We start from the raw sequence: 112,291 nt of genomic DNA, 5'->3' as shown, positions 1-112,291 counted from the left end.
CGTCGTGAGCCCTGGCCTTGGAAGCGTCGGAGAGTTCGACCAGGTCCGCCATGGCCGGATTGGTGCGGGCCAGGGTCAGCTCCGGGACGATGAACTCGACGTCGAGGGAGAGCATCTCGGTCAGCGTCTTGTCCAGATAGTTGAGGACGAACTCGAAGCTCTCACGCGGGGTGCCGGGGCCGTAGCCGCCGCCTCGGCTGGCGACGACGACCGTCGGGGTGCCCGCGGTGGTGGACGGCTGGGCCATCGCGGTGCGGCCCGCGATGATCACGTGATCCAGCCACGCCTTGAGCGAGGAGGGAATCGTGAAGTTGTACATGGGGGCGCCGATCACGACCGTGTCGGCCTGCTCCAGCTCGGAGGCCAGGGTGTCCCGCAGGGCGTAGGCGGCCTTGAGCTCCGGCGTGCGCTGCTCGGCGGGGGTGAAGGCCGCGGCGGCGGCGAGGCCGTCCAGGTGTGGCAGGGGGGTGGCGGCCAGGTCGCGGTAGATGACCGTGCCGTCCGGGTGCTGGGCTTCCCACTCCTTGCGGAAGGTGGCCGTGACGGCGCGCGAGGTGGATGCGTCGGCCGGGAAGAGGGAGCTGTCGATGTGCAGAAGCGTGGGCATGAGGGCCTTCCGACGAGGGCTCGGTATCGGTTCCGGGGCGTGGCGTGCCGGCCCCGGAGTCGAGCTAAGAATTCCTACGTAGCTATGAATAACACAGGAGCTTACTTTTCCGCAGTATGGGCCTGGGGTGGCAGTACGCTGTCCTCCATGGCGGGCGGTGGCGGGAGCGAGGAGCACGACCAGAAGGCGTGCAAGAAGGTCGACGTGGGGATGACCCGCGTCTTCGAGCTGTTCGGAAAGCGGTGGACCGGGCTCATCGTCGCCGTCCTGACCGAGCGGGCCGCGTACTTCGCCGAGCTGCGGCGGGCCATCCCGAAGATCAGCGAGCGGATGCTGACCGACCGGCTGACGGAGCTGGTGGCGGCGGGGCTGGTGTTGCGGGAGGTCGACCCGGGGCCACCGCTGAGGGTGACCTACCGCCTGACGGAGAGCGGCAGGGCGCTGGAGCCCGCCTTGAACGAGCTGGCTCAGTGGGCGAGGCAGTGGTACATGCCCGGGGACGAAGCGTGCCGGGAGGGTGCCGCCCGGGACTGAGCCGGGTCTCGGGCCGGGGCGGAGCTCGGTGAGGGGCGGCCGTGCACCCCCTCTGAACAGGGCATTCGCGCCGGCCGGCGGGGTTATCCACAGGCTGTGACGGGTTTTCGCGGCGCGCTGTACGGTCTTTGCAGTCGAAGCCTTCGGTCGGCTTCGGCGGCTGCGACATGGCCGGTGCTCGGGCCGGCGGGGAAACGGGGGGCGTGTGATGACGGACGTCGAGAGCGGTCGGCAGGCGGTGCGGCGGCTGCCGCAGGTTCCGGGGTTCGCGAGGTGGCCGGGGAGCGGCACGGCCCGGCAGGAGGGGAAGGGGCTGCGCGAGCGGGTGCCCCGCTCGGCCCACCGCGAGCTGCCGTCGGCCGCGGGGCGGCCGGACGCGGTGGAGGAGGTCGAGCGGTCCAACGCCGGTCGGCTGCCGGAGCTGACACCGATCAGGGTCGGGCGGATGGCCGCCTCTCCCTTTTCTTTTCTGCGCGGGGCGGCCGGGCTGATGGGTCATGACCTGGCGGCCACGCCGGTGACCGGCGTCGGCGCCCAGCTCTGCGGCGACGCCCACGCCGCCAACTTCGGTCTGTACGGGGACGCCCGTGGCGGCCTGGTCATCGATCTCAACGACTTCGACGAGACCATCCACGGCCCGTGGGAGTGGGATGTGAAGCGGCTCGCCACCTCGCTGGTGCTGGCCGGGCGGGAGGCGGGCGCGGACGAGGACACATGCCGGGCGGCGGCCCATGATGCGGTGGGCGCCTATCGGCGCACGCTGCGGCTGCTGTCGAAGCTGCCCGCAGCCGACGCGTGGAACGCGATCGCGGACGAGGAGCTGGTCTCGCACGCGGACGCCAAGGATCTGGCCGGCACGCTGGAGCGGGTCTCGGAGAAAGCGCGGCGGAACACCAGCGCGCGGTTCGCGGCCAGGTCGACGGAGGCCGTGCCGGACGAGCGGAATCCGTCCGGGCGGTCGGTGGCGCGGCGCTTCGTGGACGCGCCGCCGGTGCTGCGGCGGGTTCCGGACGCCGAGGCGGCGGCCGTGGCGTCGGCGCTGGGCGCATATCTGGGCACGCTGCCGGAGGACCGGCTGCCGCTGCTGGCCCGTTACTCGGTGCATGACGTGGCGTTCCGGGTGGTGGGCACCGGATCCGTGGGGACCAGGTCGTATGTGGTGCTGCTGCTTGACCACCGGGGCGAGCCGATGGTGCTTCAGGTCAAGGAGGCGCGGCCGTCCGCGCTGCTGCCGTATGTGAGGCAGGCCGGCTTCCAGGTGCCCGCCGTCGCGCACGAGGGGCAGCGGGTGGTGCTCGGCCAGAAGCGGATGCAGGTCGTCAGCGACATCCTGCTGGGTTGGGCCACGGTCCAGGAGCGCCCCTATCAGGTGCGGCAGTTCCGCAACCGCAAGGGGAGCGTGGACCCGGTGGCGCTGCCGGCCGACCAGGTGGACGACTACGGGCGGATGACGGGCGCGCTGCTGGCGCGGGCGCATGCGCACAGCGTGGATCCGCGGCTGCTGTCGGGGTACTGCGGAAAGGGGGAGGAGCTGGACGAAGCGGTGGCCGCGTTCGCGGTGGCGTATGCGGACCGCACGGAGGAGGACCACGCGCGGCTTCTCGCTGCCGTGCGGGGCGGGCGGATAGCGGCCGAGTTGGGGGTGTGACACCGCCCCGGCCGGGTCGCCGCCGGACGTAGGCTGAGCGGGTGACGAACCCGGAAGCGCAGCGACAGGCCCGGCAGCCGGTGCCGGAAGCAGAGCCCCAGGCCGAATCGCAGGAGCCGGCACGGAGGGGGCCCGAAGCCCGATCACAGACGTCGTCGGAGGCGGATGCCGCGTCGGGAGTGGACGCGGAGGCGCCGGCGGGCGCGGATGCGGACGCGACCGCGGAGGCGGAGGCCACCGCGCGGCTCGAGCGGGCCGTGCGGGCGGCGGAGCAGGCGCTGATCGAGTTCGAGATCGCGGTGGAGACGTTCCGCATCGAGGTGGACAATTTCTCCCGGCTGCACCACCAGCGGCTCGGGCCGATGTACTCACGGCTCGACGAGCTGGACGCGCTGATCGCCGAGGCGGTGGCGGCGCGCACCAAGGACCCCGAGGACATCCGCAAGGCGCGGGAGGCGCGGGGGCTGGTGCTGCCGATGCCGAAGGTGGAGGAGCTGTTCCACGGCTGGATCGACTCCGACGGGCTGTCGCCCGAGGGGGCCGCCATGCTCACCGAGCAGCCGGTGCAGCCGCCGCCGCGGGTGCGGCCGAGCGAGGAGGCGCGCCGCATCTACCGGGAGCTCGCCCGCAAGGCGCACCCGGACCTGGCGGAGGAGGAGACCGAGCGGAAGCGGCGCGGTGAGTTCATCGTGCGGGTCAACGCGGCGTATGCGGCCGGGGACGAGGGGAGGCTGCGGGCGCTGGCCGAGGAGTGGGCGGCTGGGCCGCCGCCGCCCGAGCGCCGGTGGAGCCGCAGCGAGGAGCTGTACGTCCGGCTGGAGTGGCTGGCCGCGCGCAAGGAGATGCTGGCCGAGGTCGCCGCCGAGCTGGAGTCCAGCGCGATCGGCGCGATGATCAAGATGGCGCCGGAGGACCCCGACGGGCTGCTCGACGACATCGCCGAGCAGCTGCTGGCCAAGGTGTCCGAGAAGGAGAATCAGCTGGCGGAGCTGGTGCGGTAGTAGGTTTCCCTCAGCTGTTGTGTCGTGTGAGAGGTGTGTGTGATGGGTTTTGCCCCGCTTCCCGAGGTGGAGGCCGCGGCGGTGCCGGCCGATGGGTTTCTGCTGGATGTCCGGGAGGACGACGAGTGGGGCGCGGGCCACGCCGAAGGCGCCCTGCACATCCCCATGGGACAGATCGTGGCCCGGTTCGGCGAGCTCACCGAGGCGCTGAGCGACGGCGGACGGGTACATGTGGTGTGCCGGGTCGGCGGGCGGTCCGCGCAGGTGACGCAGTATCTGATCGCCCAGGGCCTGGACGCGGTGAATGTGGACGGCGGCATGCTCGCCTGGCAGCGGGCGGGCCGCCCGCTGGTGAGCGGGCGGGACGCCACGGCCGACGGGGCCTTCGTGCTCTAGCCCGTCAGCCCAGGGGGTGGGTGGCGAGGAGGTCGCCGAGGGCCTCCTCGTGTGCGGCGGCGGGGCCCAGGGACAGCTCCAGCTGCTTGGCCCAGGCGTGGTAGCGGTGCAGCGGATAGTCGGTCGCCGCGCCGAAGCCGCCGTGCAGATGCTGTGCGGTCTGGACGACGCGGCGCACCCCTTCGGCGGCCCAGATCTTGGCGACGGCGACATCCCCCGCGATGGGCAGCGCCCCGGGCGCGGCGGGCGCGCCGTCGCGGTCCATGGTCTCCATGGCCAGCCGCCAGGCGGCCTGCCAGAGCGTGGCCTCCATCGCGCGCAGGTCGATATAGCGGTCGGCCGCCTGGACGGCGACCGCCTGGAAGGTGGCGAGCGGGAAGCCGAACTGCTCGCGCTTGCCGGTGTAGGAGCTGGTCAGGGCGAGCACCGCTTCGCCGAGGCCCAGTGCGAGCGCGCAGGTGCCGGTGGTGAGGAGATGGCGCAGCCACTCCCAGGCGCCGTCCGCCGTCAGCACCTCGGAGCCGTCCAGCCGCACGGCATCCAGGCGGATCTCGGCGAGCCGCTCGCCGCTGGTGGAGATCTGCGGCGCGAGGGTGACGCCGGTGAGGTCGCGGGGGACGAGCGCGAGGAGCGTCCGGCCCGCTCCGGTGTGGGCGGGCACGAGGACGCGGTCGGCGCTGTGGGCCCAGGGCACGGCGGTCTGAGCGCCGTCGAGGACCCAGGCGCCGCCGTCTTGGCGGGCCTGCACGGCGAGTTCGGCCGCGTCATGGCCGGTGCGGCCGTGGGGCGCGACGGTCAGCACGAGCTCTCCCCGGCCGGCGCCGGGCAGCACGGCGGAGCGCAGCTCCTCCCCGCCGTATCGCTGGACGGCGAGGGCGGCCGCGGTGGACTCCAGCAGCGGCACCCGGGCCAGGACCCGGCCGGCCTCGCGCAGCACCAGGCACAGGGCGATGGGGTCGAGACCAGCGCCGCCGTACCGCGGGTCGAGGAGGAGGCCCAGCAGATCGGCGTCGGCGGCCTTGCCCCACAGCCTGCGGTCGAGGTCGTCGGCGACGGCGCCGGGCGTGAGCGCGGGGCTGGGCACCCCGTCCGGCGGGGCGGAGGAGAAGACCGCCTTCGCCGCCTCGGCGGCCGCCTGCTGCTCCTCGGTGAAGGTGAAGTCCACTGTCCGTCCTCCCGCGCCATGGCTTGGTCTGACGGCCCGTCAAGATAGAACAGGTTCTACAAGAAGGGAACGCCCGCGCGGCGGGTCGGCGGTTCAGTGGTTCGGCGGTTCGGTGTGTCAGCGGTCGAAGTCCAGCTCCACGCGCTCGCCGACCGGATGCGACTGACAGGCCAGCACATAACCGGCCGCCACCTCGTCCGGCTCCAGGGCGAAGTTCCGGTCCATCCGCACCTCGCCCGAGACCAGGAACGCCCGGCAGGTGCCGCAGACCCCGCCCTTGCAGGCGTACGGCGCGTCCGGACGGTTGCGCTCCACGGCCTCCAGCAGCGATTCGCCCTCCCGCACCGGCCAGGTGCCCGAGCGGCCGTCCAGGGTCGCCGTCACCACGCCGCGGGATGGGGCGGTGGCCGTCCCCGGCCCCGCGGGGGCGGCCTCGCCGTCCCCGGCGTCCACATGGAAGATCTCCTGATGGATGCGGCCGCGGGCGACCCCGAGGGCGCGCAGCGCCCGCTCGGCGCCGCGCACCATGCCGTAGGGCCCGCACAGGAACCAGCCGTCCACCGAGCCCACCGGCAGCAGCGCCGGCAGCAGCCCGGTCAACCGCTCCTCGTCGAGGCGCCCGGAGACCGGACCGGCCTGGCGCTCCTCCCGGGAGAGGACGCTCACCAGCTGAAACCGGCCGGGCCAGCGGTCCTTCAGATCGGCGACCTCCTCCAGGAACATCGTGGAGGAGGTGGTGCGGTCACCGCGGACCAGGCTGAAGCGGGCCTCGGGCTCGCGGGCCAGCAGCGTCGCCGCGATGGACAGAACGGGGGTGATGCCGCTGCCGCCGACCACGGCGGCGAAGTGGCCGGGCCTGGGGTCCAGGACGAACCGGCCGGCCGGGGCCATCACCTCCATGACCTCGCCGACCGCGAGCTCCTTCAGGGCGTAGGTCGAGAACTCGCCGCCCTCGACCAGCCGCACCCCGACCCGCAGGGCGGCGGGGCCCTCGGACTCCAGGGCGGGTGTGCAGATCGAGTACGTCCGCCGTATCTGGCCGCCGTCGGCGAACCGCCGCACCGCGATGTGCTGCCCCGGGGAGAAGCGGAAGGTCTGGCGCAGCGCGGGCGGGATCCGCAGGGTGACGGCCACCGAGTCGTCGGTGAGCCGGTCGACCGCGATCACCCGCAGGGGATGGAAGGCGCCGTGGCGGGGCACGGGCGCCGCCACGCCTTCGGCGGTCATCACAACTCCTTGAAGTGGTCGAAGGGTTCGCGGCAGGTCTCGCAGCGGCGCAGCGCCTTGCAGGCGGTGGAGGAGAAGCGGCTGAGCAGCTTGGTGTCGGTCGATCCGCAGTGCGGGCAGCGCACCGCCAGGTCGACGGCGACCGGCCCGCCTACGGCGCGGGGGCCGGGCGGCGCGATGCCGGACTCGGCCAGCTTGCGGCGGCCCTCCGCGCTGATCGCGTCCGTCGTCCAGGGCGGGGAGAGGACGGTGTGGACCGCCACCTCGGGTATGCCCTGGTCGTGCAGCACCCGCTCGATGTCGGCGGCCATCGACTCCAGGGCGGGGCAGCCGGTGTAGGTGGGGGTCAGCTCGACCTCGACGCGGCCCGGCGCCATGACGCGCAGCGCGCGCAGCACTCCGAGCTCGGCCAGGGTCACCATGGGCAGCTCCGGGTCCGGCACGGCGCCCGCCAGCTCGCGCAGCCGGGTCTCGAGCGGGGTCGCGGGCGCGGGCGTCACCATGACGCCCCCGGGTGGCTGCGGTGCAGATGCTGCATCTCGGCCAGTATCCGGCCGAACGGCTCGGTGTGGATGCCCTGCCGGCCGGCGCCGGCCGCCCAGGCGCCGCGCCGGGGCCCCTCGGGCACGGCCAGGGTGGCCCGGTCCAGCACGGCCGTCACCCGCGCCAGCCACTCGTCGTGCAGTGTGGTCCAGTCCACCTCGCACCCCTCGACCGGCTCGAACAGCTCGCCGGTGAACTGCCACAGCGCTTCCAGGCCGCGCCGCATCCGCTCATGGCTCTCGGCGGTGCCGTCGCCCAGCCGCAGGGTCCAGTGCTCGGCGTGGTCGCGGTGGTAGGCGACCTCCTTGACCGCCTTGGCGGCCAGCGGGGCGAAGGGGCCGTCGCCGCGTGCCAGCCGCTCGTACAGCAGCTCCTGATAGGTGGAGAAGTACAGCTGGCGGGCGATGGTGTGCGCGAAGTCTCCGTTGGGCTGCTCGACGAGCTGCGCATTGCGGAAGGCGCGTTCCTCCCGCAGATAGGCCAGCTCGTCCTCGTCGCCCACCAGGGAGAGCAGCACCCGCGCCTGCCCGAGCAGGTCCAGGGCGATGTTGGCGAGGGCGACCTCCTCCTCCAGCACCGGGGCGTGTCCCGCCCACTCCCCCAGCCGGTGGGAGAGCACCAGGGCGTCGTCGCCGAGGGCGAGTGCCGCGGTCACAGGTGGCGCACCCCCTCCGGGATCTCGTAGAAGGTCGGATGGCGGTAGGGCTTGTCGGCGGCCGGTTCGAAGAAGGGGTCCTTCTCGTCCGGAGAGGAGGCGGTGATCCGGTCGGAGGGCACGACCCAGATGGAGACGCCCTCGGAGCGGCGCGTGTAGAGATCGCGGGCGTTGCGCAGGGCCATCTCGGCGTCCGGCGCGTGCAGGCTGCCGGCGTGGGTGTGGGAGAGGCCGCGCCTGCCGCGCACGAATACCTCCCACAGGGGCCACTCACCGCTGGTGTCGCCGCTCATGCGCCGGCCTTTCCCTGCTTGGCCGCGTAGGCCGCGGCCGCCTCGCGCACCCAGGCGCCTTCCTCATGGGCCCGGCGCCGCTGGGATATGCGCTGGGCGTTGCACGGCCCGTTTCCCCGGAGCACCTCGCGGAACTCCTCCCAGTCGATCGGCCCGAAGTCGTAGTGTCCCCGCTCCTCGTTCCACTTCAGATCTGGGTCGGGGAGGGTGAGGCCGAGTGCCTCGGCCTGGGGGACACAGATGTCGACGAAGCGCTGGCGCAGCTCGTCGTTCGAATGGCGCTTGATCTTCCAGGCCATGGACTGGGCGGAGTGGGCCGATGCCTCGTCAGGCGGGCCGAACATCATCAGCGAGGGCCACCACCAGCGGTCCACCGCGTCCTGCGCCATCGCGTGCTGCGCCTCGGTGCCCCGGCTCAGGGTCAGCAGCAGCTCGTATCCCTGGCGCTGGTGGAAGGACTCCTCCTTGCAGATGCGGACCATCGCCCGGGCGTACGGCCCATAGGAGCAGCGGCACAGCGGCACCTGGTTGGTGATCGCCGCGCCGTCCACCAGCCAGCCGATGGCGCCCACGTCGGCCCAGGTCAGCGTGGGGTAGTTGAAGATCGAGGAGTATTTCTGGCGGCCGGAGTGGAGTTTGTCGAGCAGCTCCTCGCGGCTGGTGCCCAGGGTCTCGGCGGCGCTGTAGAGATACAGGCCGTGTCCCGCCTCGTCCTGGACCTTGGCCATGAGGATGGCCTTGCGGCGCAGGGAGGGGGCCCGGGTGATCCAGTTGGCCTCCGGCTGCATGCCGATGATCTCGGAGTGGGCGTGCTGGGCCATCTGTCTGACCAGCGAGGAGCGGTAGGCGTCGGGCATCCAGTCGCGGGGCTCGATCCGCTCGTCCGCGGCCAGGGCGGCGTCGAACACCGTCTGGTACGCCTCCGTGTCAGCCGCCATCGTCGTCATGCGAAGCCCCTTCGCCGTCCCGCCGGGGCTGCCCCCCGGCCCGACCGACCGATCGTTCGGTTCAATGGTGAGCCGGGGGAACGTAGGGTGTCAAGCCTGTGGATAACCCCGGGACGCTGTGCCTCGCGCCCCCTCATCGGTACCGTTCCGGGGCGTAAGGGCCGCGGAAAGCGCGGATCCTGGACCACGGAATCGGGGCGGGGATGGCGGAGACGGGGCGGTACGAGGAGAAGGGGGCGGGGGAAACCGGGGCCGGCGGGCCGCTCTCGCTCCCCTCGCAACTCGTGGTCGCGGTGGGCCTCGCCGTCGTCGTGGCCGCCGTGGCCGTCCACCTGGGGATGGCCTTCCTGAATGTCTCGCCGCCCAACACGGTCAGCAAGCAGCACAGCGAGGCGATAGACGACTACATATATCCGGAATTCGAACGGAACTGGAAGCTCTTCGCCCCCAACCCGCTCCAGCAGAACATCGCCGTGCAGGCGCGCGCCGAGATCCGCACCCCCGAGGGCGGCACCGCGACCACCGGGTGGCGAGATCTGTCGGCCCAGGACGGCGCGGCCATCAGGCACAATCCGCTGCCCAGCCACACCCAGCAGAACCAGCTGCGCCGCGCCTGGGAGTTCTACGCCCTCTCGCACAACGCCGAGGAGCAGCCGAACGGGCTGCGCGGACAGCTCTCGGGGCAGTATCTGCGGCGGCTCGTGATGCTCCGCCTCGGCATGAAGCAGGACGGCGGCACGGTGCAGCGCGTCCAGCTGCGCTCGGTCACCCGGCAGCTGGCCGCCCCGCCATGGAGCGAGGAGAAGATCGACACCCGCCCCGGCTACCGGCTTCTGCCCTGGTGGACGGTCACCGCCGACGACCTGCCGGAGGCGAAGCGCCGGTGACCACCCCCGCTCTCCCGCCGACCCCGCCGCCGCCCCCGCATCCGCCCCGCCCGGCCCTGCCCCCGGCTCCGGCTCCGGCGCTGGCCCGCCCGAGGCCGACTGCCCGCGTCGAGGCCGCCGTCACCCGCGCCCACGCCCGCGTCACCGGATCCGCGCTCGGCCCGTACCAGACCGCCGTGGTGCGCATCGGTTTCTCCTTCACCTGGCTGCTGTTCCTGCTGCGCGAATGGCCCCACCGCCAGGAGCTGTACGGGCCCGAGGGCCCATGGAGCTGGGAGATGGCACGCCAGTTCATCGGCGGCAACGGGGCCTTCAGCGCGCTCATGTGGTCCGACGGCGCGCTGTGGTTCGAGACCGTCTACGCCCTCGCCCTCGTCTCCAGCGCGCTGCTCCTGCTCGGCTGGCGGACCCGCACGATGTCCGTGCTGTTCATGCTGGGCGTGATCTCCATGCAGAACCGCAGCATCTTCGTGGGGGACGGCGGCGACAACGTCATCCATCTGGTGGCGCTGTATCTGACGCTGACCCGGTGCGGGCAGGTGTGGTCCCTGGACGCCCGCCGCGCGGCGCGGCGCGATCCGGGGGCACCGGCGCCGCGCGACACGACCGGGATGGTGCTGTGGGCGCTGACCGGGTCGGTCCTGCTGTGGGCGCAGCTGTTCAGCGAGGCCCGCCTCGACTGGACGGCGTACGGCCCCCTCCCCGGCGTGGGCTGGGCCACGGCCCTGTGGGGCGTGTGGGCCGTTCACGGCGTCTGGTGGTTCGTCCAGCGCCGCGCCCCCGGCGAGCCGCGCACCCTTCTGGACATCCTGGCCAACCTCGTCAACAACGGGGCGCTGGTGGTGATCATGGGCGAGGTCTGCCTGCTGTATGCCTCGGCCGGCTGGTACAAGATCCAGGGCACGCGCTGGCAGGACGGCACCGCGCTCTACTACCCGCTGCACCTGGACTACTTCTCGCCCTGGCCCGCCCTGGCCGATGTGCTCGCCGGCAGCGGCCTGCTGGTCATGGTGCTCACCTATGGCACCGTCATCGTGCAGGTCGCGTTCCCCTTCACGCTGCTGAACCGGCGGGTGAAGAACGTGATGCTGGTGGTGATGGTGCTGGAGCACCTCGGGATCGCGGTCCTTCTGGGGCTGCCCTTCTTCTCCCTGGCCATGATCGCGGCGGATGCGATCTTCCTCCCGACGAACTTCCTGCGCTGGGCCGGTGCGCGGGCGGGCCGGATCCGCGACCGGATCGGCGACCGGCTGCCCGCACGGGCGGCCTGGCTGCCGCGCCAGCGGACTGAGGAGAGCACCGCGGGCCGACCGTAGGCTGTGGACATGAGCGTGTCCCGGTGCGCTGTGCCGGCTGGACCGAGGGAGGAGGGGCATGAGCGACGACGAGGCCGTGACGGCCGTACGGCGATGGCGCGAGGCCGCCGCCGGGACCGTGCTGCTGGACGGCTTCCATGCGCTGAAGCACGCGGTCCGGTTCGGCGCGGAGGTGCGGATCGCCGTCACGAGCGACAAGGCGGGCGCCCTCGCTCTCGCGCACGACCTGGCCGGCGACCTGACCGGGGTGATCGAGGAGCGCCTCGTCGAGGTGGAGGCGGAGACGCTGCGCGATCTTGTGCCGAAGGTCCATCCGACCCGGGTCGCCGCGCTCGCGGTCAGGCCCGATCGGCGGGGGAACCTGGACGAGCTGACGGGACCCGCCAGGTCCGCGCCGGTCGTGGTGCTGGACAACCCCCGCAACCTGGGGAACGTGGGCGCCGTGGTGCGGCTCGCCGCCGGGTTCGGGGTCACCGGGGTGGTCACCACCGGCGATATCGACCCCTGGCACCCGAACGCCGTCCGGTCGGGCGCCGGGCTTCACTTCGCCACCGCGGTGGAGCGGCTGCCGAGCGACGACCTTCCGCCCGGGCCGCTGTACGCCCTGGATCCGGAGGGGGAGGACATCCGGTCCGTGGCCATCCCCGATGACGCGCTGCTCGCGTTCGGCTCCGAGCGGCACGGGATCTCGCCGGAGGTGCGCAAGCGGGCCACCAGGCTGGTGGCCCTCCCCATGCGGCCTCAGGTGTCCAGCTACAACCTGGCCACCAGCGTGGCCATGGCGCTGTTCCACTGGGGAGGGCCTGCCCAGGCTCCGGCCAGCGGCTGAGTAGGCCGGGAAAGCCGCGGAGCCCGGCGGCGTTACAGCGGGCGTCGGACCTCGATCATGCGGAAGCGGGAGGCCACGAACGCCCCGTCGCACAACGCGGCGTTGGCCGAGGGGTTGCCGCCCGTGCCGTGGAAGTCCGAGAAGGCCGCGGTCTGGTTGACGTAGACCCCACCGGTCAGATTCAGCGACAGCTGGGCGCACTCCTCCAGACAGGCCTCCTCGACCAGCCGCTCGGCATCCGGGGAGGTGGTGTACGCGCCGACGGTCATGGCGCCCTTGTCGCGGACCGTGCGGCGCAGCAGGTCGGCCGCGTCCGCCGTCGAGTCCATGGCCACGGCGAAGGACACCGGGCCGAAGCACTCGGACAGATAGGGCGCCTCGGCGTCGGCCGGCTCCCAGAACTTCCGGGCGCCGTCGGCCTTGACGATCACGGGGGTGCGGACCGCGGCCTCGGGGAACTCGGGGTGGGCGACCTGACGGGAGGCCAGGGCGGTGCCGCCGAAGCCGGGGGCGGCCTCCAGCCGCTCCTTGACCCCGGGGTTCACGATCGCGCCGAGCAGGGCGCTCGCCCGCGCGTCGTCGCCCAGCAGCCGCTCGACGGCCGCCGCCAGATCGGCGACCACCTCGTCGTACGACTTGGGGCCGGCGTCCGTGGCGATGCCGTCACGCGGGATGAGCAGGTTCTGCGGGGTGGTGCACATCTGGCCGCAGTACAGGGACAGGGAGAACGCCAGATTGCCCAGCATGCCCTCGTAGTCGTCGGTGGAGTCGATCACGACCGTGTTGACCCCGGCCTTCTCGGTGAAGACCTGGGCCTGGCGGGCGTGGGTCTCCAGCCAGTCGCCGAAGGCGGTGGAGCCCGTGTAGTCGATGATGCGGATCTCGGGGCGCACGGCGAGGACCTTGGCCAGGCCCTCGTCGGGGCGCTCCGCGGCCAGGGCCACCAGATTCGGGTCGAAGCCCGCCTCGCTCAGCACCTCGCGCGCCACCCGGACGGTCAGAGCCAGCGGCAGCACGGCCCGGGGGTGGGGCTTGACCAGGACGGGATTGCCCGTGGCGAGGGAGGCGAACAGGCCCGGGTAGCCGTTCCACGTCGGGAAGGTGTTGCAGCCGATGACCAGGGCGATCCCGCGCGGGACGGCCGTGAAGTCCTTGCGCAGGCGCAGCGGGTCGCGCTTGCCCTGCGGCTTGGTCCACTCGGCCGCCGCGGGGGTGCGCGTCTGCTCCGCGAAGGCATAGGCCACCGCCTCCAGGCCGCGGTCCTGGGCGTGTGGCCCGCCGGCCTGGAACGCCATCAGATAGGCCTGCCCGCTGGTGTGCATGACGGCTTGGGCGAACTCGTGCGAGCGGGCGCCGATCCGGGCCAGGATCTCCAGGCAGACCATGGCGCGCGCCTCGGGGCCCGCGTCCCGCCAGGCCGCCATGCCGGCCCGCATCGCCGGGAGCAGCACCTCGATGTCCGGGTGCGGATACTCCACATCCAGCCCGATGCCGTACGGCGAGGTCTCGGTGGCCGTCCAGCCGTCCGTGCCGGGCTGGTCCAGCCCGAAGCGCTTGCCGCGCAGCGCGTCGAACGCCGTCTGGCCCTCGGCGGGGGACAGGCTTTCCCGGCCGCTCGCGTCGGCCCCTCCGTAGGCCTTCGGATGCTCGGGGTGCGGCGACCAGTATGCGCGGGTACGGATGGCCTCCAGAGCCTGGTCGAGGGTGGGGCGGTGCTGCTCGGTCAACTGCGCTGTGGTGAGTCCGGCGGTCACGACTGACCAACTCCTCGTCGAGCTGGGATTGAGCTGAGCTGGGAACGACGACAGACTTAGGGTAACCGAACGATCGGTCGGGACAAGAGGGCCTGGCGCACCTGTGGATAACTTCGTCCGAGAGGATCAGCGGCATGACTGCGATCGACCGTGGGACCGGCCCCGCCGGCATCGTCGCCGTGGTCGGCACCGGCACCATGGGCCAGGGAATCGCGCAGGTCGCGCTGGTCGCCGGGCATCCCGTGCGGCTCTACGACGCCGCCCCCGGGCGCGCCGCGCAGGCCGCCGACGCCATCGCCGCGCGCCTGGAGAGGCTGGTCGCCAAGGGCCGGCTCGCCCCCGCCGCCCGGGACGCCGCCCTGGGCCGGCTCACCCCGGTCGCCGGGCTCGCCGGGCTGGCGGACGCGGAGCTGGCGATCGAGGCGATCCTGGAGGACCTGGGGGCCAAGCAGCAGCTGTTCACCGCCCTCGAATCGGTCGTCTCCGACGGCTGTCTGCTCGCCACCAACACCTCCTCCCTGTCCGTCACCGCCGTCGCGGGCGCACTGCGGTGCCCCGGCCGCCTCCTGGGCCTGCACTTCTTCAACCCCGCGCCGCTGCTGCCGCTGGTCGAGGTGGTGCGCGGCTTCGCCACCGAGGAGGCGGCCGCCGACCGGGCGTACGAGACCGTCGCGGCCTGGGGCAAGACCCCGGTGCGCTGCGCGGACACCCCCGGCTTCATCGTCAACCGGATCGCCCGCCCCTTCTACGCCGAGGCGTTCCGCGTCCACGAGGAGGGTGCCGCCGACCCGGCCACCGTCGACGCCGTGCTGCGCGAGTGCGGCGGCTTCGCGATGGGCCCGTTTGAGCTGACGGACCTGATCGGCCAGGACGTGAACGAGGCCGTGACCCGCTCGGTGTGGGAGGCGATGTTCCACGACCCGAGGTTCACCCCGTCCCTCGCCCAGCGGCGGCTCGTGGACGCTGGCCTGTACGGGCGCAAGTCGGGCCGCGGCTGGTACGACCACGCCGAGGGCGCGCCGCGCCCCGAGCCGCACACCGCCGAGCCGTGCCGGGCCCCGGAAAAGGTCGCGGTCCACGAGGGAGCGGGGCCGGCCCGGGAGCTGCCGCGGCTCATCGAGGAGGCGGGCATCACGGTCACCCGGGAGGCCCCGGCCCCCGACACCCCGCCCGGAGGCTTCATCGCCCTCCCCGACGGCACCCGGCTGGCCCTCACCGACGGCTCGTCCGCCACCACGGGCTCCCCGGTCCCCTGTGTCCGCTTCGACCTGGCGCTGGACTACCGCGCCGCCACCCGGATCGCCCTCGCCCCGGCCGAGACCGTCGCCCCCAACGCCCTGGAGTCCGCGATCGGGCTCTTCCAGGCGCTCGGGAAGCAGGTCAGCGTCATCGAGGACGTGCCCGGCATGATCGTGGCACGTACGGTCGCGATGCTGGCCGACTTCGCCCTGGACGCCGCCGCCCGCCGGGTGGCGAGCCCGGAGGACATCGACACCGCGATGCGGCTGGGGGTGAACTACCCCCGTGGACCGCTGCGTTGGGGGAGTGAGCTCGGCGCGCGCTGGGTGCGCGACGTAATGTTGAACCTTCACCAGGCCTATCCCACCGGCCGCTATGCCCCGTCCCAACCGCTGATGCGGCGCGCGGCCGCCGAAGAAGAACTGTTCTCATCATGACCATGTCGAAGCGCGACACCTATACGCCCGAATCGCTGCTCGCGGTCGCCGTGGAGGTGTTCAACGAGCGTGGCTACGACGGCACCTCCATGGAGCACCTCTCACGTGCGGCCGGGATCTCCAAGTCATCGATCTACCACCACGTCAAGGGCAAGGAAGAGCTGCTGCGGCTGGCCATAAGCCGCGCCCTCGACGGACTGTTCGGCATCCTCGGCGAGCCGGGCGCGCGCGACGGACGGGCGGTCGAGCGGCTGGAGCACGTGGCCCGGCGCACCGCCGAGGTGCTGATGGCGGAGCTGCCGTACGTCACTCTGCTGCTGCGCGTGCGCGGGAACACGGACACCGAGCGGTGGGCCATGGCCCGGCGGCGGGAGTTCGACCACGAGGTCGCCGCGCTGCTCAAGCAGGCCGTGACCGACGGGGACCTGCGGCCCGACGTGGACGCCCGGCTGGCGACCCGGCTGCTCTTCGGCATGATCAACTCGATTGTGGAGTGGTACCGGCCGAGCCGGGGCGGGGCCGTGAGCTCGGACGAGGTGGCCGACGCGGTGGTCCGCACGGCGTTCGCGGGGCTGCGCGTCTCCCTTGTCTAGAGCTCGGTGTCGAGGTCGGTCTCCTCGAAGACCAGCAGCGTGCGGGTGCTCAGCACCTCGGGTATGGCCTGGATGCGGGTGAGGACCAGCTCGCGCAGCGAGCGGTTGTCCTCGGTGTGGACCAGCAGCAGCACATCGAAGTCCCCGCTGACCAGGGCGATATGAGCGGCGCCCGGAAGCTGCCTGAGCTGCTCGCGGACCGTGCGCCACGAGTTCTGCACGATCTTCAGGGTGATGTACGCCGAGGAGCCCTGCCCGGCCCGCTCCTGGTCCACCCGGGCGCTGAAGCCGCGGATCACCCCGTCGTCGATGAGGCGGTTGATACGCGCGTAGGCGTTGGCGCGCGAGACATGCACCCGCTCGGCGACGGAGCGTATCGAGGCCCGGCCGTCGGCCCGGAGCATACGGAGGATGTCGCGGTCTATCGGATCCAGGGGACGGGCCGGGGGCGTGTCGTCCGGATTGGCCATCTGTTCGCCCCGCATACCGCCCCGCCTCCCCTTCATGGACGTCCTGGCCACATCTCATGCGGTGCTGAACCGTTTGTCCACAGGCTGAGGCCGCCTGTAGCCAAAATGCGTCAACGACCGAACAATCGGTAGGGAGGGGTTCGCCCGCCCCATCAGCTCCCTGTCCGCAGGAGGTCGCGCCATGACGGTCCTTGAGCAGCCCGGTGCCTATCGACCCACTCCCCCGCCCGCCTGGCAGCCCCGCGTCGACGCCGCCCCGCTGCTGCCCGACGCGGAGCCGTACCGCCTGCTGGGCACCGACGCCGCGGCCGACATCGATCCCGCCCTGCTGACCCGGCTCCATCGAGAGCTGGTCCGCGGCCGCCGGTACAACGCGCAGGCCACCGCCCTGACCAGGCAGGGCAGGCTCGCCGTCTACCCCTCCTCCACCGGTCAGGAGGCCTGCCAGGTCGCCGCCGGGCTCGTGCTCCGCGAGCAGGACTGGCTCTTCCCCAGCTACCGCGACACCCTGGCCGCCGTCGTCCGCGGCATCGACCCGGTGCAGGTCCTCACCCTGCTGCGCGGCGACTGGCACTCCGGCTACGACCCGCGCGACCACCGGGTGGCCCCGCTGTGCACCCCGCTGGCCACCCAGCTGCCGCACGCGGTGGGCCTGGCACACGCGGCCCGCCTCAAGGGAGACGACGTGGTGGCGCTCGCCCTGGTCGGCGACGGCGGCACCAGCGAGGGCGACTTCCACGAGGCGCTCAACTTCGCCGCGGTATGGCGGGCCCCCGTCGTCTTCCTCATCCAGAACAACGGCTTCGCGATCTCCGTCCCGCTCGCCAAACAGACCGCCGCCCCCTCCCTCGCCCACAAGGCCGTCGGATACGGCATGCCGGGCCGGCTGGTCGACGGCAATGACGCGGCGGCCGTGCACCAGGTCCTGGGCGAGGCCGTCCGCCGGGCGCGCGCGGGCGGCGGCCCCACCCTCGTCGAGGCCGTCACCTACCGCGTCGACGCCCACACCAACGCCGACGACGCCACCCGCTACCGCTCCGACGCCGAGGTGGAGGCCTGGCGCGCACACGACCCGATCGACCTGCTGGAGGAGGCCATGCGCGCCCGCGGCCTGCTCGACGACCAGGCCGTGCGGGCCGCGCGCGAGGCCGCCGAGCGGCTGGCCGCCGATCTGCGGACGCGGATGCACCAGGACCCGCCCCTGGAACCGATGGACCTCTTCGCGGACGTCTACGCGGAGAAGACCGGCCAGCTGCGCGAGCAGGCGGAGCTTCTGCGCGCGGAGCTCGGCGCCGAGGAGGGCGAGCGATGACGGCGACCGCGGTCAAACCCGCCACCATGGCCCAGGCCCTGGGCCGCGCGCTGCGCGACGCGATGGCCGCCGACCCGGCCGTCCACGTCCTCGGCGAGGACGTGGGCACGCTGGGCGGCGTCTTCAGGGTCACCGACGGGCTCGCGAAGGAGTTCGGCGACGACCGCTGCACGGACACTCCGCTCGCGGAGGCCGGCATCCTGGGCACCGCGGTCGGCATGGCCATGTACGGGCTGCGGCCCGTCGTCGAGATGCAGTTCGACGCGTTCGCCTACCCCTCCTTCGAGCAGCTCGTCAGCCATGTCTCGAGGATGCGCAACCGCACCCGCGGCGCGCTGCCGATGCCCATCACCGTGCGGGTGCCCTACGGCGGCGGCATCGGCGGCGTGGAGCACCACAGCGACTCCTCCGAGGCGTACTACATGGCGACGCCCGGCCTCCATGTGGTCGCCCCGGCCACCGTCGCCGACGCATACGGGCTGCTCCGCGCCGCCATCGCCTCCGACGACCCGGTCGTCTTCCTCGAACCCAAGCGGCTCTACTGGTCCAAGGCCGAGTGGTCCCCCGACCACCCCGAGGAGGTCGCCCCCATCGGCCGCGCCGTGGTGCGGCGCCCGGCCGGCGGCGGCCGGGCCGCCACCCTCGTCTCGTACGGGCCCTCGGTGCCGGTCTGTCTGGAGGCCGCCGAGGCGGCCACGGCCGAGGGTTGGGACCTGGAGGTCGTCGACCTGCGCTCGCTGGTGCCCTTCGACGACGAGACGGTGTGCGCCTCCGTCCGCCGGACCGGGCGGGCCGTCGTCGTCCACGAGGCCACGGGCTTCGGCGGCCCCGGCGGGGAGATCGCCGCCCGGATCACCGAGCGCTGCTTCCACCACCTGGAGGCGCCGGTGCTGCGCGTCGCCGGATTCGACATCCCCTACCCGCCGCCGATGCTGGAGCGGCACCATCTGCCCGGCGTCGACCGGGTGCTGGACGCGGTGGCCCGGCTCCAGTGGGAGTCGGAGTGGACCGAGGGGAGGGCGGTGTGATGGCCGAGGTGCGCGAGTTCACCCTGCCCGACCTGGGAGAGGGGCTCACCGGGGCGGAGATCGTGCGCTGGCTGGTGGAGGTCGGCGATGTCGTCGCGGTCGACCAGCCGGTCGTGGAGGTCGAGACCGCCAAGGCGATGGTGGACGTGCCCTGTCCGTACGGCGGGGTGGTGACCGCGCGCTTCGGCGAGGAGGGCACCGAACTGCCGGTCGGGGCGCCGCTGCTGACGGTCGCCGTCCCGACGGCCGAGGGCCCGCCCCCGAGAGCCGAGAGCCCGCCCCCGGCGGCCGGGGAAGGGTCCGGCAATGTGCTGGTCGGCTATGGCACTTCGGCCCCGGCCGGCCGGCGCCGCCGCGTCCGTCCGGCCCCGCAGGACCCGGTCTCCCCGGCGGCTCCCGCCCCGGCCTCCCCGGCGGCGCCCGCCCCGGCCGGGAGCCCTGCGCCGTCGCCGGCTCCCGGCCCGGTGGCCGCGCGCCCGGAACCGTCCGCGCCGGGGCTGGGCCAGGTCGCCGACGGGGTGGCGCGGTCGTCGGCGCCCGGTCGGCACGGCGATGGCCCGGTCCCCGTCATCTCGCCGCTCGTCCGGCGGCTGGCCCGCGAGCACGGACTGGACCTGAGCGAGCTGCGCGGCTCAGGACCCGACGGCCTGATCCTGCGCGGAGACGTTGAGCAGGCCGCGCAGGCCGCGCAGGCCGCGCAGGCCGCACAGGTCGCCGAGGCCGCGCAGGCCGCACAGGTCGCACAGGTCGCCCAGGTCACGGAAGCCGCGAAGGCGGCACCGGCCCCGCAGGCGTCGGCCGCGCGTCCGGCCGACGGGAAGCGCGTCGTGGTGCGGGGCGTGCGCGGCGCCGAGAAGCTGGCCCGCAGCCGGCGGGAGATCCCCGACGCGACCTGCTGGGTGGACGCCGACGCGACCGAGCTGCTGGCCGCCCGCGCGGCCATGAACACGGCCGGGCCCAAGATCTCCCTGCTCGCCGTCCTGGCCCGCATCTGCACGGCGGCCCTCGCCCGCCACCCCGAGCTGAACGCGACGGTCAGCGAAGGCGAGATCACCCGCCGCGCCGAGATCCACCTCGGCTTCGCCGCGCAGACCGACCGCGGCCTGGTGGTCCCCGTGGTGCGTGACGCGCACGCCCGCGACACGGCCGGACTGTCCGCCGAGATGACCCGCCTCACCGAGGCCGCCCGCTCCGGCACCCTCTCCCCCGGCGAGCTGACCGGAGGCACCTTCACGCTCAACAACTACGGCGTCTTCGGGGTCGACGGCTCGACGCCGATCATCAACCACCCCGAGGCCGCGATGGTCGGCGTCGGCCGGATAGCCGCGAAGCCGTGGGTGCACCAGGATCAGCTGGCGATACGGCAGGTGGTGCAGCTGTCGCTCACCTTCGACCACCGGGTCTGCGACGGCGGCACCGCGGGCGGTTTCCTGCGCTATGTGGCCGACTGCGTGGAACACCCGGCGGTGCTGCTGCGGTCGCTGTAGCGGGGCCGGCCGGGAAGCCGCCCTCGGGGTCTGCACCGGCTGTCACAGGGACATACTCATGGGGTGACGTATGACGCTGTGATCCTGGCCGGAGGCGCCGCCCGGCGGCTGGGCGGCGCCGACAAGCCGGCGCTGCGGGTCGGCGCCCGGCCGCTGCTGGACCGGGTGCTCGGCGCCTGCCAGGGCGCCGGCCGGACCGTCGTCGTCGGGCCGCGCAGACCGACCGCGCGGTCCGTGGACTGGACCCGCGAGGAGCCGCCCGGCGGCGGGCCGGTCGCGGCCGTCGACGCCGGGGTGCGCCGGACCACGGCGCCCGTCGTCCTCGTGCTCTCCGCGGATCTGCCGTTCCTCACCGGCGACACCGTCGGGGCGCTCGTCCAGGGCCTCGGACAGGCCGAAGGGGTGCTGCTCACCGACTCCGGCGGCCGCGAACAGCCCCTGGTCGCGGCGTACCGGGCCGAGCCGCTGCGCCGGGAGATCGCCCTGCTCGCGGCCGAGCACGGCGGGCTGGCCGGGCTGCCCCTGCGGCTGCTCACCGCCGAGCTGACCCTCGCCCGGCTGCACCACCCCACCGCCTCCTTCGACTGCGACACCTGGGAGGACATCACCACCGCCCGCGCACGGATCAGGGAGCATGGACACGTGTTGGATGAATGGATCGCCGCAGTGAAGGCCGAGCTGGGCATCGACCTCGATGTCGATGTCTCCGCCCTTCTCGACCTCGCCCGGGACGCGGCGCACGGCGTCGCCAGGCCCGCCGCGCCGCTGACCACCTTCCTCGTCGGCTACGCGGCCGCCCAGCAGGGCGGCGGCCCCGAGGCGCTGGCCGCCGCCACCGGCAAGGCGGCCGCGCTCGCCGCCCGCTGGGCCGAAGAGGCCGAGTCGACGGGATGACGGACCGGGACCCCCGCGGCGGCGACGCGCTGGACCGCGAGCTCGACGAGGCGCTGGCGCTGGCGAAGGACCAGGGCCCGTATCCGCGGCGCGCCGAGACCTGGGCCGAGGGGCCCGTTCACCGCGACGACGCCGACGACGCCGAAGACGCCGAAGACGTCGATCACGCCGATGCCCTCGGCAACCCTGAGAACCGCGGCAACCCCGAGAACCGCGGCAACCCCGAGAAGCCCGAGTGGACCGACCCATGGACCACGGTGCCGCGCGACCGGGCGCCGCGGGCGCGACGGCCCTCCGGCGCCCCCGCCCGCCACCGGCCCGCCACCACCTGGCCCGATGCCCGCGCGATCGCGGCCCGCGCCCCCCGGAAGGCCGTGGCCAAGGCGGCCCCCCTCGCCCGGCCGCTCGCCGAGGCCCTCGGCCACGTCCTGGCCACGCCCCTCACCGCCCTCACCGACCTGCCGTCCTTCGACACCTCCGCCATGGACGGCTGGGCCCTCGCCGGCCCCGGCCCCTGGCGGCTCCCCGCCGGCGAGCAGTCCATCCTGGCCGGCCACGCCGAGAGCGACCCGCTCCCCGACGGCCACGCGATCCGCATCGCCACCGGCGCCCGCATCCCGCCCGGCGCCACCGCCGTGCTCCGCACCGAACACGGCACCGCGGGCGACGGCTGGCTGTACGCCGCCCCCGGCCACCCCGTCACCCCCGGTCAGGACATCCGCCCCCGAGGCCAGGAGTGCCGCAGCGGCGATCTCCTGCTCCCTGCGGGCGCCCTGGTCACCCCCGTGATACTGGGCCTGGCCGCCGCCGCCGGTTACGACGAGCTGCCGACCGTGCCCCGGCCCCGCGTCGAGATCCTGGTCCTCGGCGACGAACTGCTGCGCGAGGGCCTCCCCCACGACGGGCGCATCCGCGACGCGCTCGGCCCGATGCTCGCCCCCTGGCTGCGCGCGCTCGGCGCCGAGCCGACGGCGACCCGCCGGCTGGGCGACGACGCGGAGGCGCTGTACGCCGCCGTGGCCGGATCCCCCGCCGATGTCGTGCTGACCACCGGCGGTACGGCCGCCGGCCCCGTCGACCACGTCCACCCCACGCTGCGCCGGCTGGACGCCGAGCTGCTGGTCGACGGGGTGGCGGTGCGCCCCGGCCACCCGATGCTGCTGGCCCGCATGGCCCCGGAGAAGCACCTCGTGGGGCTGCCGGGCAATCCGCTGGCCGCCGTGTCCGGCCTGCTGACCCTGGCCGAGCCGCTGCTGCGCACGCTCACGGGCCGCCCGGCGGCCACTCCCTGCCCGGCCCCGCTGGCCGCCGCCGTCCAGGGCCATCCGCGCGACACCCGACTGGTCCCGGTGGTCTTCCGGGGCGACGAGGCGCTTCCGCTCCGCTTCAACGGCCCGGCCATGCTGCGCGGGGTCGCTGTCGCGGACGGCCTTGCCGTCATCCCGCCCGGTGGCGCGGGCCGGGGGAGCGAGGTCGAGGTCCTGGATCTGCCCTGGTCCGCGGCGTGGCCCTCGGCGGCGGGCGGCCCGGGAGACCCGGCGGTCGGGCCGTGGCACCTGCTGTGACCGCCCCGACGGTCTGGACCGTCCAGACCGTCCGGGGGTGTCCGCCGGCCACGTGGCGGAGCCGCACATCGACGCTGTTCCCCACCCCGCCCCTTCCCGTAACCCGGGGCTCCGCCCCTGGACCCCGAAGTCCGGTGGCGGAGCCCCGCCCGGTGGCGGAGCCCCCCCCGGTGGCGGCGCCCCCCGGCGGTAGAGCCCCCCGGCGGTAGAGCCGATCGACACTATGGGAAGGGGCGGGGTGGGGGAGGGCGGCCGCACCGCCCTGACATCGTGCCCTCGCGCCCCGTGCCGGGCGCGGACCCCAGGCAGTAGCCTCGCCGCCATGTATGCGATCACCATCCCCGAACCCGGCGGCCCCGACGCCCTCGTGTGGGCGGAGGTCCCCGATCCCGTACCCGGCGAGGGCGAAGTCCTGGTCGAGGTCGTGGCCGGCGGCGTGAACCGCGCCGATCTGCTCCAGCGCCAGGGCCACTACCCCCCGCCCCCCGGCGCCCCCGACTACCCCGGCCTGGAGTGCTCGGGCCGGATCGCGGCGCTGGGCCCCGGCGTCAGCGGCTGGTCGGTCGGCGACGAGGTGTGCGCGCTGCTCGCGGGCGGCGGATACGCCGAGAAGGTGGCGGTGCCCGCGGGGCAGCTGCTGCCCGCGCCGTCCGGCGTCGACCTGGTCACCGCGGCCGCCCTCCCCGAGGTGACCGCGACCGTGTGGTCGAACGTCTTCATGATCGCCCACCTCCGGCCGGGCGAGACCCTGCTGGCACACGGCGGCTCCAGCGGCATCGGCACCATGGCGATCCAGCTCGCGAAGGCGGTCGGCGCGCGGGTCGCGGTCACGGCGGGCAGCGCCGAGAAGCTGGCGGCCTGCCGTGAGCTGGGCGCCGACATCCTGATCGACTACCACGAGCAGGACTTCGTCGAGGAGGTGCGCAAGGCCACCCAGAACGCGGGGGCGGACGTGATCCTGGACATCGTCGGCGCGAAGTACCTCGCCCAGAACGTGGCCGCGCTCGCCACCAACGGACGGCTGGCGATCATCGGCCTCCAGGGCGGGGCGAAGGCCGAGCTGAACCTCGGCGCGCTGCTGGCCAAGCGCGGCGCCGTGATGGCCACCAGCCTGCGCAGCCGCCCTCTCGCGGAGAAGGCTGCGATCGTCGCGGCGGTGCGCGAGCACGTCTGGCCCCTCGTCGAGAGCGGCCGGGTGCGGCCCATCGTCGACCGTACGATCCCGATGCGCGAGGCGGCCGAGGCGCACCGTGTGCTCGAGCAGAGCGGGCACGTCGGCAAGGTACTGCTGACGGTCTAGCCAGCCAGGCGCCGGGCGGTCCCGGATGCCGTGCCCATGCCGTCGTGTGACGCTGGATACGTCATGCGACGGCCCGGCACGGGAGGGTGACGGCCGTGAGACCTGAGCTCCGTACGCTGCGCACGCTGCCGGTGGTGCTGGTGATGGCCGGTGTGGCGGTGGTGGCCGCGCCGGTGGCGCGCGCCGACGACGACGAGCTGGCCGGGACCCGCGCCGGGGAGGGCCGGGCGCACCCGGGGCGCACCGGGGAGCCCGACGTCGTCCCGCCCGCCGCGTCGGCCGCGCCCGTACCGTCCCGGCGGCCCGGTCGGCCGGACGGCCCCGCGACGCCCGCGCCCAGCGCGGCGACCACCCCCGCCGCGCGGCAGCCACAGGACGCGTACGACGCGGAACCGAACGACGCGGTGCCCACCGGGCGGGCGCTGCGCGTGCTGCCGATGGGCACCGGCCTGGCCCTGATGGGCCTGGGCCTCGGGCTGGCGTTCCTGGGCCTGCGGCTGCGCCGCCACTGAGCCCGGCGGCGGCGAGCCCGGTGGCGGCGAGGTCGGGCGCCCGGGAAGGGGTGCGGCGGCCGCCCGGGGAGCGGTGCCCGAATCCTGGTCACCCGCCCCCTCCGTACGTCTGTACGTGCGGAACAATGGGGGTATGAACCAGCCGATGAACGAACGATCGCAGGAGAGCCCGCACGTCCTGGTCGTCGGTCCGGACGGCATGGCCCTCGGCAGCGCTCCCGGCGACAGCGGCGGTGACGACGAGTCGCGCGAGGTTCCCGTGACGGACATGGTCGAACAGCCGGCCAAGGTCATGCGCATCGGCAGCATGATCAAGCAGCTCCTGGAGGAGGTCCGCGCGGCGCCTCTCGACGAGGCCAGCCGGGTCCGGCTCAAAGAGATCCACTCCAGCTCGGTGAAGGAGCTGGAGGACGGCCTCGCGCCCGAGCTGATCGGCGAGTTGGAACGCCTCTCGCTCCCCTTCACCGACGAGGCGGTCCCGACCGAGGCCGAGCTGCGCATCGCCCAGGCCCAGTTGGTCGGCTGGCTCGAAGGGTTGTTCCACGGCATTCAGACGACGCTGTTCGCCCAGCAGATGGCGGCGCGTGCGCAGCTGGAGCAGATGCGCCGGGCCCTGCCGCCGGGCTTCGGCGGCGAGGACGGGGAGGGCGGGCCGCAGCACGGCGGTGCGCGTTCGGGTCCGTATCTGTAAGCCGCTACCTATAGGCCACCTTTACTACGGCGGGCCGTTCCGGGGACTCCCGAGTCCCGGGAACGGCCCGCCGCCTCCATGGGCGATAGTGGCCCATCGCCGAGCCCCCGGATTGTCCCCTGACAGCGGTCCGGCCGCTTTCTCACCTGGGCCGACAGTCCCAAGAGGCAGAAAGAGGTAGTACCACCATGCGCGTCTTCGTCGCGGGAGCCACCGGCGCGGTCGGCCGCCGTCTCGTCCCGCTTCTCGTGGCGGCGGGGCACGAGGTCACCGGCGCTACGCGCACCGGGGAGGGGGCGGAGCGGCTGCGCGCGCAGGGGGCCTCGGCCGTGCGCGTGGACGTCTTCGACGCTGCCCGCGTGCACCGGGCGGTCGCGGACGCCGCCCCCGACGCGGTCGTCCACCAGCTGACCGCCCTGGCCAACGGCGACCGCGCGGAGAACGGGCGGATCCGCAGGGAGGGCACCCGCCACCTCGTCGACGCCGCCAAGCGCGCCGGGGTCAGGCGCATCGTCGCCCAGTCCATCTCCTGGGCCTACGCGCCCGGTGACGCCCCGGCCGGCGAAAGCACCCCGCTCGACCTGGAAGCGGAGCCGCCGCGGGCCGGGATGGTCGACAGCCTGCGGGCGCTGGAGGAGGCCGCCGCGGAGATCGAGACGCATGTGGTGCTGCGCTACGGGACGTTCTACGGCCCCGGCACCTGGTACGCGCGGGGCGGGCCGCTGGACGCGGCGCTGCGCGGCGAGCAGGCGGCGGGGGATCCGGCGGGGGATCCGGCGGCGGCGCTGGTCGGCCTGCCCGTGGCGGGCGACGCGGTCGGCTCGTTCGTCCATGTCGAGGACGCCGCCCGGGCCGCGGTGGCGGCGCTGGACTGGCCGACCGGCACCGTCAACATCGTGGACGACGAACCGGCCCCGGCCCACGCGTGGCTGCCGGCGTTCGCGGCCGCCGTGGGCGCGCCGCCGCCCGCCCCCGCCGCGGACGGCGGCAGGGAGGGCTGGGAGCGGGGGGCCGACAACACCCTCGCCCGCCGCCGGCTCGGCTGGCGGCCGCTGCACCCGACCTGGCGGACGGGGTTCACGGCGCTGTGACGGCGAAGGGGCCCGGCGGATGCCGGGCCCCTTCCCCAAAACGACGATCAGACGACGACGATCAGACGACGACCACGATCAGCCCGGCATCCCCGTGGAGACGGTCAGCTCGATGGTGTCGGTCTTCGGGTCGTACGGCTCGTAGTTGCGGTACGTGTAGTTGAGGACGGTGCCCTTGCCCCACAGGTTCTCGTCTTCCGTGACCACGTTGTACTTCCAGCCCGCGGCCCGGATGCACTTCTTCACCGAGTCGATGTAGAGGTTCTGGAAGTCGGGCACGTTGTAGGCGCCCTTCTGGTCGTAGGCCTCCGAGGCGTCGGTGCACTTCTCCGGGTCGATGACCTTGGTCTTGTCGCCCTCGCGGAATCCGGACGGGGGCGCGGACGACGAGGCGGACTTGGTGTCCTTGCCGTCGTCGCGCGCCTGCTGGTCGTCGGATCCGCCGCCGCCCCCGCTGAGCGCGATGACCAGGACCACCGCGACGACCGCGATCGCCGCGACGACCGCCGAGCCGATGATCACGCGCTTGTTGCCGTTGTCGCCGCCCTGGCCGCCGCCCGAGGACGGGGCCGAGGCGGGCGAGACGGTGTACGGCGGCGGGGTTTGGGCGCCGCCCTGCGCGTACGGCGCGGGGGGCGGGGTCTGCGCCGGGGCCGGGGCCGGGGTGCTGTAGCCCCCCTGCGCCATCGGCTGGCTGGGCGGCGGCGGGGTGGAGGGGCCGAAGCCGCCGAACCCGCCGGAGGACTGCGGCTGGTACGGGGTCTGGACGCTCCCCATGCCCGGGCCGGGGGTGTGCTGGTCGATCGGCGGGAAGACGGCCGAGCCCACGCCGGAGCCGCTGCGGGCCGGCGGGCCACCGCTGATGATGATCGGGTTTGCGCCGGTCTGTCCGGTGCGGGAGACCCGGGCGCACTCGTCGCGCATCGCCTCGGCGTTGGGGAACCGCTCGTTCGGGTTCTTCTTCAGCGCGCGGGCGACCAGCGCGTCCACCGCCGGGGGAATGGACTGGTTGATCGTGGAGGGCGCGACCGGCTCCTCCTGGACGTGCGCGTACGCGATGGCGAGCGGCGAGTCCGCGTCGAACGGCAGCCGGCCCGTCAGCAGCTCGAAGAGCATGATGCCGACCGAGTAGAGGTCGCTGCGGGCGTCCACGCCGCGGCCGAGGGCCTGCTCGGGCGAGAGGTACTGCGGGGTGCCGACGACCATGCCGGTCTGGGTCATGGAGGTCACGCCGGACTGCATGGCGCGGGCGATGCCGAAGTCCATGACTTTGACCACATTACGCTTGGTCATCATCACGTTACCGGGCTTGATGTCGCGGTGGACCAGCCCCATCTCGTGGCTGATCTCCAGCGCGGCCAGCACGTCAGCGGTGATTTTCAGCGCTTTTTCCGTGGGCATCGCGCCGTACTGCCGGGCATCGGCGTCGAGCACGGAGCGCAGCGGCTGGCCCTCCACGTACTCCATGACGATGTACGGCATCACGGAGCCGTCGATCGTGTCCTCGCCGGTGTCGAAGACCGAGACGATGTTGGTGTGGGTCAGCTTGGCGACGGCCTGGGCCTCGCGGCGGAAGCGCTCGCGGAAGGACTGCTCACGGCCCAGTTCGGTGTGCAGGGTCTTGATCGCGACCTGGCGGTCGAGAACGCTGTCGTAGGCCAGGTGGACGGAGGCCATACCGCCCTCGCCGAGCAGGTCCCGCAGCTGATAGCGGCCGCCCGCGAGCGATTTCCCCTCGTACCGGCCCGGTGCGCCCTGCTGGCTCATTTCTTACGTCCCCCTCGGCGCACTCACTAGCTTGACGCGCACGTTCCGACCCACTGATGATCTTCTTTGACTCGATACCCCGGCCCAGTCTGCCCCAGGCCACGGACACGTCAAGCGGCGTGCCCGTTCCGTGACCGGATGTGCAAGAACCCGTCACGCGATTTGCCTGGCCTCACCTACAGCAGGTTTGATGGCCGGTCCATCACGAACCGGTGCGCGGCACGAACCCTGTAGCGTGCTCTAGCAGCAAACCGTACCGCCCGCGAGCGGGGCGATCGCGATGAGACCCCCACCCAGATCAGACGGCGAGGACCGATGGCACAGACCCAGAGCGCCCAGGGGCCCTCCGAACCTGACGCCACCGGGGCCGGAATGCCGGACTCACCCGAGGCGTGGGGTAACGGCGGCCTGGTCGGCGACGGCCGCTACCGACTCACCAGCCGGCTCGGCCGCGGTGGCATGGCCGAGGTGTTCGCGGCGGAGGACGTGCGGCTCGGCCGTACGGTCGCGGTGAAGCTGCTCCGCGCCGACCTGGCGGAGGACCCGGTCTCCAAGGCCCGCTTCACCCGCGAGGCCCAGTCGGTCGCCGGGCTCAACCACCACGCCGTCGTCGCGGTCTACGACTCCGGCGAGGACATCGTCGGGCAGCCCGGGTCCATTCAGAGCACCGTGCCGTACATCGTCATGGAACTGGTCGAGGGCCGTACGATCCGCGATCTCCTGGTGAGCGCCGAGGCGCCGCCCGCGGACCAGGCGCTGATCATCGTCTCGGGGGTGCTGGAGGCACTGGCCTACAGCCACCAGCACGGCATCGTGCACCGCGACATCAAGCCGGCGAACGTGATCATCACCCACAGCGGCGCCGTCAAGGTGATGGACTTCGGCATCGCCCGCGCCCTGCACGGGGCCGCCTCCACCATGACCCAGACCGGCATGGTCATGGGCACCCCGCAGTACCTCTCGCCGGAGCAGGCGCTCGGCAAGGCCGTCGATCACCGCTCCGACCTCTACGCCACGGGCTGTCTGCTCTATGAGCTGCTCGCGCTGCGCCCGCCGTTCGTCGGCGAGACCCCGCTCTCGGTGGTCTACCAGCATGTTCAGGACATGCCGGTGCCGCCGTCGGAGATCTCCGGGGGCGCGGTGGCGCCGGAGCTCGACGGGCTCGTGATGCGCTCGCTGGCCAAGGACCCGGACGACCGCTTCCAGAGCGCCGAGGAGATGCGCGGTCTGATCCAGTACGCCCTCCAGATGCTGACCGAGGCGGGCGGCCACACCGGCACCTGGAGCACCGGCCCGGTCACCCAGCACCTCGGCGGCTCCACCGGCGCCATGGGCATGGCCGGCACGACCGCCATGCCGCACCCGGGGCACGGCGACACCAGCCAGCAGCCGATCCTTCCGGGCGGTCGCCGCGACGACGGCGGCTACGACGGTGGCTACGACGACGGTTCCGGACGCGGCGGCCGTGGCCGGATGTGGCTGTTGGCCGTGCTCGCGGTGATCGCCATCGCGGTCGGTGTCGCCTTCGCGATAAACCAGGGCGGCGACGACAACAAGAAGGGGCCGGGCAAGACCGAGACGTCGACCAGCCAGACGCCCACGAAGAAGCCGACCGAGGAGCCGTCGGACGAGGCGACGACGTCGAGCGGGCCCACCGAGACCTCCGGGGACACGGGCGGCTACACCGGTCCTACGGAGCCCGCGTCGCCCTCGTACAGCGAGAGCGCCACCACGCCCCCGCCGGACACGGAGACCGACGCGCCCTCCACCGACCCGACCGACACCGAGACCACCCCGGGCGACGGCCAGGAGACCACCCCGACGACCACCCCGCCGTCGAGCGACCCGACCGACCCCGGGACCACCGACCCGGCCACCGGCGGGGTCGGGGTGGGCTGACCGGAGACCGCCCGGCAGGGTCCGCCGCGCTCGCCGCGCCCGCCGCACCCCGGCGGGCGCCGCTCAGCCGCAGAAGGCGTCGCGGACCGCCTCGTACTCCCGCGTCCACCACACCGCCAGGGCCGCCGCCGCGGGGAACAGCGGATCGGCGCGCCGGTCCCCGTCCTGGTAGCGCCAGCGCAGCATCCAGAAGTCGTTGAGCCGCTCCCACCACACCCGGTGCACTGCCGCCGCCATCTCGGCGGCCCCGGCGCCCGTCTCGCAGCGGTACGCGCGCGCGTACGGCCGCACCTTGTCCAGCTCCAGCGGGCCGTCCGGCCGTACGAAGAAGATCGCGGCGGCGCGGACCGCCTCCTCGGCACGGGGCTGCACCCCGAGCCGGTCCCAGTCGACGATCGCGGCCGGTTCCGTGTCGCGGTAGAGCAGGTTCAGCGGGTGGAAGTCGCCGTGGACCCAGCCGGTGGCCGGGATGGCGTCGGCCTCCGGGCGGCGGTGCGCGTGCCGCTCCAGCAGGGCGCGCCGTTCGATCAGGCGGTGCTCGGCCAGCCCGTCGAAGCTGTCGTGCCGGCGGCTGCCGCGGGCGAGGACGAGCAGCCGGTCGATGAGGGTGAAGGTGTACTCGGGGTCGGCGGAGGACTCGGGGGGCTGCCGGTCGGCGGCGCGGGCCTCCACGACCTCCTCCAGACAGGTGTGGACGAGCCCGAGCAGCCCGCCCAGCCGCCAGGACTGGACGGGCGTCAGCTCGCCGCCGACGCGGTGCCGCCCGTCGACCCAGGGGTGCAGGGCGTAGCAGCGGCCGCCGATGACCACGACGGTGCGGCCGTCGGCGTCGGGGACGGGCGGGGCGACGGGCACCCCCAGGGTCTCCAGCAGCTGGGTCACCCGGTGCTGGCGGGCGATGGCGGCGTGGTCCCCGTCCAGGTGGTGCTTGAGGAAGAACCGGCCGCGGGTGGTGGCCAGCCGGTAGCCGCGGTTGAGCAGGCCCTCGGCGACGCGCTCGCAGGACACCGCCTCGCCGGTGCGGTCGTAGCGGCGTAACAGCGCGCTCAGGGTTTCCCCGTCGGGAGCGGTCTCGGCGGAGGTTACATGTGAGCGCGACACGCGCCAGATGTTAGATCAACGAACGCGTTGGCCACGGCGCGAGTTGACGCGGGCGTGCGGTCAGTGCTTCTGCGGCTGGGTCTTCCGGGCCTCGGCCGGGGCTTGTGAAGGGGCCTGTGAAGGGGCCTGCGAAGGGGCCTGCGGCGCGGTCTGTGACGGGGCCTGTGCCGGAGCCTGTGTCCGGGCCTGGAACCGGGCCACATAGGCGGCGGCCTGCGAGCGGCGCTCCATGCCGAGCTTGGCCAGCACCCCGGAGACATAGTTCTTGATCGTCTTCTCGGCGAGATGCAGCCGCTCGCCGATCGCGCGGTTGGTCAGCCCCTCCCCGATCAGCACCAGGATCCGGCGCTCCTGGTCGGTGAGGTCGGCGCTCAGGTCGTCACCGAGCCGGGCCGCGGCCATGCCCGTGCCCGTGCCCGTGCCCGTACTCAGCCCCGCACCCCCGCCCGCGCGCACCCGCTCCAGCATGCGGGCCGTGGCGGCCGGGTCGAGCAGGGAGCGGCCCGCCGCCACGTCCCGTACGGCGGCGAGCAGTTCGTCGCTTCCGATGTCCTTGAGGACGTACCCGTAGGCGCCCGCCATGATCGCGTCGATGAGGGCGGTGTCGTCGGCGAAGGAGGAGAGCATCAGGCACCGCACCTCCGGGTGGTGGGCGCGGACCTCCCGGCAGACCTCGACGCCGCTGCCGTCCGGCAGCCGGAGATCCAGCAGGGCGACATCGGGGTGCGCGTCGGGGATCCGGGCGAGGGCCTCGGCCACGGTGCCCGCCTCGCCGACCACCGCCATGTCCGGCTCACCCGAGAGGAGCTCATGAACACCGCGTCGTAGGATTTCATGGTCGTCGAGCAGGAAAATGGTGATTTTTCCTTCTTCGCGCACGAATCCAGTCTCACACACCGAGTCTTCTTGCGTCTTTCCATGTCTTTCCGCGCCGTTGTCCTGAGAGATAACGTGCGGTTGTTCCGACGGGCTGCGGGGCTGTGACCAGTGGTTGTTCCACTTCTGCGCGATTTACTTGGAAATCCAAGCAAAATTGCAGGTCAGGAGGGGTTTCGCAGAGATGCTACCCACTGGGTAACGTGCCCTTTGCAGGGCCAGCCGCCGGGATACCTGTCACGCCCGGTCGGTCTTCGGCGCACCCACCCCGTGCGCTGTCGCCGAGCGAGCGAGCCGCAACTGGCCGCCGGCGGACCCCGGGGGCCGGACAGACGGAGGAGTACACGTGACCGTGGAGAGCACTTCAGCGCGCAAACCGCGCCGAAGCGGAGCCAAGCGCACCAGCGCGAAGCGGCGAGCGGCCGACCAGCCCGAGCTCGTCCAGCTGCTGACCCCCGAGGGTGAGCGGGTCGAACACCCCGAGTACTCCCTGGACCCCACGCCCGAAGAGCTGCGTGCCCTGTACCGGGACATGGTGCTGAGCCGGCGCTTCGACGGCGAGGCCACCACCCTCCAGCGCCAGGGCGAGCTGGGTCTGTGGGCCTCGCTGCTGGGCCAGGAGGCCGCCCAGATCGGCTCCGGCCGGGCCCTTCAGGACGACGACTACGTCTTCCCCACCTACCGCGAGCACGGCGTGGCCTGGTGCCGCGGCGTGGACCCGGTGAATCTGCTGGGCATGTTCCGCGGCGTGAACCACGGCGGCTGGGACCCCAACAGCAACAACTTCCACCTCTACACCATCGTCATCGGCTCGCAGACGCTGCACGCGACGGGCTACGCGATGGGCGTGGCCAAGGACGGCGCGGACACCGCGGTCCTGGCCTACTTCGGGGACGGGGCCTCCAGCCAGGGCGACGTCGCCGAGGCGTTCACCTTCGCCGCGGTCTACAACGCCCCGGTGGTGTTCTTCTGCCAGAACAACCAGTGGGCCATCTCCGAGCCCACCGAGCGGCAGACCCGCGTCCCCCTCTACCAGCGCGCCCAGGGCTACGGCTTCCCGGGCGTCCGGGTCGACGGCAACGACGTGCTGGCCTGTCTCGCGGTCACCAAGGCCGCGCTGGAGCGCGCCCGCACCGGCCAGGGCCCCATGCTCATCGAGGCGTTCACCTACCGGATGGGCGCCCACACCACCTCCGACGACCCGACCCGCTACCGCCGGGCCGAGGAGCGCGAGCTGTGGGAGACCAAGGACCCGATCCTGCGGCTGCGCACCCACCTGACCGCGCAGGGCCTGGCGGACGACGCCTTCTTCGCCGAGCTCGAGGAGGAGAGCGACGCGCTCGCCAAGCGGGTGCGCGACGCGGTACGGGCCATGCCGGACCCCGACGACATGGCGCTCTTCGAGCACATCTACGCCGACGGGCACCCGCTGGTCGACGAGGAGCGCGCGCAGTTCGCCGAGTACCAGGCTTCGTTCGCTTCCGCCGAGGAGGGCAACTGAGATGGCCGCCCAGAAGATGTCGCTCTCCAAGGCGATCAACGCATCGCTGCGCACGGCGCTCGAGAACGACCCCAAGGTCCTGATCATGGGTGAGGACGTCGGCAAGCTCGGCGGGGTCTTCCGTGTCACCGACGGCCTCCAGAAGGACTTCGGCGAGGACCGGGTCATCGACACCCCGCTCGCCGAGTCCGGCATCGTCGGCACCGCGATCGGGCTTGCGCTGCGCGGCTACCGCCCGGTGGTGGAGATCCAGTTCGACGGGTTCGTCTTCCCGGCGTACGACCAGATCGTCACGCAGCTCGCCAAGATGCACGCGCGCTCGCTGGGCAAGGTCAAGATGCCGGTCGTCATCCGCATTCCGTACGGCGGCGGCATCGGCGCGGTCGAGCACCACAGCGAGTCGCCGGAGGCGCTGTTCGCGCATGTCGCCGGGTTGAAGGTGGTCTCGCCCTCCAACGCCTCCGACGCCTACTGGATGCTCCAGCAGGCCATCGGCAGCGACGACCCGGTGATCTACTTCGAGCCGAAGCGCCGCTACCACGACAAGTCCGAGGTCGACACCGCGGCGATCCCCGACCCGCTGCACATCGCCCGGGTGGCCCGGGCCGGCACCGATCTGACCCTCGCCGCGTACGGACCCATGGTCAAGGTCGCGCTCGACGCCGCCGGCGCGGCCGCCGAGGAGGGCAAGTCGCTCGAGGTCGTGGACCTGCGGTCGATGTCGCCGATCGACTTCGACACCCTTCAGCGTTCCGTCGAGAAGACCGGCCGGCTGGTCGTCGTCCACGAGGCACCGGTCTTTTTGGGAACTGGCGCGGAGATCGCCGCACGGATCACCGAGAGGTGCTTCTATCAGCTTGAGGCCCCGGTGCTGCGGGTCGGCGGTTTCCACGCCCCGTACCCGCCGTCGCGGCTGGAGGACGAATACCTCCCGGGCCTCGACCGGGTGCTCGACGCCGTTGACCGCGCGTTGGCGTACTGAAGGGCTTGAGGAGAGTCGTGACCATGGCTGCAACCGATCAGCGCTTCCGTGAGTTCAAGATGCCCGACGTGGGCGAGGGACTCACCGAGGCGGAGATCCTCAAGTGGTACGTGGCGCCGGGTGACACGGTCGCCGACGGCCAGGTGGTCTGTGAGGTCGAGACCGCGAAGGCGGCGGTCGAGCTGCCCATTCCGTTCGACGGGGTGGTGCACGAGCTGCGCTTCGGCGAGGGCACCACGGTGGACGTGGGCACCGTGATCATCGCGGTGGACACCCGGCCGGGCGACGGGGACGCGCCCGCGCCGCCCGCCGCGGCCCCCGCCGAACCCGCCCGGTCCGCCGAGACCGCCCAGGCCGCCGAGGCGGCTGCCGAGCCAGAGGGCCGCCAGGCCAATCTGGTCGGCTACGGCGCCGCGCCCTCGTCGACCAAGCGCCGCCCGCGCAAGCCGCGGCCCGGCCTGGAGGCGGCGCCCGCCCAGGGCGTCCCGGCCCAGCCGCTCCCCACCCCGACCCCCGCACCCGCACCGGCGGCCCCCGCACCGGCGGCCTCCGCACCGGCGCCCGCCCCCGCCGTCGCGCCGTCTCAGGCGGAGCTGAACGGCCACGGCAGGGCCGCGCGCCCGCTGGCCAAGCCCCCGGTCCGCAAGCTCGCCAAGGACCTGGGCATCGACCTGGCGGCGGTCACACCGACCGGCCCCGACGGCACCATCACCCGCGAGGACGTCCACGCGGCCGCGGCCCCCGCGCCCGCCGCGGTGGCCGAGCCCGTGGCGGAGCCCGCAGCGGCCGTGGCGGAGGCGGCCCCTGCCTCCGTCGTCGGCCGGGAGCGCCGGGTGCCGATCAAGGGCGTACGGAAGGCCACCGCCCAGGCGATGGTCAGCAGCGCCTTCACGGCCCCCCACGTGACCGAGTTCGTCACCGTGGACGTCACCCGCACGATGAAGCTGGTCGCCGACCTCAAGCAGGACCCGGACCTGGCCGGGCTGCGGGTGAACCCGCTGCTGCTGGTCGCCAAGGCCTTCCTGGTGGCGATCCGGCGCAACCCGGACGCCAACGCGGCCTGGGACGAGGGCGCCCAGGAGATCGTCTACAAGGACTACGTCAACCTCGGCATCGCGGCCGCCACGCCCCGGGGGCTGATCGTCCCCAACATCAAGGACGCGGGCTCGCTGACCCTGCCCGAACTGGCGTCCGCTCTTGGCGAGCTTGTCGCCACCGCCCGCGAGGGCCGGACCAGCCCGGCGGCGATGTCCGGCGGCACGGTCACCATCACCAACGTCGGCGTCTTCGGCATCGACACCGGCACCCCGATCCTCAACCCCGGAGAGTCCGCGATCCTCGCCTTCGGCGCGGTCAAGCTCCAGCCGTGGGTCCACAAGGGCAAGGTCAAGCCGCGCCAGGTGACCACCCTCGCGCTGTCCTTCGACCACCGGATGATCGACGGCGAGCTGGGCTCCAAGGTGCTCGCGGACGTCGCGGCCATCCTGGAGCACCCCAAGCGGCTCATCACCTGGGGCTGACCTCCGGCCCCTGCGGCCCCTACAGCCCCTACAGCCTCTACGGCCCGGCTGCCTCGCGCGGCCGGGCCGTCGGCGTGCACCCGTCGGCGTGAACGATGTCTCGTATCCCGGACGGCCTCCTGCCACGCATACGTGTTGTATCTATGATGTGCGCATGCCTCCCGCTCCCGTCCCTGCCGGCCCGACCACCAAACAGCCCCCCGCCGCCGAACGCGTCTACGCGCATGTCAAGCAAGCCGTCCTCGACCGCCGCTACGAGGGCGGCACGCTGCTGACCGAGGGCGATCTCGCCGAGGCCGTCGGCGTCTCGCGCACGCCCGTGCGCGAGGCCCTGCTCCGGCTCGAGGTCGAGGGGCTGCTCAAGCTCTACCCCAAGAAGGGCGCCCTGGTGCTGCCCGTGTCCGCGCAGGAGATCGCGGACGTCGTCGAGACCCGGCTGCTGGTCGAGCGGCACGCCGTCGCCAAGGTCGTCCCGGCCGGGCAGAGGCTGATCGCCCGGCTGGAGGAACTGCTGGAGGAGCAGAAGGAGCACGCGGCCGCCGGGGACCTGAACGCCTTCGCGGTCGCCGACCGGTGCTTCCACGCCGAGATCGTACGGGCCGCGGGGAACGGCATCCTGGCCCATCTGTACGACCAGCTGAGGGACCGCCAGCTGCGGATGGGCGTGGCCACCATGCACGCCGAGCCCGGCCGCATCGCCAAGAACATCACCGAGCACACCGAGATCCTGACCGCCCTGCGCTCCGGCGACGCCACCGCCGCCGCCAAGCTGGTCGAGCGCCACATCAGCTGGGTGAACAACCTCGCCCGGGGTGAGGTGCGGTGAGCGACCTCAGACTGCCCGGCGATCCGCCCGGCGGACGGCGGGCCGCCGCCGTCTGGGGCATCGGGGTCGCCGTCTACTTCATGGCCATCACCTACCGCACCAGCCTGGGCGTGGCCGGCCTGGACGCCGCCGAGCGGTTCCACATCAACGCCTCGGCGCTGTCGACGTTCTCGATCCTCCAGGTGCTCGTCTACGCGGGCATGCAGATACCCGTCGGCCTGATGGTCGACCGGCTCGGCACCAAGAAGGTGCTCGCGCTCGGCGTCGTGCTGTTCACCACCGGCCAGCTCGGCTTCGCGCTCTCCCACTCGTACGGCTTCGCGCTGGCCTCCCGCGCGCTGCTCGGCTGCGGCGACGCCATGACGTTCATCAGCGTGCTGCGGCTGGGCTCGCGCTGGTTCCCGGCCCGCCGCGGGCCGCTGATCGCGCAGGTCGCCGCGTTGTTCGGGATGGCGGGCAACCTGATCTCGACGCTGGTGATCGCGCAGGCGCTGCACGGCATCGGCTGGACCCCGACCTTCGCGGGCAGCGCGATCGGCGGCGTGGTCGTCCTGGTCCTGGTGGTGGCCTTCCTGAAGGACCACCCGGAAGGGCACGAGCCCGTCCCGTCCACCCACTCCGGCGCCGGCTTCGTCCGCCGGCAGATCGCGGCGGCCTGGCGCGAGCCCGGCACCCGGCTCGGCATGTGGGTGCACTTCACCACCCAGTTCCCCGCGATGGTCTTCCTGCTGCTGTGGGGGCTGCCCTTCCTGGTCGAGGCCGAGGGGCTCTCCCGCGCCTCCGCCGGCGAGCTGCTGACCCTGGTGGTGCTCTCCAACATGGCGGTCGGCCTGGTCTACGGACAGGTCATCGCCCGGCACCACGCCGCCCGCGCGCCGCTCGCCCTCGGCACCGTCGCGGCCACCGCGCTGCTGTGGGGCGCCGTGCTGGCCTGGCCCGGCGACCACGCGCCCATGTGGCTGCTGATCGCGCTGTGCGCCGTGCTCGGCGCCTGCGGGCCCGCCTCGATGATCGGCTTCGACTTCGCCCGGCCCGCCAACCCGCCCGAGCGGCTCGGCACCGCCTCCGGCATCGTCAACATGGGCGGCTTCACCGCGTCGATGACCACCCTGCTGGCCATCGGCGTGCTGCTGGACGCGACCGGGAACAACTACCGCATCGCCTTCGCCTCCGTGTTCGTCCTCCAGGCCCTCGGCATCACGCAGGTGCTGCGGCTGCGCGGGCGGGCACACCGCCGGGAGCGCGAGCGCGTCGTCGCGAGCCGCGTCGAGGCGGTGCACGTACCGGCGTGACCCGCTGAACCCCCTGGGGCCGTAACCGTCCTGAGGCCCGTGCGGTGGCCTCGGGACGCCTCAGGCCGTGACCGCGAAGTGGGTCAGGATCGCCTCGGCCAGCTGCTGGTCGCCCTCGATCTTCAGCTTGTCGGAGACCGCCTCCGGCCGCACCCGCCCGCAGGCCAGGCGCAGATACGTCTCCCAGTCCAGGGTCAGCGTCACGGTCGGCCCGAGCGAGACGCTGCCGTCGATGGTGGCCCGGCCCTCTGCGCTGACCCGCACCGTCCGCATGAACTCCAGCGGGCCGCTGACGTCGAAGACCACCGCCGAGCCGGGCGCCGCGCCCGCGTCGTCGGCGACCACCTTCGGAAGCGCGGCCAGCAGACGGTCCCGGACGATGATCGCGCCCGGCGAGTCCAGATTGCCCGGCCGGCCAAGCGCCCGTCGCAGATCCTGCTCATGCACCCATACGTCGAAGACCCGCCCGAGCAGGGCCTTCTCCAGGGCCACCTCGCCCCCGCCGGGCCAGCGCACCATGTGGTCCGGCTGGCGCTTCTCGTTCCGCAGCTGCCGACTGCGGCGGATGATGGTGTAGTCCAGCTCGGAGGTCATCTCCGGCGCGGTGTGGCAGCGCCGTACGTCGACCTGGACCTCCATATAGCGCGCGTGCTCGCTGGTGACGTGGTACAGGTCGCGCGGCAGCGAGTGGATCGGGCGCGGATCGCCGAGCATCTCGGTCTCGAGGCCGATGACATGCGAGACCACGTCGCGCACCGACCATCCTGGGCACTCGGTGGCCCGGTTCCACTCCCCCTCGACGAGCGGATTCACCAACTCGAATATCGCTTCGACGGAATGGGTCCAGGCGTCGATGGAAGTCTGCAGGCTGGGATGGACGGTCACGGGACCCCTCGGGCGGTTCGTACGCGGGCTGGGTGCTTGTGTGTGCGTTTAAGTTACGCTGCGCACGAGCACCCCGGGAGTGCTTTCGGGTCTGATCGTAGGCCCGGATCGGCCGCTCGACCGCTGAGAGCGGTGGTAAGGTGCGCGCCCCGCCGCCACAGATCCGGATGAAACCGGACGGGTCGGGTGAAAACCGTGGGGTGCCGCCTCAGTTGGCGATATGGCGGTAGCCGGTGACCTTTCCGGGCTCCGGCAGCGGGGCCACCTGGACGGTGCTACCGGGGCGCGGGGCGTGGATGACCTTGCCGCCGCCGATGTAGAGGGCGATGTGGCCGTCGCCGTTGGACAGCACCAGGTCGCCGGGGCGCAGTTCGGCCCGGGTGGTCTCCTTCCCGGCGTATCGCTGCTTCCAGGTGGTGCGGGGGAGCTGGACCCCGGCGGCCTGCCAGGCCCGCATGGTCAGCCCCGAGCAGTCGTAGCCGCGGGGGCCGGTGCCGCCCCAGACGTAGGCCTGGCCGAGCTGGGCGCGGGCGTAGGCGACGGCCTTCGCGGCCCGGCCGTCGGTGTGCTGCGCGGGTCGCTTCTTTGCGGGTTTCGCGGGCTGCTTCTTGGCCGGCTTCTTGGGCTGCTTCTCGGTGTGCTTCCTGCCGCTGTCGTCGGTGCCGCGCTCGCCGTCGGACGGCGCCGGCCGCTCGACGGCGTCCCCCGCGACCGTCCCGGGCAGGTTCAGGGTGTCGCCGGCGTAGATGAGGGTCGAGCTGCCGAGCCCGTTCAGGTGCTGGAGCTTCTTGACGGTGGTGTGGTTCTGCTCGGCCAGGCCGTACAGCGTGTCGCCGGAGACCAGCACCACCACCTTCGTCGGCGGGGCGGTGCCCGGCCGGTCGTCCTTCCGCTCCTTCGGCTGCTCTTTCGGCTGCTGCGCCGGGGCCTTCGCCTCGGTCGGCGGAGCCAGCGTCACCTGCCGGGACGGGGAAGGCGACTGCGCGGCGGCCCGGTCGCCCGGCCCGTGCACGGCCAGCAGCGCGCCCGCGAGGATCGCGAGGACGGCGAGCACCGCCAGGGCGCCGGTGCGCACCGCCGCCCGGCCCACGGCGGCGAGCGGCCCTCCCCGCGCGGCGCGCGGCTTGGCGTGGGCCGCTCCTGACGCCTCGGCACGGCGCCGGGCGGTCCGTATGTGCTCGCTCATCACAACCTCCTTGGCGGGACCCCTGACTCGGGGCGTGAACGGGAGGCTGCTGGGGCGCGAGGGTGTCCGGCAACGACTGGGCCGTCCGAGACAGTCCGGACCCGTCTGCGCAGTTCAGGCCGGGTCGGACAGCCTCCTCCGTGCCGATTGTCAGGGGGAGTTGGGAACATCCCTGCATGCGATTCGACGACGCTGACGACATGCGCCGAGAGTGCGCCGAACGGCTCGGCGAGAAGGCCGGCCGACAGTTCGCGGCCATGGCCCGCCGCGGCTTCCTGCTCGACCCTCCGACGGACGGCGCCCGGGCCACCGGCCGCTGCCGGCTCGGCGGCCCCGCCCTGCTCGAACCGGGCACCCCCTGGCCCGAGGTCGAGGGCATCCCGCTCTCCTTGCACGCCGTCCTCGACACCGACGCCCTCGCCCCCTGGCTCGGGGACCATCTGCCGACGCGGCCGGGCCTGCTCAACTTCTTCTCTCTCGATCCCGACCTGCCGTACGAGCAGTACTCGAGGCTGGACGACGGGCCCGAGGCATGCCGCGTCATTCCCGCCGATCCGGCACGGGCGGTCGAGACCACCGCACCCGCACCGGCGAGGAGCTATCCGGCCACCCCCGTCCACGCGGCCGAGGTCACCATGCTCCCGGACTCCTGGGACGTCGAGGACGACGACGTCGAGTTCGACCGGGACGAGCACTGGGGCGCGGCATCGCTCATCCTCGACGCGATGGGCGACCTCGACGGGAACACCTCCGGCAGCCACTGCGCCTTTGGCTGGCCCGACACCTCGTACGCGTTCTGGGTGACCCACCGCGACGACGACGGCCCGGCCGTCCATCTGCTCCAGCTCCCGGAGAACGGGGACCTCGGCTGGGGCTGGGGTGACGCCGGGACGATGTACTTCACGATCCCGGCGAAGGCGTTCGCGGCGGGGGACTTCAGCAAGGCCCGGGCGGAGATGCGCTGCTGCTGAGCCCGTCCCGCGCCGGCGGCCCCCCCCCCCCCCGGACCAGGGGCGGGGGGCGCCCACGGGCACACGAGTGGCACTCTTGACGTCATGAGCAAGCGAGCCCGTGTCCGCGCCCCTGAGCTGCAAGGACGTACCTGGATCAACACCGGCGCCGAGGAACTGTCCCTGGCGGACTTCCGAGGCAAGATACTGATCTTGGACTTTTGGACGTTCTGCTGTGTGAACTGCCTCCACGTCCTGGACGAGCTGCGCGAGCTGGAGGAGAAGCACCGCGACACCGTCGTGATCGTCGGTGTGCACTCGCCGAAGTTCGTCCACGAGGCCGAGCACCAGGCGGTCGTCGACGCCGTCGAGCGCTATGAGGTGCATCACCCCGTGCTCGACGACCCGGAGCTGGCCACCTGGAAGCAGTACGCGGTGCGGGCCTGGCCGACGCTGGTCGTCGTCGACCCCGAGGGGTATGTGGTCGCCCAGCACGCGGGCGAGGGGCATGCGCACGCCCTGGAGAAGCTGGTGGCCGAGCTGGAGGCCGAGCACGCCGCGAAGGGCACGCTGCGGCGCGGCGACGGCCCGTATGTGCCGCCGGAGCCGGTCGCCACCGAGCTGCGCTTCCCTGGCAAGGCGCTGCTGCTGCCCGGCGGCACCTTCCTGGTCTCGGACACCACACGGCACCAGCTGGTGGAGCTGGCGGCGGACGGCGAGAGCGTGGTGCGCCGGATCGGCGTCGCGGGCGAGCGCGGGCTGGTCGACGGGCCCGCCGACCACGCGCGGTTCAGCGAGCCGCAGGGGCTGGCGCTGCTGCCGGACGGCACGGTGATCGTCGCCGACACGGTCAACCACGCGCTGCGCTCCCTGGACCTGGCGACCGGCGAGGTGCGGACCGTCGCCGGGACCGGGCGCCAGTGGTGGCAGGGATCCCCGGCCGCCGGGCCCGCGCGCGAGGTCGACCTGTCCTCGCCGTGGGACGTGGCGTGGTTCGCCGACCGGCTGTGGATCGCCATGGCGGGCGTCCACCAGCTGTGGACGTACGACCCGGCGGACGCGACGGTCCGCGCGGCCGCCGGGACGACGAACGAGGGGCTGGTCGACGGGGAGGCCGCCGAGGCGTGGTTCGCCCAGCCGTCCGGGCTGGCCGCGACCGCCGACCGGCTGTGGATCGCGGACTCCGAGACCTCGGCGGTGCGGTACGTCGAGCGAGACGGCCAGGACGGCTTTGTGGTGCGTACGGCCGTGGGCACCGGGCTGTTCGACTTCGGCCACCGCGACGGCGCCGCCGATCAGGCGCTGTTTCAGCACCCGCTCGGCGTGACCGCGCTGCCCGACGGCTCGGTCGCCGTCTCGGACACCTACAACCACGCGCTGCGCCGCTTCGACCCGGCCTCCGGCGAGGTCAGCACGCTCGCCACGGACCTGCGGGAGCCGTCCGGCGCGGTGCTGGTGGACGGCGACATCGTGGTCATCGAGTCGGCGCGGCACCGGCTGACCCGGCTGCGGCTGCCCGAGGAGGCCGTGCGGGTCGAGGCCGTGGCGCACCGTACCCAGCGCGCCGCCACCGACATCGCCCCGGGGACGCTGCGGCTCGACGTGGTCTTCCAGGCCCCTGCCGGGCAGAAGCTCGACACCCGCTACGGCCCGTCCACACGCCTGCTGGTCAGCTCCACCCCGCCCGAGCTGCTGGCCGAGGGCGAGGGGGCCGGTACGGACCTGAACCGCGAGCTGGTGCTGGCGGACGGGGTCACCGAGGGCGTGCTGCACGTCTCCGCGATGGCCGCCTCCTGCGACGACGACCCACTGAACGAGTACCCGGCCTGCCATGTGCACCAGCAGGACTGGGGCGTCCCGGTCCGGGTCACCGACGGCGGCGCGACCAGGCTGCCGCTGGTGCTCGCGGGGATGGACGAGGACGAGACTCCCTGACGCTCGTCAGGGCGTGAGCACCAGACGCCCGCGCAGGAAGCCCACCGCCACGCGGCGGTGGGCTTCCTGGGCGTGATCGAGGGGGAGGGTGCCCAGGGCGTCCCGCGCGACGAACCACTCCGCGCCCAGCCCCGCACCAGCTCCTCGTCCGCCGTGCCCGTGACGGCCACCACTCGCAGCCCGCGCCGGCCGCGCGTTGGACGAGGTTCTGACCGCGCGCGCCGCCTGCGACGGCGACAACGGAGCGCCCGGCGGCGGATGACGACCGGCGCGGCTGGGCTCGGCGCCCAGGTGTGCCGGTGTTTGAGGACGCTGACGCAGGTCGGCATCCCAAGGAAGCCGACGGCCGTTCCGCTCGCCCGAACGTGGTGGCACTCACCCGTTCTGCCCCTGTTCTAGGCTGCACGCATGATCCGCGCAGTGGTCTTCGACGTCGGCGAGACCTTGATCCGAGACGACCGCGTTTGGGGGGCGTGGGCTGACTGGCTGGGCATCCCCCGTCATACCCTCTCCGCCCTCGTCGGCGCGGTGGTCGCTCAGGGACACGACAACGCCGAAGCCCTGCGACTCATCCGGCCCGGCATCGACATCGCGGCCGAGCGAACCGCGATGGAGGCCGCTGGAGTCGGCGAAGACCTCGACGAGTCCGACCTCTATCCAGATGTGCGTCCAGCCCTTGCCGCTCTTCGCGAGGCGGGCATACGCGTCGTCATCGCGGGCAACCAGACGGCGCGCGCCGGTGTCCTGCTGCGGAACCTCAAGCTGCCCGCTGAAGAGATCGCCACCTCGGGAGAGTGGGGGATCGCCAAACCCGACCCGCGCTTCTTCGCCCGCGTTCTGGACCTTGCGGGAACCGCGCCCAGCGAGACCGTGTACGTAGGCGATCACCCCGCGAACGACACGCAGCCGGCGAAGGCCGCGGGCCTGCGTGCCGCGCATCTGCGCCGTGGTCCCTGGGGCCATCTGTGGTCCGGCACGGCGGAGGCGGCCGCCGCGGACTGGCAGATCGACTCGCTGCTTGACCTCGTACAACTCACCGCCACATGAGGCAAGCGGCCGCGTACATATAGGGCCGCTCGCTACCGTTCGGAGTGGACGCACCGAACGGAGTACCAGCATGCCGACTGAGAACGCCCGCGCATTCGGCAAACGCGTGGCCTACCACCGCCGCATCGCCCGTATGACGCAGCAGGAGCTGGCCGACGCGGCCGGGGTCCATGTCGGCACCCTACGGAAGATCGAGCGGGGTGCTCGGGGCGCCGGCGACGGTGTCGTGGAGGCATTAGCGGCTGCGATCGGTGTCGACACCTCTCGCTTGCTGGGGAGCCGGGACCGGGCGGACGCGCGCGTTCACGCCGCAATGCCGTCTTTGTCAGCCGTCATCGCCGCGTATGACGCCCCAGACGACGGGCCAGTCCGGCCACTGGCCGAGCTGCGTACCGCAGTAGACGAGGCAGTGACTTGGCGCCTTGCTGCCCAATACGTACGGATCGCCCGTCATCTTCCTTCCCTCATCGGCGAGCTGACCCGCGCCTTTCATCTCGCCCTGGCCAAAGAACGCGCCGAGACCGCGAGCCTGCTGGTTTCCGCGCTGCGAACCGCTGACGCCGTGGCGTACAAGTGCGGCGCCCGCGATCTGTCCGCGCGCCTGGTGGACCTGATGCGGTGGGCGGTTCCACACGCTTCAGACCCTCTGTTGGACGCGACCGTCGCCTACGTCCGCACCGAGACCTTTTTCGCTGCCCGCGCGCACGTCCCCGGGCTGCGCGCGCTGCACACCGCGATCGACAACGCACCCACTGGTCAAGGCGCTACGGCGATCGCTGCCCTGGGCGCCTTGCACATGCGAGCCGCTGTTATCGCTGGACGAGCCAGACTTGTGGAGGCTGCGGATCACCACCTCGCGGAGGCTTTGCGCCTGGGGGACGCCGTACCTGAGGACGTCTACCAGGGCACAGCGTTCGGGCCGGACAGCGTCCGCATCCATGAAGTCTCCGTTGCCGTCAGCCTGGGTGGGGACCATGCGCGCCGAGCCCTCGCCGTCGCCAACGATTGGGCCCCGTCGCGTTCTCTGCCTGCCGAGCGCCGGAGCGGGTTCCATATCGATCTGGCTCGCGCCCAGCTGTGGTCGGGGTTGGCCGGCGATGCGTACGAGTCGTTGAAGGCCGCCCGGCACATCGCTCCACAGCACACCCGCGACCATCCGTGGGTGCGCGAGGACATCGCCACGCTCCGCCGGCTGCGGCGTGGCGATGCGGCGAGCCTCAGCAACTTCGCGGAATGGTGTCACGCCGGCGAGTGACCCTGACTGACCCTCGGTGGGTCACTTGCGGCCCTGTCCGCGGAGAACCATCTACCTGTCCACACCGACCAGGCAGATGGGACAACTCCGACCATGGCCGAGCCCTTGCGGGTGCTTGCCGCGACCAAGGCGCGCCCAATGGATGCTGACCCTCTCAACTTCGGATCGTGGGCACCACCAAGCGGCCGTAACACGGAGTTGCAGCCCGCTGGCCGATCGTGGGATGTCGTGCGCGTTCCCCTCTCGATCGGCATCGGCAAACGCACCCTCGACCTGCTGGGCGAGGCGACGGGCGGGGCCATCGAGAATCCCTTCGACAGGGTCCTCTACTGGCTGATCGCGCCCGGCTCAGCCGCCCAGTGGGACATGAGCCTGCTGCCCTCTGTCCAGGTGTGGGGCGCGACCGCCTACATCGAGGTGCCTCCCGCAGCTCGTACGACGGGGCCTGGCGTCCACTGGCGCGTACCGCCCCGATACGACTGCCACCTGACCGATCCGGCGGCCCTCCTCACCGCGCTTCAGACCGCGACCCGCGAAGCGCTCGGGCCCCGCGAGGAGGCCGCCCGGTGACGGAGTACTGCTACCGCTGCGACAAACCCACCCGCGAGCCGATCACCGTGCTGCGCGCGTCCGCCTCCGGGCCCGGCTGCCTGCGCCACCTGTGCCCGGACTGCAACCGTCGACGGCCACACCCCGACGCCGACCTGTACGAGGTGCTGGTCACCTTGCAGCGCGAGAGGCAGACGACGGCATGACCGTCCCAGCCGGTCCCCGACGCCTGTCCCCGTACTGCGCCATGTACACCGCCGAGCCCGACACCACGCCCGCCGAGATCCACGCATTCTGCAAGGGACCGGGCGAGGTAAGGGCGGCGCCCGTACCGCCCGCGACCCGGGGCGCGCTCATCTTCACCGTCCGCTGTGACTGCGGCTGCCACCAGACCCCGCCCATCGAGGCCCTGAAGGCAGACGCCACCTAGACCGGCGGGCCGCTGCCAGTGACTTTGCGGTGAGTTTGAGACAGCGACACGCCGTCGCTTCGGCGTGTCGCCGTCTCAAACTCACCACAAATCCAGCCCTCGATGGCGTAGCCCGCCCAAACGCCTCGCCCCGGCCCCCGCTTGCAGGCCAGTGGCCGGGACGAGCACCGCGCAACCGCGCGAGGACACCCCTGCACGCCTGAACTCACAGGAGCAGCCCATGCGATTACAGCACGCCACCCGCCACGACCCGGAAAGCGGCGACACCATGCCGGACACCGACGCCCCGACACCCGGCGGCCAGACACCCGGCGACTCCGACGACGGACGCCAGTACGCGCACTAGCCAGACCGCGGCCCCGCCCTCAGACCGCCCCCGCCGGGGCGGGGCCGCTCCCCACCACACCGGAGCCACCCTCATGACAGCGTCACACTGGCACTGCTACCGCTGGACCGGAGAACGCCGCACCTACGACGACGAATCCACACGCCGACCACCACACCTCGTCGTCCACGACATCACCCCCCACGAGTGGAAACAGATCGCCGCCGCCAGCCCCGCCTTCATGGCCAGCGACGTACCACCCCTGGAGGTACCGCACTGGCTGCTGCGCCCCGCCAGAATGATCAAAGCCACCTTCCAGGAGCCGGAGAAAGCCTCAGCCTGGTACCAAGACCAGGTCACCGACCTGACCCCCGCCTTCATGACCGACCACGACAAGGACCCCGCACGGCAAGCCGAACGGTTCACGGCCGCCGACGACCGGCTCAGCTGGGGCGGAGACGTCGTCGGCGGCTGGTACCTGCGGGGGACCGGGTTCGCCTCCGTCCACGTGGTCGCATGCAGCGCGAACCGGATCCGGCCGACCATCCCCTGCCCGATCCTGTGGTGACGCCCCTGCCCGGAAAGCCGACGGCCCCGCCGCAGGGCAGCGGCGGGGCCGTCGGGGCGGGAAGCCGGGGGGAGTCGGCTCCCCGGGTCTGTGGGCCGGGGCTCGAAGGGGCGTCAGTCGAGGGCGTTGGTCAGGTCGCTCTGCCAGTACGTCACCTTGGCGGTTTCGTCGATGTAGACGGAGCCGCCCGGCAGTTCGACGGACTTGGAGTCGTCGGAGCCTTCGAGGAAGACCTCCAGGGAGGTGGCCTTGTAGCCGTTCTGGCCCGAGCCGTCGGCGGAGGAAGTGCGGATCCCGGCGTACGCGGTCTCCCCGGGGGCGAGGGTGACGACGGCCTGCGGCTTGGAGTCCTCGTACACCGGGATGGGGGCCTGGGCGTCCTCGTCGAACTTCAGGATTGGGTAGCCGGGCATGTTGCAGTCCACGCCCGCGTGGTTGTTGACCTCGAGCACCATGTAGTTGACGGGACGCTGGACGCTCTTGACGCCGATCGTCAGCTTGTTGATGTCGCAGGGGCCGATCTCCTGCTCCGAGTTGTCGGAACCACCGGAGCCGCCGGAGCCCTTGGCGCCGTCCTCGGAGGACCCGGCCCGCTCGTTGCTGCCGCCCTTCTTCCCGTCGCTCGCGCCGCCCGTGGCGTCGGACCCGCCGGAGCCGGACGTCTGGTCGGCCGGGGCGGAGGCCGAGCTGTCCGCCGGGCCCTCGCTCTTGGCGCCGGTGCCCTCGCTGTTGTTGCAGGCGGTGAGGGTGAGGGCGGCGGCGGCGGTCAGGCCGGCGGCGGCGAGACGCAGGGTGCGGGCGCGGCGGGAGACGCGGGCGGTGATCGACATGGTGGGTTCCCCCCCAGTGGGACTTGGCCGTTTTCCGTTTCGGTTTCTCGGTACGGCTCAAGCCTGTCGTCCCCCGCTGGCGTTCGGCTGCCGCGCCACTGCCGCCCGGCTGCCGAACGCCTAACGTCCCGCTAACGCCCTTTTCTCACCCCTTGCCCTCGCCGTCCCGCCGGTCCTCGCTGTCCTGGGCGAAGAGCTTCACCAGGTCGCTCATCACGTAGCGGTTGGTGGCCTCCTCGTCCAGCAGATGCATCTCCGCCAGCCGCTCCAGGCCGTCCTGGATCAGCTCCGGGTCCGCCCCGGCCAGCGCCGCGGCCTCCGCGGTGTTGACCTCCCGGGCGAAGCCGGTGCCCAGGGTCCGCAGCAGCCGGGCGTCGTCCGCGGAGAGCCTCGCCGCCGAGTTGCGCAGCGCCGCGGCGACCCCGGCGTCCTCCGCCGACAGCAGCGCGAGCCGCCGCCGCTCGTCGCGGAGCGCCGTGGCCAGCCGGGCCAGCCGCCAGCGCGGGCGGGCCTGGAGCTGCGCCGAGGCGGCGCGCAGCGCGAGCGGCAGCCCGTCGCACAGGGTCACCAGTTCATGCGCGGCCTCCGGGTCCTCGGCGACCCGGTCGGGGCCGAGCAGGGCGCCGAGCAGGGCCACCCCGTCCTCGGGCCCGAGCGCGTGCAGCCGTACGGGGCGGGCCGCGTCGGTGGCGATCAGCCCGTCGAGCCGGCTGCGGCTGGTGACCAGGGTGGTGCACTGGGGCCCGCCGGGCAGTAGCGGCCGCACCTGCGCCGAGCTGCTGGCGTTGTCGAGCACGACCAGCAGGCGGCGGTTCGCCACGAGCGACCGGTACAGCGCGGCGGCCGCCTCCGGGGAGGGCGGGATACGGTCCGCGGGTTGCCCCAAGGCGAGCAGGAATTCGCGCAGCACCTCGGCGGGCGCCGCCGCCTCGCCGCCGCTGAACCCACGCAGATCCGCGAACAGCCGCCCGTCGGGGAAGGCGTACGCGTGGGCGTGGCCCCAGTGCACGACCAGGCCCGTCTTGCCGACCCCGGCGGGCCCGCTGACCAGCGTGATGCCGCCCTCCGGGGGGAACCCGCCGTGGGCCGAGCCGTGGGCTGGGCCGTGGGCCGGGTCGGCGGGCTCGGCGGCGGGCAGCGTGAGCCGGGTGAGATACGCCAGCTCGTGGTCGCGGCCGAGGAATCCGGCGGGGGGCCGGGGGAGCAATTGCGGCCCGGGCGCGGGCTCCTGGCGGGCCGCCGCGGCCTGCGCGGGGATCTGCCCCTGGCCCTGGCCCTGCCCCTGCCCCTGGCCCTCGTCCCGGCCCTGGCCGTGGTGCTGGGCCTGGGCCTGGGCCTGCGGGGCGTTGGGCGCGGGGGCGGCGCGCAGGATCTCCTGGTACGCGGCGCGCAGCCGCTCCCCCGGGTCGACCCCAAGGTCGTCGGCGAGGAGCTCCCGGGTGCGGTGGTACCAGGCGATCGCGTCCGACTGCCGCCCGATGCGGTACAGGGCCAGCATCAGGGCCGCGATGAGCCCTTCCCGCAGCGGGTTGGCCACGGCCACCGGGTGCAGTACGTCGGCCGCCTTCTCGTACCGGCCGAGCGCCCCGTGGGCGCGCGCCAGCGCCTCGACGGCGGCCAGCCGCCGCTCTTCCAGGGCGTGGGCCGCCGCGGCGAACGGCGGGCTGGCCACCGTGCCGGTGAGCGCCGGGCCGCGCCACAGGTCCAGCGCCTGGCGCAGCAGATCCACGGCCTCCTCGGGGGCGGCCTCGGGGCGGGCGAGGGAGAGCAGCTCGGAGAAGCGCTGGCTGTCGACGAGCTGTTCGGGCATCCGCAGCTGGTAGGCGGAGCCGCGGGTGACCAGCTCGACCCCGTAGGCGTCGGAGCCCGCCTCGGCGAGCGTGGCGCGCAGCCGCGAGACATGGCCCTGGATGACGGTGCGGGCGTGTTCGGGCGGCTCCTCCTCCCACAGACAGGTGATGAGCTGTTCGACGGGGACGATGGCGTTGGGCTGGAGCAGCAGCATGGCCAGCAGGCTGCGCCGCTTGACCGGGCCCAGCGCGACCTCTCCGGTCCCGGTGGTCACGGCCACGGGACCGAGCAGGGAGAAGTCCAAGTCAGCCCTCCAGGAAGGCGGTCATGGCCTTGGCGAGCAGCTGCGGATCCTGGGCGCCGCACAGTTCGCGGGCCGAGTGCATGGAGAGAATGGCAACACCTATGTCGACGGTGGTGATGCCGTGCCGGGCAGCGGTGATCGGGCCGATCGTGGTGCCGCACGGCATGGCGTTGTTGGAGACGAAAGTCTGCCAGGGCACTTCCGCGCGCTCGCAGGCGGCCGCGAAGACGGCCCGGCCGCCGCCGTCGGTGGAGTACCGCTGGTTCACGTTGACCTTGAGGATAGGGCCGCCGTTGGGCAGCGGGTGGTGGCCGGGCTCGTGCCGCTCCGCGTAGTTGGGGTGGACGGCGTGCCCGGTGTCGGAGGACAGGCAGACCGTCCCGGCCAGGGCGCGGGCCCGGTCCTCGTACGCACCGCCGCGGGCGAAGACCGATCGCTCCAGCACGTTGCCGAGCAGCGGGCCCTCGGCGCCGGTGTCGGACTGGCTGCCGTTCTCCTCGTGGTCGAAGGCGGCGAGGACGGGGATGTACGGCAGGTCGGGGCGGGCGGAGGCGGCGATGAGCGCGGCCGTGCCGGAGTGCACGGACAGGAGGTTGTCCATCCGGGGCCCGGCGACCAGCTCCTGGTCCCGGCCGAGGTAGGCGGGCGGCTCGACGCTGTGCGCCATCAGGTCCCAGCCGCCGACCTCGGCGGCCGGCACCCCGGCCGCGTCGGCGACATAGCGGATCAGAGCGCCCTCCTCGACGTGGCCGAGGCCCCAGATGGGCGTCATATGGCGCTGCTTGTCGAGCTTGAGCCCCTCGGTGTTGACGGACCGGTCGAGGTGGACGGCGAGCTGGGGAACGCGCAGCAGCGGCCGGTCGATGACCACCAGGTGGTGCGAGCCGTCCTTGAGGGTGAGCCGGCCGGAGATGCCGAGGTCGCGGTCGAGCCAGGTGTTCAGCAGCGCGCCGCCGTAGATCTCGACGGCGATCTGCCGCCAGCCGTGCGCGCCGGTGTCCGGGATCGGCTTCACGCGTAGATTGGGAGAGTCGGTGTGAGCCCCCACAATCCGGTACGGAGTGGAAGGTCTGGCGCCGTCGGGGACGTACCAGGCGATGATCGCGCCGCCCCGCAGGACGTACTTGCCGCCCGTCTCGCCGTCCCAGGGCGCGGTCTCCTCGACCTGCCGGAATCCAGCCTTCTCCAGCCGCCTGGCGGCGCTCGCCACCGCGTGGTACGGCGATGGGGCGGCGGCGAGGAAGGACATCAGGTCGTCGGTATGGCCGCGGTCGAAGCGGGGGTGCGAGCTCATATGGACAGCATAAGTTCGGGACCGGCCGGGCACCCGTGTTCGACCGGGCGGCTCTCGGGATCGGCCAAAAGGGGTGGGCCGGTCGGTGCGTGGCGCGGCTTCCGTGTGCCGCTTCCGTGGGATCGGACTGGGCCGATCAGATGAAGGACGGCCGCTCGCTGATACGAAGGACGCTTTTCGTCTCATATCTCCCTTGATCGTGCAACACCGCACTAAAGGGGATATCGGATGCGCGCTCTTCGTCATGTTCTCGCCGTCCTCGGGGCGCTCTTCCTGCTGTGCGGTGCGGTTCCCGCCGCGGCGCAGCCCGGCGTCTCGCCCGCTGCCACCACGCGCGCGAAGCCGCCGGGCGGCGAGCCCGTGCCCTGCCCCATCACGGACCGGGTGGGCGTCAACACCCGCCCGCCCGCGCCGTTCCAGCGGTACTACGAGGGCGACTGGCGGCTGGGCCCCGCGGAACTCCCGCGGAGCGGGCCGATCGCCGAGATGCTCAAGGGCTGGGACCGGCTGGACCATCTGTCGTCCAGTGAGTTCCTGGAGTGCTACTGGGACGACGCGGCCTCCGGCTGGTGGTACCCGGACCCGGACGGCTGGGTCCTCATCAACGGGACGCCGCTGCATGTCACCGTCACCCTGCGGCCCGGGCAGAAGGTGGACCTCTTCGGCAGCGGTTTCGGCCACTTCCTCGCCCCGGCCGGCACGCCCTTCGCGGAGCGCGCGCTGCCGCCCAGCAGCCTCAACACCCTCAACCCGGCGTTCCCCTTCGGCTATCACCTCTACGAGGTGGTGCAGCCCTTCACGGTGGAGGCGGGGCCCATCAGGCCCTGGTTCGCCCAGCCCGGGGAAGGCCTCCAGTACCTCACCGGTCCCTCGATCCCCCAACTCGTCGCCGCCGGCAACCTCCGCGAGCTCAACTGACGCGCGGTGGACCGGCGGGAGCTCGTCCGGACCCTGCGCGCCGACGGGATCCCCGACGCGCTGTACGACATCCCAGGGGTGCACGACATCCCGGTCCAGCCGGACGCGTACTACTTCCTGCGGCCCGCCGCGGGCGGCTGGACGGTGGGGCTGCGCGAGCGCTCCCGGGACCGCGATACGCGCTGGTTCTCCTCGGAGGACGCGGCCTGCCGCGAGCTGCGCGCGAAGCTCAGCGCGTCCCCAGCCCCTTCCCCGGCCGGGGGCGAGGCGGTCGAGGACGTGCTGGCGGAGAGCGAGGAGATCCGGCGGCGGGCCTGGCAGGACTTCGAGCGCGCGCTGCGCGAGCGCGAGCAGCGGGGCCGGCGGGGTCAGCGGGGGCCCGGGAACGAGTGAGCCCGGCGCCCCCGGGGCGAGGGGTGCCGGGCTCGATCGGCGGAGCGGTATCCGGACCTCAGAAGGCCGCCTCGTCCAGGTCCATCAGGGAGCCGTCCACGGACTCGGCCACGGCGCGCTGGACCCCGACGCCCGGCAGCACCTCCTGGGCGAAGAACTTCGCGGCCGCGATCTTGCCCTCGTAGAAGGACTTGTCCTTGGCGGAGGCGCCGGGCAGCTTGTCGGCGGCGATCGCCGCGCCCTTGATCAGCAGATAGCCGATGAACACGTCGCCGGAGGCGAGCAGCAGCCGGGTGGCGTTGAGGCCGACCTTGTAGATGGAGGTGACGTCCTGCTCCGTGGCGGTGAGGTCGGTGAGCATGACGCCCACCAGCCCCTCCAGGTCAGCGGCGGCCTTGGCCAGCGCGTCGCGGGTGGCGGCGAGCTCCTCGCCGCCGCCGGCCTCGGCCAGGAACTTCTTGATCTCCTCCGAGATGACGGTCAGCGCCTGGCCCTGGTCCCGGACGATCTTCCGGAAGAAGTAGTCCTGGCCCTGGATGGCGGTGGTGCCCTCGTAGAGGGTGTCGATCTTGGCGTCCCGGATGTACTGCTCCAGCGGGTACTCCTGGAGGTAGCCGGAGCCGCCGATGGTCTGGAGGGACTGCGCCAGCAGCTCGTACGCCTTCTCCGAGCCGTAGCCCTTGACGATGGGCAGCAGCAGGTCGTTGAGGGCGTGCGCGGCGGAGGTGTCCTCGCCGGCCGCCTCCAGGACCTGGATCTCGTCCTGGACGCAGGCGGTGTAGAGGACGAGCGAGCGCAGGCCCTCCGCGTACGCCTTCTGCGTCATGAGGGAGCGGCGCACATCGGGGTGGTGGGCGATGGTGACGCGCGGGGCGGCCTTGTCGGTGAAGGCGGCCAGGTCGGCGCCCTGGACGCGCTCCTTGGCGTACTCCAGCGCGTTCAGATAGCCGGTGGACAGGGTCGCCATGGCCTTGGTGCCGACCATCATCCGGGCGAACTCGATGATCTTGAACATCTGGCGTATGCCGTCGTGCTTCTCACCGAGCAGCCAGCCCTTGGCCGGGTGGTCCGCGCCGAAGGTCAGCTCGCAGGTGTTGGAGACCCGCAGACCCATCTTGTGCTCGACATTGGTCGCGTAGACGCCGTTGCGCTCGCCGAGTTCGCCGGTCTCCCAGTCGAAGTCGTACTTCGGGACGATGAAGAGGGACAGCCCCTTGGTGCCCGGGCCCGCGCCCTCGGGGCGCGCCAGCACGAAGTGGACGATGTTGTCCGAGAGGTCGTGCTCACCGGAGGTGATGAACCGCTTCACGCCCTCGATGTGCCAGGTGCCGTCCTCCTGCCGGACCGCCTTGGTGCGGCCCGCACCGACGTCCGAGCCCGCGTCGGGCTCGGTGAGCACCATGGTCGCGCCCCACTGCCTGTCCACGATCTGCCGGGCGATCGCCAGCTGCTCCTCGGTGCCCTCGTCGTAGAGCACTCCGGCGAAGGCGGGGCCGCAGGCGTACATCCAGATCGGGGTGTTGGAGCCCAGGATGTGCTCGGCGGAGGCCCACAGCAGCGAGCGCGGGCAGGCGGCTCCGCCGAGGCCCTCCGGGACGCCAAGACGCCACCACTCGGCGTCCATGTATGCCTGGTAGCTCTTCTTGAAGGACTCCGGCACCGGCGCGGTGTGCGTCTTCGGGTCGAAGACCGGCGGATTCCGGTCGGCGTCCGCGTAGCTCTCGGCCAGCTCGTTCTCGGACAGCCGGGAGATCTCCGAGAGCACGCTCTTGGCGGTCTCGACGTCCATCTCCTCGAACGGTCCGGTGCCGTACAGCTTGTCGCGCCCGAGCACCTCGAAGAGGTTGAACTCGATGTCGCGGAGATTCGACTTGTAGTGCCCCATGGCGAACGGCTCCGTAAGGCTCGGGAGGCGGACCTCTTCGTTGGCGTAGCGCGATCGATCGTCGATCGCCATGATGCTACCCGTGGGTAATAAAGAGCAACCCCCAATCGGGCAACTGTGACGCACCGCGCTTCGGCGACTCAGTACGCTTCTGTGCATGTACGGCTACGACCAGAACGCGAGCGCAGGGCAGGGTTACGCGGCGCCGCCGCCTCCGCCGCAACAGCAGCCGCCTCTGTCACATCACCCACAGCCGGGCGCCGGCTATGGCGAGCAGCCGCTGTACCCCGAGCCCTCTCCGCCCTCCCTGGCCGACGCGGTGCGCGCCTTCACCACGGGGTCGATGTCGGCCGAGGACTTCCAGCAGATCTTCGCGTCGTCCAAGGTGTACTGCCCGCGCGGTGACAACCCCGGGTTCCTCGCGCTGCACAACACCCAGCAGCCGGTGATCCCCATGTTCACCTCGCTCAAGGAGCTGCGGCGCTACGCGGGCAAGGAGTCCAAGTACTTCGTGATCACCGGCGCGGAGGTGATCGACCTGCTGCCCACCGGCTACGGCTTCGTCCTCGACATGGAGGGCGACCACCGGATGGTCTTCGACGCGAAGGCCGTGGAGCAGATGGTCGACTTCGCGATGCGCCGGATGTACGGCTAGCCGCTGACGCTGTCCGGCGGATCTTGACGCCTGCGGCGGGCCCTCCCCCACCCCGCCCCTTCCCGAAACTGGGGCTCCGCCCCAGACCCCGGGGTCCAGGGGTGAAGCAGCCGTGCCGATGTGCGGCTCCGGTCCCCGCGCGGGCTCCCGGCGCGCTCGGAAATAAAGCCCCCCTTGCGAGTCGTTCACCGTTCAACTAAGTTGAATCCTGAACGACCGAGGAGGCCGTCATGCCAGCTGTGACCGTAGACAACCCGTTGACCCTGCCGCGCGTCGCGGCACCCGCCGACGCCAAGCCGCGCCCCGTGCTCGCCGTCGCTACCGCTCCCAGCGGTTTCGAGGGTGAGGGCTTCCCGGTGCGGCGCGCCTTCGCCGGCATCGACTACAAGCACCTGGACCCGTTCATCATGATGGACCAGATGGGCGAGGTGGACTATCAGCCCGGGGAGCCGAAGGGCACCCCGTGGCACCCGCACCGCGGCTTCGAGACCGTCACGTACATCATCGACGGGATCTTCGACCACCATGACTCCAATGGTGGTGGCGGCACCATCACCAACGGTGACACCCAGTGGATGACGGCCGGGTCCGGTCTGCTCCACATCGAGGCGCCGCCGGAGCACCTGGTCGTATCCGGTGGTCTCTTCCACGGCCTCCAGCTGTGGGTGAACCTCCCGGCCAAGGACAAGATGATGGCGCCCCGGTATCAGGACATCCGCGGCGGCAATGTCCAGTTGCTCACCTCCCCCGACGGTGGCGCGCTGCTGCGGGTCATCGCCGGTGAGCTGGACGGCCACTCCGGTCCGGGCATCACGCACACGCCGATCTCGATGATCCACGCGACGCTGGCGCCGGGCGCCGAGATCAACCTGCCCTGGCGTGAGGACTTCAACGGCCTCGCGTACGTGCTGGCCGGCAAGGGTACGGTCGGCGCCGAGCGTCGTCCGATCCACCTCGGCCAGACCGCGGTCTTCGGCTCCGGCTCCTCGCTGACCGTGCGGGCGGACGAGAAGCAGGACTCCCACACGCCGGACCTGGAGGTCGTCCTCCTCGGTGGCCGGCCGATCCGTGAGCCCATGGCGCACTACGGGCCGTTCGTGATGAACAACCGCGCGGAACTCCAGCAGGCCTTCGAGGACTTCCAGAAGGGCCGGCTCGGCACGATCCCCGCGGTGCACGGGATGTCCGAGGGCGGAATGTAGGGCTCGCCGGGACGAAATGCGATCCGCCCGCCCGCGCTACTGGGATAGCGCGGGCGGGCGGATCACTTGTTTTTTCGGTTTTCGGTGGTGTCTCAGTGTTGCCTGGCGCGGCGCTTTCGGGTCATGAATGCGAATGCCGCGCCTGTGCCGGCGAGCAGGGCGCTGAGGGAGATGAGCGTCAGCAGGCCGGATGTACCTGTGTTGGCCAGTGAACCGCCTGGGTCTCCGCCGGTCTGGGGGCCCGGGTTGTTGGGCGGCACGGTCGCGGGCGGTTCATGGGTCGGCGGCTGGGTCGACGGCTCCGGGGTGGTCGGAGGCGTCGTGGTCGGCGGTTCCTCCTTGGGGATGTACACGCCGGCGTCGATGGTGTGATCGACTTCGCCGGCCTGGTCCGGTGCCGTGACAGGTGCTTTTCCGTTGCACAGTTGCCCGGTCTTCGGCGGGGTCACGTTGGAGTCGTGTGCCCGGTTGTCACCGGCTCGCGGGAGGGTGAACCGCAGTTCGGTGGCCGCCGGCTGGGTCGGCACCTTGCTGGTGTCCGCGGTGCACACATCGAACTGCACCGTGTATTTGGCACCCGGCTTGAGTTCGTAGTCGGCGCCGACTCCACCGAAGTAGTACTCGCCGGCGGCGTCGGTCTTGGTCGTGGCGACCTGCTTGCCGCTGGAGTCCAGCAGGTTGATCGTCGCGTCCGGCAGTGGCACCTCGTTGGGACCCTCGGGGTCCTGGATCCCGTTGTGGTCGCCGTCGAACCACACCCGGTTGCCGATCTGGATCGGTGCGTTCGCCGCCTCGTAGGCGATATCGCCGAGCCCACCGGCCTTACCGAACCCGTTGTCGGTCGAATTGACGAACTGGTACGCGTTGGCGGAATGGTCGTTACCGGGCCCCTGACCGGTCTCGATGTTGTAGTAACCGGTCCCGCCGGTACCGTAGTTGTCGGTCGGGTCCATCTGCGTGCTGACGACCCACTGCTGCTGCGGAATGTAGGCGACCGCCCCTTGGGAGGCTTCGTTGTGCACCCCCTGGATCTGCTCCGGTGCGGCCCTGTTCCGAACGTAGTCGCCCGGGAAGTATTCGACGACACCGGTGTTCTGGCCGCCGTCGGTTTCGGGCTTGGCGTGGTTGGGGCAATTCCCGGTGCCTTCCCACGCGTATCCACCGTCGGGATTCGCGCAGGCCATGTTGATGTCACCGCCGGACATACCGTTTTGCGCGGTGTCGTTGCCCGGCCGGGGGTCAAGGCCGCCCCCGCTGACCACGTCCATGAACCGGTCGCGGAAGCCGAGGATCATCGAACCGTCGCGGGCGAAGGCGAGGGTGGCGAGTTCCGGCTGCGGATTGACGAGGGTGTTTGTTCCGCTGATCTTGAATTTGTCCCAGGTCAGCAGGCTGGTGTTCCACGGGTTCCAGTGGTTGGCCTGGTCAACCCCTACGGCACCGCCATAGACGGTACCGCGCTCGCCGGTGAGCGGCTGGGTCAGCACCGTGTCGAACCGTGTCCCGTCGTAGGTGTAGACGACGGCTTTCAGGTCTTCGCGCTTCTGTGTGCTCTCCGCGCTGCACACGCCACCGACGTAGAGCTTGTTGTCGTGGGTGGACAGTGCGAACGGCCGCCAGTCGGTGGCCAGCGCGCAGCCCGGGTCCGGGATGCGTACCGTCGCCTTGGGTGCGGATGCCGTGGTTCCGGTGGCGTCGAAGCTGACCAGGCGCCGGGTCAGCAGGTTCACCGCGTAGAGCGTCGAGCCGTCCTCGGACAGGGCCAGGCCGCCGATGCTCTCCTTGCCCGGCGCGTTGGTGAACCCGGCGTCCTTGATCATGTTGGTGGCGTCGTGCGGGGTGACCGTGGCGCCCGGCACCTTCGCGAACAGGGTCGGCGCGCTTCCGCCGTCGGTCGGCGTGGTGTAGATCGCGTTACCGCCGTCCGGCCCGTACGGGGTGTACCGCCGGGCGAACGCGCCCTGGAAGATCCGCTTCTGGTACTTGTCGTAGGCCAGCGCGAACGTCGTGCCCACCTGGTCCTGCGTGTTGAGCGCGGTCGGGCACGCCGCCTGGTCAGGACACGTACCTCGTTTGTCCGTCCCGAACGCCACCAGTGCCCGGGTGTCTTTCCCGCTGGAAGAGTTCTGGATCGGAACGAAATAGCGTGAGTCCGGCAGTGCGTAGTCGGCCGGGTTCCAGACCCCGGTGATGACCGAGTCGTCCTTACCGCCCGACACATCCACGAACGTCGTGAAGCTGTCGAAGTGGTTTTCCGCCGTCGAGGCCGGCGCCGCCTGAAGATACTTGTCGTACGGCGCCGGGACGGTGACGTCGACGCGGTACTGACCGCCTGTCAGTTCGGTCGACTTCGAGATCACCACCTTTCCGGTGGCGTCCGTGGTACCGGTGACCCGATGGCCGTCGGGGTCGGTTACCTCGACCTTCATGCCGCGCTGCGGCACGTCCATGGTCGTGTTGATCACGCCGGTGCCGAAGAAATCCCGAAGCACCTCGACGGTCAGGGTGCCGTCGCCAGTGGAAGCGGTGGCCGTCCCGGCCGTCGCGCCCAAGGCGCCACCCGACAGCAAGAGAACGGACAAGCCCACTCGCGTCAGCGAACCCGTATGCTTCCCGGCTGTCCGGTGTAACGTTGTGCATATTCTTTTCACAGCCATCACGCTCCCCTCATCATGTGAACCGAACACCCGCTTCCAGTTGCACATCGGCTTCCCGGGCCCGGGTGACACGTCGGCCATGAAAAGGGCCCACCGCTGTTTCGGTGGACCCGGTTGTTCTTGGTCGTCTTGCCGGATGTGGCGAATTCAGGGACTCGGCAGTGCCTCCCCCAGGCCAGTTGCACTCGTCCTCGCTTCCCCGCACGGAAACAGCACAAGAGTCCGAATAGTCATTCTGAACCGCCCCACCAGCGACGACACTGTAGCGGGTGGCCGCCAAGATCGGGGCGAGCAGAGGGTGAATGAGCGGAACAAGTTACCAAATCGAACGTGATCCGCCCGCCCACGCTACTGCGGTAGCGCGGGCGGGCGGATCACTTGATTTTCAGTTTTCGGTGGTGTCTCAGTGTTGCCTGGCGCGGCGCTTTCGGGTCATGAATGCGAATGCCGCGCCTGTGCCGGCGAGCAGGGCGCTGAGGGAGATGAGCGTCAGCAGGCCGGATGTACCTGTGTTGGCCAGCGAACCGCTTGGGTCTCCGCCGGTCTGGGGGCCCGGGTTGTTGGGCGGCACGGTCGCGGGCGGTTCATGGGTCGGCGGCTCGGTCGACGGCTCCGGGGTGGTGGGCGTCGGCGTAGGAGTCGGCGGTTCCTCCTTGGTGATGTACACGCCGGCGTCGATGGTGTGATCGACTTCGCCGGCCTGGTCCGGTGCCGTGACGGGTGCCAGTCCGTTGCAGAGCTGTCCGGTCTTCGGCGGGGTCACATTGGAGTCGTGTGCCCGGTTGTCACCGGCCCGCGGGAGGGTGAACCGCAGTTCGGTGGCCGCCGGCTGGGTCGGCACGTTGCTGGTGTCCGCGGTGCACACATCGAACTGCACCGTGTACTTCGCGCCCGGCTTGAGTTCGTAGTCGGCGCCGACTCCGCCGAAGTAGTACTCGCCTGCGGCGTCGGTCTTGGTCGTGGCGACCTGCTTGCCGCTGGAGTCCAGCAGGTTGATCGTGGCGTCCGGCAGGGGCACCTCGTTGGTGCCCTCGGGGTCCTGGATCCCGTTGTGGTCGCCGTCGAACCACACCCGGTTGCCGATCTGGATCGGCGCGTTCGCCGCCTCGAAGGCGATATCGCCGAGCCCACCGGCCTTACCGAACCCGCTCTGTGCCTGACTGACGAACTGGTACCCGTTGGCTTTCGGGCTGTTGCCCGGGCCCTGGCCGGTGGTGATGTTGTGGTACCCGGTCCCTGAGGTCGCGACGTCGACGACCGGGTCGAACTCCGTGCTGACGACCCACTGCTGCTGCGGAATGTAGGCCACCGACCCCAGCGCGGTCTCTGCGTGCACTCCGTTGCCAAAGAAGTCGCCCGGGAAGTATTCGACGACACTGCTGTCCTGGCTGCCACCGGTGGCGGGGGTGGCGTGGTTGGGGCAATTCCCGGTGCCTTCCCACGCGTATCCACCGTCGGGATTGGCGCAGGCCATGTTGATGTCACCACCGGCCATGCCGTTTTCCGCGGTGTCGTTGCCCGGCCTCGGGTCCAGTCCACCCCAGCTCACGACGTCCATGAACCGGTCGCGGAAACCGAGGATCATCGAACCGTCACGGGCGAAGGCGAGGGAGGCGAACTCCGGCTGCGGATCGATGAAGACGTTGCCAACCTTCCGCTCGTCCCACGTGGCCAGGTTGGTGTTCCACGGGTTCCAGTGGGTGGCCTGGTCGACGTCGTTGGAACCGAAGACGGAGCCGCGCTTGGCGGTGAGCGGCTGGGTCAGCACGGTGTCGAACCGGTCGCCGTCGTAGGTGTAGACGACGGCTTTCAGGTCCTCGCGCTTCTGCGTGCTCTCCGCGCTGCACACGCCGCCGACATAGAGCTTGTTGTCGTGGGTGGACAGTGCGAACGGCCGCCAGTCGGTGGCCACCGCGCAGCCCGGGTCCGGGATGCGTACCGTCGCCTTGGGTGCGGACGCGGTGGTCCCGGTGGCGTCGAAGCTGACCAGGCGCCGGGTCAGCAGGTTCACCGCGTACAGCGTCGAGCCGTCCTCCGACAGGGCCAGGCCGCCGATGCTCTCCTTGCCCGGCGCGTTGACGAACCCGGCGTCCTTGATCAGGTTGGAGGTGTCGTGCGGGGTCACCGTGGCGGCCGGCACCTTCGCGAACAGGGTCGGCGCCCCACCGTCGGTCGGCGTGGTGTAGATCGCGTCACCGCCCTCCGGCCCGTACGCGGTGTACCGGCGGGCGAACGCGCCCTGGAAGATCCGCTTCTGGTACTTGTCGTAGGCCAGCGCGAACGTCGTGCCCACCTGGTCCTGCGTGTTGAGCACGGTCGGGCACGCCGTATCGCCAGGACACGTACCTCGTTTGTCCGTCCCGAACGCCACCAATGCCCGGGTGTCGTTTCCGCCGGCGCCATTCTGGATCGGTACGAAGTACCGCGTGTCCGGCAGTGCGTAGTCGGCCGGGTTCCAGACGCCGGTGATGACCGAGTCGTCCTTGCCGTCCGACACGTTCACGAACGTCGTGAAGCTGTCGAAGTGGTTCTCTGCCGTTGAGGCCGGCGCGGCCTGAAGATACTTGTTGTACGGCGCCGGGACGGTGACGTCGACGCGGTACTGGCCGCCGGTCAGCTCGGTCGACTTCGAGACCACCACCTTTCCGGTGGCGTCCGTGGTGCCGGTGACCCGATGGCCGGCAGAGTCCGACACCTCGACCTTCATGCCCCGCTGCGGCACGTCCATGGTCGTGTTGATCACGCCGGTGCCGAAGAAGTCCCGGAGTACCTGAACGGTCAGGGTTCCGTCGCCAGTCGAAGCGGTGGCCGTCCCAGCGGTCGCGCCCATGACGCCACCCGACACCAAGAGAACGGACAAGCCCACTCGCGCCAGCGGACCCGCACCCTTCCCGGCTGTCCGGTTTAATGTTCCACACGCTTTTCGCACAGCCATCACTCTCCCCTCATGATGTGAACCGAACACCCGATTTCGGCCGTACATCCGCATCCCGGCCCGGGTGACACTTCGGTCATGAAAAGGGCCCACCGCTGTTTCGGTGGACCCGGTCGTTCTTGGTCGTCTTTGCGGATGTGGCGAATTCAGGGATTTGGGAGTGCCTCCCCCAGGCCAGTCGCACTCTTCCTCGCTTCCCACACGGAAACAGCACAAGAGTCTGAATTGTCATCCTGAACCGCCCCACCAGCGACGATACTGTAGCGGGTGGCCGCCAAGATCGGGGGGAGCAGAGGGTGAATGAGCGGATCAAGTTACCAATGCGTCACCTGTGGAGTATGAGAATCAAGCAAGGTCCCTCGCGGCGCGCGGATGGACGGCGCCGATGGCTGCGGCCACGCTGGGTGGCGGCCGTCATCGGCGGTGTGGCCGTCGCGGTGACCGCGTTCCTGTTCGTCGACAGCGGCTCCGCCCCCGCCGGTCCCAGGGCGTTGAGCTCGGATGAGGCCAACCGGCTGGCGGTCACGCGGTTCCGCAACTACCAGGCGGGCGGGCGCGCCGTGACGATCAATGTGCCGAGCACCGCCGGCGGGCTGACCATCACCGGTTCCATCGACTACCGCGGCAAGGTCGGTTACGGCGTGGTGCGCGGCACCGGGCGCGATACGTCCAGCGACGGGCTGATCGAGTGGTCGGCCACCACCGTGTCCGTCCATCCGATGGCGAACCCTCCGGAGAAGGCACCGGCGCGGCCGCCGGAGTCGGGTTGGTACAGCCGTCCGCTGCAAAAGTACGGCAGTTCGCTGGACAGTTCGCTGGCCATCGCGCTGAAGCTCGGCAACGACCGGCCGGACAATGCCGAACTGCTGCCACAGAACGGTGCCGCCTGGGCTGGAGAGGACCGGTTGGACGGCCGTGAGGTGGACATCATGACCGGACCGAGCGCCCGTACCAAGTCCGGTACGGCGGGGGAGGGCGCCGTGCGCTACTGGATCGGCTCGGACGGCACCATGTACCGGGTTCGCGTCGCCGTGGCTTCCGCATCGGAGCCGGTGGTCATCGATTTCGACACCCAGAAGTACGTTCCGGTCCGGCCGGTCCCCGGGGTGACCCCGGCGCGGTAGCCGCCGTTCAGGACGTCAGCACCCGCGCGCCCGCGGCGAGCAGTGACACCGACGGCAGCCGGATGTCCGCCGTGTCCGGGAGCGCCGGAACGGCCGGAACGGCGGTGGCGCCCGTGGTCGTGGCGTTCGGGAACTGCGGCTGTCGCTTGGGCGCCGCCACATCGGTGAACGGGATACCGCCAGGTGCCGTCGGCTTCGCCCACGTGCCGGAGGGCGAGGAGGACCGGGCGGGACGCGGGCAGGACGCGGTGGTCGCGAGCCGGGCGGGCACCGTCTTCCGCAGCTCGTTGCCGCGCAGGCAGTTGCCCCGTCCCTTGGTGGCGGTGGGGAACGTCCAGCCGACGTCAACGTTGTTGGCGGCGAAGGTGTTGTCCAGGATCCGGTTGCCGTTCGGCTGTATGTCAGCGTTCGCGGTGATCACCAGCCCGGCGTTGCTGTTGTCGGCGATCCGGTTGCGGACGAACTGGTTGTCGGAGCCGCCGTCGACGCCGATGCCGATGCCCCAACCGCCGTCGGCCTGTTCGGGGGTGGCCGTCTGCTGGTTGGCCGCGATCAGGTTGCCCGCGATGACGGCATCCTGCTGCGGGAGCAACTTCTCCTGGTGGTCGGAGTTGGTGGTGAGCCCGACCCGGTTACCGACAAGGCGGTTACCGACCACGTACATGTCGCCACTGGCATTGGTGCCTTCGTAGCCGACCGCGTTGAGCTCGGCGATGTTGTCCCGCACCACGATGCGACAGGGCTTGCACTGTCCGACATAGATCCCCGAGTCGGCCGAGCCTGATGTGTACGAGTGCTCGATGACACCGTTCTGCGCGGAGAACGCGTAGATGCCGTACAGCCCGTTGCGGGTCGCGGTCACGTGGGAGACCGCGAATGACTTCAGGAAGGTGACGGGCTCGTCGCCGGTGTCGTAGCCGCCGGACTGCCCCGGCATTCCGGCAGCGGCCTTCGCCGAGCCGGTGACCAGGACCCCGTTCTGGGTGTTGTTCCGCACCGTCAGGTTCTGCACGGCCACTCCGGGAGCGGCGACGACGATGCCGTTCGGCTGCTGCAACCGCCCGTCGATGACGACCTTCTCCCGGGACTCGCCGCGCAGCGTGATGCGAGCCTTGGTTATCTTCACCGACTCGTGGTAGACGCCCGGCGCGACCAGCACGAGATCGCCGGCCCGGGCCAGAGACACCGCATCCGAGATCGTCGGGGCGTCAGCAGGCACCTTGATCGTCACGTGGTCACCGGACGGTCGTCGGCCGTCCTTCGATCCGTCATCGTCCGAGCCGCAGCCGACCAGTAGGGGTGCCAGTGTTCCGAGCACCGTGGCCATCAGGCGAAGACGGAGACGAGGCATGGCCTCATCCTGGCACGGACGCCGACCAAGTCGCATGCGCCGATGGGGATATGGCACAGTTCACACCGTGCGCCAAGCCGACTCCCGCCCGTCACGCCGCGCGTTTCTCGGTGCCACCGGCACGGTGACCGCAGCCGGCCTCTCCGCCGGGTGCCAATCGAGTTCCGCCCGGCCGGACCGGTCCGATACCCCCGCGCCGACCCCGCCGGTGTCACCAACGGGCCGGTACCAGGCGGGCATCACGCTTCCGCAACCAGCCCAGCGGAACCTGCTGGCCGTGGTGGCCGACCTCGACGATGCCGGGGCCGCCCGTCCGTTGCTGGCCGAACTCGGCGAGGCCATCGGCAAGCTCACCGCGGGGACCGACGCACGGCTGATGGGCCTGTCGCCGGGCAATCTGACCGTGACGATCGGGGTGGGCCCCCGGCTGGTGCGCAAGGTCGATCCCGCCCTGCCCGGCGCGAAGGACCTCCCACGGTTCTCCCGCGAGCAGATCGCCCCCCGGGCACGCGGCGGCGACCTGCTGATACAGATCTGCGCCGACGACGCCCTGGTGATACCGGTCGTGGCCGCCGCGCTTCTGGAGCAGGCCGGTGACCGGATACGCGAACGCTGGCGGCAGTCCGGAATCCGTGGTTCGAACGTGCCGGTGGATGCGGACAAGGGCCTTGCCGCGCCACGAAACCTGTTCGGTTTCGTCGACGGCATCGTGGGCCCCCACACGAAGGCCGAACAACAGCGCGACCTGTGGCTGGACGGGCCGGCTCCGGTCGCCGGCGGCACCCTCGCCGTACTCCGACGCATGGAGCTCGACCTGCCGCGGTTCGCCAAGCTGTCCGTCGCCGAACAGGAAGCGGTCTTCGGCCGGCGCCGAGCCAGTGGCGTGCCCCTCTCCGGTGGCACCATCGCCTCGGGCCCGGACCTCGGCGCCAAAACGCCCGACGGACGCTACCTCGTCCCGGCCGACGCCCACGCCCGCAGAGCGCACGCCACCGCGGTCGGCGTCGGCCTCATGCTCCGTCGCTCCTACAGCATCGACGGGCCCGCCCCCGGCCTGCTCTTCATGAGCTTCCAGAACGACATACGGACCTTCACCAGCACCCTCACCCGTATGGACAATTCCGACGCCCTGCTCGACTACACGACCACGACCGCCAGCGCGAGCTTCCTGATGCTTCCCGGTTTCGGCGAACAACGCCCGCTGGGTTCCCAGCTCTTCCGCTGAACAGCCCGGCCGCCCCGGCACGATCCCGCCGCTAGCCCGCTGGATCCGGGGCGGACTCGTACAGCTCGTACCAGATGCACTTGCCGTCGCCCCGCGGGTCCACTCCCCACGCGTCGGCGAGCACCTCCATCAGCAGCAGCCCGCGCCCGGAGGAGGCCAGCTCGCCGGGGCGGCGGCGGTGGGGGAGTTCGTCGCTGCCGTCGGCGACGTCGAGGCGCAGCCGCCGGGCGCCGAGCCGGCCGCTGACCTCCGCGACCAGCAGGGCGTCGCCGTCGGTGTGCACCAGGACGTTGGTGACCATCTCGGAGAGCATCAGCACCGCCGACTCCACCTGGTCGCGGTCGGTCCAGTCGTGGAGCATGTCGCGCAGCTGCTGCCGGGCCTCCGCTATGCGCTCGGGCTCGGCCTGGGCGACCGTGACGGCGGTGCGTCGCACCGGGGCCGTGCCGGGGCCGACCAGGCACACCTCGGCGTCGCGCCGGATCAGCAGCAGGGCTATGTCGTCCTCGCGACGGTCGGCGAGATGGCCGGTGGTGTGGTGGGAGGGCGGCCCGTGCACCGCCTGGACCAGGGACTCGGCGAGCGCGTCGAGGTCATCGGCGTCCACGGCGGCGTCCACGGCGGCGTCCGCGGTCCGTTCGAAGACGGCCCGGATCCGGTCCCAGCCCGTCTCCATGTCGTGGCCGCCGGTCTCGATCAGCCCGTCCGTGCACATCAGCAGCGTCTCGCCGGGCTCGAGCACCATCCGGGTGGTGGGGTAGTCGGTGTCCGGGTCGACGCCCAGCGGCAGCCCGCCCGCGGTGGGGCGGATCATCATGGTGCCGTCGGCGAGCCGGACCGCCGGGTCGGGGTGGCCCGCGCGGGCGATGTCCAGCGTGCCGGCGACCGGGTCCACCTCCATATAGAGGCAGGTCGCGAAGCGCGGGTCGTAGCCGCCCTCGCCGCCGGGGCCCGGCGGCTCGGCGAGCCCGGCCAGAAAGCGGGAGGCGCGGGAGAGGACCGCGTCGGGGTGGTGGCCCTCCGAGGCGTACGCGCGCACCGCGATCCGCAGCTGCCCCATGATCCCGGCGGCGCGTACGTCGTGGCCCTGGACATCGCCGATGACCAGCGCGGTACGCCCCGAGGGCAGCCCGATCACGTCGTACCAGTCGCCGCCCACCTGGAGCCCGCCGCCGGTCGGCACATACCGCGCGGCCACCGTGAGCCCCGGGATGTCCGGCTTGTCGGCGGGCAGCATCGAGCGCTGGAGGCCGTCCGTCAGCTCGCGCTCCGTCTCCTGGAGCGAGGCGCGGGACAGCGCCTGGGCGAGCATCCGCGCGACCGTGGTGAGCACCGAGCGCTCGTCGGGCGAGAAGGTCACCGGGTGCGCGAAGCTCGCCATCCACGCGCCGATCGTGCGGCCCGCGACGATCAGCGGCAGAAAGGCCCAGGCCCGGCGGTTGACCGGCCGGGTGAGCGCCCAGGAGACGGGGAACCGGTCCCGGTAGTCCTCCGGGCCGGGCAGATAGATCGCCCGGCCGGTGCGGATCACCTCGGCGGCCGGGCAGTCGGCGTCCAGCGGCTGGTCGGTGAAGGGGTGCTGGTCGCCCACCGGGTCCCCGTGCCGGCCGATCAGCGAGACCCGCTCGCCCTTGACCCCGAAGACCGCAAGACCGTCCGGCGAGAAGCCCGGCATCGACAGTCCCGCCGCGACCCGCAGCACCTCGGCGGTCGAGGGCGCCTCGGCGAGCGCCCGCCCCGCGTCCAGCAGAAACGCCTCGCGGCCCCGCCGCCAGTCGCCGGTGACGGGGGCCAGGGCCGCCGCGGAGGTGCCGGGCAGCGGCTCGGGGACCTCCTGGAGGGTGCCGACCAGGTCGTAGCTGTTCTCCGCGCCCCGTCTGCCGGGGGCGCCGCCGCTTATCACGGGCCGGCACCGGCTGCGTACGGTGCGCTGCACCCGGCCCTTCTCGTCCACGACCCGCACGCGGGCCTCGGCGAGGGTGCCCTCGGCCACGGCGAGGTTCACGATCGCCTTGATCTCCACCCAGTCCACCGGGTGGAAGCAGGCGCGGGCGGCGGATTCGGGGAGGGTGACGGGCTCCGCGGGCAGCCCCACCAGCCGGGCCGCCTCCGCGTCGTAGGTCACGGCACCCGAGACACAGTCCCAGCGCCATAGGCCGGTCGCGATCGCGGCCAGCAGGTCCTCGGTGCGCATTGGCCCACCATATGGGGATATGCAGCGCCCTTACCAGTGAGGGGCGCGGCGCCGGTACGCTTGCCCAGAAGCTTCTCGAGGGTACGTACGCCTCCCGACCAAACGACTTGGATGAACGATGCATCGGTACCGGTCCCACACCTGCGGCGAGCTCCGCGCCGCTGACGTCGACACCGACGTGCGGCTCTCCGGCTGGCTGCACAATCGGCGGAACCTGGGCGGCATCCTCTTCATCGATCTCCGTGACCACTACGGCCTGGTGCAGCTGGTCGTCCGCCCGGACACCGCTGCCAACGACGCGCTGAGCTCCCTGTCCAAGGAGAGCGTCGTCCGGGTGGACGGCAGGGTCATCGCCCGCGGCGCGGAGAACGTCAACCCCGAGCTGCCCACCGGTGAGATCGAGGTCGAGGTCACCGAGATCGAGGTGCTCGGCGGCGCCGACCCGCTGCCCTTCACCGTCTTCCCCGAGGACGGGGTGAACGAGGAGCGGCGCCTGGAGTACCGCTTCCTGGACCTGCGCCGCGAGCGCATGCACCGCAACATCATGCTGCGCTCCGCCGTGATCTCCGCGATCCGGCAGAAGATGACCGCGCAGGGCTTCAACGAGCTGGCGACCCCGATCCTGTCCGCCACCTCGCCCGAGGGCGCCCGGGACTTCCTGGTGCCCTCCCGGCTGCACGCGGGCAAGTTCTACGCGCTGCCGCAGGCCCCGCAGCAGTTCAAGCAGCTGCTGATGATCGCGGGCTTCGACCGCTACTTCCAGATCGCGCCCTGCTTCCGCGACGAGGACGCCCGCGCCGACCGCTCCCCGGGCGAGTTCTACCAGCTCGACGTCGAGATGAGCTTCGTCGAGCAGGAGGACGTCTTCCAGGTCATCGAGAAGGTGATGACCGAGCTGTTCGAGGAGTTCGGCGGCGGCCGCCATGTCACCTCGCCGTTCCCGCGGATCCCGTTCCGCGAGGCCATGCTGAAGTACGGCTCCGACAAGCCGGACCTGCGCGCACAGCTGGAGCTGGTGGACGTCAGCCATGTCTTCGCGGACTCCGGCTTCAAGGCGTTCGCGGGCAAGCATGTGCGCGCGCTGGCCGTGCCGGACACCGCCGACCAGCCGCGGAAGTTCTTCGACCAGATGGGCGAGTTCGCCGTCGAGCAGGGTGCGAAGGGGCTGGCCTGGGTCCGGATCGGCGAGGACGCCAAGCTGACCGGGCCGATCGCGAAGTTCCTCACCGACGAGGACGTCGAGAAGCTGATCGCCGAGGTCGGGGGCAAGCCGGGCACGGCGATCTTCTTCGGCGCGGGCGAGTTCGACGAGGTCTCCAAGATCATGGGCGCGGTGCGGGTCGAGGCCGCGCGCCGGGCCGGGCACTTCGAGGACAACGTCTTCCGCTTCTGCTGGATCGTCGACTTCCCGATGTTCGAGCGGAACGAGGACACCGGGCAGATCGAGTTCTCGCACAACCCGTTCTCCATGCCGCAGGGCGGCCTGGAGGCGCTGCGGACCAAGGACCCGCTCGACATTCTGGCCTGGCAGTACGACATCGTCTGCAACGGTGTGGAGCTGTCCTCGGGCGCCATCCGGAACCACGAGCCGGATGTGATGTACCAGGCGTTCGAGATCGCGGGCTACTCCAGGGAAGAGGTCGAGCGCGAGTTCGGCGGCATGCTGCGCGCGTTCCACTTCGGCGCTCCGCCGCACGGCGGTATCGCCCCGGGCGTGGACCGCATCGTGATGCTGCTGGCCGACGAGCCGAACATCCGCGAGACCATCGCCTTCCCGCTCAACGGCAACGCGCAGGACCTGCTGATGGGCGCGCCCAGCGAGGTGGACGAGGCGCGGCTGCGCGAGCTGCACCTGTCGATCCGCAAGCCGCAGGTCAAGCAGGCGGACAAGGGCGCGGCGGACAAGGGTGCGGAGAAGTCGGCCGCCGAGTCCGGCAAGTAGCGCCGGGCCCTTTCGCCGGGCCCTTCCGGGCCCATCTGAGCCCCGCTTCCGCTTCCGGCGGAACGCGGGGCAACCAGGCCCCCGTCCCAACGGGTTCCTTGAATGTGAATGAAAATATGACTGTCGCACCGGTACGCGCGGCCCGGGCCTCCCGGAGGGGCGTGGCCCTGGCGGCCGCGGCCCTCGCCGTCGCCGCGCTCACCGGATGCGCGGCCTCGGCGGGTACGCCGTCCGGCGGATCCGAGCCCAGGGCCGGAGCCGCCGACGCCGCCGCGGAAAAGGACGGTCCGGCCCGGCGGCCCGCCACCGCCGTGCTGCGGAAGGGCCTGCCGGGGCTCGGCCCCCTCACCCTCGCCAAGGTGCCCGCGAACGCCCGCCAGGTGGTGGTCGTGACCGGCGAGGGCCGCGACTCCTCCGACTCGACGGTGGTCGTCTACCAGCGGCGGAACCCCGACGGCGACCCGGACATGGCCGCGGGCGCCGACTGGCGGGCCGTCGTCACCTGGGACGCGCACAACGCCCGGAACGGCTGGACCGACCGCCACGTCACCGGCGATCTGCGCTCCCCGGTGGGCGTCTTCGGCCTCACCGACGCGGGCGGCCGCCTCCCGGACCCCGGCACCGAGCTGCCGTACGACCGGTCCACCGGCGGCTTCACCATCGGCGGCACCGGCTTCGAGGGCGAGCCGCTCGCCGGGTCCTTCGACTACGTCGTGGCCATCAACTACAACCGCAAGCCGGGCACCTCCCCGCGCGACTGGACCAGGCCACTGGGCCAGAAGCGGGGCGGCGGCATCTGGTTCCATGTGGACCACGGCGGCCCCACGCAGGGCTGCGTCAGCGTCTCCAAGAAGCACATGAAGAAGCTGCTGCGCACCCTGGACCCGCAGCTGCACCCCGTCGTGGTGATGGGCGACGCGGCGTCACTGGCCCGCTGATACCGCCCGCCGGCGCGCCATACCGTTTCCACAGCTTCCTGAAATGCCCCTGCCAGGTTGCCCTCCTAGCGTCCCTGCCATGACTGAGGACTTCAGCGAAGCCCGGAACGAAGCCCGGAACGACGACGCCCGGCACACGGGCCCCGCGCACAAGCGCGACATGAGCAGACGACGGATGATCGTCGCGGGTGGCGCGGCGGTCGCCGCGACCGGCATCGGGGCGGCGATCGCGGCCGGCGCGTCGGCCAGCGAGACCTCTTCGGGCTCGGCCGCCGCCTCCGCCTCCGCGAGTTCGACGGCCACGTCGGGGGAGGTCTGTTACCGGCTCACCTCGGAGACCACCGAGGGCCCGTACTACATCGACGCGGACAAGATCCGTAAGGACATCACCGAGGACAAGGAGGGCATCCCGATGACCCTCCGGCTCAAGGTGATCGACTCCGAGACCTGCAAACCGCTGCCGAAGGCGGCGGTCGACATCTGGCACTGCGACGCACTCGGGCTCTACTCCGGCTACGAGAGCTCCAGCACCGGGGGCGGCGGCACCCCGCCCACCGGCACCCCGCCCACCGACGCTCCGACGGGCACCCCGACCGACGCGCCCACCGACGCGCCCACCGGGACCCCGCCGGGCGGCGGCGGGGGCGGCCACCAGGAGCCCACCGACGACAAGCGCTATCTGCGCGGCACCCAGCTCACCGACCGGCACGGCTACGTCGAGTTCACCACCGTCTTCCCCGGCTGGTACCGGGGCCGCTGCGTGCATGTCCACACCAAGGTCCACGTCGGCGGCACCCTCACCGACTCCGGATACGAGGGCGGCCACACCTGCCACACCGGCCAGCTCTTCTTCGCCGAGGAGGCGGTGCTCGCCTCCGCCGAGGTGACCCCGTACAGCACCAGCACCACGGAGCGCACGACCCTCGACGAGGACACCATCTACCCCGGCAACGGGGCCCAGGGCGGGCTGCTGAACCTGAAGTACAAGAAGGGCCGGATCGGGAAGGGCGTCGTCGCCACCCTCACTCTGGGCGTCGACCCCGACGAGACCCATGACGGCACGGACCTCTGACCGACCCGCCGGACCCCGCTAGTACACGAAGTGCTCGGTCAGCCGGTGGTCCACGCCGCACGGGTCCGTACGCTCCGCGCGGGCGGCCCGGTGGACGGCGCGCAGCAGGCGCCTCGGCGTGGCCCGGTGCTGCCACAGCACGGCCCGTACGCCGTACTCCATGACCGCCATCAGCTCCGTCTCGCGCAGCTCGCCCGTGATCAGCACCACCCGCTGCTCGCCGCCCCGCACCAGGCGGCGCAGCTCGGCCCCCGCGCGTGCGTCCAGGCGCTCGACGGACATGACGGCCACGGTGCCGCGCGGCTCGTCGCTGAACGGTCTCGGGCGGTCGATCAGTTGGACGGTGGGCTGGTGACGCAGGTGACGGACGACCCCGGCCCGCGACTGCGGGTCAGGGCCGTGGACCGTCACCGTGACACGTGGTGCGTCGGGCACTGCGCTCCTCGACCTCCTATGGATGGACTCCACAGGCTGGTCGAACGCGCTAAACGAACGGTTGTCGAGCGATCAACGATGCGAGCGACAGGAAAACGACGTGAAGGGGTGGCGGGCCAGGCCCGCCACCCCCTTCGCGCCCGGGTCTGTCGTTACTCGACAGGCTTTCCGTCGGTCTCCAGCCCGCCGTTGGCCTGCTCAACGCCGCCGAAGCGCAGCCGGTAGGACTCCAGGTCCTCCTCGGTGATCTTCGCGAAGAGCACCGGCGGCACGGTGAAGGCCGTGCCGGCCGGGACGGAGGCCAGCGTCTTGGCCTCCTCCTGGCTCACCCACACCGCCGTGTCGTCCGCCAGCGAGAACGCCGACCGCATGGCCCGCGCGGAGGCCGGGATGAACGGCTCCGAGACGACCGCGTACAGGTGGATGAGGTTCATCGCCGTACGGAGGGTGAGGGCCGCGCCCTCCTGGTCGGTCTTGATCTCCAGCCAGGGCGCCTTCTCCTCCAGGTAGGAGTTGCCCGCGCTCCACAGCGCGCGCAGCGCGGCCGCGGCCTTGCGGAACTGGAGCGTGTCCATGTGCTCCTCGTACTCCGCGAGCAGCCGCGCGATCTCCTCGCCGAGGCGCGCCTCCGCCTCCCCGGCGGCCTTCCCGGCCGGGACCTCGTCGCCGAACCGCTTGCGGGAGAAGGACAGCACCCGGTTGACGAAGTTGCCCAGGGTGTCCGCCAGGTCCTTGTTGACCGTGGCCGCGAAGTGCTCCCAGGTGAAGGACGTGTCGTCCGACTCCGGGGCGTTCGCGATCAGGAAGTAGCGCCAGTAGTCGGCGGGCAGCAGCTCCAGCGCGGCGTCGGTGAACACCCCGCGCTTCTGCGAGGTCGAGAACTTGCCGCCGTAGTACGTCAGCCAGTTGAACGCCTTGACGTAGTCGACCTTCTTCCACGCGTCCCGGGTGCCCAGCAGCGTCGCCGGGAACATCACGGTGTGGAACGGGACGTTGTCCTTGGCCATGAACTCGGTGTAGCGGACCGTCTGGTCCACGTCGTACCACCACGACTTCCAGTCGCGGTTCGCCGGGTCCAGGTCCGACCACTCCTTCGTCGCGCCGATGTACTCGATCGGGGCGTCGAACCAGACGTAGAAGACCTTGCCCTCGGCCGCGAGCTCCGGCCAGGTGTCGGCCGGAACCGGCACGCCCCAGTCCAGGTCACGGGTGATCGCGCGGTCCTGAAGCCCCTCGTTCAGCCACTTGCGGGCGATCGAGGACGCGAGCGTCGGCCAGTCCTTGCCGTGCTCGTCCACCCACGCCGCGACCTCTCCCGCCAGCTTCGACTGGAGCAGGAACAGGTGCTTGGTCTCCCGCACCTCCAGGTCGCTGCTGCCGCTGATCGCCGAGCGCGGGTTGATCAGGTCCGTCGGGTCCAGCACGCGGGTGCAGTTCTCGCACTGGTCGCCGCGCGCCTTGTCGTAGCCGCAGTGCGGGCAGGTGCCCTCGATATAGCGGTCGGGGAGGAAGCGGCCATCGGCGTTGGAGTACACCTGGCGGATCGAGCGCTCCTCGATGAAGCCATTGGCCTTCAGCTCGCGCGCGATGGTCTGGGTGATCTCCACGTTCTGCGCGGAGGAGCTGCGGCCGAAGTAGTCGAAGGCCAGGCCGAAGCCGTCGTAGACCGCCTTCTGCGCGTCATGCTGCTGCGCGCAGAACTCGTCCACCGGCAGGCCAGCCTCCTTGGCGGCCAGCTCGGCGGGGGTGCCGTGCTCGTCCGTCGCGCAGATGTACAGCACGTCGTGGCCCCGCTGGCGCATATAGCGGGAGTACACGTCGGCCGGGAGCATGGACCCCACCATGTTGCCCAGGTGCTTGATCCCGTTGATGTAGGGAAGGGCGCTGGTGATGAGGTGTCGAGCCATCGCGGGCTGCTCCCGGGTCGATGCAGTGAGTGACATGTCGCTCTGTGAGCACTCTGTGAGCTATGTGCCGAGCTGCTCTATGAGCCGTCATTATCGTATCCGAGCGGCGGGGGCCACCCGCGCGGCGTTTTTCGCGCCGCACGGGTGGCCCCCGCGTCGTAGCTCGTCCCCGGACGGGTCCGTGATCAGCTCAGCACGCCCGCCTCGCGCGCCTCCCGCAGCCACTCCGGGAACTCCACCATCAGCTGCCCGTACAGCTCCCCGTCGGACAGCGCGCGGGGGTCCTGGCCCGCGTGGAAGAACCCGGCGTTGTCCACGACCCGCTTGTCCGGCACCGCCAGCTCATCCAGCTTGCGGAGGAAGTCGAACCCCTTCGCCTCCGGGTCCCCGAACCCGACGAACTGCCAGAACAGCGGCAGCCGCGCGGCCTCGCACAGCGCCTTCTCGGCGGCCGCCTTGCTGGTGGGCGCGCCGTCCGTCTGGAAGATCACGAACGCGGGGGCGGTGGAGCCGGACTTCTGGTAGTGGTCGATGACCGCGTTGATCGCGTGGTGGTAATTCGTACGCCCCATGTGGCCGAGCGAGGAGTGCAGCTCGTTGACGCGGCCGCTGTAGTTGGTCAGGTCGATGTCGGCCGTGCCGTCGATGTCGGTGGAGAAGAACACGACCGGGACGGTGCCGTCGTCGTCGAGGTTCGCGGAGAGGGCCAGCGCCTGCTCCGCGAGGTGCTGGACGGTGCCGTCCTTGTAGTAGTTCCGCATCGACCCCGACCGGTCCAGCACGAGATAGACGGCGGCCCGGCCGCCCGCCAGCCCCTTCTGCGCCAGGGTCTCGGCGGCGGTCTTGTACAGGCTGACCAGCCCGGGCGCGCGGTTCTCCACGTCGGCGAGCGCGATGGCGGCGTCGGCCTTGGCCTCTGCCTTGACCTCTGCCTTGGTCTCAGCCTTGGCCTCTGCCTTTTCCGCGACCGGCGCGGCGGCGGGCTTCTCGGCGGCCTCGGCGGGTGCTTCGGCCTCGGCCTTCGGCGCGGCGGCGGGGGCGGGGGCTTCGGCGGTGACCGGCTCGGCGGGCTTGGCCGCGTCTTCCGTTTCCGCGTCGGCGTCGGCGTCGGCGGTGGCCGGGGTGGCCTCGGCCTTGGCGGGGGCGTCCGCCGCGTCGGCTTCGCCGCTCGGCGTGGAGGTGGCCTCGGCCTTCGCCACCACCGGCTCGGCGGGCTTCTCTTCGGCGGCGGGCTTCGGGGCGGGCTCGGGCGCGGTCTCCTGCTTCGGCTCGACCGGGTCGGCCGCTGCGGGGGTGCTCTCGGCCTTGGCCTTGGCCTTGGCCTCGGGCTCGGGCTCGGCCGGGGTGTCCGCGTCAGCGCTCGGCGCGGGGGTGGCCTCGGGCTCAGCCGCGGCTTCCGCCTCGGCGGCGTCGACGGTCTCCGCCGCCACCGGCTCGGCGGGTGCTTCGGCCTCGGCCTCGGCCTTCGGCTCGGCGGCCGGGGCGGGGTCCTCGGCGGTGACCGGCTCGGCGGGCTTGGCCGCCTCTTCCGCCTCGGCGTCGGCGTCGGCGGTGGCCGGGGTGGCCTCGGCCTTGGCCGGGGCGTCCGCCGCGTCGGCTTCGCCGCTCGGCGCGGTGGTGGCCTCGGTCTCCGCCACCACCGGCTCGGCGGTGGGCTCCTCGGCGTCTGCCGCAGCCGCGATCGGCTCGGCGGGCTTCTCTTCGGCGGCCGCCTGCTCCGGCTCCGCCTCGGCGGCGGGCTTCGGGGCGGGCTCGGGCGCGGTCTCCTGCTTCGGCTCGACCGGGTCGGCCGGCTCGGCCGCTGCGGAGGTGCTCTCGGTCTTGGCCTCGGGCTCGGCCGGGGTGTCCGCGTCGGCGCTCGGCGCGGAGGTGGTCTCGGCCTCGGTCTCGGCCGGCTTGGCGGGCTCCGTTGCCGCTTCCGCCTTCTTGTCGTCGGCCGGCTCGGCAGCGGCTTCGGGCTTGGGCTCGGGGTCGGCCTTCGGCTGGTCCTTCGCCTGCGACTCCGGGGCGGAGGACTCCAGGATCTCGTCGAGAGTCTTCAGCGGTTCGGCCAGAGACGGGTGGTGGGCTGCCGCCTCCTCATCCTCCGTCTGAGCCGCAGGAGTAGTCGCGGGCTTGGGCTCGGGCTTCGCCTCGGGCTCAGGCTTCGCCTCGGCCTTGGCCTCGGGATCAGGCTTGGCGGGGGCGGTGGTGGCGGCGGCGGGCGGTTCTTGGGCGTCCGGGACAACTGCCGCCTCCGGCACAGCCGAAGCGTCGACCCGCGGCGTGCGGGAGCGTCCGAAAACTTTGCGCAGTAGGTCCCGTATGGCCATGGGAGATACCTCATCACGTGTCGAGTCCGGGGCATGGCGGTACATGTCCGTGGTGCGGAAAGGCTAGCGGGCCCTTCAGCAGTACTCAGCTGCCGATTCCGGTTACCCGCCGTTCACTCGTGATTCAGACGGCGGTCGCCGGTCCGCGGCTCTACGCCCATAGCTTCGCCCCGGATGGGGTCCCGACACCGTGGCGGCGTGGGTTGCGCGCCGGACGGTCCACGCGCAATCGATGCGTGCAATCCGTACGGAGGGTAAGACGTGCGCAAGCTTCTGCCGCTCATCAGCTCACACCCGGGCGGTCGTTCCGCGCTCACATGCCGGTACCGCTGTGGTGACGCCTGTTTCCACGAGGTGCCGAACACGAGCGACAACGGCTACATCGGTGACGTCATAGCCGGTGCGCTGTCCCGCCGTTCGGTGCTGCGCGCCGGCGCCGTGGTCTCGGTCGCGGCCGCGGCCGGGGTGACCGCGGTGGGGCGGGCGCCGGAGGCCGCGGCGGCCGACGGGGCGGCCGTGGCCCAGGCCGCCGACAAGGGCGCGGGCAAGGCCGCCCGCGGCCTCCGCTTCTCTCCCGTGGCGCCCAACACCACCGACGCCGTCGTGGTCGCCGAGGGGCACGACCAGAACGTGGTGATCCGCTGGGGCGACCCGATCCTGCGCGGCGCGCCGGCGTTCGACCCGGCCAACCAGTCCGCGAAGGCGCAGGCGGGCCAGTTCGGCTACAACAACGACTACATGGCCGTGCTGGACATCCCGCACGAGCGCGACCGCCAGCTGCTCGTGGTCAACCACGAGTACACCGACGAGGTGCTGATGTTCGCCGGGTACGACGCGGCGAACCCGACCCGCGAGCAGGCCGAGATCGCCTGGGCCGCGCACGGCCTGTCCGTGGTGGCGACGCAGGAGGACCGCAAGCTCGGCAAGCTGACCGCCGTGTCGCGCCACCGCCTGAACCGCCGGATCACCGCGACCACGCCGTTCGAGGTGACGGGCCCGGCCGCGGGCAGCAAGCTGCTGCGGACCTCGGCGGACCCGACGGGCAAGCGGATCCTGGGCACGCTGAACAACTGTGGCGGCGGCATCACCCCGTGGGGCACGGTCCTGTCGGGCGAGGAGAACTTCAACCAGTACTTCGCCAACGCCGGTTCGGTGACCGACCCGACCACCGCCGCGCGCCTCAAGCGCTACGGCCTGGCGGGCGCGGCCACCGAGCGCAAGTGGGAGCGCTTCGACAAGCGCTTCGACGTGGCGCAGGAGCCGAACGAGACCAACCGCTTCGGCTGGGTCATCGAGATCGACCCGTACGACCCGGAGTCGACGCCGCGCAAGCTGACCGCGCTGGGCCGGTTCAAGCACGAGGCCGCCGAGCCCCGGCTGACCGACGACGGCCGTCCGGTCCTCTACATGGGCGACGACGAAAAGTTCGACTACTTCTACAAGTTCGTCTCGTCCAAGCGGATGATGAAGGGCACCAGCCGGGCCGCGCGCGAGCACAACCGCACGTTGCTCGACGAGGGCACGCTGTACGTCGCCAAGTTCACCGGGGACAGCCCGGCCGCCGAGATCGACGGCACCGGGAAGCTGCCGAAGGACGGCGAGTTCGACGGCTCCGGCGAGTGGATCGCGCTGGCGAGCGGCACCACCTCGTATGTCGAGGGGATGACGGCCGAGGAGGTCTACGTCTTCACGCGGCTGGCCGCCGACAAGGTGGGCGCGACAAAGATGGACCGCCCGGAGGACGTGGAGCCCAGCCCGCGCACCGGCAAGGTGTATGTCGCCCTCACCAACAACAGCGACCGCGGCAAGGCGGGCAAGGCCCCGGCCGACGAGGCGAACCCGCGCAACAGCAACAAGCACGGCCAGATCCTGGAGCTGACCGAGCGCTGGGGCGACCCGGCGGCCCGCCGCTTCAGCTGGCGGCTGTTCCTGGTCTGCGGCGACCCGGCGGACCCGAGCACGTACTTCGGCGGCTTCCCGAAGGACCAGGTCTCGCCGATCTCCTGCCCGGACAACATCACCTTCGACGCGTACGGCAACCTGTGGATCTCCACCGACGGCAACGCGCTGGGCAGCCACGACGGGCTGTTCGGGGTGGCGACGTCCGGCCCCAGGAGCGGTGAGGTCAAGCAGTTCCTGACCGTTCCGACCGGGGCCGAGACCTGCGGTCCGATCGTCCAGGACCGGCGGGTCATGGTGGCGGTGCAGCACCCGGGCGAGGTCGACGGGGCGAGCGTGGAGAGGCCCGCGTCCACCTGGCCCGACGGCCCGGGCAAGCTGACCCGTCCGTCGGTGATCAGCGTGTGGCGGCGCGACGGCGGCGACATCGGCGCCTGATCCGGGCCGAGAATTATTCGGAATTCTCGGCATTCTCGACTGCGGCGGAATTGTCCCGGAGATCAATTCAACTGACATGCGGGTCAGTTGTGGTCCGGGGCAATTCCGCCGCTCGGCGTAGGGGGACACGCGGCGCGTGGCCGCCGTGCGAGCATGTCGTGCGCGCATGTCGTAGGCGCATGTCGTACGTGCATAGGGACGGTAAATCCGCGCTTATCCGAAATGAGCCTCGATCGGTCGCTGATGAGGGGCCATTGCGTCGTCAATGGGGCGCGGCCGACTTCCGAAAGCCACGTGATCAAGCATCCCGGGGCTAAACTCGAGAGTCCATAAATCGGGCAGAGTTGGGAAGCGAGACGGATTCATGGCCATTCCCGGGCCGCTCGGACCACCGACGGCCAACGGGCGAAGCAGGCTGCTGCAGAGCCCACTCGCGCTCATGGACACCACGATGGACCAGCTCCGCACGTTGATCGTGGTGCATGAGACAGGTACCGCGCTGGGCGCCGCCAGGGTGCTCGGCCGGGAACAGTCGAGCGTGCAAAAGCAGCTGGACACGATGAACCGCAACTTCCGGGATCTGTGCGGCGAACCGCTCGTCCTCAAGCAGGGCCGCGGCAAGGACGTGCTGTTCACCGGCACCGGCGAGGCCCTGGTCAATTTGGCGCGCGACACGCTCGGCGACTGGCTGGAGGGCATTCACGAATCCCGCCGCCGGCTCGGCAAAACCCTGATGGTGGGCACCACGCGCTTCACGCTCGGCTATCTCGCGGGCGCCGGCGAGCGGGTGGCCGAGGAGTTCGAGCAGCGCGGCATCGAGCTGAAGGTCGGGCATGTCCGCACCCGGGACGTGCTGGGCAAGCTGCGCGCCAAGGACGTGGACCTGGTCTGCGGCTCCGTGGTGACCACCCCGCAGGCGAACGACGTCGACAACGAGCTCAACGCGTTCGATGTGATGGAGTGGCGCCGCAGCGGGGTGTCGCTGCTGACGAATCTGCCGCATTCCCGGCTGCCCGGCCCGACCGCCCCCAGCAGCGAGCTGCGCACGCTGCCGCTCGTCATCTCGGCCAGCGGGCTGATGGCGGGCGTGCTGCACAGCTGGTTCGGCGCCGACTACCGCAACAAGCTGCACATCGCCGCCGAGATCGACACCGTCACCTACGGCTTCGAGCTGCTGCGCTCGGGCCTGCTGCGCGGCTGCATGCTGGTCACCAAGGGCGTCGCGGACGCGGCCGGGGACCCGCGGGTCGCGTACGGGCGCGGGATGCGGGCCGTCGAGCTGGTCAATGACACCGGGCCGCGGCTGGAGGTGCTGCTCGGCGCCTTCACCCGGCGCGGGGAGCGCGCCCACTACGATCCGAGCCATCCGCTCAATCTGCTGTGGGACGCGCTGGCGCTGGAGAACGAGCAGTGGCAGCGGGAGCAGCGCTGGCCGACGGAGGGCCTGGAGCCGGACCCCTTCGAGGTGGCCAACTCCTACAACCCGAGCGAGAGCTGAGCGGCGCGGGCGGAGCGCGGGCCGACGGCCGTCAGTGCAGGTCGAGGTCGACCAGCAGCGCCCGGTGGTCGGTGTTCGGCAGATCGAGGAAGCGGGCGGCGCGGGGTCGCAGCGCCTCGCTGACCAGGACGTGGTCGATCTGGGCGCCGAGCGCCGGGGCCGTCACGCTCGGCCAGCTGGGCGTCCGCGCCCTGCCCACCGCCCGTGCGCTGTCCCGCATCCCGGTGTCCAGGAGGGACCGGAAGGCGGCGTGGTCCTGGGTGGCGTTGAAGTCCCCCGCGATGAGGGTGGGTTCGTCGCCCCGGTCGGCGGCGTACGCGCGCAGCCGCCCCAGCTCGGTGCGCCAGACGTCCAGCCGGCCCGGCATCGGCGGCATCGGGTGGGCCACCTGCACATGGACCGGCCGCCCGGCGATCCGTACGACGGCCCCCGGCATCGCCAGCTTGCCGGACACCCCGGCCTCGGGGGTGAGCGGGTACTTGCTGAGGATCGCCGAGCCGTGCGCGGCGTCGCCGGGGACGGCGATGACCTTCCGGTACGGGTAGGTCTCGCGCATGGCGGCCGCGTCGAGCGCCGCCGCGCAGCGGGTGTCGCACTCCTGGACCGAGACGAGGTCGGGGTCCTCCCGCCGCACCGCGCCGACCAGCCCCTTCGTGGCCCCGCCGAACTCCAGATTGGCGGTCAGCACCCGCACCTGCGCCACCACCGGGCCGCGCGGGCGGGGCGCCGGGCCGGGGTTGTACGGCTGGATGAACCACCCGGTCACCGCGGCCGCGGCCAGCGCCCACGCGCACCCCAGCGGCCAGCGCGCCGCCGCCGCGAGCACCAGGCCGAGCAGCGCGGGGACCAGCAGCCAGGGCAGGAAGGCCAGGAGCTGGGGCACGGGCGTGATCCCGTCGCTGTCCGCGGCCCGGCAGCCCAGCACCACGCTCACCACGGCCAGCGGCAGCGCCGCGCACCAGGCCGCCACCTGCCGGGCCCGCCCGCGCGGGGGGCGTGCGAAGCGGCGTACGGGCCGTACCAAGCGGCGTACGGGATGTACGGGCTCGGCGGCTCGGTCCTCCGCGACTGTCGTCTCCACACTGACCCTCTCGATCGGGCGAGCTCTCATTCTCGCGCGGGCCCCTGAAGGCGCGGTGGTGGCGGCCGGAGGTTACTGATGGTGTGCTCGCCCTTACTTTGTGAGCATTGACACGTCGTCAGTTCCATTGGCATGTGCCAAAATTCCTCCCCATGACAGTGGTTGAGCAGACGGTCGCACCCGAGCGCCTCCTGGCGGTCGAGCAGGCGATCGACGCGTTCGCCGAGGGCGGCTTCGTCATCGTCTTCGACGACACGTCCAAGGATCACCGGGGCGCTCTGCTGCTGGCCGCCGAGCACGCCCACGAAGGCGCGCTGAGGCAGCTGCTGGACCACACCTCCGGCATGGTCTGCGTGGCGCTGCCCCATGGGCGCGCCGAGCATCTGCGGCTGCCGCGGATCGTGGCGGACGAGGAGCACACCGGGCTGCTCAGCACCGCCTTCACCGTCCCCGTCGACCTGCTGGGGCCGACCACCACGGGCCTGTCCGCCCGGGACCGCTCGCGCACCGTCCAGGCGCTGGCCGACCCCCAGACCGCCCCTGAGCAGCTGGGGCGCCCGGGGCATGTGTTCCCGGTGTGCGCGGTGCCCGGCGGGGTGCTGGAGCGGGACGGCCACGCCGAGGCGGCGGTCGACCTGTCGCGGCTGGCGGGGCTCTCCGGGGTGACCGCGATCTGCGCGGTCGTCACGCCGGACTGGGAGCCGGCGGACTACGAGGACCTCAGCCGGCTCGCGGCCAGCAGGCTGCTGCCGCTGATCTCGGTGGCCGACCTGGTCGCCTATCGGCTGGCGCGCAAGGCCCTGGGGCGGTAGCGGGTCCGCGACCGGCCCCGTACGGCCGTACGGCCCTCACCCGCCGCGCAGCGTCAGCACCGTCTCGACCGTGTCCGCCTCCGCCGCCGGCTTGTCCTCGCGGTAGCGCAGCACCCGCGCGAAGCGCAGCGTCACCCCCGCCGGATAGCGGGAGGACCGCTGGAGCGAGTCGAAGGCGACCTCCACGACCAGCTCGGGCCGCACCCGCACCACCCAGCCGTCGTCGCTGACCGCCAGCCGCAGCAGCGCCTCCGTCTGCCAGCCGAGCAGCTTGTCGGTCAGGCCCTTGAAGGTCTTGCCGAGCATGGCGAAGGTGCCGTCCGGCCGCCGGGCGCCGAGGTGGAGGTTGGACAGCTTGCCGGTGCGGCGGCCGTGGCCCCACTCGGCGGCGAGCACGACCAGGTCGAGCGTGTGCACCGGCTTGACCTTCAGCCAGGACGCGCCGCGCCGGCCCGCGCTGTACGGGGCGTCGAGGGACTTGGCCATGACGCCCTCGTGCCCGCGGGCCAGCACGTCGGCGGCGAACTCCCGCGCCGCCCGCCGGGTCGCCTCGTCCCGCGGCTCCTCGGCCACCAGCCTGCGGACCCGCCGGGGGCCGGGGGCCACCCGGGCCAGCTCGGCGTGGCGGTCGCGGGCGGGCAGGTCGAGCAGGTCCCGGTCGTCGACGGAGAGCAGGTCGAAGAAGACGGGGTACAGCGGCAGCGAGGCGCGCGCCCCGGCCACGTCCAGCCGCGAGCCGACCCGGCCGGAGATCTCCTGGAACGGCCGGGGCCGGCCGTCGGCGCCCAGGGCGATCACCTCGCCGTCGAGGACCGCCCGCTCCACCGCCAGCTCGCGGGCGGCCGCGACCACCTCCGGCAGCCGGTCGGTGATCTCGTCGAGGGTGCGGGTGTAGACGCGTACGGTCTCCCCGTCCCGGTGCACCTGCACCCGGATGCCGTCCAGCTTCTCCTCGACCGCGCAGGGGCCGAGCCGGTCCATGGCCTCGTCCAGGTCCCGGGCGCTGTGGGCGAGCATCGGCAGCACCGGGCGCCCCACCTCCAGCCGGAACCCGGTCAGCGCCGGCGGCCCGTGTTCGACCAGCGCCCGGGCGACAGCGCCCAGCGAGCCGCCCAGCATCACCGCGCGGCGCACCTCGGCGGAGGGCGCGCCGACCGCGGCCGAAAGCCCCTCGACGGCGAGCGCGTCCAGCGCGCCCTGGCGCGGCTCCCCGCCGATCAGCCCGAGCAGAAAGCGCTGCTCCTCCTCGGTGGCGTCGGACATCAGCCGGGACACCAGCCGCTTGCGCTCGCCGGCGGCGCCGGTGCCGGAGACGGCCGCGACCCGGTCCAGGGCCTGGTGTACGTCGAGCACGCCGAGCCGGGGCCCCGCGGCCGGTTCCGGGCGCATCCGCAGCCCGGCCCAGCCCACCCCGATGCGGCGCTGCGGCAGCCTGCCCGCGAGATAGGTGATCACCACGGGTGCCTCGGCGGGCTCCACGCGGCTGAGCAGCCGGGCCAGGGCGGCGACCTTCTCCGAGCGGGCGGAGGTGGCCGCGACCTCGCGGGAGGTACGCGCGACATCGGCCAGCAGCATGGCTTCAGCCTCGCTCTTCCCGCCCGTCACCGCACCCCGGCCGCGCACCCCGGCCGCGTGCGGTAAGCGCGGCCCCGCCATACATTGGGCATAAGCACGCGGCTCCTACCGCGGGCGCGGCGTGGCAGGGCACGAGCAGGGAGCAGGCCACGGGACAGCAGATCGACTACGAGGCTCTCTTCGAGGCCACTCCGAGTCCGAATCTGGTGGTGGGTCCCGATCTGGTCATCGTCGCGGTCAATCGGGCGTATCTGAAGGCCACCCGGACCCGGCGCGGGGACCTGCTGGGCCGCCATATCTTCGACGCCTTCCCCGACAACCCGGCGGACCCGCAGGCCACCGGGACCCGCAATCTGGGCGCCTCCCTCGAACGGGTCCTGGCGACCGGGGAGCGGGACAGCATGGCGCTCCAGAAGTACGACATCCCCGCACCCGGCGAAGAGGGCGGGGCCAGGCGGGGCGAGGGGCGGTTCGAGGAGCGGTACTGGAGCCCGATCAACATCCCCGTCCTCGGGCCGGACGGCTCGGTGCAGATGATCATCCACCGGGTGGAGGACGTGACGGACTTCGTCCAGGGGCGGGCGCAGGTGCCGTTCACGCACACCGAGGCGATGGACGCCGACCTCTACACCCGCGCGCAGGAGCTCCAGGAGCTGAACGAGCGGCTGCGGGAGGCCCATGCCCGGGAGCGGGCGACGGCGCTGGCCCTCCAGCAGGCCATGCTGCCCGCGCTGGTCCCCGGGCTGCATCTGCGGGTGGCGGTCCGCTACCGGCCCGCCGTCGGCTCGCTGAATGTGTGCGGCGACTGGTACGAGGTGTTCGAGCTGCCCGACGGCCGGATCGCGGCGGCGGTGGGTGATGTGGTGGGCCAGGGGCTGGAGGCCGCCTGTGTGATGGGGCAGCTGCGGAGCGCGCTGAGCGCGGCGATCCGGGTCGTGGAAGGACCCGCCAAGGCGCTGGAGGCGCTCGGTCTGTACGCGGGCTCCATCGAGGGGGCGCTGGCCGCGACCGCCGTGCAGGCCGTCATCGACCGGTCGAAGCGGACCATCGCCTACAGCTGCGCCGGCCATCCGCCGCCGCTGCTGCTGCGGGCCGAGGGGGATGTCGTACAGCTCGACCAGGCCACCGATCCGCCGCTGGGTGCCCGCCTCGAGCTCGAGCATGTGGAGCGGCCCGAGGCCGTTCTCCCGTACACCCCGGGCGGCATCCTGGTGCTCTACACCGACGGGCTGATCGAGCGCCGGGGCGAGGACATCGACGCCGGGATCGGCCGGCTCGCCGAGAGCCTGTCCCGGAACGGGAAGCTGGAGCCCGAGGCCCTGGCCGACGTGCTGCTGATCGACCTGGGGGTCATGGGCGGGACCGTGGCGGATGACACGGCGCTGGTCGTCATCGCCCTGTGACCCGCGGGCCCGGCCCTTACGGCTGTCCCTGAGGTCCCTGCGGCCCCTGCGCCTGCGGGCCCGGCCCCTGCGGCCCCTGCTGTCCTTGCTGCCCCCATGACGACTGCGACTGTGCCTGTCCCTGCGGTCCCTGCGGTCCCTGCGGTCCCTGCCGTCCTCCCCACATCTGTGCCTGTGCCGCCCGCTCGGCCGAGCTCGGCCCCGCGCACAGCGCCCAGATGACGAGGGCGTCCAGGATGAGCAGCGTCACGGCCCAGACCGGGTAGTAGGGCAGCCACAGGAAGTTCGCGATCAGACTGAGCCCCGCCAGCACCACGCCGGTCACCCGGGCCCACATGGCACCGGTGAACACGGCCGCACCGGCGATCACGGCGACGGCGCCGACGATCGCGTGGACCCAGCCCCACCCGGTGAGGTCGAACGCGAAGGCGTAGTGGTGCGTGACCACGAACACCTGGTCGTTGCGGATGGCCGAGATCCCCTGGCCGAGGGCCATCAGCCCCGCGAAGATCAACATGATGCCACCGAAGACGAGCCATCCGCTCGCCGCCGCCCGGTGGTGCGCACTGGGCGCGGCCTGCGGCTGAACTCCACCGACGTGACTGGCCATTGTTGGGCTCCTTCGTCCCTGCCGACGGTCGGCCGGATGGCCGATGATTTGCGGCATATGTAGCTATTTACCCCTTTTCAGGTTTGCATAGGCCGCCAGGGTCGGCACTTTCAGGGCGCGAGGTGGCTCGCCTTCCGGGAGGACGCGGTGTAGATGTAGGGGTATGGCCCGGTATATGGGCCGATCGTGGGCACTGGCTGCCCGCATGTCCCCCGGTCGGCGCCCACGGAGTCGGCGGCGTGAGCGCCCAGAGGCGGCAGGGCGGCGCCCTGGGTCCTGGCTGAGCGCGCGGAGCGTCGCCGGCCAGGTCTTTCTGCTGCAACTGGTGGTCGTCCTGCTGCTGGTCGCCGCCGCGTCCATCGCGCTGGTGCTCCAGGTCCGGCACGACGCCACCAACGAGGCCCGGCACCGCTCCCTCGCCGTCGCCGAGACATTCGCCGACTCACCCGGCATCGCCCCCGCGCTGCGCTCCTCCAACCCCACCGCGGTGCTCCAGCCGCGGGCCGAAGCGGCGCGCAAGGACGCCGACGTCGACTTCGTCGTGGTCCTGAACACGAAGGGGATCCGCTACACCCACCCCAACACCGCGAAGATCGGCCGGCACTTCCTCGGGAACTACCGCGCCGCCGTCCAGGGCCACACCATCACGGAGACGTACACCGGCACCCTCGGCCCCTCCGTACGGGCCGTGGTGCCCGTCACCGACAGCCACGGCAAGGTCATCGGCCTGGTGGCCTCGGGCATCACGGTCAGCAAGGTGAGCGGTCTGGCCAACCGGCAGATCCCGATCCTCGTCGGCGCGGCCGGCGCCTCGCTCGCCCTGGCCACGGGCGGCACGGCGCTGGTCAGCAGGCGGCTGCGGCGGCAGACGCGCGGCCTGGACCCGGGCGAGATGACGCGCATGTACGAGCACCACGACGCGGTGCTGCACTCCGTACGGGAGGGCGTGCTGATCGTCGACGGGGACGGCCGGCTGCTGCTGGCCAACGACGAGGCCCGCCGGCTGCTGGCCCTGCCCGAGCACCCGGAGGGCCGGCCCGTCACCGAGCTCGGGATGGAGCCGCAGATGGCCGAGGTGCTGGCGTCGGGACAGATCGTCTCCGACGAGGTGCTGGTGGCCGGGGACCGGCTGCTGGCGGTCAACAACCGCCCCACGGACCGGGACGGCGGCCCGCCCGGCAGCGTGACCACCCTGCGGGACTCCACGGAGCTGCGCGCGCTGTCGGGGCGGGCCGAGGAGGCCCAGATCCACCTCAAGCTGCTCTACGACGCCAGCGTGGAGATCGGCACCACGCTCGACGTGGGCCGGACCGCCGAGGAGCTGGCCCGGGTCGCGGTGGACCGCTTCGCCGACTTCGTCACCGTCGACCTGGCCGGGCCCGTGCTGCGCGGCGAGGAGCCGCTGGCGGTGGGCGGCATCGAGATGTCCCGCGCGGCGGTCCACGGCATCCGCGACGACCACCCCTTCTACCCGGTGGGCACCCGCTTCTCGTTCGTCGCCTCCACCCCGCAGGCCTGGGGGTTCGGCAGCGGGCAGGCGGTGGTCGAGCCGGACCTGCGGGAGGCCGACGGATGGCGGGCCCAGGACCCCGGGCGGACCGGTCTGGTCGTCGACTACGGCGTGAGGTCGCTGGTGACGGTGCCGCTGCGGGCCCGGGGCGTCATGCTGGGCATGGTCAGCTTCTGGCGCACGGAGAAGCGCGACCCCTTCGAGGAGGACGAGATCTCCCTCGCCGAGGAGCTGGCCGCCCACGCCGCCGTCTGCATCGACAACGCCCGCCGCTACACGCGCGAGCACACCATGGCGGTGACGCTCCAGCACAGCCTGCTGCCCCGCGCCCTGCCCGAGCAGAGCGCGCTGGATGTGGCGTACCGCTATCTGCCCGCGGAGTCTGGGGTGGGCGGTGACTGGTTCGACGTGATCCCGCTGCCGGGGGCGCGGGTGGCGCTGGTGGTGGGCGATGTGGTGGGGCACGGGCTGCACGCGGCGGCCACGATGGGGCGGCTGCGCACCGCGGTGCACAACTTCTCCACCCTCGACCTGCCGCCCGACGAGATCCTCTCCCACCTCGACGACCTGGTCGCCCGGATCGACCAGGACGAGGGCGACCCGCCCCCGGAGGGGAACGAGGGCGGCGGCGCGGGCATCACCGGGGCCTCCTGCCTGTACGCGATCTACGACCCGGTGACCCGGCGCTTCACCATGGCCCGGGCCGGACATCCGCCGCCCGCGGTGGTCTCCCCGGACGGCGTGGTGGAGTTCCCCGAGGTGCCCGCCGGGCCGCCGCTGGGCGTGGGCGGCCTGCCCTTCGAGACGGCCGAGCTGAAGCCGGCCGAGGGCAGCCAACTGGTGCTCTACACCGACGGGCTCATCGAGGACCGCAGCCGGGAGATCGACGCCGGGTTCGCACTGCTCCGTGACGCCCTCGCCCACCCCGGCCGCAGCCCCGACGAGACCTGCGCGGACGTACTGGACGCGGTGCTGCCCGCGCGCCCCACCGACGACATAGCGCTGATCGTGGCCCGCACCCGGGTGCTGGCCGCCGACCGGGTGGCGAGCTGGGACGTCCCGTGCGAGCCGGCGGCGGTGGCCGAGGTGCGCGCCGAGGTCATCCGCCGGCTGGCGGACTGGGGCCTGGAGGACGTGGCGTTCACGGCGGAGCTGGTGCTCAGCGAACTGATCACAAATGCGATCCGCTACGCCGCGGGCCCGATCCGGGTGCAGCTGCTGCGCGACCGCAATCTCATCTGCGAGGTCTCGGACACCAGCAGCACCTCGCCGCATCTGCGGTACGCGGCGACGACGGACGAGGGGGGCCGCGGGCTGTTCCTGGTCGCGCAGTTCGCGGAGCGCTGGGGCACCCGCTACACGGCCGACGGCAAGGTCATCTGGGCGGAACTGGCGCTGCCCTGACGGCCGCTTCGTCCTGACCGCGGGTCAGCCCGTCTCCGGGGCGAACTTCTCCACCAGGAGGTCAAGTCGTACCCCCTGGTACTCGGCCGGCATCCGCGCCCCGTGCACCAGGACGGCGATGCCGTGCAGCGAGCCCCAGAACACCTCGGCGTACAGCCCCTCGCCCTCGCGTGGCCCGACCACGGCGACGATCTCGGCGAAGGCGGCGCGCAGCGCGGAGGGCGTCTCGCTGCTGGCGAAGGGCAGGTCGGTCGGCATGATGAACATGGCCTCGTACAGCGCGGGCCGGTTGGCGGCGAAGTCGAGGTAGGCCCGGCCCACCGCGCGCAGCGCCTCCTTCGGGGAGATCTCGCCCAGCCGCGCCCGCCGCAGCTGGGCGGCGAGGTCGTCGAAGCCCTCGAGGGCCACCGCGCGGACGATGGCGTCCTTGCCCTTGAAATGGCTGTAGAGGACGGGCTGGCTGTACTCGACGCGCTCGGCCAGCCGGCGCGTGGTGACCGCGTCCCAGCCCTCGGCCTCGGCCAGCTCGCGGGCGGAGGTGATGATCAGTTGATGGCGGAGTGCTCGTTCGCGTTCGCGACGCTCGGTGGATGACATGCCCTGATTCTAGCAACGCTAGACGCACTAGCGTCGGCAGGAACACGCCGTGGGGTGGACGTGCGGACCCGGAACGGCTCATTCTGGTTTGCGGCGTTCGGCGACGGTTCAGGGGTCGCCATGCGGGGGCCAACCGGGGTTTACTTCTCGGTGCTGACGGGATGTCAAGGTCCCGATTGGCGAACGGGCCGGTCAAAAGCGTGTGTGCGGTACTACGATGTGCCGCCCATGGCTTGAAACCGACCTCGTCCCTCGATCACGCCCCTGAGGACCTGAGAGATGTCAGCACATATATCCAGCCAACCCGTCAAAGGGCTCCCCATGACGCGGCAGGCCCTGACCGTACCGCTGCTGGCGGCCGTCGTTCTCGGAGGCATCGGGGCTTGGGTGACGGCCGAAGTGCCGACCGAGAGCCGGGCGTCCGTCGGACTGTTCTCCGCGGTGGTCGTCATCGTGTCCTGCGTGGCCGGCGCGCTCGCCGCCGCCCGCGCCCAGGACGTACGGCGACTCCGGGAACGCGTGGCGGCCGTGGAGGCCGAGGCCGCGCGGCGTACGGCGGTGATGGAGGCCGAGACCACCAGGCTCGCCGACGAAACGATTCCCCAGGCGGTGAACCGGCTGCGCGAAGGGGACACGATGGACACCGTGATCGCCTCGCTGGGCTCGCCCGCCAACCAGGCGCACGGCCGGGTCCTGAACACGCTGGTGCGGGAGGTGGCCACCGGAGAGCGCATGCGCGCCTCGGCCATGGCCGCCTGCGCCAACGCCGCCGGCCGGGTGCAGGCGCTGGCCACCAGCATGCTCGCCGACCTCCGCGAGATGGAGAACCGGCACGACGAGGCCGTCCTCGGCGACCTGCTGAAGCTCGATCACACCACGGCGCAGGCCGGGCGCATCGCGGACAGCATCGCGGTCCTCACCGGGGCCCGCTCCGGGCGCCGCTGGACCAAGCCGATCGTCATGGAGAGCGTGCTGCGCGGCGCGGTCGGCCGGATCAGCGCCTACCAGCGGGTCCGGATCCACTCGGCCAGCACCGCCGCGGTCGCCGGGTACGCGGCCGAGGGCGTCATGCACGCCCTCGCCGAACTCATGGACAACGCCGCCACGTTCTCGCCTCCCACCGAGGAGGTGCATGTGTACGTCCAGGAGACGCACACCGGCGTCGTGGTGACGATCGAGGACGGCGGTCTGGTCATGGGACCGGCCGCGCTGGCCCGCGCCGAGAAGGCCGTCTCCTCCGAGACCCTGGACCTGACCACGCTCTCCGGCACCCGGCTCGGGCTCGCGGTCGTCGGGCAGTTGGCCCGTAAGCACAACCTGACGGTCTCCTTCCGGCCCTCCTCGCGCGGCGGCACCGGCGTGGTCGTCCTGATCCCGCAGCAGCTGATCACCCACGCGAGCCAGGACTCCGTGACGGGCCGCACCGCGGGAGCCCGCCCGGCCGCCGCCCAGACCGCCACCCGGTCCGCGAGCCCCTCCGGCACCATCTCCTCCCCCCGCTCCACCCGGACCGCCGCCCCGGCCCGTAAGACCGCCCCGGCCGCCGCCCCGCGCGGCGCGAACGGCGGCACGGAAGGCGAGGCGACCGGTGAGGTGAACGGCGCGCTGCCCAAGCGCCGCCGCGGCGAGACGCTGGCCGCCGCCGCCCGGCCCACCCCCACCGAGGCGCCCAAGGAGCCCTGCGACCGGCCGCGCCCCGACGCCACCCGCTTCGGCGCCTTCCGCCAGGCCACCCGGGGCGGCTCCACCGCCACCCCCGCCTCCGACGCCTGCCCCCTCCCCGAAACGTCTCCCGAGAACGACCAGCCGTGACAGAAGGAACCCCGATGAACACCACAGATCGCAGCTTGGACTGGTTGCTGGAGAACCTGCTGAAGAAGACCCCCGGCGCCCGGCACGCGCTGGTGCTCTCCAGAGACGGTCTCAAGCTGTGTCTCACCTCCGGCCTGTCCCTCGACCAGGCCGACCAACTGGCGGCCATCGCCTCGGGTATCCAGAGCCTGTCCCACGGCGCCTCCATCGAGTTCGGTGACGGCAGCGGTGGCGTCCGGCAGTCGATGACGGAGTTCCACGGCGGAATCCTGTTCATCGTGGAGGCCGGCGAGGGCGCCCACCTCGCGGTCATCGCGGAGGACGAGGCCGACGTCGGCGTCATCGGCCACAACATGAACGAGCTGGTCGAGCAGATCGGCGACCATCTGCGCGCCGCGCCCCGCGTGGCCGCGAGCGGCAGCGGAGGGGCCACCGCATGATCCGAGGGGCCGTCGACAGCGAGGATCCGGACCGGCTGTACATCGTCACCGGCGGCCGCAGCCGCGTGGACGAGAGCGTGTTCGACATGGTCACGCTCATCGTCAGCGAGAGCGAGCCCAGCCCCGGCATGCAGTCGGAGCACGCCAGGATCCTCCGGATGTGCCACCGTCCGCTGGCGGTCGTGGAGATCTCCTCCTATCTGGGGCTGCCGGTCAGCGTCGTGAAGATCCTGCTCTGCGATCTGCTCGACATGGGAAAGATCACCGCTCGCCATCCTCAGGTGGTCCGCGCCGACACGCGGCTGCCCGAACCCGAGATGCTGAAGAAGGTGCTCGTTGCACTCCAGAACCTCTGACCGCCCCGAGGGCGCGCAGCCGGGCCAGGACGCACAGCTGAGCCAGAGCGCGAGCGACGGTCTCAAGATCGTGGTCGTCGGGGGCTTCGGAGTCGGCAAGACGACCATGGTCCGTTCGGTCAGCGAGATCCGCCCGCTGAGCACCGAGGAGACCATGACCCAGGCGGGCGTGGGGATCGACGACGCCTCGCAGGTGCGGGAGAAGACCACCACGACCGTCGCCTTCGACTTCGGCCGCATCAGCCTGGACGAGCAGATGGTGCTCTATCTGTTCGGCGCCCCCGGCCAGGAGCGGTTCTGGTTCCTGTGGGACCGGCTGTTCATGGGCACCCTGGGCGCGGTCGTGCTGGTGGACACCAACCGGGTGTCCGACTCCTGGTACGCCATCGACCGGCTGGAACACCACGGCACGCCGTTCATCGTGGCGCGCAACAACTTCGGCGAGCCGAAGCACACCCTGGAAGAGGTGCGGGCGGCCCTCGACCTGTCGCCCGACATCCCGATGGTCGACTGCGACGCCCGGGAGCGCGAGTCGAGCAAGGCCGTGCTGATCGCCCTGGTGCGCCATCTCTACTCCCTGTCCACCACCTCAGTTCCCCGGGAGAGCACCGCGTGACCACCCCGGACCCCACGCCCGTACCCGAGGACCCCTTCGCCGCCGGGCCGCCGCAGGGCTGGCCGGAGCAGCCGGACGCCGTGGTGCTGGACGCCGACGCCTTCCGGCACAGCCAGGACGATCTCTACCGGCGGCTCCGCCGGGACCACGGCCCCGTCGTACCCGTCCTGCTCGAGCGGCAGATCCCCGTCTGGCTGGTGCTCGGCTACCGGGAGATGGTGCGGGTCACCACCGACCCCAAAACCTTCGCCCGCGACTCGCGCCGCTGGCACTCCTGGGACAAGGTCCCGGACGACTGGGAGCTGATGACGTTCGTCGGCTACCGGCCCACCATGCTGTTCACCGAGGGCGCCGAGCACGAGCGGCGGGCCGAGGCGATCATCGACAGCATGGAGGTCGTGGACCCGTTCGAGCTGCGCGCGCTGTGCGAGCGCGTCGCGGACGATCTGATCGACGACTTCGCGGGCAGCGGCAGCGCCGACCTGATCGCCGACTACGCCTGCCGGATCCCGCTGCGCGTGCTGAGCCGCATGTACGGCCTGGACGGGGCCGAGTCCGAGGAACTCCAGCAGATCACGGTCGACCTGGTCAGCGGGGTCGGCGGACCGGCCGCGCACCAGAAGATGGTCGACCAGATGGTGGGCCTGCTGGCGCAGGCCCGCGCCAACCCGGACCGCAAGAACATCTCCACCGTCCTGGCGTTCCACCCGGCGGGGCTCACCGACGACGAGATCATCAACGACCTGCTGGGCAACGTCTACGCCGCCCACCAGCCCACCACCGACCTGATCGGCAACGCGCTGCGGCTGATGCTCACCGACGAGCGGTTCGCGGTCACCATGTCCGGCGGGCGGCGCAGCGTCGGCCAGGCGCTCAACGAGGTGCTCTGGGAGGCCACCCCGGTCCCCAACTGGATCGGCCGCTGGGCCGCCGAGGACACCATGCTCGGCAACCGCCGCATCAGGAAGGGCGACTGCCTGATGCTGGGCCTCGCCGCGGCCAACGCCGACCCCGACGTACGCCCCGACTTCCGGGCGGGCGCGGCCGGCAACCAGGCCCACATGGCCTTCAGCCACGGCACCCACGGCTGCCCCCCGGTCGCCCGTGAGCTGGCCGAGGCCATCGCCATGGCCGCGATCGAGGTCCTGATCGACCGGCTCCCGGATGTGTCCCTGAGTATCGCCCCCGAGGAACTGGAGTGGCGCTCCGGGCTGATGATGCGCGGCGTGTCCGCCATGCCGGTCGAGTTCAGCGCCACCTCCCACTGACCCGCTGACGAGTCGGGCCCGCGCGGCCCGCTTCCGTACCGCCGCCCCTCGCCTGGCCCGCGGGCCGGGCGAGGCGGCCGGCCCTGGCCGGCCTGAGGCGGGTCGGGGCGGGAGCGCGGGGCCGGGAGTCAGGAGGCGGCCTCCCAGGCGAATCCGTCCGGGTCGGTGAAGGGGCCGGCGGCGCAGCCGAGGACGACGCGGTGCGAGCCGGTGCCCTCGGCGGGCACACCGAGGTCCTTGGCCAGGCCGCGGCGCTTGTACAGCGCCAGCTTGACGGGGCTGGACTCGTCGGAGGCGAACTCGGCGTACTTGCCACCGAAGCTCTTGGCCACGGTCAGGCCCCGGCCGACGTAGAACTGCTTGCTGCCCTTCACGTCCTCGACGCCGAGCAGGAGGACCATCTCGTCGATCTCGCGGGTGGCCGGGCCGGTGTCCTTCTTCGCCGAGGTCGCGATCTTCCAGATCGTCCCGTCCGGGGCCTGGACGACGCCGCCGTAGCCCCACAGCGACTTCGCGGCGGGCTTCAGCACGGTGGCGCCGGCGTCCACGGCCGCGTCGACGAAGCCGTCGACGGTGGCCGGCCCGGACACCGTGAGAGCCAGGGTGAAGCCGCGGAATCCGGTGGAGTGGGCCTCGGACGCCCGCAGACGTATGCGCGTGTCCACTCCGAAGGCGGTGTAGAAGCGGCGGGCGGCCTCGGGGTCGGCCACCTCAAGGGTGACGGATGCGATGGATGTGACGGATGCGATGGATGCGGTGGAAGTGGTGTTCGTCATGACCATCACGCTACGGGGCTGCCCGGCGACGGGGCTTCTCGATTCCTGACCGGTCTTGTCCCCCCCTCGCGGGCAAGCGCAAGGCGCCCCTCCCGGGGGGAGGAGCGCCTCAAGAGGTGACGCGCGCGGGGCGCCCGAGAAGTGGGCTACGACACGGGTTTGGCGCCGCGCTTCTTCAGCATGTCGTTCATCAGCAGGATCTCCGACTGCTGGCCGTCGACCATGCCCTGCGCCAGGCGCTTGACCGTCGGGTCCTTCGCCAGCTTGACCGCTCCCTCGGCCATGTCGATCCCGCCCTTGTGATGGGCGATCATCAACCGCAGATACATCACCTCGGCGGTCTTCCCCTTGGCCTTCCTCAACTCGTCCAGCTGGGTGTTGGTGGCCATGCCGGGCATGAGGGACCCGTCGTGCGGCTTGTAGGCGCCGTCCTTGCCCATCGAGCCGTGGTCCATGGAGCCCATCGAGTCATGGTCCGTGGACCCGTCCGACGAGAGGTCCTTCATCCAGGTCATCGGGGGGTCTTCGGAGGTCTTGGAGAGCCCCCACAGATCCAGCCAGCCCAGCATCATCCCGCGCTGGTTGGCCTGGGTGTTGATGATGTCGTACGCGAGGCGGCGCACATCCTCGTCGTCGGTGCTGTCGCGCACGATGAACGACATCTCCACCGCCTGCTGGTGGTGGATGGACATGTCCCGGGCGAACCCCGCCTCCGCAGAGGTGTCGCCCGGCTTCGACGGTCCGGTCGTGCCGTCCGAGCGGTCCGCGGTGAGCCACAGGACGCCCACCGCCACCAGCACCAGCAGCGCGAGCGCGGCGGAGACGCCCGCGATCAGCGGCTGCCGTCCCGCGCGGCCGGTGGTCGTCACCTGGGCGGTGTCCGTCATTCCGACTTACCTCCGGTGCAGGCGGCGCCCGGCTCGGGGGTCTGCTTGCCCTGCACGTAGTCCTTGAAGAACTTCTCCACGCGCGGGTCGGTCGCCGAGTCGACGTGGAGCTGGGTGCCCCAGGCGGTGAGGATGATCGGGGCGTCCTGGTCCTGGTAGGGGCTCATCAGCGAGTACGGGGTCTGCTTCACGCGCTTCTCGAGTTCGGTGACGTCCTTGGCGGGCGCCTTGTCGGTGTAGGTGACCCACACGGAGCCGTGCTCCAGGGCGTGCACCGCGTTCTCGTTGGCTATCGGCTTCTCGTAGACGTCGCCGTTGCAGTTCTGCCAGACCTGGTTGTGGTTTCCGCCGGCCGGCGGCGACATCGCGTACTTGACGGAGCCCTCGACGTGCGTACGGCCGAGGTTCTTCCAGGTCTTCATGCCCTTGAAGGTCCCGGTCTTGACGGTCGACATCGTCACCGCCTGGGCCTTCTCTTCCTTCTCCTTGCTGGCGTCGATCATGAAGTAGCCGCCGACGACCAGCCCGACGACGATCACCGTGCACGAGACGATCGTGATGATGCGGTAGCGGCGGTCGCGCGCCTTCTCGGCGCGGCGCAACTCCTCGATCTTCTCGCGGCGCGCGGCCGCCGCGTTCTTCGTCTTCGATCCCTTGGAAGCCATGGCTTGTCCTTGTCCTTGCACTGGAGGAATGAGTGATGTGCGGATGTGGATACCGGCGGCCTAGGTGCGAAGCACTTGGAGCTGGTGGAGGCCGGGGGCGCGGATGGCGCGGTCGGGCGGGGCCCGGGTGGCATCCGTGTCGTGCGGGCGCTCGCGCGGCGGGAAGTCGGCGAGCGCGGGCGGGGGGACGGGCGCGGGCACCAGGCCCTGGCTCACCCCCCGGGGGCCGGCGACGCAGTTGTCGCCGGCGCCGCCCGCGCTGTGCGCCCCGGTCGGGGGTCCGAGGGAGGCGGGGTCCGGGCACGCGCGGCCGGGCGCGGCCACGGGGGCCGTCGCGGGGCGGGACTCGGGGCGGGACTCGGGGCCGGACGGGGGGTGTGCCGAGACGGAGGCGTGCCGCACGGCGGACGTGTGTTCCGCGGCCGGGTGGAGGAACGAGGGTGCCAGCCAGAACGCGATGGTGCACAGCAGGACGGCACGCCGAAGGACCGAGGGCACGGTGGCTCGCACCGTGCCGCCCGGTATTCGGACCGCGTCGCGCTGTCTACTCATCGCGCCAGATCGTAACCACTGGGCCTGCCGCGGCTGAATGGGCAAAGGCCCGGCGGGGTGCCGGTGCCTTCGCCCATCGCCCGTCGGCTGTGGGTCAGCCCGCGGGTCAGCCCTTGCCGAGGAGCTTGTTCATCTGCGTGATCTCCTCGTTCTGGGTCTTGATGATGGCGTCGGCCATCGTCTTGGCGGGTCCGTACGCGCCCTGCTTCTTCTCGGTGCGGGCCATGTCCACCGCGCCCTTGTGGTGTTCGACCATCATGGTCAGGAACGCGGTGTCGAAGGCCGCGCCGGAGGCCTTCTTGAGCTCCTCCATGTCCTTGGAGCTCATCATGCCGGGCATGCCCTCGTGCTGGGAGTGATCCATGCCGGGCATCGCCTCGGGGACCTTCTCGCCCCACGCCTCGAGCCAACCGGACATGGTGCGGATCTCCGGGTCCTGCGCCTTCTTGACCTCGGCGGCGAGCTCCTTGACCGCGCCGGAGGAGGCCCGGGTGGCGGCCAGGTCTGCCATCTCCACGGCCTGGCGGTGGTGGGGGATCATCCCCTGCGCGAAGCTCACATCGGCGTCGTTGTGCTTGCCGGACGGGGCGGACGCGCTCGCGCTCGCGGTGGTCTTGGTCGAGTCGTGGCCGGAGCCGGAGTGGTCCTTGCCGCCGCCGTCGCTGCCACAGGCGGTCAGGGTCAGGGACAGCGCGGCCGCGGCGGCGGCCGCGGCGAGGGCGGTACGGCGGGTGAGGGAACGCATGGGGGAACTCCTGAGGAATTTTTCGGTGGTCTTCGGGACATGCCGGGGTGAGGCGCCCGGCCCGCCCCGAGTGGGGGTGGGCGGCGCCGCGAGGGCGGGTCCTATATCCGCAGGAGCTGGAGCTCGGCCAGGCTGGGCGGCGCGCGCCCGTCGGCCGGGGAGGGGGCCGTGCCGCGCCGGGCCGCCGTGAGGTCGTGGCCGCAGACGGCGACGGGGGCCGCCGGGGGAGCGGACAGCGTGGGTCCGCCGCCGACCGCGGGTGAGGCACAGGTCGGATCGGCGTGGTGGAGGTGCGAGCCGCCGCACGCGCCGTCGCAGCCGCTGTGGGCCGTGGCGCTGGTCGCGACGGTCGTCATGGCGGTCATGGCCGTCGTCGAGGTGGCCGTCATCGTGGCGGCGGGGCGCTCATGCGTACGCGGCATCAGCCCGCCGGAGGGTCCGAGGGCGTGCATGCCCAGCAGCCCTGCCAGCACCCCCAGCACGAGCAGCGCGCGCCACCGCCACGCGGGCGGGGACGGACGGTACTCGGCGGTGCTCGGCACGGGCTCAGCTTACGAGAGCGCTCGGCCGGCCGCGGTGGGGGCTGCCTGATCCACTCCGACGAGAAACGGCCAACACGGCCAATGAGGCTGTTAGCGTGGGCCGTTGAGGGATGGGGGCGAAGGCGGCGGATGGCATCGGACACGTTTCGTATCGGCGGGGACCTGGAGGTAGGGCGGCTCGGGTTCGGGGCCATGCACCTGCCGAACGAGCCCGCCGCCGACCGCGAAGCCGCTCTCGCGGTCGCCCGACGAGCCGTCGAGCTCGGCGTCACGCTGATCGACACTGCCCATCTGTACGGCGGGGGCGCCAACGAAGAACTCCTCGCCGAGGCCCTGCACCCCTACCCCGCCGGGCTGCTCGTCACCACCAAGGTCGGCGTCGCGCGAACGGGTCCCGGCGGCGAGTGGAGGCTGGACGCACGTCCGGCCGTCCTGCGCGACCAGGTCGACCATGCCCTCCGCCGGCTGCGGGTCGAGCGGATCGAGCTGCTCCAGCTGCACCGCATCGACCCGGAGACGCCGCTCGCCGACCAGCTCGGCACGTTGCGGGAGCTCCAGTCCGAGGGCAAGGTCGGCCGGCTCGGGCTGTCCGAGGTCACCGTCGCCGAACTCGGCCGGGCGCGGGAGATCGTCGACGTCGTCAGCGTGCAGAACCGCTACAACCTGCTCGACCGCGAACACGAGCCGGTGCTCGAGGCCTGTGCGGCGGCGGGGATCGCGTTTCTGCCCTGGCGGCCCGTCGCGGCGGGGGCGTCGGGGGCGAGGGCGGAGATCGCCGCCGTCGCGGCCGAGCTGGGCGTCACCCCCACGCAGGTCTCGCTCGCGTGGCTGCTCGGCCACTCGCCCGTCGTCCTCCCGATCCCCGGCACCGCCCGGATCGAGCATCTGGAGGAGAACCTCGCCGCGGCCCGCCTCGCCCTGACCCCGGCTCACCGCGCCCGCCTCGACCGGCTGGCCGAGTAGCCGTAGGCCTCTTACGAGAGGGGCGGCGTACATCGACGTGGTGTCGGTGTACGCCGCTGCTGATGACCATCGGCAGCACCACCATCGGCACCGCCGTCTCCGTCTCCATGGACATGGCGGAGAACTGCCCGGTGACACCGATCGCGGCACGCACGGCCTGCGGGTCGGCGGTGAGGTCGTGGCCGCCGATGTGGGCCTGCCCGCCGTCGGCGGTGATGAGCGTGGAAAGGATCTTCACGGCGGTGGTCTTGCAGGCTCGGGTCAGAGGCTGCGGGCGGTGATGTCGCCGTAGGAGGTGGCGGCGCGGATGTCGAGTTCGGGGGTGCCGTCGTTCTTGAGGGCGTTGCTGATGCGGCCGTAGTCGGTGCCGGCGTCCAGGGCGGCCGAGACGCCGGCGGCGGCGCCGACCGTGATGTCACCGGACTGGGTACGGAGTGTGAGGGCGCCGCGTACGGCCTCGGTGATCCGGATGTCGCCCCTGGCGGTGCTGATCTCCGCGGGGCCGCTCAGCCGGCCGACCTCGACGTCACCGTCGAGCGCGGTGAGGCGGACGCTCGCGGCCTCGTCGATCTTGATCCGGCGGTATGCGCCTTCGAAGGCGACGTCGCCGAGGCGGCCCACGACGCGGAGCTCGGAGCCGGACGCCTTGGCCTCGACGCGGGAGCCGACGGGCAGCTGGACGGTGACCTCCAGGGATCCGGAACCGAGGAGCTGGTTCTTGGGCTCGGAGGTGCGGACCCGCAGGATGCCGTCGGCGTAGGCGACGGTGGTCTGCTCGGCGGTCTGGACGTCGCGGCTCTTGGCAGGGTTGGCGGGCCGGATCTCGACAGTGGTGTCGGCGCGGTCGGCGGCGATGAACTGGACGCGTCCGGCGGGGATGTCCAGGTCGACGGTGACCGGGGCGGGGGTGTCGAACTTCTGCATCGTGCGTTCCTTCGGCTCGTTGTTTCCGATGACCGAAACACTACGTTGCGTTCAGGGATCCAGCAACGGAATCGTTGCGCGTAATCTCCATCTGTGCAGGTAGAAGAGCAGGAATCGTTGCAACGGTCCAGAATCTAACGCAACAATCCCCCTCCGGATCGTTGCAATGAATGAAAGTGAACGCTATGTCGGGGGCGGGCTCACGCGGTCACCTTGTCGAAGAACGCCGCGACGTTCGCCACGGTCCGCGCGATCTTCTCCTCCAGGGTCAGCGACTCCTGGATCCGGCCGTCGGCGCCCGCGCTCTTCTTGCCCCGCACGTAAAGCGAGCAGGCGAGGTCGCTACAGATGTAGGTGCCGACCGAGTTGCCCTGCTGCCCGGCCTGCCGGGCCTTGGGCGCGACCATCAGGGAGACGCCGCCCGTGTGGGAGGTCAGGCATACCGAGCACATGCCGCGCCGGATCTGCCAGGAGGCCGGGCTGGGGCAGCGCAGTCGGAGGCCTTTCGGGCGGCCGTCCAGTGCGGTGACGAGGTAGGCGCGCTCGGGGGCCTGGGGGTCTCGCCAGCCGAGGAAGTCCAGGTCGTCCCAGGGTCGCTCGGCCAGGTCGCGGGGGACGGAGAGGCGCTTGGCCTCGCCCTTGGTGCAGTTCACGAAGGCGGTTCGGATCTCTTGCTCGGTCAGTGGCTTCATAAATCTGAGGCTAATTTGCCTAAACCTTTTAGGCAAACGCATAATAAGTACTGTCGAGGGAGAGGAAGGGCATGCCACACGCAGGGCTGACCACGGAGCGCCTGACCCGGGCGGGGGCGGAGCTGGCCGACGAGGTCGGCTTCGAGCAGGTGACCGTCTCGGAGCTGGCCAGGCGGTTCGACGTCAAGGTCGCGAGTCTCTACTCGCACCTGAAGAACTCCCAGGACCTCAAGACCAGGATCGCCCTGCTCGCCCTGGAGGAGCTCGCCGACCGGGCCGCCGACGCCCTGGCCGGACGGGCCGGCAAGGACGCCCTGGCCGCCTTCGCCAACGTCTACCGCGGCTACGCCCGGGAGCACCCCGGCCGCTACGCCGCGGCCCAGCTCAGGCTCGACCCGGAGACGGCGGCCGCCAGCGCGGGCGTCAGGCACGCGCAGATGACGCGGGCGATCCTGCGCGGCTACGACCTGCCGGAGCCGGACCAGACGCACGCGGTCCGGCTGCTCGGCAGCGTCTTCCACGGCTACGTCAGCCTGGAGCTGGGGGGCGGGTTCAGCCACAGCGCGCCCGATACGGAGGAGACCTGGGCGCGGATCCTGGACGCGCTCGACGCCCTGCTGCGGAACTGGCCCACGCCCTGACGGCCCCGATCCCCGCGCCGCCCGACCCGGCTCAACCGGCCCCGACGCGCGCCGCCTTGGCGAGCGCCGCCCGCGCGGGCAGCACGCTCGCCGCGAGCGCCGGCACCAGGCAGCCCGCGACCGCCGCCGCGACGGGCGTTACGGGCACGACCAGCCGGACCGGGACGCCGAGGGTGCCGCTGAGGCCGGCGCGGAGGCCGAGCAGGGAAGGGAGCGCGGTCAGGGCGCCGAGGACGGAGCCGAGGGCGACCACGAAGGCGGTCTCGGCCGCGACGGTCCACAGCACCTGACGGGGCGTCGCGCCGACCAGGCGCAGCAGGCGCAGGTCGGGCAGCCGGTCGGCGGTGGACATCAGGAGGGTGTTGGCGACCGCGACACCCGTGCATCCCGCCGACATGGCGACCAGCAGCAGCGTGAAGATCTCGACCAGCCGGTCCTCCTCGGCGTCCGCGCGGCCCGCGTAGGCGGCCACGCTCACCTCCTCCGCCCCGAGCCGCCGGAGCGCGGCGGGTGAGGGGGCCGGGCCGCCGGTGCGGTAGACGACGTCGGTGAGCGCGTTCGGGTCGTGGGCGCGGACCACCTCCCGGGGGAGCAGCAAGGCGTACGGGGCGGGGGCCGTACGGTCGGAGAGGACCGCCACGATCCGCAGCCTCTCCGTGCGGCCGTCCTCGAAGGTCACCCTCGTGGTGCCGTGCCCGCCCAGCGTGGCCAGCGCCGACTCGGTCACGGCCACTGTCCCGGGGCCGCGCAGCCGCGCGAGCGATCCGGAGACGGTCCGCAGCCGGTGGTGGACGTCGGCGAAGGCGGCGGGGTCGACGCCCGCGGCCCGCACGGGGGTCTTGGCCGCGCCCCCGTAGACGGTGGTGGCCAGCAGCCCCGTCCCCGGGACGGATCCGGCGGCGGCGTCGGACAGGCCCGGGGTGCCGTCGCGGGCGACGACCGCGGCCTCGGCCCGTACCGACACGGTGTCGCGGGTGGCGTAGGAGTGCACGGAGGTCTGGGTGTTGCCGGTGATCAGGACGACGAAGCCGACGGTCGCCAGGACCGGGGCGGTCGTCGACGCCGTACGCCGCACCGCCGTCAGCATCCCCTCGCGCACCAGCATGCCGAGCGCACCGCCGCGGCGGCCCAGCGGCCGGGAGACGGCGCGTACGAGCGGGGGGACCACGGCCGGGACGAGCAGGGTCACTCCGGTGACCAGCCCGACGGCCGTGCACAGGGCGAGGGTTGTCATATCGGCCGGGTCGGCGAAGGCCGTTCCGGCGGCGGCCGCGCAGCCCAGGGCGGTGAAGGCGATGCCGGTCAGCGCGCGGGCGCGGGTCATCGGGCGGTCGTCCGCGGCGGCCTCGCGCAGCGCCTCCAGCGGCCCGGTCCTCGCGGCCCGCCGGGAGGCGGACCACACGGCGGCCAGCGCGACCGCCAGTCCGGCGGCGAACGTCGCGGCGAGCACCCACGCCTGACGGTGGACCGCGAAGCCCGGCGGCAGGAAGCCCGCGTCGGTGAGCACCCCGCCCAGCGCGGGGGCCAGCGCCGCGCCGAGCAGGGCCCCGGCCGCCGCGCCTGCCGCGCCGACGGCGAGCGCCTGCCCGTACAGCAGGCGGCGCAGCTGGCGCCCGGTGGCGCCGACCGCGCGCAGCAGGCCGAGTTCGCGGCGGCCTCCGGCGACGCTGAGGGCGAACGTCGAGGCGACGACCAGGACCGTGGCGAAGGCCGAGAGCGCGCCCATGGCGGTCAGCACCTGGCCGCCGATCCAGCGCGTCTTGGCGTCCTGGACGGGGGCGAGGCCGCTGCGCGCACCGCCGCTGAGCACCTCGCCCGCGCCGTTCACGGCCGAGCGGGCCGCCGTCGCGACCGCGCCGGGGTCCGCGCCCCGCTCGGTCAGCAGCCCGATGACGCGCACCCCGCCGGACAGGGCGGCCGCGCGCTCGTCGGTCAGGTAGTAGCCGGGCCCGTCGACCGTGCCGGAGACGGTGAACCGCCCGGCCCCGGCCGCGGTCAGCAGCGTGATCCGCTCGCCCGGCCGGGCCCCGAGTGCGCGGTCGAGGGCCACCTCGTCGGCCCGCTGCGGGGCGCGGCCCGCGGTGAGCCGGTACGGGGCGAGGGCCGCGGCGGACCAGCCGTGGCCCAGCCGGTCCCCCGCCCGCTGCCGGCCCACAGGCGCGCCGCCCGAGACCGCCTGCGCGGAGAAGGACCGGTCGGGCACGGCGCGCCGCACCCCGGGCAGGGCGTCCAGCGCCCGCGTCAACTCCTTCGTCCGGTGGGCGGACCAGGGGGCCCGCTCCAGGAACACCCCGTCGGGGCCGGTGCCGCCCTGCGCGCTCCGTACGAGCACGGGGGCGCCCGCGTACCGCCCGGGCACCCCGCCGTTCCCGGACAGCAGGATCAGCGCGCTCATGGTGAGGACCGCGACGCCCAGGCACAGCGCGGCGAACGAACCCGCGAAGGCCGTGCGGCGTGCCCGTACGGTGGCGAGGGCCAGGCCGAGCATGCCGCCCCCGCCCCCGCCCCCGCTCCTGCCCGCCGTCATGCCGCCGCCTCCAGCACCGACATCCGCGAGGCGATCGCCTCGGCCCCGGGCCGGTCCGCCATCTCGTCGGCGATCCGCCCGTCGGCCAGGAAGACGACCCGGTCCGCCCACGCCGCCGCGGCCGGGTCATGGGTGACCATGACCAGCGTCTGCCGATGGCGGTCGACCAGGCCGCGCAGCAGGCCCAGCACGGCGCGCGAGGTGGTGATGTCCAGCGCGCCGGTCGGCTCGTCGGCGAAGAGCACCGCGGGCCGGGCGATCAGCGCCCGCGCGATGGCAATGCGTTGCTGCTGGCCGCCGGAGAGCCGGTCCGGGCGGTGTCCGGCGCGGTCGGCCAGGCCGACCTCGGCGAGCGCGGCGGCCACCTGGGCGGGGTCGGGGCGGCGGCCCGCCAGGCGCAGCGGGAGGGCCACGTTCTGCTCGGCGGTCAGGGCGGAGACGAGGTTGAAGGACTGGAAGACGAAGCCGATCCGGTCCCGGCGCAGCAGGGTCAGGGCGGTCTCGTCCAGCTCCCCGGTCTCCGTGCCGCCGATGACGACGCGCCCCGAGGTCGGCCGGTCGAGCCCCGCCGCGCAGTGCAGCAGCGTGGACTTGCCGGAGCCGGAGGGGCCCATCACGGCGGTCATGGTGCCCTCGGCGAAGCCGAGCGTGACCCCGTCGAGGGCGGTGACGGCCCGCTCCCCCGTCCCGTACCGCCGGGAGACGGCGCGCAGTTCTATGGGGTGGGGGACGGGGTGGGCCAAGGACGTGGTGGTTGTGGGCATGGAGCCGAGTGAACCGGCGCGGGGCGGGGCGGCACACGGGTGGCCGGGCTAGTCCCGATACTCCACCTGGCACTACTGTCCGCGGCCCGCCGCGCGGCTACGGTCGAGCGGTGATCCCCCGAGACCCCCTGGAAGCGCTCACCCGCGGACCCGTCGGTTTCCTCCGCTCCTCCTGGCCCTGGCGGTCCGCCGGCTATCTGCTCGCGGGCGGGGTGCCGGGGGTAGCGTGCGGGGTCGCGGTGGCGGGCGTGGCCGCGTCCTGGGGGCGGATCGGCGCGGCGGCGGCCGTGGTGTGCGCGCTGCTGGTGCTGGGCTGCGCCACCGTAGCGGCGCGCCCGTGGGAACGGCGGCGGCTGCGCCTGGTCGCCCCCCACACCACGCCGCACAGCAAGACGTACGCCAAGCCGTACGCGCGCGAGATCGGCCACGGCGCGCTGTCCGTGCTCGTGCTCGGCTGGGTCGATCTGGCCGTGGTGCTGGTGTCGTTGGGGATTCCGGGCGCGCTGCTGGCCGCGCCGCTTCAGCCCGAGGCCCCGCCGTGGGCCCGGCTCGGCGGCCCGCTCGCGGGCGCGCTGCTGCTGCCGGTGGCCGCGTACCCGATCGCCGCCTGGGCGGGGGCGCGGGCGGCGGTGTCGCTGGCCGTACTGGCCCTGGGCGACGCGGAGCTGACGGAGGTGCGGCGGTCCCGGGCGCGCCTGGTGGACGCGTACGAGGCGGAGCGGCGCCGCATCGAGCGGGATCTGCACGACGGGGCCCAGCAGCGCCTGGTCGCGCTGACCATGAAGCTGGGCCTGGCAGGGCTCGACCTGCCCGCCGGGTCGCGCGCCGCGCGCGAGGTGGCGGAGGCGCACCGGATGGCCAAGGACGCGCTCGCCGAGCTGCGCGAGCTGATCCGCGGGGTGCATCCGCAGGTGCTGACCGAGCGGGGGCTGCCCGCCGCGGTGCGGGACGTGACGACGCGTTCGCCCATGCCGGTGGACCTCGATGTCGACCTGGAGCGGCGGCTGCCGCCCGCCGTGGAGGCCGCGGGCTACTTCGCGGTGTGCGAGGCCCTGGCCAACGCGGCCCGGCACAGCGGCGCGGCCCGGCTGCGGGTCGGCGGGCGGCTGCGCGGCGGGGTGCTGGTGCTTGAGGTGGCCGACGACGGGCGCGGGGGCGCGGACCCGGCCGCCGGGACCGGGCTGACCGGGCTCGCCGACCGGGTGGCGGCGGTGGACGGCAGAATGCTGCTGTCCAGCCCGGCAGGCGGGCCGACCCGGCTGCGAGTGGAGATTCCGTGCGGCGACTGAGCGTGGTGATCGGGGAGGACGCCGTGCTGCTGCGCGCGGGCCTGGTGAGCCTGCTCGAGCGGTTCGGACACCGCGTCCCGGCGGCCGTCGGGGACGGTCCCTCGCTGGTCGCGGCCGCACTGGAGCACGAGCCGGACGTCGTCATCGCCGATGTGCGGATGCCGCCCGGCTTCACCGACGAGGGGCTGCGCGCGGTGCGCGAACTCCAGGCGCTGCGGCCGTCCCTGGCGGTCCTGGTGCTCAGCCAGTACGTCGAGCAGACCTTCGCCGAGGAGCTGCTGGCGGCCCGTCGCGGCGCGGGCACCGGCTATCTGCTCAAGGACCGGGTCGGCGACGTCGCCGAGTTCACCGACTCGCTGGCGCGGGTGGCCGACGGCGGCACGGTGATCGACCCCGAAGTGGTGCGGCAGCTGCTGGCCCGCGGGCAGGACCCGCTGCGCCGGCTCACGCCGCGCGAGCGCGAGGTCCTGGCGCTGATGGCCGAGGGCCGCTCCAACTCCGCGGTGGCTCGGGCCCTGGTGGTCACCGAGGCGGCGGTGGCCAAGCACATCGCGAACATCCTGCTCAAGCTGGATCTGCCGCCCGCCCCCGACGACCACCGCCGGGTGCTGGCCGTCCTGGCGTACCTACGGGGCTGAGCCGGGGCCGACGCGGCATGGTTCAGCTGGTCCAGGGGACGGTGGGAACGGTGTGGAGCCGCCCCGCCCCGTGCCGGCCACGACCCGCCGGGAGCGTCACGACGGGCGCGCTCGCGGGGACGGCCGGGACCTCGCGCGCGGTGTCGGCGGGGTCCGGGGCCGGGTGCGTCTCCAGCGCCCGGAGCCGGTCCAGCATGACCCCTTCGCGCAGCGCCCAGGGGCAGACCCGCAGCTGCTCGATGCCCAGGACGTCCATCGCGGCCTCCGCGACGACGGCACCGGCCAGGGACTGGTGGGCGCGGGCGGCGGAGATGCCTTGCAGCCGGGAACGCTCGGCCGCGCTCCGGGCGGCCAGCCGGGGCACCCAGGCCGCCAGCCGGTCCCGGTCCAGGACCCGCTCCGCGTACGGGCCCGCCTTGGCCTTCGGCGCGCCGGTCAGCCTGGCCAGCTGGGCGAAGGTCCTGGAGGCGCCGACGTGGGTGCGCGGCGCGGGGCGGTCGCGCAGCCCCTCGGCCGTCTCGCCGATGACGGACCGTACGAACTGGCGCAGCGCCTTGACGTCCCGCTTCCGCACCGGCGCGGTCTCGGGCAGATGGTGGCGGGTGAGCCGGCCCGCGCCCAGCGGGACGGACAGGGCGACGGCGGGCTCGGCGCGGCCGCCGCAGGCGATCTCCAGGGAGCCGCCGCCGATGTCGAGCAGCAGCATCTCCCCGGCCGACCAGCCGTACCAGCCGCGCGCCGCGAGGAAGGTGAGCCGCGCCTCCTCCTCGCCGGTCATGAACGTCAGCCGGATGCCGGTCGCGTCCTCGACCTCGGCGACCACGACCGGCCGGTTGGCGGCGTCCCGGATCGCCGAGGTGGCGAACGGGACCAGGGTGTCGACGCCGTGGGCCTCGGCGGCCGCCGCGGCCTCGGTCGCGGCGGCGACCACCCGTTTGATCGCCTCCTGCTCGATCACGCCCTGCCGGTCGGTGGCCTCCGCCAGCCGCACCGCCCGTTTGAGCGAGGTCACCGGGACGGGGGCACCGCCCGGTGTGAGGTCGGCGATGTGGAGATGGGCCGACTGTGAACCGATATCGAGCACTCCGAGACGCATGGAAGCTGACTGTCCGTTTCCTGGAATTTCACTCATCGTCGCCTTCCCGTCGGAAAGTTACCGGCCAAGCGGCCCATCATGCCGGTTGTGGTGCGGGTCGGCCGGGAGGGATCAGCAGGGCGGGTGGTGCACGGCGACCCTGTTCAGGGGCCGGTGACGGCCCGTCGGACAGAACGTGGAGAGGCCGGTGTGCCGGTTGACAACGGATTCCGGCCCGGAACCAATGGGGGGATCGGGCCGGAATCACGCCGTCCCGCGACCGTCCACAGCGAGAGGCAGCGAGACACAGCCATGAGCGATTCGATTTCCCCGGGTGCCCTGGCCGTGCGCTACCTGGGAGGGCCCACGGCCACCCTCGACATCGGTGGCGTACGACTGCTCACCGACCCCACCTTCGACCCGCCCGGGGACTACCCCATCGGCGAGCGCAAGCTGGTGAAGACCGCGGGCCCGGCCGTCGCGACCTCCGGCCTCGGCCCCGTCGACGCGGTGCTGCTCTCGCACGACCAGCATCCGGACAACCTCGACCGCGCGGGCCGCGCCTACCTGGACCATGCGGACCTGGTGCTGTCCACGGCGTCCGCGCGGGAGCGGCTGGGCGCGACCGTGACGGCGCTGCCGAACTGGCAGTCCTTCGAGCTGTCGCGCCCGGGCGGCGGCACGCTGCGGATCACGGGCGTCCCGGCCCAGCACGGCCCGGACGGCACCGAGCACCTGGTCGGCGAGGTGACCGGCTTCGTGGTGTCGGGGGGCGGGCTGCCGACGGTCTACATCAGCGGCGACAACGCCTCGCTCGACGTGGTGCGCGCGATCGCCGCGCGGCTCGGGCCGGTGGACGTGGCCCTGCTGTTCGCGGGCGCCGCCTCGACCCCGCTGGTCCCCGGCGGCTTTCTGACCCTGGCCAGCGAGCAGGCGGCCCAGGCGGTGGAGATCCTGGGCGCGCGCCAGGTCGTCCCGCTGCACTTCGAGCACTGGGCGCACTTCACCCAGGGCGCCGACACGCTGGTCGACGCCTTCGAGGCGGCGGGTCTGACGGGGCGGCTGCACCTGCTGAAGCCGGGCGAGCGGATCGAGCTCCAGGACCTTTCCTGAGCCACCTGAGCTTTCCTGGCCGGCGTTTTCACGCAACGTTTGCCGGACGGCAGGCTCAGGGCCCTTGTCGGTCCATATCTACGCGCGTATTTTTGGCCAGGATTCCAAGTCGTCGCATATTCCCCGCATTTCCCCCGCTTCTTCCTCGCACCGCCCCTCGCGCAAGAAAGAGTCCCATCGTGCCCGAACACATACCCGCGGCCCTGCGTGGCCGTGGTGCCAAGGCGGCCGTCCTCGTAGCGCTTCCCGTCGGTCTCGTCGGATCGCTCATCGCCCTCCCCCTCACCGCCCAGGCCACGCCGTCCCCGGACGCCGTCATCTCCGAGGTCTACGGAGGCGGCGGCAACTCGGGCGCGTCCCTCACCCATGACTTCATCGAGCTGGGCAACTCCGGCACCGGGTCGTTCGACCTCAGCGGCTGGTCCGTCCAGTACCTCAGCGGTTCGCCCAGTTCCACCACCAAGTGGCAGGTGACCCCGCTCACCGGCAGCATCCCCGCGGGCGGCACCTACCTGGTCCAGGAGGCCAAGGGCACCGGCGGCGACACCGCCCTGCCGACCCCCGACGCCACCGGCACCATCGCCATGTCGGCGAGCAGCGGCACCGTGGCGCTGGTCCACTCGACCACCGCGCTCACCTGCCTGACCGCCGAGGACTGCGCGGCGGACGGCGCCATCAAGGACCTGGCCGGCTTCGGCACCGCCGCGGTCCGCGAGTCCGCCCCCGCCACCGGCGCGGGCAACACCACCTCCGTCGCGCGTGACGCCGGGTTCCACGACACCGACAACAACGCGGCCGACTTCACCGGCTCCGCCCCCAGCCCCCGCAACACCACGGGCACCGGCGGCACCCCGACGCCCGATCCCACCCCGGAGCCCACCGACACCAACCCCGGCCCGCTCCGCGTCCACGACATCCAGGGCACCACCCGGATCTCCCCGCAGAACGGCAAGACCGTCACCAATGTGCCCGGTGTGGTGACCGGCGTCCGCTCCACCGGCTCCAAGGGCTACTGGATCCAGGACCCCGAGGGCGACGGGAACGCGGCCACCAGCGAGGGCGTGTTCGTCTTCACCGGCTCCGCCACCCCGCAGGTCAAGGTGGGCGACTCGGTGCTGGTCTCGGCCAAGGTGACCGAGTACTACCCCGGCGGCAAGAACAGCGGCACGCAGTCCGTCACCGAACTGTCCGCGCCCACGGCCGTCGTGCTCTCCTCCGGCAACAAGCTGCCGGACGCGGAGGTCATCGACGCGGCCACGCTGCCCGAGGCCTACGCGCCGCAGGCGCAGGGCGGCAACATCGAGTCCCTGGAGCTGAAGCCCGATGCCTACGCGCTGGACTGGCTCGAGGCGCACGAGGGCATGCGGGTGCGGATCGGCGACTCCCGGGTGGTGGGCGCCACCAACACCTACGGCGAGACGTGGATCACCACCAAGCCGAAGCAGAACCCGACCCCGCGCGGCGGCACCGTCCTCACCGGCTACGACAACCCCAACTCCGGGCGCCTCCTGATCGCCTCGCTCACCGGCGACCAGCTCAAGGCCAACGTCGGCGACACCCTCACCGGCACCACCGAGGGCCCCGTGGACTACGCCAACTACGGCGGCTACAACGTCCAGGCGACGGCCCTCGGAAAGGTCACCTCCGGCGGCCTCACCCCGGAGGTGGCGAAGAAGGGCAAGGCCAACGAGGTCTCCGTCGCCACGTACAACGTCGAGAACCTCGACCCGACGGACCCGCAGAGCAAGTTCGACCGGCTCGCCGAGGGCGTCGTCAAGAACCTGGCCACCCCGGACATCGTGAGCCTGGAGGAGATCCAGGACAACAACGGCGCCAAGGACGACGGCACGGTCGCGGCCGACAAGACCATCGCCCAGTTCATCGACGCCATCAAGGCGGCCGGTGGGCCCACCTACGACTGGCGCTCCGTCGACCCGGTCAACGACCAGGACGGCGGCGAGCCTGGTGGCAACATCCGCAACGTCTTCCTCTTCAACCCGCAGCGCGTGAGCTTCGTGGACCGTCCGGGCGGCGACGCCACCACGGCCGTCGAGGCGGTCAAGGACGGCAACAAGGGCGCCAGGCTGTCGATCTCGCCGGGCCGGATCAACCCCACTTCCGACGCCTGGAAGAGCAGCCGCAAGCCGCTCGTCGGCGAGTTCACCTTCCGCGGGGAGAAGCTCTTCGTGGTCGGCAACCACTTCAACTCCAAGGGCGGCGACCAGCCGGGGCACGGCGCCTTCCAGCCCCCGACGCTCGGCTCCGAGACCCAGCGCACGGCCCAGGCCAAGGAGGTCAACACCTTCGTCTCCGGCCTGCTCGCCAAGGACCGGCAGGCCCGGGTCGTGGTCCTCGGTGACATGAACGACTTCCAGTTCTCCAAGCCGCTGGCCACGCTGACCGAGGGCGGGGTCCTCACCGACCTGATCAACACCCTTCCGGTCGGCGAGCGGTACAGCTACGTGTACGACGGCAACGCGCAGACGCTGGACCACATCCTGGTCTCGCCCGCCATCAAGAAGCCCGAGTACGACGTCGTCCACATCAACGCCGAGTTCTCCGACCAGACCAGCGACCACGACCCGCAGGTGGTCCGCTTCAAGTAACCGGCCCTGACCGGGTCGACGTTTCGTGTGGCGTGCACATCATGTGCACGCCACACGTGCGTTGTGGGCAGGGGACGGAGAACACCGCCTGCCTACCGCGTGTCGCAGTGGTGGCCGTTGAGCGCGAGGTCGGTGGGCGTGGCGTTTCCGGAGTCCCAGCTGCCGAGGAAGCCCACTTCGAGGGCCTCCCCGGCCCGGGCGGTCTCGTTGTACTCGGCCGGGGTGACGGTCACCTTGCTCCCACGCTGCTCGAATTCGCCGTTCCACATCTGCGTGACGCGCTGCCCGCTTTCGAACTCCCAGCTCAGCCGCCAGTTGTGGACCGTCTTGCGGGGCGTGAGCGTGACCTTGGCCTGGAAGCCGTCGGGCCACTCGTTGTCCAGGGTGTAGCGGGCCGTGCAGGTCGTCCCGGCGGTCTCGGGGTCCTTGGAGGGATGCTTCTTGGACGGCTTGTCCGGGGACGCGTCATCGTCCGGCGAGGGCTTCCCGGTCGTCGGCTTCGACGGGTTGGTCCGGTGCCCGATCTCGCTCGTACCGGACGAGGGCGGGGCATGGGAGTCGCTGGGGCCGCCCGGCGACGGAAGGTGCGTGGGGCCGACCGTCGGCAGCGCGCCGGGCCCCGAGTTCCCGTCGGGCGGAAGCCCGTCGTCCTGGTCGGCGTCGGTGTTGGTGTAGGCGATGATGGCGATCACGGAGACCGCGGCGGCCGCGGCCAGGATCCCCGCCGCCCTCGTCTTCCGGCCCTTCCTGGGCCTGCGCCGGCGGCCTCCGCCGCCCGCGCGCCGCCGGCCGGCCTCGCCGCGGGGGCGGATCACCCCGGTGGCGCCGTAGGCACTCGTGGTGCCCGCCGCACCCGTCAGATCCGCCGCGTCGAGCGTGCCGGTGGCGTCGAAC

The 112,291-nt window shown here is 72.1% G+C and carries 98 protein-coding genes and 2 pseudogenes (2 of these 100 only partly in view); 58 read left to right on the top strand and 42 right to left on the bottom strand.

Annotation, left to right across the window (positions count from 1 at the left end):
- Positions 1–607: the 5' portion of an FMN-dependent NADH-azoreductase gene (locus tag ACZ4WQ_RS27165; protein WP_361189423.1), read on the bottom strand. Its footprint begins 47 nt before the window's first position; 607 of the gene's 654 nt are visible here — the first part of the coding sequence; the start codon lies at positions 605–607; the stop codon falls past the left edge of the window.
- A gap of 147 nt (positions 608–754) precedes the next feature.
- Between ACZ4WQ_RS27165 and ACZ4WQ_RS27160 the strand changes: the two genes are divergently transcribed.
- From ACZ4WQ_RS27160 to ACZ4WQ_RS27145, 4 genes are all read left to right on the top strand, one after another.
- Entirely contained in the window at positions 755–1,141 is a 387-nt protein-coding gene (locus tag ACZ4WQ_RS27160) for a winged helix-turn-helix transcriptional regulator (RefSeq protein ID WP_311725963.1), read from the top strand.
- A 208-nt stretch (positions 1,142–1,349) separates the two neighbouring features.
- Positions 1,350–2,789 (top strand): DUF2252 domain-containing protein, encoded by a 1,440-nt coding sequence (locus ACZ4WQ_RS27155; protein ID WP_311725962.1) that lies wholly within the window; start codon positions 1,350–1,352, stop codon positions 2,787–2,789.
- Positions 2,790–2,830: 41 nt separating this feature from the next.
- Positions 2,831–3,790, top strand: a complete 960-nt coding sequence (locus ACZ4WQ_RS27150) for a hypothetical protein (protein WP_385346710.1) — start codon at positions 2,831–2,833, stop codon at positions 3,788–3,790.
- A 42-nt stretch (positions 3,791–3,832) separates the two neighbouring features.
- Positions 3,833–4,186: a rhodanese-like domain-containing protein gene (locus ACZ4WQ_RS27145; protein ID WP_311725961.1), complete on the top strand. Its 354-nt coding sequence runs from the start codon at positions 3,833–3,835 to the stop codon at positions 4,184–4,186.
- 4 nt (positions 4,187–4,190) lie between these two features.
- Here ACZ4WQ_RS27145 and ACZ4WQ_RS27140 read toward each other — a convergent pair whose 3' ends face one another.
- From ACZ4WQ_RS27140 to paaA, 6 genes are all read right to left on the bottom strand, one after another.
- The gene (locus tag ACZ4WQ_RS27140; protein WP_311725960.1) at positions 4,191–5,351 is read right to left on the bottom strand and encodes an acyl-CoA dehydrogenase family protein; all 1,161 of its coding nucleotides are present in this window, start codon (positions 5,349–5,351) and stop codon (positions 4,191–4,193) included.
- A 117-nt stretch (positions 5,352–5,468) separates the two neighbouring features.
- On the bottom strand, positions 5,469–6,578 hold the full coding sequence (locus tag ACZ4WQ_RS27135) for a 2Fe-2S iron-sulfur cluster-binding protein (protein ID WP_311725959.1): 1,110 nt from the start codon (positions 6,576–6,578) through the stop codon (positions 5,469–5,471).
- Positions 6,578–7,081 (bottom strand): 1,2-phenylacetyl-CoA epoxidase subunit PaaD, encoded by a 504-nt coding sequence (gene paaD / locus ACZ4WQ_RS27130; protein ID WP_311725958.1) that lies wholly within the window; start codon positions 7,079–7,081, stop codon positions 6,578–6,580. Before paaD ends, ACZ4WQ_RS27135 begins: the two co-directional genes overlap by 1 nt.
- A complete protein-coding gene (gene paaC, locus ACZ4WQ_RS27125) occupies positions 7,075–7,776 on the bottom strand; it encodes a 1,2-phenylacetyl-CoA epoxidase subunit PaaC (RefSeq protein ID WP_468022485.1) in 702 nt (233 codons plus the stop codon). The genes paaD and paaC overlap by 7 nt, the downstream gene beginning before the upstream one ends.
- Entirely contained in the window at positions 7,773–8,069 is a 297-nt protein-coding gene (gene paaB / locus ACZ4WQ_RS27120) for a 1,2-phenylacetyl-CoA epoxidase subunit PaaB (RefSeq protein WP_311725956.1), read from the bottom strand. The genes paaC and paaB overlap by 4 nt, the downstream gene beginning before the upstream one ends.
- The gene (gene paaA / locus ACZ4WQ_RS27115; RefSeq protein ID WP_311725955.1) at positions 8,066–9,016 is read right to left on the bottom strand and encodes a 1,2-phenylacetyl-CoA epoxidase subunit PaaA; all 951 of its coding nucleotides are present in this window, start codon (positions 9,014–9,016) and stop codon (positions 8,066–8,068) included. The genes paaB and paaA overlap by 4 nt, the downstream gene beginning before the upstream one ends.
- A gap of 203 nt (positions 9,017–9,219) precedes the next feature.
- On the opposite strand from paaA, the gene ACZ4WQ_RS27110 reads away from it, so the two are divergent.
- Genes ACZ4WQ_RS27110 through ACZ4WQ_RS27100 form a run of 3 tightly spaced genes read left to right on the top strand, consistent with a single transcriptional unit; the run spans position 9,220 to position 12,048 of the window.
- A complete protein-coding gene (locus tag ACZ4WQ_RS27110) occupies positions 9,220–9,903 on the top strand; it encodes a DUF5819 family protein (protein ID WP_361189412.1) in 684 nt (227 codons plus the stop codon).
- Entirely contained in the window at positions 9,900–11,219 is a 1,320-nt protein-coding gene (locus tag ACZ4WQ_RS27105) for an HTTM domain-containing protein (RefSeq protein WP_468022484.1), read from the top strand. Before ACZ4WQ_RS27110 ends, ACZ4WQ_RS27105 begins: the two co-directional genes overlap by 4 nt.
- Before the next feature lie 58 nt (positions 11,220–11,277).
- Positions 11,278–12,048, top strand: a complete 771-nt coding sequence (locus tag ACZ4WQ_RS27100; RefSeq protein WP_385346704.1) for a TrmH family RNA methyltransferase — start codon at positions 11,278–11,280, stop codon at positions 12,046–12,048.
- Positions 12,049–12,080: 32 nt separating this feature from the next.
- On the opposite strand, the gene paaN is transcribed toward ACZ4WQ_RS27100, so the two are convergent.
- A complete protein-coding gene (gene paaN, locus ACZ4WQ_RS27095; protein WP_468022483.1) occupies positions 12,081–13,802 on the bottom strand; it encodes a phenylacetic acid degradation protein PaaN in 1,722 nt (573 codons plus the stop codon).
- A gap of 134 nt (positions 13,803–13,936) precedes the next feature.
- Here paaN and ACZ4WQ_RS27090 point away from each other — a divergent pair, with 134 nt between their 5' ends.
- Both ACZ4WQ_RS27090 and ACZ4WQ_RS27085 read left to right on the top strand, forming a co-directional pair.
- On the top strand, positions 13,937–15,478 hold the full coding sequence (locus ACZ4WQ_RS27090; RefSeq protein ID WP_311725950.1) for a 3-hydroxyacyl-CoA dehydrogenase: 1,542 nt from the start codon (positions 13,937–13,939) through the stop codon (positions 15,476–15,478).
- Entirely contained in the window at positions 15,475–16,071 is a 597-nt protein-coding gene (locus ACZ4WQ_RS27085) for a TetR/AcrR family transcriptional regulator (RefSeq protein ID WP_311725949.1), read from the top strand. Before ACZ4WQ_RS27090 ends, ACZ4WQ_RS27085 begins: the two co-directional genes overlap by 4 nt.
- Here ACZ4WQ_RS27085 and ACZ4WQ_RS27080 read toward each other — a convergent pair.
- Positions 16,068–16,556 carry an Lrp/AsnC family transcriptional regulator gene (locus ACZ4WQ_RS27080; protein WP_311725948.1) on the bottom strand — a complete coding sequence of 163 codons (489 nt, stop codon included), beginning with the start codon at positions 16,554–16,556 and terminating at the stop codon, positions 16,068–16,070. The genes ACZ4WQ_RS27085 and ACZ4WQ_RS27080 overlap by 4 nt on opposite strands.
- Before the next feature lie 166 nt (positions 16,557–16,722).
- Here ACZ4WQ_RS27080 and pdhA (ACZ4WQ_RS27075) point away from each other — a divergent pair, with 166 nt between their 5' ends.
- The 9 genes from pdhA (ACZ4WQ_RS27075) (at position 16,723) to ACZ4WQ_RS27035 (ending at position 26,421) form a co-directional block, all read left to right on the top strand.
- Entirely contained in the window at positions 16,723–17,853 is a 1,131-nt protein-coding gene (pdhA, locus tag ACZ4WQ_RS27075; RefSeq protein WP_311725947.1) for a pyruvate dehydrogenase (acetyl-transferring) E1 component subunit alpha, read from the top strand.
- Positions 17,850–18,881 carry an alpha-ketoacid dehydrogenase subunit beta gene (locus ACZ4WQ_RS27070; RefSeq protein WP_352130665.1) on the top strand — a complete coding sequence of 344 codons (1,032 nt, stop codon included), beginning with the start codon at positions 17,850–17,852 and terminating at the stop codon, positions 18,879–18,881. Before pdhA (ACZ4WQ_RS27075) ends, ACZ4WQ_RS27070 begins: the two co-directional genes overlap by 4 nt.
- Positions 18,881–20,368 carry a dihydrolipoamide acetyltransferase family protein gene (locus ACZ4WQ_RS27065; protein WP_468022562.1) on the top strand — a complete coding sequence of 496 codons (1,488 nt, stop codon included), beginning with the start codon at positions 18,881–18,883 and terminating at the stop codon, positions 20,366–20,368. Before ACZ4WQ_RS27070 ends, ACZ4WQ_RS27065 begins: the two co-directional genes overlap by 1 nt.
- Positions 20,369–20,431: 63 nt before the next feature.
- Positions 20,432–21,262 carry an NTP transferase domain-containing protein gene (locus ACZ4WQ_RS27060; RefSeq protein WP_358846740.1) on the top strand — a complete coding sequence of 277 codons (831 nt, stop codon included), beginning with the start codon at positions 20,432–20,434 and terminating at the stop codon, positions 21,260–21,262.
- Positions 21,259–22,827, top strand: a complete 1,569-nt coding sequence (locus ACZ4WQ_RS27055) for a molybdopterin molybdotransferase MoeA (RefSeq protein ID WP_468022482.1) — start codon at positions 21,259–21,261, stop codon at positions 22,825–22,827. The genes ACZ4WQ_RS27060 and ACZ4WQ_RS27055 overlap by 4 nt, the downstream gene beginning before the upstream one ends.
- Positions 22,828–23,149: 322 nt before the next feature.
- Positions 23,150–24,127, top strand: a complete 978-nt coding sequence (locus ACZ4WQ_RS27050) for an NAD(P)H-quinone oxidoreductase (protein WP_311725943.1) — start codon at positions 23,150–23,152, stop codon at positions 24,125–24,127.
- A gap of 95 nt (positions 24,128–24,222) precedes the next feature.
- Positions 24,223–24,639, top strand: coding sequence for a hypothetical protein (locus ACZ4WQ_RS27045; RefSeq protein WP_311725942.1), 417 nt, complete (start codon positions 24,223–24,225; stop codon positions 24,637–24,639).
- Positions 24,640–24,772: 133 nt separating this feature from the next.
- A complete protein-coding gene (locus ACZ4WQ_RS27040; RefSeq protein ID WP_311725941.1) occupies positions 24,773–25,330 on the top strand; it encodes a bacterial proteasome activator family protein in 558 nt (185 codons plus the stop codon).
- Positions 25,331–25,518: 188 nt separating this feature from the next.
- Positions 25,519–26,421 carry an NAD-dependent epimerase/dehydratase family protein gene (locus ACZ4WQ_RS27035; protein ID WP_361189394.1) on the top strand — a complete coding sequence of 301 codons (903 nt, stop codon included), beginning with the start codon at positions 25,519–25,521 and terminating at the stop codon, positions 26,419–26,421.
- Positions 26,422–26,499: 78 nt separating this feature from the next.
- Here the strand turns inward: ACZ4WQ_RS27035 and ACZ4WQ_RS27030 are convergent, their stop codons facing one another.
- Complete coding sequence (locus ACZ4WQ_RS27030) at positions 26,500–28,188, bottom strand: protein kinase domain-containing protein (protein ID WP_311725939.1); 1,689 nt, start codon at positions 28,186–28,188, stop codon at positions 26,500–26,502.
- Positions 28,189–28,503: 315 nt separating this feature from the next.
- Between ACZ4WQ_RS27030 and ACZ4WQ_RS27025 the strand changes: the two genes are divergently transcribed.
- A complete protein-coding gene (locus tag ACZ4WQ_RS27025) occupies positions 28,504–30,087 on the top strand; it encodes a protein kinase domain-containing protein (RefSeq protein ID WP_385351099.1) in 1,584 nt (527 codons plus the stop codon).
- 63 nt (positions 30,088–30,150) lie between these two features.
- Here ACZ4WQ_RS27025 and ACZ4WQ_RS27020 read toward each other — a convergent pair whose 3' ends face one another.
- Both ACZ4WQ_RS27020 and ACZ4WQ_RS27015 read right to left on the bottom strand, forming a co-directional pair.
- Positions 30,151–31,188, bottom strand: coding sequence for a phosphotransferase (locus ACZ4WQ_RS27020; RefSeq protein WP_468022481.1), 1,038 nt, complete (start codon positions 31,186–31,188; stop codon positions 30,151–30,153).
- Positions 31,189–31,371: 183 nt separating this feature from the next.
- Positions 31,372–32,067: pseudogene (locus ACZ4WQ_RS27015) on the bottom strand (response regulator); the annotation flags it as partial.
- A 343-nt stretch (positions 32,068–32,410) separates the two neighbouring features.
- Between ACZ4WQ_RS27015 and pdhA (ACZ4WQ_RS27010) the strand changes: the two are divergent.
- The 5 genes from pdhA (ACZ4WQ_RS27010) to ACZ4WQ_RS26990 all read left to right on the top strand — a co-directional run bounded on the left by pdhA (ACZ4WQ_RS27010) (position 32,411) and on the right by ACZ4WQ_RS26990 (position 38,185).
- Positions 32,411–33,565 (top strand): pyruvate dehydrogenase (acetyl-transferring) E1 component subunit alpha, encoded by a 1,155-nt coding sequence (pdhA, locus tag ACZ4WQ_RS27010; RefSeq protein WP_311725934.1) that lies wholly within the window; start codon positions 32,411–32,413, stop codon positions 33,563–33,565.
- A gap of 1 nt (position 33,566) precedes the next feature.
- Positions 33,567–34,547 carry an alpha-ketoacid dehydrogenase subunit beta gene (locus ACZ4WQ_RS27005; RefSeq protein WP_311725933.1) on the top strand — a complete coding sequence of 327 codons (981 nt, stop codon included), beginning with the start codon at positions 33,567–33,569 and terminating at the stop codon, positions 34,545–34,547.
- A gap of 23 nt (positions 34,548–34,570) precedes the next feature.
- A complete protein-coding gene (locus ACZ4WQ_RS27000) occupies positions 34,571–36,067 on the top strand; it encodes a dihydrolipoamide acetyltransferase family protein (protein ID WP_468022480.1) in 1,497 nt (498 codons plus the stop codon).
- Between the two features lie 154 nt (positions 36,068–36,221).
- Complete coding sequence (locus tag ACZ4WQ_RS26995) at positions 36,222–36,893, top strand: GntR family transcriptional regulator (protein ID WP_311725931.1); 672 nt, start codon at positions 36,222–36,224, stop codon at positions 36,891–36,893.
- A complete protein-coding gene (locus ACZ4WQ_RS26990) occupies positions 36,890–38,185 on the top strand; it encodes an MFS transporter (protein ID WP_311725930.1) in 1,296 nt (431 codons plus the stop codon). The genes ACZ4WQ_RS26995 and ACZ4WQ_RS26990 overlap by 4 nt, the downstream gene beginning before the upstream one ends.
- A gap of 60 nt (positions 38,186–38,245) precedes the next feature.
- On the opposite strand, the gene ACZ4WQ_RS26985 is transcribed toward ACZ4WQ_RS26990, so the two are convergent.
- Positions 38,246–39,070, bottom strand: coding sequence for a maleylpyruvate isomerase family mycothiol-dependent enzyme (locus ACZ4WQ_RS26985; RefSeq protein WP_311725929.1), 825 nt, complete (start codon positions 39,068–39,070; stop codon positions 38,246–38,248).
- A 208-nt stretch (positions 39,071–39,278) separates the two neighbouring features.
- Complete coding sequence (locus ACZ4WQ_RS26980; protein ID WP_468022479.1) at positions 39,279–40,256, bottom strand: C40 family peptidase; 978 nt, start codon at positions 40,254–40,256, stop codon at positions 39,279–39,281.
- Between the two features lie 176 nt (positions 40,257–40,432).
- On the opposite strand from ACZ4WQ_RS26980, the gene ACZ4WQ_RS26975 reads away from it, so the two are divergent.
- From ACZ4WQ_RS26975 to ACZ4WQ_RS26935, 9 genes are all read left to right on the top strand, one after another.
- Positions 40,433–41,227: a DUF1963 domain-containing protein gene (locus ACZ4WQ_RS26975; protein WP_385351114.1), complete on the top strand. Its 795-nt coding sequence runs from the start codon at positions 40,433–40,435 to the stop codon at positions 41,225–41,227.
- An 84-nt stretch (positions 41,228–41,311) separates the two neighbouring features.
- Positions 41,312–43,141: an NHL domain-containing thioredoxin family protein gene (locus tag ACZ4WQ_RS26970; protein ID WP_468022478.1), complete on the top strand. Its 1,830-nt coding sequence runs from the start codon at positions 41,312–41,314 to the stop codon at positions 43,139–43,141.
- 408 nt (positions 43,142–43,549) lie between these two features.
- Positions 43,550–44,188, top strand: a complete 639-nt coding sequence (locus tag ACZ4WQ_RS26965; protein WP_385351120.1) for an HAD family hydrolase — start codon at positions 43,550–43,552, stop codon at positions 44,186–44,188.
- A gap of 70 nt (positions 44,189–44,258) precedes the next feature.
- Positions 44,259–45,443, top strand: coding sequence for a helix-turn-helix domain-containing protein (locus ACZ4WQ_RS26960; RefSeq protein WP_468022477.1), 1,185 nt, complete (start codon positions 44,259–44,261; stop codon positions 45,441–45,443).
- 228 nt (positions 45,444–45,671) lie between these two features.
- Positions 45,672–46,013, top strand: a complete 342-nt coding sequence (locus tag ACZ4WQ_RS26955) for a hypothetical protein (RefSeq protein ID WP_398375688.1) — start codon at positions 45,672–45,674, stop codon at positions 46,011–46,013.
- Positions 46,010–46,198: a hypothetical protein gene (locus ACZ4WQ_RS26950; protein ID WP_361186014.1), complete on the top strand. Its 189-nt coding sequence runs from the start codon at positions 46,010–46,012 to the stop codon at positions 46,196–46,198. Before ACZ4WQ_RS26955 ends, ACZ4WQ_RS26950 begins: the two co-directional genes overlap by 4 nt.
- Entirely contained in the window at positions 46,195–46,422 is a 228-nt protein-coding gene (locus tag ACZ4WQ_RS26945; RefSeq protein ID WP_398375690.1) for a hypothetical protein, read from the top strand. Before ACZ4WQ_RS26950 ends, ACZ4WQ_RS26945 begins: the two co-directional genes overlap by 4 nt.
- Before the next feature lie 220 nt (positions 46,423–46,642).
- A complete protein-coding gene (locus tag ACZ4WQ_RS26940; RefSeq protein ID WP_385341003.1) occupies positions 46,643–46,768 on the top strand; it encodes a hypothetical protein in 126 nt (41 codons plus the stop codon).
- 73 nt (positions 46,769–46,841) lie between these two features.
- Positions 46,842–47,315 (top strand): hypothetical protein, encoded by a 474-nt coding sequence (locus ACZ4WQ_RS26935; RefSeq protein WP_398375691.1) that lies wholly within the window; start codon positions 46,842–46,844, stop codon positions 47,313–47,315.
- Positions 47,316–47,428: 113 nt separating this feature from the next.
- Here the strand turns inward: ACZ4WQ_RS26935 and ACZ4WQ_RS26930 are convergent, their stop codons facing one another.
- The 3 genes from ACZ4WQ_RS26930 to ACZ4WQ_RS26920 form a co-directional block, all read right to left on the bottom strand.
- Positions 47,429–48,145: a DUF4232 domain-containing protein gene (locus tag ACZ4WQ_RS26930; protein ID WP_385346682.1), complete on the bottom strand. Its 717-nt coding sequence runs from the start codon at positions 48,143–48,145 to the stop codon at positions 47,429–47,431.
- 145 nt (positions 48,146–48,290) lie between these two features.
- Positions 48,291–50,240 (bottom strand): AfsR/SARP family transcriptional regulator, encoded by a 1,950-nt coding sequence (locus ACZ4WQ_RS26925; protein WP_361191152.1) that lies wholly within the window; start codon positions 50,238–50,240, stop codon positions 48,291–48,293.
- 1 nt (position 50,241) lies between these two features.
- On the bottom strand, positions 50,242–51,534 hold the full coding sequence (locus tag ACZ4WQ_RS26920) for a M18 family aminopeptidase (protein WP_311728620.1): 1,293 nt from the start codon (positions 51,532–51,534) through the stop codon (positions 50,242–50,244).
- 228 nt (positions 51,535–51,762) lie between these two features.
- Here ACZ4WQ_RS26920 and ACZ4WQ_RS26915 point away from each other — a divergent pair, with 228 nt between their 5' ends.
- Together ACZ4WQ_RS26915 and ACZ4WQ_RS26910 are read left to right on the top strand one after the other, a co-directional pair.
- Positions 51,763–52,452, top strand: a complete 690-nt coding sequence (locus ACZ4WQ_RS26915) for a TNT domain-containing protein (RefSeq protein WP_311728619.1) — start codon at positions 51,763–51,765, stop codon at positions 52,450–52,452.
- Positions 52,453–52,458: 6 nt separating this feature from the next.
- The gene (locus tag ACZ4WQ_RS26910) at positions 52,459–52,845 is read left to right on the top strand and encodes a hypothetical protein (RefSeq protein WP_468022476.1); all 387 of its coding nucleotides are present in this window, start codon (positions 52,459–52,461) and stop codon (positions 52,843–52,845) included.
- Positions 52,846–52,903: 58 nt separating this feature from the next.
- On the opposite strand, the gene ACZ4WQ_RS26905 is transcribed toward ACZ4WQ_RS26910, so the two are convergent.
- On the bottom strand, positions 52,904–54,730 hold the full coding sequence (locus ACZ4WQ_RS26905; protein ID WP_311728638.1) for an acyl-CoA dehydrogenase: 1,827 nt from the start codon (positions 54,728–54,730) through the stop codon (positions 52,904–52,906).
- Between the two features lie 157 nt (positions 54,731–54,887).
- On the opposite strand from ACZ4WQ_RS26905, the gene ACZ4WQ_RS26900 reads away from it, so the two are divergent.
- Together ACZ4WQ_RS26900 and ACZ4WQ_RS26895 are read left to right on the top strand one after the other, a co-directional pair.
- Positions 54,888–55,385 carry an SseB family protein gene (locus ACZ4WQ_RS26900; RefSeq protein ID WP_311728617.1) on the top strand — a complete coding sequence of 166 codons (498 nt, stop codon included), beginning with the start codon at positions 54,888–54,890 and terminating at the stop codon, positions 55,383–55,385.
- A gap of 230 nt (positions 55,386–55,615) precedes the next feature.
- Positions 55,616–56,587, top strand: a complete 972-nt coding sequence (locus ACZ4WQ_RS26895; RefSeq protein ID WP_311728616.1) for a pirin family protein — start codon at positions 55,616–55,618, stop codon at positions 56,585–56,587.
- 92 nt (positions 56,588–56,679) lie between these two features.
- Here ACZ4WQ_RS26895 and ACZ4WQ_RS26890 read toward each other — a convergent pair whose 3' ends face one another.
- A complete protein-coding gene (locus tag ACZ4WQ_RS26890; RefSeq protein WP_468022561.1) occupies positions 56,680–59,244 on the bottom strand; it encodes an SdrD B-like domain-containing protein in 2,565 nt (854 codons plus the stop codon).
- A 403-nt stretch (positions 59,245–59,647) separates the two neighbouring features.
- Complete coding sequence (locus tag ACZ4WQ_RS26885; protein ID WP_468022560.1) at positions 59,648–62,074, bottom strand: SdrD B-like domain-containing protein; 2,427 nt, start codon at positions 62,072–62,074, stop codon at positions 59,648–59,650.
- A gap of 542 nt (positions 62,075–62,616) precedes the next feature.
- On the opposite strand from ACZ4WQ_RS26885, the gene ACZ4WQ_RS26880 reads away from it, so the two are divergent.
- Positions 62,617–63,303 carry a hypothetical protein gene (locus ACZ4WQ_RS26880; RefSeq protein WP_468022559.1) on the top strand — a complete coding sequence of 229 codons (687 nt, stop codon included), beginning with the start codon at positions 62,617–62,619 and terminating at the stop codon, positions 63,301–63,303.
- Between the two features lie 7 nt (positions 63,304–63,310).
- Here the strand turns inward: ACZ4WQ_RS26880 and ACZ4WQ_RS26875 are convergent, their stop codons facing one another.
- Positions 63,311–64,654 carry a right-handed parallel beta-helix repeat-containing protein gene (locus ACZ4WQ_RS26875; RefSeq protein WP_468022475.1) on the bottom strand — a complete coding sequence of 448 codons (1,344 nt, stop codon included), beginning with the start codon at positions 64,652–64,654 and terminating at the stop codon, positions 63,311–63,313.
- A gap of 67 nt (positions 64,655–64,721) precedes the next feature.
- On the opposite strand from ACZ4WQ_RS26875, the gene ACZ4WQ_RS26870 reads away from it, so the two are divergent.
- A complete protein-coding gene (locus ACZ4WQ_RS26870) occupies positions 64,722–65,879 on the top strand; it encodes a Dyp-type peroxidase (protein ID WP_311728612.1) in 1,158 nt (385 codons plus the stop codon).
- Positions 65,880–65,910: 31 nt separating this feature from the next.
- Here the strand turns inward: ACZ4WQ_RS26870 and ACZ4WQ_RS26865 are convergent, their stop codons facing one another.
- Positions 65,911–68,073 (bottom strand): ATP-binding SpoIIE family protein phosphatase, encoded by a 2,163-nt coding sequence (locus ACZ4WQ_RS26865; RefSeq protein WP_468022474.1) that lies wholly within the window; start codon positions 68,071–68,073, stop codon positions 65,911–65,913.
- Between the two features lie 118 nt (positions 68,074–68,191).
- Here ACZ4WQ_RS26865 and aspS point away from each other — a divergent pair, with 118 nt between their 5' ends.
- The 3 genes from aspS (at position 68,192) to ACZ4WQ_RS26850 (ending at position 72,025) form a co-directional block, all read left to right on the top strand.
- The gene (gene aspS, locus ACZ4WQ_RS26860; RefSeq protein WP_311728610.1) at positions 68,192–70,015 is read left to right on the top strand and encodes an aspartate--tRNA ligase; all 1,824 of its coding nucleotides are present in this window, start codon (positions 68,192–68,194) and stop codon (positions 70,013–70,015) included.
- 116 nt (positions 70,016–70,131) lie between these two features.
- Entirely contained in the window at positions 70,132–70,953 is an 822-nt protein-coding gene (locus ACZ4WQ_RS26855) for a L,D-transpeptidase family protein (protein WP_358848273.1), read from the top strand.
- Between the two features lie 79 nt (positions 70,954–71,032).
- Positions 71,033–72,025: an intradiol ring-cleavage dioxygenase gene (locus tag ACZ4WQ_RS26850; RefSeq protein WP_468022473.1), complete on the top strand. Its 993-nt coding sequence runs from the start codon at positions 71,033–71,035 to the stop codon at positions 72,023–72,025.
- An 18-nt stretch (positions 72,026–72,043) separates the two neighbouring features.
- Here ACZ4WQ_RS26850 and ACZ4WQ_RS26845 read toward each other — a convergent pair whose 3' ends face one another.
- The 3 genes from ACZ4WQ_RS26845 to ACZ4WQ_RS26835 all read right to left on the bottom strand — a co-directional run bounded on the left by ACZ4WQ_RS26845 (position 72,044) and on the right by ACZ4WQ_RS26835 (position 76,610).
- Positions 72,044–72,460, bottom strand: a complete 417-nt coding sequence (locus ACZ4WQ_RS26845) for a DNA-binding response regulator (protein ID WP_311728606.1) — start codon at positions 72,458–72,460, stop codon at positions 72,044–72,046.
- Between the two features lie 152 nt (positions 72,461–72,612).
- Positions 72,613–74,367: a methionine--tRNA ligase gene (gene metG / locus ACZ4WQ_RS26840; RefSeq protein WP_385346669.1), complete on the bottom strand. Its 1,755-nt coding sequence runs from the start codon at positions 74,365–74,367 to the stop codon at positions 72,613–72,615.
- A 185-nt stretch (positions 74,368–74,552) separates the two neighbouring features.
- Entirely contained in the window at positions 74,553–76,610 is a 2,058-nt protein-coding gene (locus tag ACZ4WQ_RS26835; RefSeq protein WP_468022472.1) for a vWA domain-containing protein, read from the bottom strand.
- Positions 76,611–76,940: 330 nt separating this feature from the next.
- On the opposite strand from ACZ4WQ_RS26835, the gene ACZ4WQ_RS26830 reads away from it, so the two are divergent.
- Positions 76,941–79,016: a PhoX family protein gene (locus ACZ4WQ_RS26830; protein WP_468022471.1), complete on the top strand. Its 2,076-nt coding sequence runs from the start codon at positions 76,941–76,943 to the stop codon at positions 79,014–79,016.
- A gap of 439 nt (positions 79,017–79,455) precedes the next feature.
- Entirely contained in the window at positions 79,456–80,514 is a 1,059-nt protein-coding gene (locus ACZ4WQ_RS26825) for a LysR family transcriptional regulator (protein WP_398375712.1), read from the top strand.
- A gap of 31 nt (positions 80,515–80,545) precedes the next feature.
- Here the strand turns inward: ACZ4WQ_RS26825 and ACZ4WQ_RS26820 are convergent, their stop codons facing one another.
- Complete coding sequence (locus ACZ4WQ_RS26820; protein ID WP_468022470.1) at positions 80,546–81,595, bottom strand: endonuclease/exonuclease/phosphatase family protein; 1,050 nt, start codon at positions 81,593–81,595, stop codon at positions 80,546–80,548.
- Positions 81,596–81,747: 152 nt separating this feature from the next.
- Here ACZ4WQ_RS26820 and ACZ4WQ_RS26815 point away from each other — a divergent pair, with 152 nt between their 5' ends.
- The gene (locus ACZ4WQ_RS26815) at positions 81,748–82,407 is read left to right on the top strand and encodes a 3,4-dihydroxy-2-butanone-4-phosphate synthase (RefSeq protein WP_361191178.1); all 660 of its coding nucleotides are present in this window, start codon (positions 81,748–81,750) and stop codon (positions 82,405–82,407) included.
- Between the two features lie 36 nt (positions 82,408–82,443).
- Here the strand turns inward: ACZ4WQ_RS26815 and ACZ4WQ_RS26810 are convergent, their stop codons facing one another.
- On the bottom strand, positions 82,444–83,982 hold the full coding sequence (locus ACZ4WQ_RS26810; RefSeq protein ID WP_361191220.1) for an ATP-dependent DNA ligase: 1,539 nt from the start codon (positions 83,980–83,982) through the stop codon (positions 82,444–82,446).
- Between the two features lie 209 nt (positions 83,983–84,191).
- On the opposite strand from ACZ4WQ_RS26810, the gene ACZ4WQ_RS26805 reads away from it, so the two are divergent.
- Complete coding sequence (locus tag ACZ4WQ_RS26805; RefSeq protein ID WP_398375716.1) at positions 84,192–85,385, top strand: PP2C family protein-serine/threonine phosphatase; 1,194 nt, start codon at positions 84,192–84,194, stop codon at positions 85,383–85,385.
- A 16-nt stretch (positions 85,386–85,401) separates the two neighbouring features.
- Here ACZ4WQ_RS26805 and ACZ4WQ_RS26800 read toward each other — a convergent pair whose 3' ends face one another.
- Positions 85,402–85,995 carry a DUF7144 family membrane protein gene (locus ACZ4WQ_RS26800; protein WP_468022469.1) on the bottom strand — a complete coding sequence of 198 codons (594 nt, stop codon included), beginning with the start codon at positions 85,993–85,995 and terminating at the stop codon, positions 85,402–85,404.
- Between the two features lie 163 nt (positions 85,996–86,158).
- Between ACZ4WQ_RS26800 and ACZ4WQ_RS26795 the strand changes: the two genes are divergently transcribed.
- Positions 86,159–88,909 carry a SpoIIE family protein phosphatase gene (locus ACZ4WQ_RS26795; protein WP_398375718.1) on the top strand — a complete coding sequence of 917 codons (2,751 nt, stop codon included), beginning with the start codon at positions 86,159–86,161 and terminating at the stop codon, positions 88,907–88,909.
- Positions 88,910–88,933: 24 nt separating this feature from the next.
- On the opposite strand, the gene ACZ4WQ_RS26790 is transcribed toward ACZ4WQ_RS26795, so the two are convergent.
- Positions 88,934–89,506 carry a TetR/AcrR family transcriptional regulator gene (locus tag ACZ4WQ_RS26790; RefSeq protein ID WP_398375720.1) on the bottom strand — a complete coding sequence of 191 codons (573 nt, stop codon included), beginning with the start codon at positions 89,504–89,506 and terminating at the stop codon, positions 88,934–88,936.
- Positions 89,507–89,827: 321 nt separating this feature from the next.
- Between ACZ4WQ_RS26790 and ACZ4WQ_RS26785 the strand changes: the two genes are divergently transcribed.
- Genes ACZ4WQ_RS26785 through ACZ4WQ_RS26765 form a run of 5 tightly spaced genes read left to right on the top strand, consistent with a single transcriptional unit; the run spans position 89,828 to position 93,998 of the window.
- Positions 89,828–91,318: a sensor histidine kinase gene (locus ACZ4WQ_RS26785; RefSeq protein WP_385346659.1), complete on the top strand. Its 1,491-nt coding sequence runs from the start codon at positions 89,828–89,830 to the stop codon at positions 91,316–91,318.
- A gap of 14 nt (positions 91,319–91,332) precedes the next feature.
- Positions 91,333–91,758 carry a roadblock/LC7 domain-containing protein gene (locus tag ACZ4WQ_RS26780; RefSeq protein WP_311728594.1) on the top strand — a complete coding sequence of 142 codons (426 nt, stop codon included), beginning with the start codon at positions 91,333–91,335 and terminating at the stop codon, positions 91,756–91,758.
- Entirely contained in the window at positions 91,755–92,114 is a 360-nt protein-coding gene (locus tag ACZ4WQ_RS26775; RefSeq protein ID WP_311728592.1) for a DUF742 domain-containing protein, read from the top strand. The genes ACZ4WQ_RS26780 and ACZ4WQ_RS26775 overlap by 4 nt, the downstream gene beginning before the upstream one ends.
- Positions 92,095–92,730, top strand: coding sequence for a GTP-binding protein (locus tag ACZ4WQ_RS26770; protein ID WP_311728591.1), 636 nt, complete (start codon positions 92,095–92,097; stop codon positions 92,728–92,730). The genes ACZ4WQ_RS26775 and ACZ4WQ_RS26770 overlap by 20 nt, the downstream gene beginning before the upstream one ends.
- Positions 92,727–93,998, top strand: coding sequence for a cytochrome P450 (locus ACZ4WQ_RS26765; protein ID WP_398375722.1), 1,272 nt, complete (start codon positions 92,727–92,729; stop codon positions 93,996–93,998). Before ACZ4WQ_RS26770 ends, ACZ4WQ_RS26765 begins: the two co-directional genes overlap by 4 nt.
- Positions 93,999–94,126: 128 nt before the next feature.
- Here ACZ4WQ_RS26765 and ACZ4WQ_RS26760 read toward each other — a convergent pair whose 3' ends face one another.
- The 6 genes from ACZ4WQ_RS26760 to ACZ4WQ_RS26735 all read right to left on the bottom strand — a co-directional run bounded on the left by ACZ4WQ_RS26760 (position 94,127) and on the right by ACZ4WQ_RS26735 (position 98,165).
- Positions 94,127–94,780 (bottom strand): glyoxalase, encoded by a 654-nt coding sequence (locus ACZ4WQ_RS26760; protein WP_398375917.1) that lies wholly within the window; start codon positions 94,778–94,780, stop codon positions 94,127–94,129.
- 140 nt (positions 94,781–94,920) lie between these two features.
- Positions 94,921–95,661, bottom strand: a complete 741-nt coding sequence (locus ACZ4WQ_RS26755) for a DUF305 domain-containing protein (protein WP_311728588.1) — start codon at positions 95,659–95,661, stop codon at positions 94,921–94,923.
- The gene (locus ACZ4WQ_RS26750) at positions 95,658–96,326 is read right to left on the bottom strand and encodes a DUF3105 domain-containing protein (protein ID WP_385346651.1); all 669 of its coding nucleotides are present in this window, start codon (positions 96,324–96,326) and stop codon (positions 95,658–95,660) included. The genes ACZ4WQ_RS26755 and ACZ4WQ_RS26750 overlap by 4 nt, the downstream gene beginning before the upstream one ends.
- A gap of 60 nt (positions 96,327–96,386) precedes the next feature.
- Complete coding sequence (locus tag ACZ4WQ_RS26745; RefSeq protein WP_398375724.1) at positions 96,387–96,878, bottom strand: hypothetical protein; 492 nt, start codon at positions 96,876–96,878, stop codon at positions 96,387–96,389.
- Positions 96,879–96,984: 106 nt separating this feature from the next.
- Positions 96,985–97,623 carry a DUF305 domain-containing protein gene (locus ACZ4WQ_RS26740; protein ID WP_398375725.1) on the bottom strand — a complete coding sequence of 213 codons (639 nt, stop codon included), beginning with the start codon at positions 97,621–97,623 and terminating at the stop codon, positions 96,985–96,987.
- A 101-nt stretch (positions 97,624–97,724) separates the two neighbouring features.
- Positions 97,725–98,165, bottom strand: coding sequence for a DUF6153 family protein (locus tag ACZ4WQ_RS26735; protein WP_398375727.1), 441 nt, complete (start codon positions 98,163–98,165; stop codon positions 97,725–97,727).
- Positions 98,166–98,294: 129 nt separating this feature from the next.
- On the opposite strand from ACZ4WQ_RS26735, the gene ACZ4WQ_RS26730 reads away from it, so the two are divergent.
- Entirely contained in the window at positions 98,295–99,128 is an 834-nt protein-coding gene (locus ACZ4WQ_RS26730) for an aldo/keto reductase (protein ID WP_398375728.1), read from the top strand.
- 112 nt (positions 99,129–99,240) lie between these two features.
- Here the strand turns inward: ACZ4WQ_RS26730 and ACZ4WQ_RS26725 are convergent.
- The 3 genes and pseudogenes from ACZ4WQ_RS26725 to ACZ4WQ_RS26715 form a co-directional block, all read right to left on the bottom strand.
- Positions 99,241–99,384: pseudogene (locus tag ACZ4WQ_RS26725) on the bottom strand (ABC transporter); the annotation flags it as partial.
- A 5-nt stretch (positions 99,385–99,389) separates the two neighbouring features.
- Positions 99,390–100,052 carry a DUF4097 family beta strand repeat-containing protein gene (locus ACZ4WQ_RS26720; protein ID WP_311728580.1) on the bottom strand — a complete coding sequence of 221 codons (663 nt, stop codon included), beginning with the start codon at positions 100,050–100,052 and terminating at the stop codon, positions 99,390–99,392.
- A 200-nt stretch (positions 100,053–100,252) separates the two neighbouring features.
- Complete coding sequence (locus tag ACZ4WQ_RS26715) at positions 100,253–100,744, bottom strand: FBP domain-containing protein (protein ID WP_398375729.1); 492 nt, start codon at positions 100,742–100,744, stop codon at positions 100,253–100,255.
- Positions 100,745–100,815: 71 nt separating this feature from the next.
- Here ACZ4WQ_RS26715 and ACZ4WQ_RS26710 point away from each other — a divergent pair, with 71 nt between their 5' ends.
- Positions 100,816–101,385 carry a TetR/AcrR family transcriptional regulator gene (locus tag ACZ4WQ_RS26710; protein ID WP_311728577.1) on the top strand — a complete coding sequence of 190 codons (570 nt, stop codon included), beginning with the start codon at positions 100,816–100,818 and terminating at the stop codon, positions 101,383–101,385.
- Between the two features lie 31 nt (positions 101,386–101,416).
- Here the strand turns inward: ACZ4WQ_RS26710 and ACZ4WQ_RS26705 are convergent, their stop codons facing one another.
- Both ACZ4WQ_RS26705 and ACZ4WQ_RS26700 read right to left on the bottom strand, forming a co-directional pair.
- The gene (locus ACZ4WQ_RS26705) at positions 101,417–103,912 is read right to left on the bottom strand and encodes an FtsX-like permease family protein (RefSeq protein ID WP_468022468.1); all 2,496 of its coding nucleotides are present in this window, start codon (positions 103,910–103,912) and stop codon (positions 101,417–101,419) included.
- Positions 103,909–104,676: an ABC transporter ATP-binding protein gene (locus ACZ4WQ_RS26700; protein ID WP_398375732.1), complete on the bottom strand. Its 768-nt coding sequence runs from the start codon at positions 104,674–104,676 to the stop codon at positions 103,909–103,911. The genes ACZ4WQ_RS26705 and ACZ4WQ_RS26700 overlap by 4 nt, the downstream gene beginning before the upstream one ends.
- Positions 104,677–104,786: 110 nt before the next feature.
- Here ACZ4WQ_RS26700 and ACZ4WQ_RS26695 point away from each other — a divergent pair, with 110 nt between their 5' ends.
- Positions 104,787–105,965 carry a sensor histidine kinase gene (locus ACZ4WQ_RS26695; protein WP_311728574.1) on the top strand — a complete coding sequence of 393 codons (1,179 nt, stop codon included), beginning with the start codon at positions 104,787–104,789 and terminating at the stop codon, positions 105,963–105,965.
- A 5-nt stretch (positions 105,966–105,970) separates the two neighbouring features.
- Positions 105,971–106,603 (top strand): response regulator transcription factor, encoded by a 633-nt coding sequence (locus ACZ4WQ_RS26690; protein ID WP_311728633.1) that lies wholly within the window; start codon positions 105,971–105,973, stop codon positions 106,601–106,603.
- Between the two features lie 22 nt (positions 106,604–106,625).
- On the opposite strand, the gene ACZ4WQ_RS26685 is transcribed toward ACZ4WQ_RS26690, so the two are convergent.
- Entirely contained in the window at positions 106,626–107,699 is a 1,074-nt protein-coding gene (locus ACZ4WQ_RS26685; protein ID WP_361191202.1) for a Ppx/GppA phosphatase family protein, read from the bottom strand.
- Positions 107,700–107,990: 291 nt separating this feature from the next.
- On the opposite strand from ACZ4WQ_RS26685, the gene ACZ4WQ_RS26680 reads away from it, so the two are divergent.
- Together ACZ4WQ_RS26680 and ACZ4WQ_RS26675 are read left to right on the top strand one after the other, a co-directional pair.
- Complete coding sequence (locus ACZ4WQ_RS26680) at positions 107,991–108,791, top strand: MBL fold metallo-hydrolase (protein ID WP_311728570.1); 801 nt, start codon at positions 107,991–107,993, stop codon at positions 108,789–108,791.
- A 179-nt stretch (positions 108,792–108,970) separates the two neighbouring features.
- Complete coding sequence (locus tag ACZ4WQ_RS26675) at positions 108,971–111,397, top strand: lamin tail domain-containing protein (RefSeq protein ID WP_468022467.1); 2,427 nt, start codon at positions 108,971–108,973, stop codon at positions 111,395–111,397.
- 92 nt (positions 111,398–111,489) lie between these two features.
- Here ACZ4WQ_RS26675 and ACZ4WQ_RS26670 read toward each other — a convergent pair whose 3' ends face one another.
- Positions 111,490–112,291 carry the 3' portion of a cellulose binding domain-containing protein gene (locus tag ACZ4WQ_RS26670; RefSeq protein ID WP_398375737.1) on the bottom strand. It continues 1,136 nt past the right edge of the window, so 802 of the gene's 1,938 nt are visible here — the last part of the coding sequence; the start codon falls outside the window, past its right edge; its stop codon occupies positions 111,490–111,492.

Source organism: Streptomyces sp. NPDC028305, from assembly GCF_055569495.1.
Note: the sequence above shows the minus strand (reverse complement) of the source record. Positions and strands in the feature narration are given on the sequence as shown.

What these genes read in the sequence shown, in the direction of transcription:
- ACZ4WQ_RS26760 (WP_398375917.1), bottom strand. Translation starts at nt 94,780, where the DNA reads ATGGTCATGACGAACACCACTTCCACCGCATCCATCGCATCCGTCACA.
- ACZ4WQ_RS26720 (WP_311728580.1), bottom strand. Translation starts at nt 100,052, where the DNA reads ATGCAGAAGTTCGACACCCCCGCCCCGGTCACCGTCGACCTGGACATC.
- ACZ4WQ_RS26975 (WP_385351114.1), top strand. Translation starts at nt 40,433, where the DNA reads ATGCGATTCGACGACGCTGACGACATGCGCCGAGAGTGCGCCGAACGG.
- ACZ4WQ_RS27000 (WP_468022480.1), top strand. Translation starts at nt 34,571, where the DNA reads ATGGCTGCAACCGATCAGCGCTTCCGTGAGTTCAAGATGCCCGACGTG.
- ACZ4WQ_RS26710 (WP_311728577.1), top strand. Translation starts at nt 100,816, where the DNA reads ATGCCACACGCAGGGCTGACCACGGAGCGCCTGACCCGGGCGGGGGCG.
- ACZ4WQ_RS26905 (WP_311728638.1), bottom strand. Translation starts at nt 54,730, where the DNA reads ATGGGGCACTACAAGTCGAATCTCCGCGACATCGAGTTCAACCTCTTC.
- ACZ4WQ_RS27160 (WP_311725963.1), top strand. Translation starts at nt 755, where the DNA reads ATGGCGGGCGGTGGCGGGAGCGAGGAGCACGACCAGAAGGCGTGCAAG.
- ACZ4WQ_RS26685 (WP_361191202.1), bottom strand. Translation starts at nt 107,699, where the DNA reads ATGCGTCTCGGAGTGCTCGATATCGGTTCACAGTCGGCCCATCTCCAC.
- ACZ4WQ_RS26750 (WP_385346651.1), bottom strand. Translation starts at nt 96,326, where the DNA reads ATGGCTTCCAAGGGATCGAAGACGAAGAACGCGGCGGCCGCGCGCCGC.
- ACZ4WQ_RS26780 (WP_311728594.1), top strand. Translation starts at nt 91,333, where the DNA reads ATGAACACCACAGATCGCAGCTTGGACTGGTTGCTGGAGAACCTGCTG.
- ACZ4WQ_RS26855 (WP_358848273.1), top strand. Translation starts at nt 70,132, where the DNA reads ATGACTGTCGCACCGGTACGCGCGGCCCGGGCCTCCCGGAGGGGCGTG.
- ACZ4WQ_RS27135 (WP_311725959.1), bottom strand. Translation starts at nt 6,578, where the DNA reads ATGACCGCCGAAGGCGTGGCGGCGCCCGTGCCCCGCCACGGCGCCTTC.
- ACZ4WQ_RS27025 (WP_385351099.1), top strand. Translation starts at nt 28,504, where the DNA reads ATGGCACAGACCCAGAGCGCCCAGGGGCCCTCCGAACCTGACGCCACC.
- ACZ4WQ_RS26775 (WP_311728592.1), top strand. Translation starts at nt 91,755, where the DNA reads ATGATCCGAGGGGCCGTCGACAGCGAGGATCCGGACCGGCTGTACATC.
- ACZ4WQ_RS27145 (WP_311725961.1), top strand. Translation starts at nt 3,833, where the DNA reads ATGGGTTTTGCCCCGCTTCCCGAGGTGGAGGCCGCGGCGGTGCCGGCC.
- metG (WP_385346669.1), bottom strand. Translation starts at nt 74,367, where the DNA reads ATGGCTCGACACCTCATCACCAGCGCCCTTCCCTACATCAACGGGATC.
- ACZ4WQ_RS26995 (WP_311725931.1), top strand. Translation starts at nt 36,222, where the DNA reads ATGCCTCCCGCTCCCGTCCCTGCCGGCCCGACCACCAAACAGCCCCCC.
- ACZ4WQ_RS27030 (WP_311725939.1), bottom strand. Translation starts at nt 28,188, where the DNA reads ATGAGCCAGCAGGGCGCACCGGGCCGGTACGAGGGGAAATCGCTCGCG.
- ACZ4WQ_RS26965 (WP_385351120.1), top strand. Translation starts at nt 43,550, where the DNA reads ATGATCCGCGCAGTGGTCTTCGACGTCGGCGAGACCTTGATCCGAGAC.
- ACZ4WQ_RS27035 (WP_361189394.1), top strand. Translation starts at nt 25,519, where the DNA reads ATGCGCGTCTTCGTCGCGGGAGCCACCGGCGCGGTCGGCCGCCGTCTC.
- ACZ4WQ_RS26795 (WP_398375718.1), top strand. Translation starts at nt 86,159, where the DNA reads ATGGCCCGGTATATGGGCCGATCGTGGGCACTGGCTGCCCGCATGTCC.
- ACZ4WQ_RS26980 (WP_468022479.1), bottom strand. Translation starts at nt 40,256, where the DNA reads ATGAGCGAGCACATACGGACCGCCCGGCGCCGTGCCGAGGCGTCAGGA.
- ACZ4WQ_RS27050 (WP_311725943.1), top strand. Translation starts at nt 23,150, where the DNA reads ATGTATGCGATCACCATCCCCGAACCCGGCGGCCCCGACGCCCTCGTG.
- ACZ4WQ_RS26875 (WP_468022475.1), bottom strand. Translation starts at nt 64,654, where the DNA reads ATGCCTCGTCTCCGTCTTCGCCTGATGGCCACGGTGCTCGGAACACTG.
- ACZ4WQ_RS26815 (WP_361191178.1), top strand. Translation starts at nt 81,748, where the DNA reads ATGACAGTGGTTGAGCAGACGGTCGCACCCGAGCGCCTCCTGGCGGTC.
- ACZ4WQ_RS26730 (WP_398375728.1), top strand. Translation starts at nt 98,295, where the DNA reads ATGGCATCGGACACGTTTCGTATCGGCGGGGACCTGGAGGTAGGGCGG.
- paaB (WP_311725956.1), bottom strand. Translation starts at nt 8,069, where the DNA reads ATGAGCGGCGACACCAGCGGTGAGTGGCCCCTGTGGGAGGTATTCGTG.
- pdhA (WP_311725947.1), top strand. Translation starts at nt 16,723, where the DNA reads ATGACGGTCCTTGAGCAGCCCGGTGCCTATCGACCCACTCCCCCGCCC.
- ACZ4WQ_RS26800 (WP_468022469.1), bottom strand. Translation starts at nt 85,995, where the DNA reads ATGGCCAGTCACGTCGGTGGAGTTCAGCCGCAGGCCGCGCCCAGTGCG.
- ACZ4WQ_RS26865 (WP_468022474.1), bottom strand. Translation starts at nt 68,073, where the DNA reads ATGCGCACCGAGGACCTGCTGGCCGCGATCGCGACCGGCCTATGGCGC.
- ACZ4WQ_RS26940 (WP_385341003.1), top strand. Translation starts at nt 46,643, where the DNA reads ATGCGATTACAGCACGCCACCCGCCACGACCCGGAAAGCGGCGACACC.
- ACZ4WQ_RS26745 (WP_398375724.1), bottom strand. Translation starts at nt 96,878, where the DNA reads ATGAGTAGACAGCGCGACGCGGTCCGAATACCGGGCGGCACGGTGCGA.
- ACZ4WQ_RS26920 (WP_311728620.1), bottom strand. Translation starts at nt 51,534, where the DNA reads ATGAGCTCGCACCCCCGCTTCGACCGCGGCCATACCGACGACCTGATG.
- ACZ4WQ_RS26960 (WP_468022477.1), top strand. Translation starts at nt 44,259, where the DNA reads ATGCCGACTGAGAACGCCCGCGCATTCGGCAAACGCGTGGCCTACCAC.
- ACZ4WQ_RS27005 (WP_311725933.1), top strand. Translation starts at nt 33,567, where the DNA reads ATGGCCGCCCAGAAGATGTCGCTCTCCAAGGCGATCAACGCATCGCTG.
- ACZ4WQ_RS27100 (WP_385346704.1), top strand. Translation starts at nt 11,278, where the DNA reads ATGAGCGACGACGAGGCCGTGACGGCCGTACGGCGATGGCGCGAGGCC.
- ACZ4WQ_RS26740 (WP_398375725.1), bottom strand. Translation starts at nt 97,623, where the DNA reads ATGCGTTCCCTCACCCGCCGTACCGCCCTCGCCGCGGCCGCCGCCGCG.
- ACZ4WQ_RS27155 (WP_311725962.1), top strand. Translation starts at nt 1,350, where the DNA reads ATGACGGACGTCGAGAGCGGTCGGCAGGCGGTGCGGCGGCTGCCGCAG.
- ACZ4WQ_RS26945 (WP_398375690.1), top strand. Translation starts at nt 46,195, where the DNA reads ATGACCGTCCCAGCCGGTCCCCGACGCCTGTCCCCGTACTGCGCCATG.
- ACZ4WQ_RS27040 (WP_311725941.1), top strand. Translation starts at nt 24,773, where the DNA reads ATGAACCAGCCGATGAACGAACGATCGCAGGAGAGCCCGCACGTCCTG.
- ACZ4WQ_RS26705 (WP_468022468.1), bottom strand. Translation starts at nt 103,912, where the DNA reads ATGACGGCGGGCAGGAGCGGGGGCGGGGGCGGGGGCGGCATGCTCGGC.
- ACZ4WQ_RS26930 (WP_385346682.1), bottom strand. Translation starts at nt 48,145, where the DNA reads ATGTCGATCACCGCCCGCGTCTCCCGCCGCGCCCGCACCCTGCGTCTC.
- ACZ4WQ_RS26890 (WP_468022561.1), bottom strand. Translation starts at nt 59,244, where the DNA reads ATGGCTGTGAAAAGAATATGCACAACGTTACACCGGACAGCCGGGAAG.
- ACZ4WQ_RS26895 (WP_311728616.1), top strand. Translation starts at nt 55,616, where the DNA reads ATGCCAGCTGTGACCGTAGACAACCCGTTGACCCTGCCGCGCGTCGCG.
- ACZ4WQ_RS27110 (WP_361189412.1), top strand. Translation starts at nt 9,220, where the DNA reads ATGGCGGAGACGGGGCGGTACGAGGAGAAGGGGGCGGGGGAAACCGGG.
- ACZ4WQ_RS26700 (WP_398375732.1), bottom strand. Translation starts at nt 104,676, where the DNA reads ATGCCCACAACCACCACGTCCTTGGCCCACCCCGTCCCCCACCCCATA.
- ACZ4WQ_RS26790 (WP_398375720.1), bottom strand. Translation starts at nt 89,506, where the DNA reads ATGTCATCCACCGAGCGTCGCGAACGCGAACGAGCACTCCGCCATCAA.
- ACZ4WQ_RS27085 (WP_311725949.1), top strand. Translation starts at nt 15,475, where the DNA reads ATGACCATGTCGAAGCGCGACACCTATACGCCCGAATCGCTGCTCGCG.
- ACZ4WQ_RS27065 (WP_468022562.1), top strand. Translation starts at nt 18,881, where the DNA reads ATGGCCGAGGTGCGCGAGTTCACCCTGCCCGACCTGGGAGAGGGGCTC.
- ACZ4WQ_RS27090 (WP_311725950.1), top strand. Translation starts at nt 13,937, where the DNA reads ATGACTGCGATCGACCGTGGGACCGGCCCCGCCGGCATCGTCGCCGTG.
- paaD (WP_311725958.1), bottom strand. Translation starts at nt 7,081, where the DNA reads ATGGTGACGCCCGCGCCCGCGACCCCGCTCGAGACCCGGCTGCGCGAG.
- ACZ4WQ_RS26900 (WP_311728617.1), top strand. Translation starts at nt 54,888, where the DNA reads ATGTACGGCTACGACCAGAACGCGAGCGCAGGGCAGGGTTACGCGGCG.
- ACZ4WQ_RS26825 (WP_398375712.1), top strand. Translation starts at nt 79,456, where the DNA reads ATGGACACCACGATGGACCAGCTCCGCACGTTGATCGTGGTGCATGAG.
- ACZ4WQ_RS26785 (WP_385346659.1), top strand. Translation starts at nt 89,828, where the DNA reads ATGACGCGGCAGGCCCTGACCGTACCGCTGCTGGCGGCCGTCGTTCTC.
- aspS (WP_311728610.1), top strand. Translation starts at nt 68,192, where the DNA reads ATGCATCGGTACCGGTCCCACACCTGCGGCGAGCTCCGCGCCGCTGAC.
- ACZ4WQ_RS26850 (WP_468022473.1), top strand. Translation starts at nt 71,033, where the DNA reads ATGACTGAGGACTTCAGCGAAGCCCGGAACGAAGCCCGGAACGACGAC.
- ACZ4WQ_RS26810 (WP_361191220.1), bottom strand. Translation starts at nt 83,982, where the DNA reads ATGCTGCTGGCCGATGTCGCGCGTACCTCCCGCGAGGTCGCGGCCACC.
- ACZ4WQ_RS27070 (WP_352130665.1), top strand. Translation starts at nt 17,850, where the DNA reads ATGACGGCGACCGCGGTCAAACCCGCCACCATGGCCCAGGCCCTGGGC.
- ACZ4WQ_RS26680 (WP_311728570.1), top strand. Translation starts at nt 107,991, where the DNA reads ATGAGCGATTCGATTTCCCCGGGTGCCCTGGCCGTGCGCTACCTGGGA.
- paaA (WP_311725955.1), bottom strand. Translation starts at nt 9,016, where the DNA reads ATGACGACGATGGCGGCTGACACGGAGGCGTACCAGACGGTGTTCGAC.
- ACZ4WQ_RS26935 (WP_398375691.1), top strand. Translation starts at nt 46,842, where the DNA reads ATGACAGCGTCACACTGGCACTGCTACCGCTGGACCGGAGAACGCCGC.
- ACZ4WQ_RS27055 (WP_468022482.1), top strand. Translation starts at nt 21,259, where the DNA reads ATGACGGACCGGGACCCCCGCGGCGGCGACGCGCTGGACCGCGAGCTC.
- ACZ4WQ_RS27080 (WP_311725948.1), bottom strand. Translation starts at nt 16,556, where the DNA reads ATGCGGGGCGAACAGATGGCCAATCCGGACGACACGCCCCCGGCCCGT.
- ACZ4WQ_RS26755 (WP_311728588.1), bottom strand. Translation starts at nt 95,661, where the DNA reads ATGACGGACACCGCCCAGGTGACGACCACCGGCCGCGCGGGACGGCAG.
- ACZ4WQ_RS26715 (WP_398375729.1), bottom strand. Translation starts at nt 100,744, where the DNA reads ATGAAGCCACTGACCGAGCAAGAGATCCGAACCGCCTTCGTGAACTGC.
- ACZ4WQ_RS26885 (WP_468022560.1), bottom strand. Translation starts at nt 62,074, where the DNA reads ATGGGCGCGACCGCTGGGACGGCCACCGCTTCGACTGGCGACGGAACC.
- ACZ4WQ_RS26915 (WP_311728619.1), top strand. Translation starts at nt 51,763, where the DNA reads ATGCGCGCTCTTCGTCATGTTCTCGCCGTCCTCGGGGCGCTCTTCCTG.
- ACZ4WQ_RS26970 (WP_468022478.1), top strand. Translation starts at nt 41,312, where the DNA reads ATGAGCAAGCGAGCCCGTGTCCGCGCCCCTGAGCTGCAAGGACGTACC.